Below are 112,651 nucleotides of genomic sequence, written 5' to 3' on the forward strand. Positions count from 1 at the left end.
AACCATGGTGATCGCCGTGATCGTGGCCGTGGTCTTTTCCTTCGGGTTGAACTGGCTCTTTGCCGAGGTCTTTAACGTGTTCCTGCCGCGCGGAGGCCGTTGAGATGGAAGATTTCCTGTCTGGCCTGTCGCAGATTTTCACCCTGTCGACGCTGATCTACATGCTCGCCGGCTCCATCGCCGGGATCATCGCGGCGGCGATCCCGGGCTTTACCGTGACCATGGCCATCGTGCTGACCCTGCCGCTGACCTTTGCCATGGAGCCGTTGCAGGGCATCGCGGTGATGCTCTCGGTCTATGTGGGCGGCTATACCGGCGGGCTGATTTCGGCCGCACTTCTGGGCATTCCCGGCACGCCGTCGTCGGTCGCCACCACCTTTGACGCCTTCCCAATGGCGCGGCGGGGCGAGCCCGGGCGGGCGCTGTCGCTCGGGGTTTGGGCCTCCTTCTTTGGCACCATTCTATCGACCGTCGTGCTGATCGTCGCGGCACCGCCCTTGGCGATGTTCGCGGTCAAGCTGGGGCCTTGGGAGTATTTCTCGCTTATTGTCTTTGCCCTGACGATCGTTGCCAGCCTTGTCGGCGACAGTGTGATCCGGGGCATCCTTGCGGGGCTGATCGGTCTGGCGATTTCCACCGTGGGCAGTGATCCGATCATGGGGCGTCCGCGCTTTGATTTCGGGATCGAGATGCTCACGGCGGGCTTGCCCTTCCTTGTCGTCTTGATCGGTATCTTCGCGATCTCGCAGCTGGTCTCCGAGGTCGAGGACGCCAAATCGGTGCGTTCTGGCAATGCGCTGGTCACCGGGGCCATCGACTTTCAGACCTGGAAGGTGATGAAAGAGGTGCTGATGCGCCCGGTGAACCTTGTCCGCTCGTCCATCGTCGGCGTGCTCATCGGCGCGCTGCCGGGGGCGGGCGGGTCGATCGCCAACCTTGTGGCCTATGATCAGGCCAAACGCGCCTCCAAAACGCCCGAAGCGTTCGGCAATGGTCACCCCGACGGCGTCGTCGCGTCGGAAGCGGGCAACAGTGCCACGGCGGGCGGGGGGCTGATCCCGCTTATCGGTCTGGGCATTCCCGGCTCGGCTGTCGATGCGATCCTGATGGCCTCGCTGATGGTGCATGGCATCTCCGTCGGGCCGCGGCTGATTATGGATCACGGCGATCTGGTCTACGGCATGTTCATCGCCATGGCCGTGGCCTCGCTGATGATGCTGGTGGTCTCGGTCCTGTCGTTGCGGGTGTTTTTGCGGGTTGCTTCGGTGCCGAAATGGCTGATCGTGCCGGTGGTGATGACCTGCTGCGTCGTCGGGTCCTTTGCGCTGAACAACCGGGTGACCGATCTCTACCTGCTCGGCTTTATCGGGGTGGCGGGCTACACGCTGCGCGCCCTGGGCTATTCGCTGGCGCCGCTGGTGCTCGGCGTGATCCTTGGCCCGATTGCGGAAACCAACCTGCGCCGGGCGTTGATGACCGACGGTGATCCAACGCTGTTTCTCACGCGGCCCATCAGTCTGCTGTTTCTGCTGGCGGCTGTCTTGTCCATCGGCTGGGCGGTGCGCGCCCATCTGAAGAAAAATCAAACAACCGAGAGGACCGAAGATGCGCCTGCGTCATGATCCCGTCTACCCGTCCCGCCGTTCGCCCGTTCTGGCCGAAAACGTCGTCGCCACCTCGCAGCCCCTGGCCACGCAGGCCGGTCTGACGATCCTGCAACAGGGCGGCAATGCGGTGGACGCCGCCATCGCCACCGCCGCCGCGCTCACGATTGTCGAGCCCACCGGCAACGGGCTTGGCTCCGACGCCTTTTGCATCCTCTGGGACGGCGAGAAACTGCACGGGCTCAACGCCTCGGGCCGCGCGCCTGCGGCCTGGTCGCCCGAGCGTTTCCCCGATGGGATGCCGCAGCACGGCTGGGACAGTGTCACCGTGCCGGGGGCGGTCAGCGCCTGGGTGGAACTGTCGGAAAAATTCGGCACGCTCGACCTCGCCACCGTGCTCGCCCCCGCAATCCGCTATGCCGAAGAGGGGTTCATCGTCTCCCCGGTGATCGCCCGGCTGTGGGAAAAGGGGGCCGAGGTGCTGGGCAAACAGCCCGGTTTCGCCGAATGCTTTATGCCCGGTGGCCGCACGCCGCAAGCCGGGGAGCGGTTCCGCAACCCCGGTGCCGCGCGCAGCCTGCGCCTGATTGCCGAGACCAAGGGCAAAGCCTTCTACGAAGGCGAGCTGGCCGAAGAAATCGCGGCTTTCGCCAAGGCCAATGGCGGCGCGATGACCGTCGAAGACCTCGCCGCGCATCGGCTCGACTGGTGCGGCACCGTCAGCCAGTCTTTTGACGATGTGGAACTGCATGAGATCCCGCCAAACGGGCAGGGCATCGCAGCCCTCATGGCGCTTGGCATGTTGCAGCACACCGATATCCGCGACCACGGCCCTGACGATCTCGCCGCGGTGCATTTGCAGATGGAGGCGGTCAAGCTTGCCTATGCCGATCTGCACGCCTTTGTCGGGGACCGCGACCATATGAACGAGGTCGACGAGACCGCACTGCTCGACCCCGACTACCTCAAATCCCGCGCCGCGCTGATCGCGGCCGACAAGGCGCAGGACTTTGGCGCGGGCGCGCCCAAGCGCGGCGGCACCGTGTTGATGAGCACGGCGGACGCGAGCGGCATGATGGTGAGCTTCATCCAGTCGAACTACGCCGGCTTCGGCTCGGGCGTGGTGGTGCCGGGCACGGGGATTTCGATGCAGAACCGCGGCTTTGGCTTTACCTGCAAGGCAGGGCATCAGAACCGAGTGGCGGGGGGCAAGCGGCCCTTCCACACGATCATCCCCGGCTTTGCCATGAAGAACGGCGCGCCGCTGATGGCCTACGGCATGATGGGCGGCCCGATCCAGGCGATGGGGCATTTGCAACTGCTGCTGCGCACGCAGCTCTGGGAGCAGGATGTGCAGGTCGCCGCAGACGCGCCGCGCTGGCGCACAATTTCCGGCCTGGATGTGGCCTGCGAGCCGAGCATGGGGGTGGCCTTGATCGACGGGCTGCGCAGGCTCGGCCACCGCATCGAGGTCGAAGCACCCGACAACGCCTTTGGCTTTGGCGGCGCGCAGCTGATTGCGCGCCTGCCCGAAGGCGGTTACATGGCAGGTTCCGATCCGCGCAAGGACGGTCAGGCCGCCGGCTTCTGATCCGGAACGCGGCGCCCCGGGGGCGCCCTGTCACATTTTGCCGAAAAGGCGGGCGCATTCTTATGCGTCCGCTCAATTTTTTTAAGGTGCTTTATGCGTTTTCTCTCCAAGATCGGGATCGATCTTTACATGCTCGTATTGCTTGGAACCGTCGGGCTTGGCGTGGTCCTGCCCGCAGAGGGGCTCGCCGCCGCGCTGCTCAAGGATGTCACCTTCTGGGCGGTGGCGCTCTTGTTCTTCCTTTATGGTGCCAAGCTTGACCCCAGTGCGATCCGGGCCGGGCTGCTGAACTGGCGTCTGCAAGGGCTGAGCCTGATCGCCACCTATGCGATTTTTCCTCTGCTGGGGCTGTTGCTGGTCACGCTCTTTGGCCCGCTGCTCGGCGCCACGGCGGTGCTTGGCTTTCTGTTTCTGGCGGTTCTACCCTCGACGATCCAATCGTCCATCGCCTTCACCTCCATCGCCGGGGGCAATGTGCCGGGGGCGATCTGTGCCGCCTCCTTGTCGAACCTGCTGGGTGTCGTGCTGACCCCCGCGCTGGTGGCGCTGGTGTTGCAGCAGGATGGCGGCGGGGTCGGCTTTGACGCCGTGGTGAAAATCGCGACGCAGATCCTGCTGCCTTTTGTGCTCGGGCAAGTGGCGATGCCTTGGATCGGGGGCTTTATCCGGCGGCACCGGCTGCTGAGCATGACCGTCGACCGGGGCTCGATCCTGTTGATCGTCTATGCGGCTTTCTCTGCCGGGACGGTTTCGGGCCTTTGGGCCACGGTGTCATGGGGCGATCTGGCCGTCATTTCCGGCGTTGTCGTGGTGTTTCTCGCGCTCGCCATGGGGGCGATGGTGCTGGCGGGCAAGGTCTGCGGCCTGCCCGCGCCAGATCGCGCGGCGCTGTTCTATTGCGGCTCGACGAAAAGCCTCGCCTCCGGCCTGCCGATCGCCAGCGCCCTGTTTGCGCCGGAAACGGTTGGCGCGATCGTGCTGCCTCTGATGATCTTCCACATGCTGCAACTGCTGGTCTGCGCCTATTTCTCGCAGCAAAAGGCCGCGCAGGCCATGGCGTAGAATGGGTCAAAGCCGTGACAGGCGGCCCTCATCATCCACGACCCTGAGGTTGCATTCGGCCCCGCTCCACCGCCACAACACGATATTGAGATCGTGGGCGGTGGCGCCTTTCGCATAGCTTCGGATCAGCAGCCCCGCAAAACCCTCCGCGATCAGCCTGCCCGCGAAGTCCTGCGTCGGGACGGGCGCGCCGGCCAGCATCTTTGCCCGCCAGCCCGGATCGGCAAGCGCGTCTTCTGTCATCGCATAAGGCCCAAGAGAGGCCGGGTCCCGGGTGTCGAAAATCGGGCCCAGCTCCGCCCGATAGGAAACCAGAATGGTCGGCTGCAAACTGCCCGCCTGATTGGCCTCGCGCAGCGCGCCGGCGGGATCAAGCGCGGTATAGAGCGCCGGCACCCCTTGGGCGTTGAACCGCCCGCCATAGAGTTCCGCGCCCCGGCCCGACAGCGGGTCGCGGGCATAGACGGGGTTCAGCGCCCGATAGAGCGGCCCGGTAAAACGCCCGGCGTGCAAAGCCATCAGGCAAAGACACCCGCATCTACCGCATCGAGATATTCCAAGACCTGCTGCGCCTTGCCTTCCTGCACAAGCTGCATCGCGGTGCGCCCATCAAAGCCTGCCAGCGGTTCGGAGCGATACCAGGCATAGGCCATCAGCTCGGACCCAAAGCGCGGCTCGACCTTATTGAGCACCTCAACCAACTCGCGCAGGCGGCGCTGTGTTTTGCTGGAGCTGATCCGGGCTCGCCGCTGCACCGCGTCTTTGCCCAGACCCACCGTCAGGGCGATCTCCTCGGCGGAGGTACATAGAGCCGACGCGATTTTCTTGGGCTCGAATTGCCCGCCTTCAGCAAAGTTCGCGATATGCATGGTGCTACCTCACAGTTATCCTGACATTATATAGCGTCAATATTGCCGATTATCAAGGCTGGCGGGGCAGCGGGCGAGGGCCAGCGGGGGCAGGGCCGCAAAAGATGCCGGGCTTTTGACATTCAAACTGTGGTCTTTTCTGTCGGGCAATGTCATGATCCAAAGACACAAAAACGCCGCTTGGGCAGACAACAGCGACATGTGCCTTTGTCCGTTCGATGCTCTCTGCGGCCACCAAGAAAAACAACGGGAGAGACTCCACGATGAATAAATTCACCCTTTTGCTGTCCGCTGCGGCCTTTGCAGGTGCGGCCCCCAGCATTGCTGCCGCCGACTGCGGTGAAGTCAGCATTACCGAAATGACCTTCTCCTCGGCAATCATCACGACCGAGATCGCGACCTTCCTGATGGAGCAAGGCTACGGCTGCGACGTCACGCGGGTGCCCTCTGACACGATCCCTGCGCTGACGTCGCTGGCCGAAAACAACGAGCCTGACATCGTCACCGAGCTCTGGGTCAATTCCGCCGGGGCGCCCTATGAAAAGCTGAAGGAAAACGGCGTCATCGTGGACCTGACCCAAGTGCTGCAACCCGGCGGGTTGGAAGCCTGGTGGATCCCCACCTATCTGGCCGAGGAACATCCGGAGCTTAAGACCATCCAGGGGATTCTGGACAATCCCGAACTGGTCGGCAACCGCTTTAACAACTGCCCCGACGGCGGTTGGGTCTGCAGCATCATCAACCGCAACATCGCCCGCTCCTACGGCTTTGAGGAAGCGGGTATCGAAGTCTTTGACCACGGCGGGGGCGAAACCCTGGCCGCGTCCCTGGCCTCGGCCTATGAGGCCCGCGAACCGTGGTTCGGCTACTATTGGGAGCCGACAGCCCTCATGGGTCGGTTCGACATGACGATGGTCGATATCGGGGACGTCGATCTGGACGCGCATAAAGGCAATCTGAACGAGGATGTCGTCAACCCGGAGCCGAGCGCCTACCCGCCAAGCCTCGTTTACACGGTCGCCACGACAAGCTTTGTCGAGGAAAACCCCGAGATCGCCGAGTTGATGAGCAACATCAGCTTTGAGACCAGCCAAATGAGCGCGCTTCTGGCCTGGAAAGACGAAAACAACGCCTCCGCCGAAGAAGCCGCCGTGCATTTCCTGATGAACAACAAGCCGATCTGGCGCGACTGGATCAACGATGAGGCGCGCGAGAAACTCTCGGCACTGCTCAGCGAATAAGCCCGGCGGTTTGCTGCGGCTATCTCCCTGCGTCACCGAAGGGGTTGCCCGATGGTGAGGCAGGGATTTCGCCAAGGCGCAGCGGACGGGGCATCGGGCCGATAAGCCTAGTTATGTTGCCCTAACGCCTTTCCTCAACCTGTCCCAAAGGGCGGCAGCCATATGGCAGCCGCCCTTTTTCTTTGCCCTGCGCCTCTGTCAGGGTGCAGCCTCAGCCCGCCGCGCGCCGAAAGACTGTTGGAAACCAGTCCTCGCGCAGCTTTTCACCCGGCTTCATCCCATGCCCGGGAAACGGCGGAGAGGTCGGGCCGGGCCGCTCGACATAGCGCGCATCATCCCCCACGAGCCGGAGCGAGAATGCACGGCGGCGGTTTTCGGTGGTGTTTCCGCGCGCGCCGTGAAGGGTGTGGTAGTTGAAGGCGACCGCATCGCCCGGCTCCATCTCCCATTCCTTGATCTCCATACCCTCGGCATCCGGATCGGGAACCGGCATGTATTTGTCGTCATCCGGGTAGAAGCTGGTTTCGGCAAGCCAGCGGGTTGGCAGAACCGGCTTTTCCCAAGCATGGCTGCCGGCAACGCAGCGCAGGCTGTTGCCCTTTACCGGGTCCATGGGCGACCAGAAACTGACGTTTTGAATCCCGTCGACAAAGTAATAGGGGCCATCCTGATGCCATGGCGTGGCTTTTGAGGTGCCCGGCTCCTTGACGAGCACATGGTCGTGGAACAGCTGAACTTGGGTCGATCCCATCAGATCAGCGGCGACCTCGGCAGCGGGCGAGCTGCGGATCACCTCCTCGAACTCCGGAATGCGGGACCAGTTGCAATAGTCATCGAAGAACCGACCGCCTTCGCCTTCCTTGAGGTTCTCGGCGGCATAGGGTCCCGGTTCGGACATATTGCGTTCAATGCCGGCGCGGATCGTCTCGATGTGATCCTTGAACAGTCCTTTCACAAGGACCACGCCGTCTTTCTGGAACGCGTCAATCTGCGCTTCTGTGATCAATGGGTTCATCTTGGCCTCCTCTTTCCTGCTGGACCTTAGCGGCCCTGCCTAATAGGCTGAAATAATATCTAGCAATAAAATGAATAGTCGGATGCTATCTATCAGCCTGCGCCAATATGAATATGTCATTGCGGTCGCGGATGCGGGCTCGATCACCGAGGCCGCGGTGGCGGTACATATCTCGCAGCCTTCGCTGTCGATCGCGCTCAAGGATGTCGAAGCCAAGATGGGGCGCAAGATCTTCGCGCGCCGCAAGGGCTCCGCCACGACGCTGACGCCATTCGGGCATCGGTTCGTGAAACAGGCCCGCCGCGTGATCGACGCCGCCGCGGCGATTGAACGTCTGCCAGACAGCGCGCGGCCTTTTGTCTTGGGATGTTTTGAAGATCTCGCCCCATGGTATCTGACCAAGACCCTCGCAGGGCTGAGCGACAGCTTCCCGGCGGCAGAGTTTCGGGCCTATGAGGGGCGGTTCACCCAATTGGCGCGCGAGATGCGCGAGGGCCGGGTCGATCTGGCGATCACCTATGATATCGGCTTTGATGCCAGCTTCGGGCGGCGCAAGATCAAACAGGTGGCCCCGGTGGTTTTTGTCGCACTGGACCACCCTCTGGCCGCACATGCCGAGGTCGATCTGCGCCAGTTGAACGATTGCCCGCTGATCCTGTCTGCGGAAGAATTATCCTTTGGCTATATCCGCAACCTGCTGGCCGAGTTGGGCCTGAGGCCCGATGTGCGGCATAAGACGTCATCGCTTGAAATGATGCGCTCTCTGGCGGCGAGCGGGGCGGGCGTCGGGATCAGCTATTCAAACCCGCCGACCAATGTCAGCTACGACGGCCAGCCGCTGGTGACAATCCCCATCACCACGGCAGAGGCACGGGCGGATGTCATGCTGCTCTGGGCCAACCCTGCCGAGGCTGATCCCTTCATATCGGAGGTTGTCGAGGCGATTGCTGCCCCCTGAACGAAGCGCCACGCCCCGCACGGGGGGATGAAGGGTAACTTTCATAGTTGACATGAATGAAAGTTATATTTCAAACTCACCAGGAGATTACCTTGGAGAGACCCTGTTGCAACCCTCGATCAGAGCCCAACTTGAAGGCGCCTTGGAGGACGGGTCGAAAGCCGACCGTCTTCTGGCGCGCTATATGCTGGACTCTTGGGGGGGGCTGCCGTTTGAGACCGCCGCAAGCATCGCGCGCACGGTCAAGGTGAGCGAAGCCACGGTCGGGCGGTTCTGCCGGTCCATCGGCTACGGCAGCTTTCGCGATCTGAAGGATCACCTCAAGCACGATATGGGCGATGACCCGTGGCTGATGTCCGACCGGCTGCAAGAGATGCGCAGCGGCGGCGGTGTCGACAGCGCCGCGCTTAACCAAGGGCTACAGTTGGAGATTGCCGCGCTCGTCGGCATCTATGAATTGGCGGGCAGTGCCGAATGGCAAGAAGAGGCCGAGCGTCTGGCGCAGGCGCCTCAGGTCTTTGTGGCCGGGTTTCAGACCGAACGCGGTCTGGCGCAGTATTTCGCCAACCAGATGCAATATCTCCGCGACGGTGTCACATTGCTCGACCTCGCAGGCGGGAACTTTGCCGAAGTCCTGCTGACCGCGCGCCCGGCCCATCTCGTGATATTCGAAGCGCGGCGCTATTCGGTGCTGGCCAAGGACCTCGCCCATGAGGCCCGCGCGGCGGGGGTAACGGTGACGTTGATCACGGATGTCTTCTGCGACTGGGGCCATGAGGCGGCAGATCAGGTTTTCGCGGTGCCCACGCAGTTCAACCAATTCTGGGATTCGACAGCCCAGATGGCGAGCCTGTCCAACCTGCTGATCCATAGCGTCTTTCTAAAGCTGGGGTCCGAGGTGGAGAGCCGGCTCAACCGGATCGCCGATCTCTATGGTCGCTTTACCGGCCATGTCGACCGCCCTGCCCGGCAGGGTGCCAAACGCAAAAATCATACCCAAAACCCCAACAGGAGTGAAGATGATGACCACTAGATTCAAACTGGCCACGGCGCTTTCGACCCTGGCCTTGGCCGCCGGCCTGTCCGCCGCCACTGCCGAGCCGCTGCGGCTGGGGACCGAGGGGGCCTATCCTCCCTTCAACTACATCGAAGCGGACGGCGAGATTGCCGGTTTCGACGTTGAGATCGGGCAGGAGCTTTGCAAGCGGATCGGCGAGGAATGTGAGGTCGTGGCGCAGGATTGGGACGGGATCATTCCCGGTCTGCTGGCCAATAAATACGACTTCATCATCGCCTCCATGTTCATCACCGAAGAGCGCAAGAAACAGGTGGATTTCACCGATCCCTATTACCTTGCCGCGATGACGAACGTCGTGCCCAAAGGGTCGGACATCACCGAATTCACCAATGAGGCGCTTGCCGACAAGATCATCGGCGCGCAGTCCGGCACCACGCAGGCCGACTATATCGAAGCCACCTACCCCGACGCCGATGTGCGCCTCTACCCGACCCAGGATGAGGTCAACCTCGACATGGCGAGCGGTCGGATCGACATGCAGGTGGGCGACATGCTGCCGATGCTGGATTGGACCACCAAGACCGAAGATGGCGCCTGCTGCGAACTGGCCGGTGAGCCGATCACCGATCCGGCATTTGTCGGCGAAGGCGTGGGCATCGCGCTGCGTCAGGAAGACGACGAGCTGCGCGAGAAGCTGAACGCCGCGCTGGCCGAAATGCGCGCGGATGGCACCTATAAGGCCATCAACGACAAGTATTTCGACATCGACGTCTACACGATGAAATGATGACGACCTCCCCCCAATCGGAAGCCTTTTATGTTTGAGTTGCTCTCTTACGGCGATGCCGGCTGGGGGGATGAAATCCTCGCGGGTTTGGCGATCACGATGCAACTTGCCATCGTGACGCTTCCCGTGGGCCTGCTGATCGGTTTCGCGGCGGCCTTTGCCTCCATGTCCCGCCACGCGGGGCTGCGGGCCATCGGCTTTGGCTACACCACGATCATGCGCGGGTTGCCCGAGATCCTGACGCTTTTCGTGGTTTACAATGGCGTCGGGCTCTTGCTGAACAAGCTGGCGGCCTGGTGGAATCCCGGCAGCACCAATATCGAGTTCAGCCCCTTTGCCGCCGGGGTCACGGCGCTTGGCATGGTCTTTGGCGCCTTTGCCGGCGAAGTGCTGCGCGGGGCGTTTCAATCGCTCGACGAAGGGCAGATGGAAGCGGGCCGGGCCATTGGCATGTCGCCGCGCAAGATCTTCTTTCGCATCCGTCTGCCGCAGGTCTGGCGCTTTGCCCTGCCCGGGCTCGGCAACCTGTGGATCAATATGCTCAAGGACACGGCGCTGGTCTCGATCATCGCGCTGGACGACCTGATGCGGATGACCAAAGTCGCGGTGGGGGTGACCAAACAGCCCTTCACCTTCTACCTCTTGGCCTGCCTCATCTACTGGGCGCTCTGCCTGCTGTCGGAAGTGGTTCTGGCCTATATGGAACGCCGCGCCAATCGCGGCATTCGGAGGGTCTGACATGAACCCGCTCGATATCATGCTTACCTATTGGCCACGGCTGCTGGATGGCACGTTGATGACCATCAAGCTGACCTTTCTGGGCGCGCTCATCGCGGCGCTCTTCTCGCCCGGGTTCGCCCTGATCCGCGCCAATGCCTCGCCCGTCGCACAGGCGCCCTTGCGGCTCTATATCTCCTTCATGCGCGGCACGCCGATCCTGGGGCAGCTGTTCCTGATCTACTACGGCTCCGGCCAGTTTCGCCCGTTCCTGCAGGACTGGGGGCTTTGGGGGTTTTTCCGCGATCCGTTCAACTGTGCCCTGATGGCCTTCGCGCTGAACTCCACCGCCTATCAAACCGAAATCCTGCGCGGCGGCATCATGGGCGTGGCGCGGGGTGAGGTTGAGGCGGCCAAGGCCATCGGCATGACGCGGCTGCAAATCCTGCGCCGGGTGACTTTCCCCCATGCCTACCGCATCGCATGGCCCGCGCTTGGCAATGAGATCATCCTGCTGATGAAAGCCAGTGCCTTGGCCAGCGTCGTCACCGTTTTCGATATCATGGGCCGCACGCGGCAGATCTTCTCGCGCTCATTCGATTTCTCGATCTACCTCTGGGCGGCGCTGATCTACCTCTGCATCACGGCGATCTTCGTGCTGCTCTGGCGGCAGGGCGAGGCGCGTCTGAGCCGTCACATCGGCCCCCACCGCGCGGGCCGTTCCATACTCTCTCCCCCGGAAGGACCAAAGCCATGAGCGAGGCCGATATTATTCTGAAAGCCGAGGATATCTGTAAATCCTTTGGCTCGGTCGAGGTGCTCAAAGGCATCTCGCTTGAGGCGCGGCAGGGCGATGTGATCTCGATCCTTGGCTCTTCGGGCTCGGGCAAGAGCACTTTTCTGCGCTGCCTGAATTTCCTCGAAACACCGACCTCGGGCACGGTCACGGTGCATGGTGAAGAAATCCAGGTGCGCGACGGCAAGCCGCTGAACGCCCGGCATATCGAGACGGTGCGCAGCCGGCTTGGCATGGTGTTTCAACAGTTCAACCTCTGGAGCCACCGCACCGCGTTGGAAAACGTGATGGAAGGCCCGGTGCAGGTGAAGAAGACCGCCAAGGCGGAGGCCCGCGCGGCGGCCGAAGCGCTGCTGGAACGGGTCGGCCTGAAGGAGCGGATGCATATGTATCCCGCGCAGCTCTCCGGCGGGCAGCAACAGCGTGTGGCCATTGCCCGGGCGCTGGCGATGGAGCCGGATGCGATCCTATTCGATGAGCCGACCAGCGCGCTCGACCCTGAACTGGTGGGCGAGGTGCTGAAAGTCATGCAATCGCTCGCCGCCGAAGGGCGTACGATGATCGTCGTCACCCATGAGATGGCATTTGCCCGCGATGTTTCCTCCGAAGTGGTGTTCCTGCACCAGGGCCGCATCGCCGAGCGCGGCGCGCCTGAACAGATGTTCACCAACCCGCAAACGGACGTCTTTCAGCGTTTCATCGCGACCGTGAAATAACGCCCTGCCCTTTTGACCAAGTGAGTTTCCATGTCACAGCATAACACAGGCCCCGGAGCTACCGGCGGCGGCATCCTGATCGAAGCGGCGGAACTGCATGTCGTCAGCCTGCCGCTCATCACCCCTTTCGTGATCTCCAACCAGACCTTGACCGACAAGACCTTTCCGCTGCTGGTGCTCAAGGGCGCGGGCATCGAAGGCATCGCCGAAGCGGTGATGGATGAGGTGCCCGACTACCTTGAAGAAACGATCCCCGCCGCCATGGCCTTTCTGCGCGATGTCTTGCTGCCGCAGATCGTCGGCAAACGCTTTGCCTCGCCCTATGAGCTGGAGCCGATCCTTGCCCCCTGGCGCGGCAATCGCATGGCGAAAGCGGTGGTTGAAATGGCGTTCTGGGATCTTTGGGCAAAGAGCCTCGGCATCCCGCTGAAAGCCGCCCTTGGCGGGATGCGCGATGCGGTGGATGTGGGGGTGAGCATCGGGATCGGCAGCATTGATCTGACGCTGGAGCTGATCGCCGAGGCGCAGGCGGCGGGCTATAAACGCACCAAACTGAAGATCGCCAAGGGCCATGATGTGGCCCTGCTCGACGCCGTGCGTGCCCGCTACCCCGACATCAAACTGACGGTGGACGCCAATACCGACTACGGGCTGCAAGACCTCGCCCTGCTGCGGCGCTTTGACGAATTTGACCTCGATTACATCGAACAGCCTCTCGCCTTTGACGACATCCACGACCATGCGCAGGTGCAGGCGGCGGTGAAGACAGCCATCTGCCTTGATGAGAGCATCCGCAACGCGGTCGACGCGCGCAAGGCGCTGGAGATGCGGGCGGCGCGGGTCATCAACATCAAGGTCGGGCGCGTCGGCGGCTTTGCGGCGGCCCGCGCGATCCACGACGTCAGCGCCGCCTTCGGCGCGCCGGTCTGGTGTGGCGGGATGTTGGAAGCGGGCATTGGCCGGGCGCATAACATCCACCTCGCCACGCTGGCGAATTTCACCAAACCGGGCGATACTTCCAGCGCCAGCCGCTATTTCAAACGCGACATCATCAACGAGCGCTTGGAGGCGGCGGGAGGCGAAATGCCGGTGCCCGGCAATGGCGCGGGGATCGGGGTCACGCTTGATCGGGACTATATGAAAACCGTCACCAGCCATTCCGAAGTGATCCGCCCATGACCGCCGCAGAGACAGATGTGGTGCTGCGCGAACTCGACGGCGTGGCCGAGTTGAAACAGGCCGAAGCCTTCCAGCGGACCGTCTGGGGCAAGGATGACCCGGCGGATAACTCTGACCTGATGCTGGCGATCCAGCATGAGGGCGGGCTGGTTGCCGGGGCCTTTGTGGCGGGGCGGATGCTCGGGTTCCTCTTTGGCTTTCCGACCAGCGACCCCAAGGTGCAGCATTCCCACCGGCTTGCCGTGCACCCCGACAGCCGGGGGCTGGGGCTGGGCGCGCGGCTGAAATGGTATCAACGCGACTGGTGTCTGGCGCGGGGGATCACCTCGGTGCGTTGGACATTCGACCCCCTGCGCCGCATCAACGCCAATCTCAATATCGCGCGGCTCGGGGCCACCGCGCAGGTCTATCTGCCGGATTACTATGGCCAGATGGAGGGCATCAACGCGGGCGTCGCCTCGGACCGGATCATCGCGGATTGGGCGCTTGCCGCGCCGCAGGAAGCGGCGGCGGATGTCGCGCAGAAGATTGTGATACCGCAGGATTTCGGCGCTCTGTTGGCCGATGAGCTGGAACGCGCAATCGCAGAAAGACTGCGCGTGCGGGCGGAGATGACCGCCGCCTTTGCCCAGGGTCTGCGGATCACCGGCTTCGATGCCCAAACCTGTGCCTACCAATTGAGCGCAACCGCAGGCTAGACGGCGCGGCTAGCTCCGCTCCGCCCGGCGCAGCTCGCTGATCGTGCCGCCGAATTGCAGCTTGAAGGCCCGCGCCAGCGTGGCGGCGGACCCAAAGCCGGTGCGGGCGGCGATCTCATGGGTCGGCATGCTGGTTTCCATCGCGAGGCTGCGCGCTTGGTTGAGCCGCAGACGGCGATAGTATTGCCCGGCAGACACCCCCAGTTCGCGGTGGAACATACGGTCAAGCGAGCGCAGCGAAACCCCCGTCTGGGCGGAAATCGCGGCAAGCGGCAGCGGGTCTTCGATGAATTTCAGCATGAAGCGCACCGCCCGGCCCAAGCGCGGCGAGAGCGCGCCGCTGTCAGCCCGCCGCGCCTCGGCCGTGTCATAGACAAACAGCGTGCTCACATCATGCGCCAGCGCATCCCCGGCTCGGTCCCGGATCAGATCAAGGATCAGGCTCATGGCCGAGGTGGCGCTGCCCGCGCTTTGCCGGTCGCGGTCCACCACATAGCTGTCGGCCACCACATCGACCTGCAAGAAAGCTTCGGCAAAGGCGTCCAACTCATACCAATGCACCGTGGCGCGCCGCCCGTGCAGCAGACCAGAGGCCGCCATGATCCACGCCCCCATGTCGAGGCCGATCAGACTGTCGGCCCGCCGCGCCACCCTGCGCAGGGCGGCGCGGACCTGTGGCGGCTCGGCCTGCTCCCGCACCCCATATCCCGCCACGATGACCAGCGCGTCGGCGCTTTCGACCTCCTCCAGCGCAAGATCGGCGCGCAGCTGCATCCCGGATGAGCTGCGCACCGGCTGGCCGCCCATGGTGGCCACCTGCCAGTGAAACAGCGGATTGCCGGAAATGTCACAGGCCGCGCGCAGCGGTTCGACCGCACTGGCGAGCACCATGTTGGAGAAACCGTCGAAAGGTAAAATTGTTAACTGAAAAGGGCGTTCTGGCGACATGTGCAAAGAATATGGCCGATGACGCCAAGATAGAAGTCGTTTATTTCCTAATATGGCCGCATCGAGACATCACGCGAACGGAGGCGACAACGTGAACTGGGATACATTCATCACCTGTGCGGTGACAGGTTCAGGACAGAGCCACACCAAGAGCGACAAAATCCCTGTAACGCCAGCGGAAATTGCCGAGGCCTGCGTGGAAGCCGCGAATGCGGGCGCGGCCGTCGCCCATGTCCATGTCAGAGACCCCGAAACCGGCGCCCCCTCGCGCGATACGGCGTTCTACCGCGAAGTCGTGGCGCGGGTGCGCGACAGCGGGACCGATGTGGTGCTGAACCTCACTGCAGGCATGGGCGGAGACATCGTGCTCGGCTCCCCCGAAGCGCCCTTGCCGCTGAACGAAGACGCCACGGACCTGATCGGCGCGACGGAGCGTCTGGTCCATGTCGAAGAGCTGCTGCCCGAGATCTGCACGCTCGATTGCGGCACGATGAATTTTGCCGAAGCCGATTATGTCATGACCAACACCCCCGGCACCCTGCGCGCCATGGCGCAGCGGATTCAGGCGGCGGGCGTGAAGCCAGAGATCGAAGTCTTTGATCTGGGCCATCTCTGGCTCGCCAAAACGCTGGTGGACGAAGGCTTGATCGACGACCCGGTCTTGGTCCAGCTTTGCATGGGCATCCCCTACGGCGCGCCGAATGATCTGAATTCCGTCATGGCGATGGTGAACAACATTCCCGAGGGCTGGTGCTATTCGATGTTCTCCATCGGGCGGATGCAACTGCCCTTTGCCGCGCAAGCGGTGCTGGCGGGCGGCAATGTGCGTGTCGGGCTTGAGGATAACATCTGGCTCGACAGAGGCGTGCCGGCCTCCAATGGTGATCTGGTGGACCGGGCCGCGACGATGCTCTCGGCGATGAACGTCAACCTGCTGACCCCGGCCGAGGTGCGCGCCAAGTTGAACCTGAAGAAACGCTGGTAAACCCGGCGCAACAAAAGGCGCAAAGCGCCGGCAAAACGGGAGATTTGCTATGACCATATCCAACCTCAACCGCCGTGGGTTCCTGCGGACAAGCTCCGCTGCCGCAATGGCTCTGGGCCTCGCCCCCGCCGCATTGGCCCAGCCTGCGCCCAAACGCGGCGGCAGCGTGCGGATCGGCAGCTCGGGCGGCGCCACCTCCGACACGCTCGACCCGGCCACCACCTATGGCGGCGTGGTGGCGCTTGGCATGCTCGCGGTCTGCAACACGCTGGTTGAGGTCGACGCCGCCGGCAAGGCGCAGCCCGAACTGGCCGAAAGCTTTGAGGCCAGCGCCGATGCGGCGACCTGGACCTTCCGGCTGCGCAAGGCCAATTTCTCCACCGGCAAGCCGGTGACGGCGCGGGATGTGATCGCCTCCTTCAACCACCACCGGGGCGAAGACACGAAATCTGGTGCCAAGGAACTGCTGAAACAGGTCAAGGACATCCGCGCCGATGGCGACAATGTGGTGGTCTTCGAGCTCGACAGCGGCAACGCCGACTTCCCCTTCGTGACCGCTGATTATCACCTGTGGATCATGCCGGCGGATGGCGATGGCAAGCTGGACTGGCAGTCGGGCGTCGGCACCGGCGGCTATACGCTGGAAGAGTTCGAGCCCGGCGTGCGCATGCGGCTGAAACGCCGCGACGATTATTTCAAATCCGACCGCGCCTGGTTTGATGACGTGACGATCCTGACCATCAACGACCCGACCGCGCGGCAGAACGCGCTGGTCACCGGCGAGGTCGACATCATCAACGCGGTGCCGACCAAGACCGTGCATATGCTCAAACGCCGCCCGAATGTGCAGACCGTCGAGGTCACCGGCACCTCGCATTTCCCCATTGCGATGCAGTGCAACAAAGCGCCCTTTGACGATGTAAACGTCCGCTTGGCGCTGAAACATGCGGTGAACCGTCAGGAAATGCTCGACAAGGTGCTTCGCGGCCATGGCAGCCTTGGCAATGACCACCCGATCGCCCCCTCGCAGCGCTTTCACGCCGCCGATCTGGAGCAGCGGACCTATGACCCCGACAAGGCGAAGTACCACCTCAAGAAAGCCGGGCTCGACAGTCTTGATGTGACGCTGGCGACCTCGGAAGGCGCCTATGCCGGCGCGGTGGATGCCGCGGTGCTGTTCCAGCAAAGCGCTGCGAAAGCGGGGATCAATCTGGAGGTCAACAGCCGCCCCTCTGACGGCTATTGGTCCAACGTCTGGATGAAAGAGCCGTTTTTCATGGGCTATTGGAACGGGCGCCCCACATCGGATTGGATGTTCAGCCTTGTCTATGCCTCGGGTGCGGCCTGGAACGAGACGAATTGGCAGAACGAAGAGTTCAACACCCTGTTGATCCAGGCGCGGACCGAGTTGGACGCGACCCGCCGGGCCGAGATGTATGCCGATATGCAGCGGCTTTGCCGCGACGATGGCGGGGCGATCATCCCGATGTTCGGCAACTATATCGACGGCAAGAACGACCGTGTCGCCCATGGCGACCTTGCGGCGAACCGGTATCTGGACGGCTGGAAAGCCATTGAACGCTGGTGGCTCACCGACGTTTAACCCCCCCGCTCTGCCGCGCCCTCCCCCGCGGCAGAGCCTCTAACTCTCGACGAATAAAGGCTTCTTAATGTCTCAACGGATTTCAAAGGCCGCCTGTATCGGCGGCGGCGTCATTGGTGGTGGCTGGATCGCACGGTTCCTGCTCAACGGGATCGACGTGGCGGTGCATGACCCCCATCCCGACGCAAGGCGCATTGTGGCTGAAGTGCTTGAGAACGCCCGCCGCGCCTATCGCCGCATGATGATGGCCCCGCTTTGCCCCGAAGGCAGGCTGACCTTTCACGACACGCTGGCCGAGGCGGTGAAGGACGCCGATTATATTCAGGAAAGCGTGCCGGAACGGCTCGACCTGAAACATACCGTCATCGCCGCCATCGAAGCCGCCGCGCCCCGCGAGGCGCTCATTGGCTCCTCGACCTCGGGCTTTCGCCCCTCGCAGCTGCAGGAGGGTATGGCCCATCCCGAACGGCTCTTCGTGGCGCATCCGTTTAATCCTGTCTACCTTGTCCCACTGGTCGAGATCGTAGGCTCGCCTGCGAACACCGACGCCGCCCTTGACCGTGCGGCGGAAATCCAGCGCGAGACCGGGCTGAAACCCGTCCGCATCCACAAGGAGATCGACGCGCATATCGGCGACCGGCTGCTCGAAGCGGTCTGGCGCGAGGCGCTTTGGCTGGTGCATGACGATGTGGCCACGACCGAAGAGATCGACGATGTCATCCGCTTTGGCTTTGGCCTTCGCTGGGCGCAGATGGGCCTGTTTGAGACCTACCGGATTGCCGGAGGCGAGGCCGGGATGAAACATTTCATCGAACAATTCGGCCCGGCGCTGAAATGGCCCTGGACCAAGCTGATGGATGTGCCCGAAATGACCGATGCGCTGGCCAGCAAGATCGGGGATCAGTCCGACGCGCAATCGGGCCAACATTCGATCCGCGAATTGGAGCGCATCCGCGACGACAATCTGATCGGCATCCTACAGGCGCTGCGGGCCAATGACTGGGGCGCCGGCGAGACCCTGCGCGAGATGGAAGACCGTTTCTTTGAACGCGCAAAGGCCAGCGCCGGGGCCACGGACCCGGACTATAACGCGCCCATGGTGCTGCATGAGACCCGCGTGCCGGGCGAATGGCTCGACTATAACGGCCATATGACCGAATTCCGCTATCTTCAGGTTTTCGGCGATGCCACCGACGCATTCCTGGGCCATATCGGCATGGACGACGCCTATCGCAGCGCGGGCCGTTCGGTCTATACGGTGGAGACACATATCCGCCACCTTGCAGAAACCAAGGTGAACACGCGGCTGTCGGTGAACACCAGCGTGCTGGGCCATGATGCCAAGCGCATTCGCCTGCATCACGAAATGGTCGATGAGGCCGGGCAGGTCCAAGCCACGGCCGAACATATGCTGATGCATGTGGACACCGAAGCCGGCCGCGCAAGCCCGATGGCCGCGCCGCTGACCGAACGGCTTGCCGCCCTGTCGCCGGGCCAAAGCGGGCTGGAGGCGCCGGACCACGCGGGCCGTCCGATACGCGATATTGGTTGGCCCGAGCCGGAGGCCGACTGACATGCATCCGCTCGCCCGTATGATCCTGCAACGTCTGGCGCTCGGGCTGTTGACGCTGTTCGCGATTTCCCTGTTCATCTTTCTGGCGATTGAACTGCTGCCCGGCGACCTTGCCGAAGAGGTGCTGGGCCAATCCGCCACGCCAGAGACCGTGGCCGCCTTCCGGCGCGAGCTGGGGCTCGATCAACCGGCCTATCAGCGCTATCTGGAATGGCTCGGCGGCATGGTGCAAGGTGACTTTGGTCAATCGCTGGCGAACAACAGGCCGATCTCGGATCTGCTCGCCGCGCGTCTTGGCAATACGCTCTTTCTTGCGGTCTATGCGGCGGTGATCTCGGTGCCGCTGGCGGTGGGGCTGGGGCTTTTGGCCGCGCTCTACCGGGGCAGCTGGTTCGACCGGGGGGTGAATATCTTTACCCTCTCGTCGATCTCCTTCCCGGAGTATTTCGTCGCCTATATCCTGATGCTTTTCCTGTCGATCCGCTGGGGCATCTTCCCCTCGATCTCGGATTTCGGCGGCGATGCGGGCTTGGGTGAAATGCTCTACCGCACCTTCCTGCCGGCGCTGACGCTGGTGCTGGTGGTGACGGCCCATATGATGCGCATGACGCGGGCGGCGATCATCAACCTGCTGGCCCAGCCCTATATCGAAATGGCCCGGCTCAAAGGCGCCTCGCCCCTGCGGGTGATCCTGCGCCACGCGCTGCCCAATGCGCTGGCCCCGATCATCAATGTGGTGGCGCTGAACCTTGCCTATCTGATCACCGGCGTGGTCATCGTCGAGGTCGTCTTTGTCTATCCCGGCCTGGGGCAGTTGATGGTCGATTCCGTGGCCAAACGCGACATCCCGGTGGTGCAGGCAAGCTGTCTGATCTTTGCGAGCATCTATATTCTTCTCAACCTCGGCGCGGATGTGCTGGCCATCGCCACCAACCCCCGCCTGATGCACAGGAAGTAACCCATGAGACTTTATAACGGTGCTTCCGTCCCGCCCACGGCCATTTTCGGCATTATTGTGATCCTGCTCTATGCCTTCACCGCGATTTTCGCCGGCCAATTGGCACCTTTCGGTGAGACCGAGATCGTCGGGATGGAGTTTGAGCCGCCCGGTGGCGCCTATCTGCTGGGCACGGACAACCTTGGGCGGGACATGCTGTCGCGGCTGATCTGGGGTGCGCGCAATTCCATCGGCATCGCCCTTGCCACCACCGCCATTGCCTTTTTCGCCGGCGCGCTGCTCGGGCTGCTGGCGGCGGTGATCGGGGGCTGGGCCGATCAGATCCTGTCGCGGCTGGTGGACATGCTGATCTCGATCCCCTCGCTGCTCTTTGCGCTGCTGTTGCTCTCGATCTTCGGCACCTCGATCCTGACGCTGATCCTTGTCATCGCGGTGCTGGAAATGACGCGGGTTTTCCGCCTGTCCCGCGCGGTGGCGATGGATGTCGTGGTGATGGATTTTGTCGAGGCCGCACGGCTGCGCGGCGAAGGCATGTGGTGGCTCATTCGGCGCGAGATCCTGCCCAATATCATGGCCCCGCTGGTGGCCGAATTCGGCCTGCGCTTTTGCTTTGTCTTTCTGGCGATCTCGGCCCTGTCGTTTCTGGGCCTCGGGATTCAACCGCCCACCGCCGACTGGGGCTCGATGGTGCGCGACAATGCCGCCCTGATCACATTCGGCGACATCACCCCCCTGCTGCCCGCCGCCGCCATTGCCTTGCTGACGGTGGCGATCAACTTCGTCGTGGACTGGATGCTTCACCGCACCTCTGGCCTGAAGGATTAAGAGATGAGCAAACCGCTTTTAACCATCCGTGATCTCAAGATCGAAGGCCGCAAGGGGAACCAATGGCTTCCCATCATCAAGGGGGTGGACCTTGAGCTGAAACGCGGCGAAGTGCTGGGGCTGATCGGTGAATCCGGCGCCGGCAAATCGACCTTGGGTCTGGCCGCAATGGGCTATACCCGCGACGGCACCCGCATCTCGGGGGGAGAGATCACCTTTGACGGGATGGATCTGCTCAGCCTCAGCGAGCGCCGCAAGCGCGGGCTGCGCGGCAAGCGCATCGCCTATGTCGCGCAATCGGCGGCGGCAAACTTCAACCCCGCGCATCGCTTGATCGATCAATACAGCGAAGGCCCGACCGATATTCACGGGCTGACATCGCAGCGGGACGCGGCGCAAGAGGCCCGCACCCTCTATGCCCAACTGCGGCTGCCGAACCCCGATGAGATCGGTTTTCGCTACCCGCATCAGGTCTCCGGCGGGCAGTTGCAGCGCGCCATGACGGCGATGGCGATGTCTTGCAAACCCGATCTGATCATCTTTGACGAGCCGACCACGGCGCTGGATGTGACCACCCAGATCGAAGTCCTGCGCGCCATTCGCGATGTGGTGCGCGAGCTGGGCACCGCCGCGATCTACATCACCCATGACCTTGCCGTGGTGGCCCAGATGGCCGACCGCATCAAGATCCTGCTGCGCGGCGAAGAGGTTGAAGAGCAGCCCACCCGCGCCATGCTGAACAGCCCGAAAGAGGAATATTCCAAATCGCTCTGGGCCGTGCGCAGTTTCGAATCCAAGGAACGGCCCGTGCCCGAGGGCGCAACCCCGGTGCTGCGGGTCCAGGATGTGACGGCGGAATATGTCTATGGCACCCCGGTGCTGGAGAATGTGAGTTTCGACATCCACGCCGGGCGCACGGTTGCGGTTGTGGGCGAAAGCGGCTCGGGCAAATCCACCACCGCGCGGGCGATCACCGGCTTGTTGCCCCCCATCTCCGGGCAGATCGAGTTGGACGGCACGCCCCTGCCCCCAAGGCTTGCGCAGCGCCGCAAGGATCATCTGCGTCAGGTGCAGATGATCTACCAATCGGCAGATACCGCGATGAACCCCAAGCAGACCATCCGCGAGATCATCGGCCGCCCCATCCGCTTTTACCTTGGCCTGCGCGGGCGCGCGCAGGAGGAGAAGATCCGCGAGCTGCTCACCGCGATCGAGCTTGACCCGGATGAGTTCATCGACCGCTATCCCGGCTCGCTCTCCGGCGGGCAAAAGCAGCGCATCGGCATCGCCCGCGCCCTAGCGGCCGAGCCGAAATTCATCATCTGTGACGAGGTCACCTCCGCCCTCGACCAATTGGTAGCCGAAGGCATCCTGCGGCTGCTGAAACGGCTGCAGGACGAACGCGGGCTGGCCTATATGTTCATCACCCATGACCTCGCCACCGTGCGCGCCATCGCGGATCATGTGGTGGTGATGCAAAAGGGCCAGGTGGTGGAGCAGGGCCCGAAGGGCGAGATGTTCACCCCGCCGCATCACCCCTACACCAAATTGCTGCTCAGTTCGGTGCCGGAAATGGATCCCGACTGGCTCGACCATACCATAAAGACCCGACAGGAGGCCTGACCGATGCAAATTACCGACCCCGAAGTGCTGCGCTTTATCGCCGATACCGAAGCCGCCTACCCTGCCGAAGCCAATGGTGCCACCGCCGAGGAAAACCGCCGCATGTATGACGCCATGTGCGCCGTCTTTCGCGCCCCGCGGCCCGAAGGCCTGCCGGTGCGCGATGAGGATGTGGCCGGTGTGCCGGTGCGCCGCTACACGCCTGAAGGCGCTGAGGCGCGCCCGTTTTTGCTCTATTCCCATGGCGGCGGCTTTGTCGTCGGCGGGCTCGAAAGCCATGATGATGTCTGCGCCGAACTGGCGGTCGCGACCGGCTGCGAGGTTGTCTCTGTCGACTACCGCCTCGCGCCGGAGCATCTGTTTCCCGCGCAGATTGACGATGTTGCCGCCGTATGGACCGCCGAGAGCGCTAATGGCCGGCAGGGCATCGCGATTGGCGACAGCGCGGGGGGCAATCTTTCGGCCGGGCTTTGCTTTCGGATGCGCCGCACCGGCGGGGTGATGCCGCTGGCGCAGGTGCTGATCTATCCGGGGCTCGGCGGCGACATGGGCGCGCCAAGCTACAGTGAGAACGCCGAAGCCCCGCTGCTGCGGACCCAGGATCTAAAGACCTATTCGGGCATGCTGACGGGCGGCGACATGGAGCTGCGCCGCAGCAACCCCGAAGTCTCGCCCCTGGTTGCCGAGAGTTTCGCCGATCTGCCCCCGGCCTTTATCGTGACCGCCGATGTGGACCCCCTGCGCGACGATGGTCCGGCCTATCAAAAAGCTTTGCAGGCCGCGGGCATCCCCGCCGACTGGCGCAATGAGCCGCAGTTGATCCACGGCTATCTGCGGGCGCGCCATAGCAGTGCGCGGGCGCGCGAAAGCTTTGACGCGATCACCGGGTGGATCAACGATTTTCTGGCCCGCTAGTCCAGTGGGCGCGGACGGCGGCGCTAGAGCAGATGTTTGAACACCCCAAAAAGTTCGCGCTGCGATGAGATGACGAGCTTGCGGTACAGGTTGCGGCGGTGGACCTTGCAGGTCTCCGCCGCGACATTCAGCAATTTCGCGGCGGACCCGTTCGAATGGCCCTGAAGCACCAGACCGGCGATCTGCGCCTCGCGCAGGGTGAGACTGACGCCAAGCTGGTCCCGCGCGTGATCTCTGATCGCATCGGAAGGCGCGGGCCGTGCGGCGGCGGGCTGGGCGGGACAGGCCGGGGCCACCGCATTGCAATGCTGCGCCAAAAGCTCCAGCAACAAGGGCGCGAAACCTTGCAGGTTGCGCAGCTCACCGCGCCGATATGGCCCCTGTTCATCCCGCCGGCTCAAAGAGACATGCGCGATCCCGCCATCCTTTAGCGGCGCCAGCAGACCGACTTCGTCGCAAAGCCCCGTGCCGCGGTAATATTGCAGGTAATATTCGCTGGAAAAGAACCGATCCGGCGCGATATCGGCCAGACGGTAAAGCCCACCCCCCTCGGGCGGGCTGCGGTAGAGGTAGAACGGGTCAAAGGCGTAGCTGCTTTCCATATAGTCTTCGAGCGGCCGCCCGATCAGCTTTTCCGGCTCGATCCAATGGTCTATCAGCAAGGGCGGTTGATCCCGGTCAAAGCGCAGCATCAGGAATGTCCCAAAGGCGATCCGCGCGCTGAAAAAGGCTTTGTAGACCTCGAAAAAATCGGCGCTGCCAACGGCCCGAAGCGCGTCGCGCAATTGCTCAATCGCTTCATCTGTCAGCGTTTCGGCCAAAAATACTCCAAAATCTGATCAAAAATCACGGAACTCTACCCCTGATGGGGTATATAAACCAATTGCTATTGGCGCAATCATGCAGGCTAGGCTTTGCTCAAAAACAAGAACCAAGCTGGGCAATCAGGGGGACAGATGACCAAGGCAATTACCGCGCAGGCGCTGCGCAAAGTATATCCCGGCAACCCGCCGGTCGAAGCGCTGGCGAGCATTGATCTGGAGATTCAAGACAACGAATTTTTCACGCTGCTGGGCCCGTCGGGCTGCGGCAAGACCACCCTTTTGCGGCTGATCGCGGGGTTTGAACATCCCACATCGGGCCGGTTGGACATGTTCGGCGAAAGCCTGCTCGCCGCGCCCCCTTACAAACGCCCGATCAACACCGTTTTTCAGAACTACGCGCTGTTCCCGCATATGACCGTGGCCGAGAATATCGGCTTTGGCTTGCAGATGCTCGGCACCTCCAAGGCCGCGATCAAATCGACCGTGGCCGAGATGATGGAACTGGTGCAGATGACGCAGATGGCGGATCGGCAGACCAGTCAGATCTCGGGCGGGCAGCAGCAGCGCGTGGCCCTTGCCCGCGCGCTCGCCCCCCGGCCCAAGATTTTGCTGCTCGATGAACCGCTGAGCGCTCTGGACTTCAAACTGCGCAAGAAAATGCAGCTGGAGCTGAAACGGCTTCAGACCGAGACCGGCATCACCTTTATCTTCGTGACCCATGACCAGGAAGAGGCGCTCACCATGTCGGACCGCATCGCGGTCATGTCGAACGGTGCGGTGCGGCAGGTCGGGCGTCCGCGCGAGATTTACGACCGCCCCGCGGACCGGTTCGTGGCCGATTTCATCGGGGACACCAATTTCCTGCCCGCCGAGATCCTCAGCCGCGCAGGTGAGACCGCGCAATTGCGTCTGCCCTCGGGCAAAACGGTAGAGGCCCATGCCACCGAAGCCGCCACGGGCCGGGTGACCCTTGCCCTGCGGCCGGAACATGCGGAACTGACCGCGGAAGCCGACGGGCTTTTGGCGGGCAGCCTGCGCGAGGTGGTCTATTTCGGCACCGATACGCATTTCCATGTCGGTCTGGACGATGGCAGCGACTTTGTTCTGCGCCAGCAAAACAGCCCCACCGTCGCGCATTCCTTTGTCACCGGCGACCGGGTCGGGGTCTCCTTCCCCGCGGGTGCCGCTCAGGTGCTGAGGGACTGACCCATGGCAGAGCTGTCCAACACTGTCGCCAAACGCGCCGCCCGGAACCGCTGGCTGCTGCTGACGCCCGCGCTGATCATCCTGATCTTCGCCGCCAGCGGCCCCTTGCTGATCACGCTTTTCTATTCCTTCCTGACCCCCGGCGATTACGGCGGGGTGGTCTGGGATTTTTCGACCGATGCCTGGTTCAGCGTGCTGATGCAGCGCGATATCTTCGACGACACGCTAAGCTGGTCCGATGCGCATCTCAGCATCTTCTGGCGCTCGCTGAAACTGTCGGTGCTGACCACGCTCGCCTGTCTGTTCTTTGGCTTCCCCACCGCCTATTTCATCGCCACCCGGCCGAAAAAGCAGCGTGAATTCTGGATGTTGCTGATCATCATCCCCTTCTGGACCAACCTGCTGATCCGCACCTTCGCCATTCTGGAACTGATCCGCAACGAGGGCACGGTGAACTCGATCCTGATCGCTCTGGGGATCATTGATGAGCCGATCCAGATGCTCTTTACCGAGTTTTCGATCATTCTGGGCATGGTCTATGTCTATCTGCCGCTGATGGTGCTGCCGATCTACGCCTCATTGGAGCGGTTGGATTTCCGGCTCGTTGAGGCGGGTTATGACCTTTACGCGACGCGTTTTCACGTGCTGCGGCGGGTGATCCTGCCGCTGGTCAAACCGGGGGTGATTGCAGGCTCGATCCTCGTGCTGGTGCCGTCGCTGGGCGCCTATGTGACACCGCGCGTCATGGGCGGGGGCAATCAGTTGATGATCGGCAATCTGATCGAATTGCAATTCGGACAGGGGCGGAACTGGCCCTTGGGGGCGGCGCTGTCGATCACCCTGCTGGCCATCGTGATGGTGGCGCTCTTGGCCTATGTCCGCGCGGCGGGGAATGAGGAGGGGCAGCATGGCTAATCGTGGCTTCAACATTCGCAAGCTCACCGGCTTTACCAGCATCGCCATGGCTTGTTTCTTTATGCTCTACATGCCGATCATCCTGCTGGTGGTCTATTCCTTCAACGCCGGCACCTCCATCGCGATCTGGGAAGGGTTTTCCTGGCGCTGGTATGTCTCGGCCTGGGACAATGAGATGGTGCAGGAGGCCACGGTGCGCAGCCTTGTGATCGCCGTCTCTGCCGCCGCCATCTCGACCAGCGTCGCGGTGCTGGCGGCCCTTGGCACCACCCGCACCGGCAAGTTTCGCGGGCAAAGCACCGTCTTTGCGCTGATCCACCAGCCGCTGATGGTGCCCGAGATCGTCACCGCGGTGGCGCTGCTGATTTTCTTTGCCTCGATCAAAGTCGTGACCGGCTATACCGGGCTGCTCTATCTGATCATTGCGCATTCGGCCTTTTGCATCCCCTTCGCCTATCTGCCGATCCGGGCGCGGTTGCAGGGGATGGACCTCACCCTGGAACAGGCCGGCGCCGATCTTTATGGCACGCCGTTTCAGGTCTTCCGCCATGTGACCCTGCCACAGCTCTGGCCAGGCATTCTGGCGGGGGCAATGCTGGCCTTTGTCATCAGCCTCGATGATGTGGTCATTACCGAATTCGTGAAATCCGCCGGGCAGGACACTCTGCCGACCTATATGCTGGGCCAACTCCGGCGGGTGGTGACGCCAGAGATCAACGCAATATCGACCGTTTTGCTTTGCGTCTCTGTAACCATGGTGATTGCCTATACCCTGCTCAGCAGAGTGAAAAAATAACCAACCAACCAACGGGAGCGTAACGATGAAAAAGACACTGACGGCACTGACCCTCATCCTCGCCGGGCCGGCCATGGCCGAAGGCGAGCTGAACATCTACAACTGGGGCAATTACACCAGCCCCGAGATGATCGAGAAATTCGAGAAAGAGACCGGCATCAAGGTCACCATCACGGATTATGACAGCAACGACACCGCGCTGGCCAAGGTGAAAGCGGGCGGCCATGGATTTGACATCGTGGTGCCCTCGGGCACCTATGTGCCGATCTTCGTGGGCGAAGGGCTGCTGATGGAAAGCAAGCCCAACGAGATGGAGAATTTCAAACATATGGACCCGCAGTGGGTCGATGTGGAATTCGACCCGGGCCGGAACTACACCGTGCCCTGGCAATGGGGCACCGTGGGGGTGACGGTGAACACCTCGGTCTATGACGGGGACATCAACACCGCCGCCGTGATCTTTGACCCGCCGGAAGAGCTGAAGGGCAAGATCAATGTGGTGCCCGAGATGAATGACGTCATGGGCATGGCGATCCACTATGCGGGTGGCGAGCAATGCACGGCCGACAAGGAAATGCTGAAAAAGGTCCGCGATATCCTGCGCGCGGCCAAGCCCCACTGGCTGTCGATGGACTATGGCAATATCGAGAAATACGCCAAGGGGGACATCGCCGCCGGGATCAACTGGAACGGCGCGTCGTTCCGGGCACGCAACCAGAACCCCGACATTGCCTTTGGCTACCCGCAAGAGGGCTATCCGGTCTGGATGGACAATGCCGCGATCCTTGCCGATGCCCAGAATGTCGAAGAGGCCAAGACCTTCCTCAACTTCGTGATGGACCCGGAAAACGCCGCGATGCTGTCCGAGTTCGCGCGCTATGCCAATGGCATCAAAGGCTCCGAAGAGTTCATGCCGGAGGATATGAAAGCCGCCCCGGAAGTGGTGGTGCCGGAAGAGCTGAAGGGTGCGGCCTATGTCGCCAAGGTCTGCCCGCCAGAGGCGCAAAAGCTCTATACCGCGATCTGGACCGATCTTCAAAAGTAAGCGGTGAGACAGACAAATTGCGTCCCGGTAACCCGCCGGGGCGCAGATTTTGATAAGGAATTAAAGACCATGTCCGCAGATATCGTCATCCACAACGGCGCGCTGATCACCTTTGATCCGGCGCAGCCCGAGGCCAGCGCGCTGGCCATCACGGGCAATAAGATCGCGGCGGTGGGCTCCGACGCGCAGGTCATGGCGCTGGCAGGGCCGAAGACCAAGCTGATCGACGCGCAGGGCGGCACGGTGCTGCCGGGCTTTATCGACAGCCATGTGCATCTCTTTGGCGGCTCGGTCGAATTGGAATACCTCAGCCTTTACGGCATTACCGGGCTGGCGGAGATGCGCCGGTTGATCCTGCCCTATGCCGAGGCCAACCCCGATGACAGGATGCTGTTCTGCGTCATGGCGGACTATGGCATTCTGGGCACCGGCAAGACCCTCACCCGGCATGATCTTGATGCCATCCTGCCCGACCGCCCGCTCGCCATGTTCGCCCCCGATCACCACACCGTCTGGGCCAATACCGCCGCCTTGGAGGCCGCCGGACTGCTGCAAGGCGGCGAAGTCGACGCAGGCTCCGAGATCGTGATGGGCGACGATGGGCTCGCCAGTGGCGAGCTGCTTGAGCCGGGCGCCTATAGCCCGATCCTCTCGCTCACCCGCTATGGCGGCCGCGATATGTTGGGGCTGACGGCGGGCCGCGATCCTGAGCCGCCCGCCACACCGGTAGAGCGCGAGATGGACAAGGACGTCATCGCCCGTGGGCTGGCCCATTGCGCCGCGCAGGGGATCACGGGCCTGCATCTGATGGACGGCAACCGCTACCAGCTTGAACTGCTGTCAGAGCTGGAAGCCGAGGGCCGCCTGCTCTGCCGCTGCCATGTGCCCTTTCACCTCAAAGGCACCGACCCTGTCGCCCGCCTGACCCGCGAAGCGCCCGCCCTGCGCGATGACTTTCAAGGGGAGAAACTGCGCTGCAGCCATGTGAAAATGTTCATCGACGGGGTGATCGAAAGCGGCACCGCGCTGATGTTGCAGCCCTATCCCGGCGAGATGGGCAAAGACGGCAACAGCGGCGATGAGGTTTTCACCCAGGAGCATTTCACCGCGGCCTGTGTCGAGGCCGACCGTCTGGGGTTTCAGATCGCCGTTCATGCCATCGGTGACGCCGCCGTGCGCCGCACCATCGACGCCTTCGAGGCCGCGCAACAGGCGAATGGCAAACGCGACAGCCGCCACCGGATCGAGCATATCGAGGTGATCCACCCCGATGACCTGCCCCGGCTGGCCGATTTGGGCATCGTCGCCTCGCTGCAACCGGGCCACGCGCCGCGCGGCCATGTCTTTCCGCCAGATGGGGTCGGCAACTATATCCGCCCCGAACAGATCAACGGGGCCTATGCCTGGCAGAGCATTCGCGACACCGGGGCCAAGGTGATCTTTTCGACCGATTGGCCGGTGATCCCGGTGGATGTGATGCCCAATATCAAAGCCGCCATCGCGCCCTTGGACCTTGGCGAGGACTGGCCCGATCAAAGCCAAAGCCTGCATGATACGCTCGCCAGCTACACCCGCGACAACGCCTGGGCCGAATTTGCCGAGGCGACCCGCGGCCAGTTGAAAGAGGGGATGGACGCTGACATTGCGGTTCTGAGCCACAATCTGAATGACCTGCCCGCCGAAGCCGTGATCGAAGCCAGCGCGACATGCGTCTTTATGGATGGGGAGATGACGTTCCAACGCGGGTGAACGCTTGTATCGACGGGTGAACCGCACTACCCAAGACGGCACCCGCCGCCGCGGCGATCACCGGCCCGATACAGGATGGATACATGAAAATCGCAGTCGCAGGTTTGGGATACGTCGGCCTGTCCAACAGTGTCTTGCTTGCGCAGAACCACGAGGTGGTGGCGGTTGATCTGAGCCAGGACCGGGTCGACAAGGTGAACGCGCGGATCAGCCCGATTGCGGATGCGGATATTGATGTCTTTCTCAAGACAAAGACCCTGAACCTCACCGCCACGACCGATGCGCAGAGCGCCTATCGGGATGCGGATTATATCATCGTGGCCACGCCGACGGACTATGACCCGCGGTCAAACTCCTTTGACACCACCAGCGTGGAAACGGTGATCAAACTCGCCGCCAGCCTGAACGCCCGCGGCACCATTGTCGTCAAATCGACGATCCCGGTGGGTTTCATCACTCGGATCCGCGCCGAGACGGGCTGCGAGAATATCATCTTCAGCCCCGAATTTCTGCGCGAAGGGCGGGCACTCTATGACAACCTCTACCCCAGCCGCATCATCGTGGGCGCCAAGACCGAGGCGGCGCGCATCTTTGCCGATCTGATGGTCGAAGGGGCCGAGGCCAAAGACATTCCCGTGCGCTTTACCGATGCCACCGAGGCCGAAGCGATCAAACTCTTTGCCAATACCTATCTTGCCATGCGCGTGGCTTTCTTCAACGAGTTGGACAGCTACGCCATGGCGCGCGGCGCCAACAGCCGCGAGATCATCGAAGGCGTCAGCCTCGATCCGCGCATCGGCAATCACTATAACAACCCGTCCTTTGGCTATGGTGGCTATTGCCTGCCCAAGGACACCAAGCAGCTTTTGTCGAATTACCAGCAGGTCCCGCAAAACCTGATCCGCGCGATAGTGGAGGCCAACCACACGCGCAAGGATTTCCTTGCCCATGAAATCCTGACCCACGCGCCACAGGTCGTGGGCATCTACCGTTTGCTGATGAAAGCCGGGTCCGACAATTTCCGGCATTCCTCGATCCAGGGGATCATGAAGCGGATCAAGGCCAAGGGCATCGAGGTGATCGTCTATGAGCCGGAACTCGACGCCACGCATTTTTACAACTCGCGGGTCATCACCGACCTCGCGGCCTTTAAGGCCGAAGCCGATGTGATTGTTTCCAATCGGCGCAGCGACGCATTAAACGATGTCGCGGAGAAAGTATTTACACGGGATCTGTTCGGCGCGGACTGACCATTCCCCTCGCAGCTAAGAGAGTTTTTGAATGCGCGTATTGGTAACTGGCGGGGCCGGCTATATCGGCACCCACACTTTGATCGAATTGATTGCCGCCGGGCATGAGCCCTATGTCGTGGATAACTTCGACAACGCGGTCCCCGAGGCGCTGAACCGCGTATCGGAACTGGTGCAGCGGCCGATCCCCTTTACCGATTGCGATGTGCGCGACCGCAAAGCGCTGACAGAAGTCTGCGAGACATTCCGCCCCGAAGCGGTGATCCATTTCGCAGGGCTCAAGGCCGTGGGCGAAAGCGAAGAGCGCCCGCGCGATTACTATGATGTGAATGTGGCCGGCACGCTCACGCTTCTGGCCGCGATGGAAGCGGTGGGATGCCGCCGGATCGTGTTTTCCTCCTCGGCCACGGTTTACGGCGTGCCCGAATACCTGCCCTATGACGAGGCGCATCCAACCGTGCCGCTGTCGGTCTATGCCAAGACCAAACATATGGCCGAGGGGATTTTGACCGATTGGCAGCGGGCGAACCCCGAAGGTGCGGTGATGTTGCTGCGGTATTTCAACCCGGTGGGGGCGCATGTCTCCTCGCGCATCGGGGAAGACCCGCAGGGCATTCCCAACAATCTGATGCCCTTTATCTCTCAGGTGGCCGTCGGGCGGCGCGACAAGCTGATGGTCTTTGGCGATGATTATGACACCGCCGATGGCACCGGCGTGCGCGACTATATCCATGTGACCGATCTGGCGCGGGCGCATGTGAAGGCGATTGAATTTGCCGAGCATACGGCAGGGGCCGAGGTCTTCAACATCGGGACCGGACAGGGGTATTCCGTGCTCGACATGATCCGCGCCTTTGAAAAGGCGGCGGACCGGCCCATTCCTTACGAGGTCACCGACAGGCGCCCCGGCGATGTGGCCGCGATGGAAGCCGATGCCAGCCGCGCGGCGAAACATCTGGGCTGGCGCGCGGAACTGGGGCTCGATGCGATGTGCGAAAGCGTCTGGGGCTGGCAAAGCGCCAACCCGCAGGGCTACGAAGAAGGCCGTTGAGCCGCGGCGCGGGGGCGTTCGCCTAAAGCAGCCCCCGCAACTGGTCCCACTGGTAATTCCCGCCGCAAAGCAACACCGCGGAAGTTTGCCCCGCGACAGCCTCCGGCTTCGCCAGATAGCCCGCCAGCGCCAAGGCAGCGGCCCCTTCGACGAGCATCCCCTCTTCCGCCGCCAGGATACGAAGTGCGGCGGCGATCTGGTCCTCGTCGCAATGGATCACATCATCCACCACCTCACAGGCCATCGGCAGCGTGACGGAATCTGCATCCACCCCCCCGGCGACACCATCGGCCAGCGTTTCCAAATGCTCGGTCTCCACGATCCGCCCGGCCTTCATCGACGCGGCCAGTGCGCAGCTGTTCGTGGCGCTGACGCCGATCACCCGGGTCCGGGGCGCAAACTCTTTCAGCACCGCGCCCATACCGGAAATCAGCCCGCCCCCGCCCATTGAGATGAAGACGTTATCGACCCCCGCCAGCTGATCCAGCAGTTCCAGCGCCGCCGTCCCCTGCCCCGCGATCACCTCCGCATCGTTATAGGGCGAGATGTAGCTATAGCCCTCGGTCTCGGCCAAATGCTGCGCGTGCAGCTCGGCCAGCGCCGCATCGGCGCCATGGATCACCACCCGCGTGCCGAAGGCCTCGATCCTTTGGCGTTTCATCGGGACCACGGTCTCCGGCAGCACGACGATCAACTCATGCCCGGTGGTCTGCGCGGCAAGGGAACAGGCGATGCCGTGATTACCGGATGACGCGGTGATCACCGGACGGTCGAGCGGCTCCGTGGTCAGTTTGGCGCTGGCCCCGCGCAGCTTGAAGGAGCCGGTATGCTGGAAATTCTCGGCCTTATAGAAAAGCCGCGTATGGTCCGGCAGTTCCTGCCGCGACGGGATGACCGGGGTGCGGTGAATGGCCTGCGCGATCTTGCGATGCACCGCAGCCGAGCGCGCCGCAGATTGGGCGATGAGATCAGATGTCATGATATGCCCTTTTATCCGGTCCGGCTCGTTGCGGTCTGCGCGGTTTGTTCCCGCGCGAGAAAGGCCGAGACCCGCGCCAGACCAGCGCGCAGATCGTCGGTGGCATTCGCAAAACCGATCCGCAGCCAGCCTTCCATATCCATCACACTGCCGGGGGTGAAGAGCACGCCTTCCTCGTCCAGCAACCGGGTGCAGAAATCGCGCGAGGGTATCGGCAGATCGTATTTCAGAAGGGCGGTGGTGCCGGATTGCGGCTTTACCCAGTCGATCAAAGGCTCCCCCGCCACCCAATCGGCCAGAATCTCAAGGTTGCCACGGGTGATCTGATGGGCGCGGGTCAGGATTTTATCGCGGTTCTCAAGCGCCATGGCCGAGAAGAGCTCATCCAAGCCCCCGACCGAAATCGTATTATAGTCGCGGTGCACCATGATCCTGTCCAAAAGTTCGCGCGGCCCCACGACCCAGCCCACGCGCAGACCCGCCAGCGAATAGGCTTTCGACATGCCCGCCGTGCTGATCCCCCGGTCATAGAGATCGCAGATGGATGTGGTATAGCCATCCCCGCTCTGGTCGGTGCCGCGGTAAACCTCGTCGCAGAGCACCCAAGCCCCGCTGCCCTTGGCGATATCCGCGATTTCGGCCAGCATCTCGCGGCCCATCAAGGCGCCGGTCGGGTTGTTGGGATTGTTGATCGCAATCAGCCGCGTCTCTGGCCGCAGCATCGCGCGCAGCGCCTCCAGATCAGGCAGGAAACCGTCCTCGGGGCGCAGGTGCAGCAACTCCACTTCGGCCTCAAGGCTCGCGGGGATGGAATAGTGCTGCTGATAGGTCGGCACCACCGCGATGACATGATCGCCCCGGCTGACAAGCGTCTGATGCACCAGCGCATTGGCGCCAATCGTGCCATGGGTCGTCAGCACATTGTCGGCAGTCTGCTGCTCGTAAAGCCCCGCCACCGCGCGGCGCAACCGTTCCGAGCCTTCGATCGCCCCATAGCCCATGCGCATGGCGCGCAGATCGCCCATGACGCTGTTATCCATCCCCGCCATATCGATCAGTTCGCCCAAGGTGATCGAGGCGACACAGGTTTCGGCAAGGTTATAGCGGCAGTGGTTTTCGAACTCGTTCATCCACATTTCGACGCCGAAGGTCTGAATGTCCATTCTCTACTCCTCTTGAGCGGTTTAACGACTGATATCGGGGTAAACATGACTGCGTTTCACCACCCCGTAAACAAAGCTGGTGTCGATTGACCCGATGCCCCCGATGGGATGCAGCCGCCGCCGCACGAAACGCTCGTAATCCTCCAGATCGGCCACCACGACCCGCAGCAGGTAGTCCGACAGCCCGCTCATCACGAAACATTCCAAAACCTCGGGGATCGCTTTGATCTGGGCTTCGAACCGCTGCACCGTCGCCTCATCATGGCCGTCGAGCGTCACGCGCACCATCACCGTGACCGGCAACCCGTAGATTTTCGGGTCAACCTCGACACTATAGCCCCGGATCGCGCCGGTCTTTTCCAACTGCCGCAACCGGCGCAGACAGGGCGAGGGGGACAGGTTGACCTCCTGCGCGAGTTCGAGGTTCGTCATCCGCCCATTGCGCTGAAGGGCGCGGATGATCTTGCGGTCCGTTGCGTCCAATTCGGGGATTTGGGGCATGATATGCCAATTCTCTCTCAAGGTTGAGGTTATTTAGCACATAAATGCTGCGCCAACCATTCAATAATGCCGCCAAACCAGTCTCAGGGGGCCATCATGGACAATTCGCAGAAATCCTTCTCCACCCGCGCCATTCACCACGGCTATGACGCGCAGGCCGAACAGGGCGCGCTGAACCCGCCGATCTATATGAGCTCGACCTTCACCTTTGAGACCGCCGAGGCCGGGGGCGACATGTTCGCAGGCGAGCGCGCGGGGCATTTCTACACGCGCATTTCCAACCCGACACTGGATCATCTGGAAAAGCGCATCGCCAATCTCGAAGGCGCCGAGGCCGGGCTGGCCACCGCCTCTGGTATGGGGGCCATCACCTCGACGCTCTGGTCCTTTCTTGAGGCCGGTGATGAGGTCATCATCGACAAGACGCTCTATGGTTGCACCTTTGCCTTCATGACACACGGTCTGCCGCGCTTTGGCGTCAAGGTGACGTTGGTCGATATGACCGACCCTGCAAACCTCGCCGAGGTGATCAGCGCCCAGACCAAAGTGGTTTATTTCGAGACCCCGGCGAACCCCAACAACCGTCTGGTCGATATCGCCGCGATTTCCCAGATCGCCCATCGTGCCGGCGCCAAGGTGGTGGTCGACAACACCTATGCCACCCCCGTGCTTACCCGCCCGATCGAACATGGCGCGGACATCGTGCTGCATTCGGCGACGAAGTTTCTGTCGGGCCACGGCGACGTGGTCGCGGGGCTTGTTGTCGGCAGCCAAGAGGACATGGGGCAGGTGCGGCTCGTGGGGCTCAAGGACATGACCGGCGCCGTGATGTCGCCGCTGACCGCGATGCTGCTGCTGCGCGGGATCAAGACGCTGGAACTGCGCATGGAGCGCCACTGCGCCACCGCGCGCAAAGTGGCCGAGGCGCTGGCCGAGCACCCCGCCGTGCTGCATGTCGCCTATCCCGGTCTCGACAATTTCCCGCAGGCCGACCTTGCCCGGCGGCAGATGGCGGATTTCGGCGGTATGATCCCTTTCGAGGTCAAAGGCGGCAAAGCCGGCGGCATCGCCTTGATGAACCGGCTGAAGCTGATCCAGCGGGCGGTGAGCCTTGGCGATGCCGAAAGCCTGATCCAACATCCCGCCAGCATGACCCATTCGACCTATTCGCCCGAGGAACGCGCCGAACATGGCATCGCCGAGGGGCTGGTGCGCCTCTCGGTCGGGCTTGAAGGGGCCGATGATATCATCGATGACCTTTACGCCGCGCTCGGCGCGCATAATATGCAGGCCGCCTGACTGCGCATTGAAAGGACGCCCATGACCTATTCCCTCGCCATCCACGGCGGCGCCGGGACCATTCTGAAGGCCAAGATGACGCCCGAGATGGAAACCGCCTATCACGCCGGACTGGCCCGCGCATTGGAGGCGGGAGAGGCCGTGCTGCGCGAAGGCGGTACTGCAATGGATGCAGTGGTGGCAGCGGTCTGCGCCTTGGAGGATGAGCCGCTGTTCAATGCCGGGCGCGGGGCCGTTTTCACTTCTGCTGGGAAACAGGAGATGGACGCCGCCGTGATGGACGGCAAAGACCGTCGCGCGGGCTCGGTGGCCGGTGTCTTTGGCCCCAAGAACCCCGTTCGCCTCGCCCGCGCGGTGATGGAGCGGACCGAACATGTCACGCTGATTGGCCCCAATGCGCTGGAACTGGCGCGGCAGGCGGGGCTGCCCTTTGGGGATGAGGTGTATTTTTTTACCCAAACCCGCTGGGACTCGCTTCAGGAAACGTTGGAGATGCGCGAACGCGGCGAGGTGTCGGACGATCCGGCACGGCGGCATGGCACCGTGGGCGCGGTGGCGCGGGACGCCACGGGCAATGTCGCGGCCGCCACCTCGACCGGGGGGATGACCGCCAAAGCACCGGGCCGGGTGGGCGACACGCCTATGATCGGGGCGGGTACATTCGCCGACAATGAAACCTGCGCCGTGTCGGCGACCGGCCATGGCGAAGTCTTTATCCGTTGGAACGCCGCTGCCGAAATCGCCGCGCGGATGCGCCACGCGGGCGAGACTTTGCAAACCGCAGCCGAGCACGTGGTCATGCAGGATTTGGCAAAGAACGACGGCTCGGGCGGCATGATCGCGGTGGATCGGCATGGCAATATCACCATGCCTTTCAATGCGCAGGGCATGTACCGTGGCATGGTCCGCAAAGGCAGCGCGCCGGAGACTTCGATCTATTGAAAATAGCCGCGTCGCAGCCTCTGACCCGGCGCAACAGTCAAGGCGCCGCAGGCCCGGCGCGGACATCTAAAACTTGACATTTAGCCCCCTCCCTTTGATTGACGTGCAAACGAACTTGACGGGAGAGGGGACAGGGTGCGTTTTCTAGCAGGTATTGCGCGGGCGATCTGCGCGGTGAATATCGTGATCGGCAATGTCTTCGCCTGGCTGTCACTGGGCATCGTCCTCGTCTGTTTCACCGTGGTCGTGCAGCGCTATGTCTTTGCGATCAGCTATGTCTGGATGCAGGACCTCTATATCTGGCTCAATGGCGCGATGTTCACCGCCGTGGCAGGTTTTGCCCTGCTGCGGGATGACCATGTGCGGGTCGATATCTTTTACCGCCCCGCCACCATGGCGCGGCGGGCCTTGGTCGATCTGCTGGGTGTTCTGATCTTTCTGCTGCCTTTTTGCTGGATCGTTTACGCCTATTCGATCCCCTTTGTGCAGCGCGCCTGGGGCTATCAGGAAGGCTCGGCCAATGTGGGCGGCATGCCGGGGCTTTATATCCTCAAGGCCTTCATCATCGGCTTTGCCTTTTTGCTGGCCCTGCAGGGGATCGCCTGGATCATCCGCTCCATTCTGGTGCTGAGCGGCAATGCCGCGCTGGTGCCGAAATCCATCCAATACAGCCGGGATCAAATCGCCGCTGACCACCCCCAGGGAGCCGTTTGATGGACCCGATACTGATTGGCGAGATGCTCGCCGCGCTCATGTTCTTTGGCGTGATCGGATTTTTGCTGCTGGGCTTTCCGGTGGCCTTTACGCTGGCTGGTGTGTCGCTGCTGTTTGCCGCCGTGGGCATGGGTTTTGGCGTTTTTGACCCGTCGAACTTTGGCTCTCTGCCGAACCGATACATTGGCTTTATGACCAATGAGGTCTTGGTCGCGGTGCCGCTGTTTATCTTCATGGGGGTGATGCTGGAACGCAGCCAGATCGCCGAGCAGCTGCTGCTGACCATGGGCAAGCTCTTTGGCAATATGCGCGGCGGTTTGGGCATCTCTGTGGTGCTGGTCGGCGCGATGCTGGCGGCCTCGACCGGGGTGGTTGGAGCCACGGTTGTGACCATGGGGCTGATCTCGCTGCCCGCGATGCTGCGGGCGGGCTATGACCCGAAGCTCGCCACCGGCGTGATCTGTGCGAGCGGGACGCTGGGGCAGATCATCCCGCCGTCGACGGTTCTGATTTTTATGGGCGACATGCTGGCGGGCATCAACTCTCAGGTGCAGATGGCCAAGGGCAATTTCGCGCCCTCGCCGGTCTCGGTGGGGGATCTTTTTGCCGGGGCGCTGCTGCCGGGCATCCTGCTGGTCTCGCTCTACCTCAGCTATGTGCTCTTCAAGGCCGTGACCGCCCCGGCCTCCTGCCCCGCCACACCGGTTCCGGCCGAGGAAAAAGGCACGTTGATGCGCGATTTCTTTGTCGCGCTGGTGCCGCCCTTGTTGCTGATCCTCGCGGTGCTGGGCTCGATCCTGGGCGGTATTGCGACCCCGACCGAGGCCGCGTCGGTGGGAGCCGTGGGTGCCATGGTGCTGGCGCTGCTGCGCTGGCGGCTGTCTTTCCGCATCCTGCGCGAGACGATGATTGCCACGGCGACGATCACCAGCATGGTCTTTATCATTCTGCTGGGCGCCTCGGTCTTTTCCATCGTCTTCCGGATGATGGGCGGCGACAATCTGGTGCATGAATTCCTCAGCAGCCTGCCCGGCGGCCCCTTGGCGGCGGTGGCGGTGGTCATGTTGATCATGTTCTTCCTTGGCTTCATCCTCGACACATTCGAGATCATCTTTATCGTGATCCCGATCACCGCGCCGGTGCTGCTGATGCTGGACATTGATCCGATCTGGCTTGGTGTCTTGGTGGGGGTGAACCTGCAGACGTCCTTCCTGACACCGCCCTTCGGCTTTGCGCTTTTCTATCTGCGCGGGGTGGCGCCGGAGGATCTGCCGACCAGTGCGATCTACAAAGGCATCCTGCCTTTCGTGTTGTTGCAGGTGGTGGCGATTGCGATTCTCTTTGCCTTCCCGGAGATCGTGACATGGTTGCCGAAGGTGGTTTCGGGCTGAGGCTGACGCGAGATCAACGAAGGACCCGGCAACGATACCGGGTCCTTTTTTATTGAGCTCAGAGGTATCGAATATGTCCCGCCCGGTGGCACACCGGGCATCGCCCTCCCTCCCCCGGAGGGCGATTTTGCAACGGTGCAAGGGACGGGTCGGTCTGCGCTTGTTGCGGGGTGATAGCCAAATATTGAGGTGCCGATCGCCCACCAGGGAGGGCGATCCCCTTAGCGCCAACAAAAAAGGCCCGGCGTTTCCACCGGGCCTTCTGGGTCGCTTCAAGCACAGCTTAGTATTTCAAGAACTTCTGACGCGCCTGAATATAGGGGCTGTCGATGTTCTCGGTCCGGGTGCGGACAAGGTTCAGCGCTTCGACAAAGCTGTCGGCGGTTTTCTTGACCAGCGGGTCGTCGCTGCTGCGCAGTTCCTCAACCACTTCGACCGACGCCTTGGCACCGGCTTCCATGATGTCGTCGGGGAAGTTGCGCACGGTCACGCCATGCTCATCCACCAGCGTCTTCAGCGCACGCGGGTCGTTGGCGTAGAAGTCCGCCGCAACCTGATCGTATTCCGCCTGGCTCACGTCACGGATGATCGCCTGAAGGTTCTCGGGCAGTTCCTGGTACTTCTTCTTGTCGACGACAAGCTCGGTCGCCAGACCGGATTCGACGAAGGACGGCATGTAGTAGTTCTTGGCCACCTGATGGAAGCCGAGCGCCAGATCGTTATAGGGGCCGACGAATTCGGCGGCATCCAGCGTGCCGGACTGCAGCGCCTGGAAGATCTCGCCCGCCGCCATGTTGGTCACGGTCGCGCCCAGCTTCTCCCACACGCGGCCACCGAGGCCCGGGGTCCGGAAGCGCACGCCTTTGACGTCATCGAGGCTTTTGAGCTCATCGCGGAACCAACCGCCGGTCTGGGTGCCGGTGTTGCCCGACAGAAAGCCCTGAACGCCGAACTGGTCATAGATCTCGTCCCAAATCTCCTGACCGCCCATGTAGCGCATCCATGCGGTGAGCTCGGGCGTGGTCATGCCGTAGGGCACGCCGGTAAAGAAGGACAGCGCCGGCGATTTGTTCTGCCAGTAATAGGCGGCGCCATGGCTCATCTCGGCGGTGCCGTCGATCACGGCATCCAGCGACTGCAGCGGCGGGACCATCTCACCGGCGGAGAAAACCTGAATGGTTAGCTCGCCACCCGAAGCGGCGGTGATCCGGTCGGCCAGACGCTGCGCGCCGACACCCAGACCGGGGAAGTTCTTGGGCCAAGTGGTGACCATACGCCAGGTGATATTGCCCTGCGCGATGGCAGGGGCGGCGAGTGTGGTGGCAGCCGCGCCTGCGCCCATCACACCAGCTTTGCGAATAAATGAACGACGATCCATGATGTCCTCCCGGAATCGAGTTATTGTTAAGCACTTCCGACACTTGGCCGAAACGTCCTGCACAGCAGATAATCGCCGCCCGTCGAAAATGTCCATGCCCCTTGCAAAGCCCAGGGGCGATCTGCTGGACAAATGCCCCCGCCCCCACATACGTAGTGCTACGTAAAGCTGCTGTATTACTGGATATTTGCCTTGTTTCCGGCGCAAAGGCGAATATTGTGCCTGCTGCCAGGGAGGGCTCAGAACTTGCTAAAACTTATTGACCGGATGAATGAATTCGTCGGGCGCGTGGTGTCGGTTGTGGCCGCCATTTTCGCCGCGATCATCATCTATGACGTCTTCATGCGCTATGTCATGAACGACCCGACCCGTTGGGCCTTTGACGTGACCAAACAGCTCTATGGTTTCTACTTCGTCATGCTCGGCGGCTATGCCCTGCGCCACCAGGCGCATGTGCGGGTCGACCTGATCACCGAAACACTGGGCCATAACGCACGCCGTTGGGTCGAAGCGGCGGGCTATGTGATCTTTTTCTTCCCCTTCGCCTGGGTCTTCACCACGAGGTCCTATGAATTTGCCATGCGCTCCTATGCGCAGGGCGAGACGACCTATGGCTCCGTTCAATTGCCGGTCTATCCGCTCAAGATGGCCATGGCGCTCGCCGCCGGGCTGCTCTTGCTGCAAGGCGTGTCGGAATTTCTGAAACTCGTACTTAACCGTCAGGACTTGCCACGTGACGCCTGAACTCATTGCACTCACCATGTTCGGCCTGCTGTTGCTGGGCCTCTTCATGGGCCACCCGCTGGCCTTTGTCCTTGGCGGCACCGCCGTTCTGGGCGCCATTATCGCTGGCAAGCCGATGGTGCTTGGCATCGTTATCAACCGCATCTTCGGCGATGTGCTGGATAACTTCACGCTGATCGCGATTCCGCTCTTCATCCTCATGGCCCGATTCCTGTCCGATTCGGGCGTGACCGACAAAATGTTCGAATCGCTGCGCCTGCTGATGTCGAATGTGCGCGGCGGACTGGCGCTGGCGGTGGTTTTCATCTCGATCCTGCTGGCCGCCACCACCGGCATCATCGGCGCCTCGATCACCGTGATGGGCGTCATGGCGCTGCGGCCGATGCTGCAATATGGCTATAGTCCGACGCTGACCACCGGCGTCATCGCGGCCTCGGGCTGTCTTGGCATCCTGATCCCGCCCTCGATCATGTTGATCCTCATGGCCTCCTATTCGCCACTGTCGGTGGGGGAGCTTTTCGCCGGGGCCATGGTGCCGGGCGTGGTGCTGGGGCTGCTCTATGCGGTCTGGGTCTTTATCGTGGCCGTCGTGCGGCCCGATATGGCGCCCGCCGTTGAACCCGATGAGAAAATCTCCAAACCCGCCCTCATCCGCATGCTCTTGATCGAAGCCGTGCCGCCGCTGGTGCTGATCCTCGGCATCCTCGGCTCGCTGCTCGCCGGGATTGCCACCGCCACCGAAGCCTCGGCCATTGGTGCGGCGTTGGCGCTGGTCATTGTCATCATGCGGCGCAAATTCAGCTGGTCGTCTTTCTACGGCGCCATGCTGGAAACCGGGCGCACCTCGGCGATGATCCTCTTTATCGTCATCGGCGCCACCGCCTTTACCGGGGTGTTCAACATCACCGGGGGGCTGCGCGCGACGCAGGAGATCATCCGCAACCTCGACATGGCGCCCTGGCTGCTGATCGCGATGATAATGTTCATCGTCTTCATCCTTGGTGCCTTCCTCGACTGGACCGGCATCGTGCTGCTGTCCTTCCCAATCTTCCTGCCGATCGTGCAGGAGATGGACGTGAGCCTTTTGTGGTTCGTCGTCCTGATGTCGGTGGTTCTGCAGACGTCCTTCCTCACGCCGCCCTTTGGATATGCGCTGTTCTACCTGCGCGCCATTGCGCCGCGCGAGGTCAAGACGTCGCATATCATCGTCGGTGTGTTGCCCTTCATCGGGTTGATCCTGATGATGTGCGTGGCCATCGCCCTCTTCCCACAGCTGGTCACCTGGCTGCCGGAAACCCTTTATACCAAATAACCAACGGAGGAGTATAATAATGACAATGAAATCAACCCTTGCCGGTCTGGCACTCTGCGCGGGCTTTGCCACGCAGGCGGCAGCGCAGGACAATTGGACCATGACCACCACATGGCCGACCTCGCTGGAGCTGATTGAGATCGACAAGCATTTCGTCGATCTGGCCAACAAGCTGACCGGCGACGATCTGACCATCGAATTCTTCGAAGGCGGTTCGCTCGTGCCTGCGGGCGAAGTTTTCGGCGCCGTTGAATCCGGCACCGTTCAGGCCGGCGCGGACTGGCCCGGCTATTGGGCCGGCCGCAACTCCGCCTTCTCGCCACTGGCGACCACGGCGAGCCTGTTCAACGCGGTCGACTACGTGAACTGGATCGAACAATGGGGCGGCAAGGAGCTCTATAACGAGATCTATGGCAAGTTCGGCATGGTCTATCTGCCCTATGGCGTGACCAACAACGAATCCGGTTTCCGCACCAACGAACAGATCGTCACGCTGGAAGACCTCAAGGGCAAGCGTCTGCGTCTTTCGGGTCTGGAGCAGGGCCGTCTGCTGGAGAAGCTGGGCGGTAGCCAAGTTTCCATGGCCGGTGGTGAAATCTACCAGTCGCTGGAACGTGGCGTGATCGACGGGGCGGAATTCTCGACCCCCAACGTCGACTTCTCGGGCGGTTTCCAGCAGGTCACCAAATACTGGGCGACCCCGGGCTGGCACCAGTCGGCGTCGATCTTCGGTGTGATGATCAACAAGGACGCCTGGGACGCGCTGTCCGACGAGACCCGCGAAGCGCTTGAAATCGCGGCGCAGGCCAACCTCGTCTGGTCGCTCTCCTTCACCGAAAAGCGCGCGACCGAAGCCTACCAGCAGTTCCTGGACGCAGGCATCGAGATCAACCGCTATGACGATGAGACCCTCGCCAAGGTTCAGGAAATGGCCAATGAGACCATCGAGGAGACCGCTTGCGAGAACCCCGATTCCGCAAAGGTTTACCTGAGCCAGTTGGAGTATCTGAACGACTACGCCAAATGGCGTGATGCTTCGGCGCCGTTCAACCTGGGCCGTACGCCGAATGGTCCGGACATCGAGAAAATTCGCGGCTGCGCGGAGTGATTTGAGCCAAACGGTTCTAACGGAAAGGCCCGCCATTGGCGGGCCTTTTTGTATGTCCGGAGGGCCATCGCCTGCCCGCGGGTCGGCGACCCCACAGCAGTTCATACCACTTTATTTCTCAACCGTGATGTGCGCCAGCATTGTCCCGCCAAGCCTCACTAAATCGCCTCCCCGGTCGCACCAAAGGTGCGCCCTTCATACTGGTGGCACGCCTTTGGCGTGGCGCGCGGGCAGGCGATGGCCCGGCGCCTGCGGCTTGTCCCGGGCCTGGGTGGCAAAATCACCTTACCCCTCAACCCGCTTCAGAAATTTCTGCAACCGCGCATCCTTCGGCGCACCAAAAATCTCTGCCGGCGCCCCGCTCTCGACGATCTTCCCGCCTTCCATAAAGATCACCCGATCCGCGATCTCGCGCGCAAACTGCATCTCATGGGTCACGATCAGCATGGTCTGGCGGCGCTCCGCCACAGCCCGCATCAGGTCGAGCACCTCGCCCACCCATTCCGGATCCAGCGCAGAGGTGGGCTCGTCAAACAGCATCAACTCCGCCTCCAGCGCCATGGCGCGACCGATGCCGACCCGCTGCTGCTGCCCGCCCGAAAGCGCCGCCGGATAGCTGTCGGCCTTATCGGCCAGACCGGTCTCGGCCAGCACCGCCAAGGCACGCTCCTCGGCCTCGGCCTTTGACCGCTTCTGCACGGTCACCAGGGCTTCCATGATGTTCTGCTTGGCCGTCTTATTGGCAAAGAGCGCGTAGTTCTGAAACACCATCGCCGTGCGCCGGCGCAGTGCCAGCACCTCGGCCTTGCCGGCCTTCGCGGCATCCACGGTCACATCTCCGATCGTGATCCGCCCCGCCTGCGGCACATCCAGAAAGTTCAGGCAGCGCAGCAGGGTCGATTTACCGGTCCCCGAAGGCCCGATCACCACGACCCGCTCGCCATCCGCGATCTGCAGGTCGATGTTGTCCAGAACCGGGCCGCCGCCGAAATGCTTGGTCAGGCCAGAGATATCAATCATCGCACGAACGCCTTGTTGAGATGGGTTTCGAGCCGCTTCTGGCCTTGGCTCAAGACTTCGACGATGACCCAATACATCACCGCCACCACCAGGAAGGCTTCGAAATAAAGGAAACTGCCCGCCGCTTCTTTCTGGGCCGCGCCCATCATCTCGGTCACGCCAAGGGTGAAGGCCAGTGAGGTGCCTTTGATCATGTCGATAAAGTAGTTCACCAATGTCGGCGCCGCGATGCGCGCCGCCTGCGGCAGAATGATCCGCCACATCATCTGGGTTTGGGTCATGCCGATGGATTGCGCCGCCTCCCATTGGCTCCGGTCCACCCCCATGATCGCGGCGCGGATGCTTTCGGCCATATAGGCCGAGAAATGCAGGGTCAGCCCCATGATCGCCGCCGTGACCCCGTCGATCTGGGTGAGGAAAGACAGCACCTGCGGCAGGCCGAAGTAGAACAGAAAGAGCTGCACCAGCAGCGGTGTGCCGCGGAAAAAGCTGATAAAAAGCACCACGAACCAGTCGAGCACCGGCACTTTGGCCACGCGCTCCACCGCCAGAAGCGAGGCGAGGATGAGGGCGAACACCATCCCCGCCACCGCCATGAACAAGGTCAGCGGCACATAGCCCAGAATAACGGGCACCAGTCCCAGCATATAGTCGAGGTCCAGCGCCCGCATGGGTCTTACTCCGCTTTAGTGATGTCGGTGCCGAACCATTTCTGCGAGATTTCGGCCAGCGTGCCGTCTTCGCGCAGGGCGGTCAGCGCCGTGTCGATCTGGTCGCGCAGCGCACGGCCTTCGTCATTGTCCTGGAACGGCAGGGCGTTGCGGATCTCCGAAAACGGCTTGCCCGCCAGTTGCAGCGGCAGTGGGCTTTCCTGGATCAGCTGGGCCGATGACACCCGGTCCATCACAAAAGCGTCGACCCGGCCAAGCGCCGTGTCCTGTGCGATGTTGGACTCATAGGTCTTGATCTCGATCTCATCGGCAAAGTCCAGATCGTTCAACAGTTGCTCAAAGTTCGAGCCAAGGTTCACTGCCACGGTCTTGCCGCGCAGATCCTCAACACCGCCGATTTCTTCGTTGCCCTGTTTGGTCACCACTTGGGCCCCGTCAAAGACGTAAGGCGCGGTAAAGACGAATTTCTCCTCACGCTCGGGCGTGATGGTGATCTGATTGGCGATCGTGTCGATGCGGCCCGCGTCCAGCGCGCCGATCAGGCCAGAGAAGGCCATGGTTTCAAATTCGACGTCGAGACCCGCTTCTTCGCCGACGGCGTTCATCACATCGACTTCAAAGCCCTGCAACTCGTCCTGCTTTACAAAGGTGAAGGGGAAATAGCCGCCCGACATGCCCACACGCAGGGTGTCGGCCTCTTGGGCATAGGCAGCGGAGCCGGAAACCGCGGCGAGGGCGGCGGCGGAAATGATCTGTTTCAGCATGGGGTTACTCCTTTTCGCTTGGGCTTGAGATGTCACTGCGGGCCGAAAGCTTCAATATGGCGGAGCAATGAGGGATAGATATCCAAGGTAGAACGATTGGCAGGAACAAGAGTTTCTGGCCCGCGCTGCGGAAGGAATCTTTCCCGATGAGACAATACCTATCGGAACGCTGTTCTCGCAAACTTCAAAAAATACCCCCCTAGCGGAACGGATATGCAGATCATGCATGGCCCCGAAAGACCCGCCTGCGTCTAGAGCGCGTCGATATCAAGCCCCTCAGCCGCCCAGGCGGCCAGTTTTCGATCCACCGTCTTGCGCGAGACGCCCAAGCGCCGGGCGGCCTCGGCCCGGTTGCCGTTGCACAGATCAAGGATGTGCAGCATGTGGCGCTGTGTCACCAGTTCGAGGTCTTCGATCGCGCGCGGGCCATCCACAGCCCCGTGGCCGGCAAAGGCTTCGGGCAGGCTGCCGAGGATCACCGAGCGCTCGATCAGATTGCGCAGCTCGCGCACATTGCCGGGCCAGTCGTAGCGGCGCAGCTTGAGCAGGGTTTCCGCGTCGAGCCGCAGCGCGGGCATGCCCAAGGCCATGGAGAACTGCTTCATGAACATCGCGGCAAGCTCAACGATATCTTCGGATCGGTCCTTGAGCGGCGGCATCGCGACTTCGACGACATTCATCCGGTGGTAGAGATCGGCACGAAAACGCCCCTCCTCCACGGCCTTTGGCAGATCCGCATTGGTCGCGAAAAGCAGGCGCAGGTTCAGCGGGATTTCACGTTCGGCCCCTTCGGGCCGGATGCGCTGGTCTTCGAGCACCCGTAAGAGCGCGGCCTGTAGCGCTTCGGGCATCTGGGCGACCTCGTCCAGAAACAGGGTGCCACCATCGGCCAAGAGGAACAGACCCGGCTGCAGGGTCTCATTGCCCTCCACCGCGCCAAAAAGCTCCGGCACCAAACGGTCCGGCGCGATGGCGGCGCAGTTCACCGCGACAAAGGGTTTATCGGCGCGGTCGGACATCTGGTGCAATTGCCGCGCGGCCAGTTCCTTGCCGGTCCCGCTGGGCCCGGTGAAGAGCACCGGCGTCGGCACCGGAGCCAAGCGATTGAGCAGGCCGCGCACTTTCGCCAGCGCTTCGGATTTGCCGAGCATCTGCCCCGCCGTGCCCGCATGCAATTCGCGCCGCAGCAGCGTATTGTCCCGCCGCAGGTTCTTGCGATCAAGCGTACGGGACACGGCGCCGAGGATCTGGTTGGCGCGAAACGGCTTCAGGACAAAATCGCTGACCCCGGCCCGCAGGGCCGCGATGGCGGTTTCCAGATCGGCATAGGCGGTGATCAGAACCGTGTCGGCGTAGAAGCCTTTGCGGCGCTGTTCGGCGATCCATTCCAACCCGGTTTTGCCCGGCATGATATTGTCGAGCACGACGACATCGAAATGCGCCTCGTCCAAGAGTTTGGTGGCCTCCGCCGGCGAGGCCGCCTGCGCCACCCGTTTGACGCGCGGCTCAAGGATCTTGGTCAGGAAATGGCGCATCCCCGGTTCGTCGTCGATCACAAGGACCGACGCGCCTTCGAGCGTGCCGCCATATTCGTCCCTCGCCGCCATGCTACGCCTCTTCAGTGTCAGTCCAATCGGACGTTTTCACCTGAATAGACCTCGGCGGAGGAAAAGCCCATCTCATGCAGCCCGAAATAGGCCACGACGCCGATCACCGCGACGCCCAGAAACCCTGCCAGCATGGCTTTCATTGCGCGTATCCTTCTTGCCGACCATTCATTCCGCAGGCGTCCCTTTGTCTTGTTTGACCTCATCGAGCCAGAGCGAATGGTGCTGCTCGGCCCAACGCTCGTCCACCTCGCCGCTGCCCATGGCGTCATAGGCGCCTTCCATGCCGAGCGTGCCGATGTAGATATGCCCGAGGATCAGCGCCATCATCACAAAGCCGATGATCGCATGCCACAGCTGCGCATATTGCATTTCGGCATGGGGCGTCAGATCGGATTGCAACGGGCCCATCCCGGCCCATTCCGCCATCCCGACATCGTTGATGATGCCAAAGGTATGGCCAAAGAGCTGCACCTCGAAGGGGAACAGCAGCGACAGGCCCGAGAGCGAGACCGAAAAGCCCAGGATGATCACGCCCCAAAAGACGATCTTCTGGCCAAAGTTGAACTTCTTGGCCGGGGGGTGGTTGTTGCCGATAAAACCGCCCGCCTGTTTGATCCAGACCCAATCGGACCGGTCGGGGATGTTGTGCCAGACCCACATGACAAAGACCATGACCAGCGCGATCATGAAGGCCCATGACACATTGTTATGGATGAACTTGGAGCCGGTCAGCAGGGCCGAGTTGAACTCATGCCCCAGCAGCGGGATCACCACCTTGCGGCCAAAAAGCGTGGCCAGGCCGGTCAGGGCCAAGAGGATGAAGGAGCCCGCGAGCATCCAATGGGCAAAACGCTCGATCGCTTTGAAGCGGGTGACGGTGCGGCCGATCCTGCCGCCCTCGATCCGAATCCGCCCGCGCAGAAGATAGAACGCTGCGAGCAGAACGATCATGCCAAGCAGAAGCCAGATGCCATAGGTGGCCAGCGGCCCCTCGCGGACCTGCTGCCACCAGATGCCATTGTCTTGCACCAGCACGCGGCCGGTCTTGTTCATCGTGCTGACCTTGACCGGCAGTTCATTATAGCGAATGCCGCGCCAGATATCGGGGTCCGAGCGCCCGCCGAGCGGCCCAAGCCCGGGCACATTGGTCGCATCGCCGCCAAGGTTGTTGCGCCGGAAGCCGTCGTCAATCTGAACCCCGCTTTCGCGCAGTTGGATATCTTGCAGGGTCTGCGCCCCGCCGGTGCTGGCGCGGTCAATCGCCGAGGGCGTCGCGTTTTCCGGCAGGCGCACGTCTTGGGCCGCAGCGCTAAAGGGCAGCGCGGCCAAGGCGAGTATGAAAAGAGCCATCAGGTGGCGCAGCATGGGAAATCCCCCGGCTAGACAAATCTGGTGAAAAGGGGCGGCCCGGTCAGGCCGCCCCGAATGCCGTTACTGGCCCTTTTGCTCATACGCCGTGCCCCAGCCCCAGGCGCCGGAGCCAAAGCCGCGCGCCACGACGCGTTCGCGGTAGATGTCGGAGACCATGTCACCGTCGCCCGCCAGAAGCGCCTTGGTCGAACACATCTCGGCGCAGATCGGCAGTTTGCCTTCCGCGATCCGGTTGCGGCCGTATTTCTGGAACTCCGCCTGGCTGTGGTTCTCTTCCGGGCCACCGGCACAGAAGGTGCATTTGTCCATCTTGCCGCGGCTGCCGAAGTTTCCGGCCTGCGGGTACTGCGGCGCGCCGAAGGGGCAGGCGTAGAAACAGTAGCCGCAGCCGATGCAGAGGTCCTTGGAGTGCAGCACGATGCCGTCGTCGGTCTGGTAGAAACAGTCCACCGGGCAGACCGCCATACAGGGTGCATCCGAGCAGTGCATACAGGCGACCGAGATCGAGCGTTCGCCCGGCTGGCCGTCCTGAATGGTCACCACCCGGCGGCGGTTGATGCCCCAGGGCACCTCATGTTCGTTCTTACAAGCCGTGACGCAGGCGTTGCATTCGATGCAGCGCTCGGCATCGCAGAGAAACTTTGCTCTTGCCATTCTCTTGTCTCCTTACGCTGGCATGATCTTGCAGAGAGTACATTTCGTCTCCTGCATTTGCGTGACTGAATCGTAGCCATAGGTCTGCACGGTGTTGGTGCTTTCGCCCAGCACGATCGGATCGGCCCCGTCGGGGTATTTGTCGCGCAGGCTGACGCCGCCGAGATGCCCGCCGAAGTGGAAGGGCATGAAGGCCACACCCTCGCCCACCCGTTCGGTGACCATGGCCATCACCTTGATCTTGCCGCCCTCTGGCCCTTCGACCCAGACATCGGACCCGTCGCGCACACCGAGGTTATTGGCGTCGCGGGTGTTGATCTCGATGAACATGTTCTGCTGCAGCTCGGCCAGCCAGGGGTTCGACCGGGTCTCATCCCCGCCGCCCTCATATTCGACCAGACGGCCGGAGGTGAGGATGATCGGGAATTCCTGCGAGAAGTCGTTCTTCTGGATCGACGCGTAAAGCGTCGGCACCCGCCAGAAGGTCTTGTCCTCGTAGGTCGGATAATCCGCCACCAGATCGCGCCGGTTCGAGTAAAGCGGCTCGCGGTGCTTCGGCACCGGGTCGGGGAAGGTCCAGACCACGGCGCGGGCCTTGGCGTTGCCGAAGGGCGCGCAGCCGTGTTTGATCGCGACCCGCTGGATGCCGCCCGAAAGGTCGGTCTTCCAGTTGATGCCGCCGACCTGCTCGACATAGTCGGATTCGATCTCGCCCTGCTGCGAAGTTTCGCCGACCTCTTCCTGCCCGTTATCGGCATTCGTCGGTTTTTCGTAGCCCGCGACCGCCTCGATGATGCCGCGTTCCTCTGCCGTCAGATCTCCGTCCCAGCCCAGATCCATCAGCATCTGCATGGTGAATTCCGGATAGCCATCCTGAATCTCGGAGCCTTTGGAATAGACGCCCTCGGCCAGCAGGTTCTCGCCGTCCCGCTCGACCCCGAAACGGGCGCGGAAGGTCAGGCCGCCCTCGGCCACCGGCAGCGACATGTCATAGAGGTTCGCCGTGCCGGGGTGGTTCATCTCGGCGCTGCCCCAGCAGGGCCAGGGCAGACCGTAGAAATCCCCATCCGCCGGGCCGCCCTTGGCGCGCAGGGTGGTTTTGTCGAATGTATGCTGGTTCTGCATATGCGTCTTCAACCGCTCGGGCGATTGGCCGGTATAGCCAATGGTCCACATGCCCTTGTTGAATTCCCGCGTCAGATCTTCGACGAGCGGCTCTTCCCCGTTCACTTCGATGTTGCGGAACATGCGGTCCTCAAAACCGAACTTCTTGGCGAATTTATAGAGGATCGTATGGTCGGGCAGGCTCTCGAACAGCGGCTCGACGACTTTCTCGCGCCACTGCAGCGAGCGGTTCGAGGCGGTGACAGAGCCCGAGGTCTCGAACTGGGTACAGGCCGGCAGCAGATAGGTGTCTTCGGTCCGGTCATGCAACACGGCGGAAACGGTTGGGTATGGGTCCACAACGACCAGCAGGTCGAGCTTTTCCATTGCCGTCTTCATTTCCATCTGGCGGGTCTGCGAGTTTGGCGCGTGACCCCAGAGCACCATGGCTTTGGTGTTGTCGGGCTGCTCAAGGTTCTCGCGATCTTCCAACACGCCGTCGATCCAACGCGACACCGGAATGCCGGTGAGGTTGATCATGCGCTGCTCTTCGCCCGCGCCATCGGTCCAGGCCGCGAAGCGGCTTTGAATCCAATCCAGATCCTCGCCCCAGACCCGCGCCCAATGCGCCCAGGAGCCATCCGACAGACCGTAGTAGCCCGGCAGCGTATCGGCCAGAACGCCCAGATCAGTCGCGCCCTGCACGTTGTCATGGCCACGGAAGATATTGGTGCCACCGCCGGCGCGGCCCATGTTGCCCAAAGCCAGCTGCAAGATGCAATAGGCGCGGGTGTTGTTGTTGCCATTGGTGTGCTGCGTGCCGCCCATGCACCAGATCAACGTGCCGGGGCGGTGGTTGGCCAACGTGCGTGCCACGCGCAAAAGCTGCTCGCCCGGCACGCCGGTGACACGTTCGACTTCTTCGGGCGTCCAATGGGCGACTTCCTTGCGGATTTCATCCATGCCCCAGACGCGGGTGCGGATGAATTCCTGATCTTCCCAGCCGTTTTCAAAGATATGGTAGAGGATGCCCCAGACCAGCGCCACGTCCGAGCCGGGACGGAAGCGTACATATTCATCGGCATGGGCGGCGGTGCGGGTGAAACGCGGGTCGCAGACGATCAGCGGGGCGTTGTTCTCCTCCTTCGCCTTCAGCACATGCTGCAGCGAGACCGGGTGCGCCTCGGCGGGGTTGCCACCGATGATGAAGATCGCCTTGGACTTGTGGATGTCGTTGTAGCTGTTGGTCATGGCGCCGTAGCCCCATGTGTTCGCCACGCCCGCCACGGTGGTAGAGTGACAGATCCGCGCCTGGTGGTCGACGTTGTTGGTGCCCCAATAGGCGGCGAACTTGCGGAACAGATAGGCCTGTTCGTTGGAGTGTTTCGCCGAGCCGAGCCAGTAAACCGAATCCGGGCCGGAGGTGTCACGGATCGACAGCATCTTGTCGCCGATCTCCTCGATCGCCTGCTCCCAAGAGATCCGCTGCCATTCGCCGCCGACCTTCTTCATCGGGTATTTCAGACGCCGCTCACCATGGGCGTGTTCGCGCACCGAAGCGCCTTTGGCGCAATGGGCGCCGAGGTTGAAGGGGCTGTCCCAACCGGGTTCCTGCCCCAGCCAGACACCGTCCGAGACTTCGGCGATGACGGTACAGCCGACCGAGCAATGGGTGCAGACGGATTTCTTGATGTCCATCTTCCCGCTCACCGCGGCGGTGGCGGCTGAGGCCTGCTGCACGCTGCCTGCGGTGGCGGCAATCGCGCTCAGCCCCCCGATGGCAAGGCCCGATCCCCGCAGAAAGGCACGCCGGTCAATTCCGCTGCGCGCCACATCGGACAGGATGCCCGTCCGCCCCGTCGTGCGCGCGACCCCGTTGGTCTTTTTCCTCAACATGTCTTCACTCCCTATATGCGAGGTCGGCCCCGCCTGAGATACTATTGAACGGCGGGCGCGCACGCCCTGCCAAAGGTAAAGGAGCAGCGCCCCCAGATGTCTTTCAGAACCGCGCCGCGGCGTAATAGGCGCGGGTGTGCTCGGTGTCCTGAATGCGGTCCGACGACAGATCAGGGGCGGCAGCGGCTTCGGCCTCGCCGGTGCCGGTGGCCACGGCGACGGCGGCCAAAGGCGCGGCGGTGCCTGCGAATTTCAGGAAATCGCGCCGATCCTTGCGGGCGGGCGTCTCGGCGGAACCCTCTGGCTTGCGTGTCATACTGTCTCTCCTGTTACGTCTCTTGTTCAAGGGCGCGGCGGCCCGCTCGTCTGTTGTCTCAGCCGTCTTTGCTGAGCCGAAAGGCTTCGGCTTCGATCTGCATGAAGGCGCGGCCGATCTTGCCCACAGGCGCATAGAAGACCGAGTTTTTGGCACCCTCCAGATCGGTGAAGAAATGCCCGGCCCATGGCGCGATATGGCGGTTAAAGAAGGTCTTTTGCTGCGCCAGTGACGCGGGGGCCGAGAACCGGCCCACGATCATCGCGCCCATCATCTCCATCAGCGAGGCGATGTTGTCCTCGGGCTCAAAGACATTCGCCGCCCGTTCCAACCCGCGCGCGACCATATCCTGGCGCAGCGCGGCCAAGGGTTTTTCATTCAGGAACCCGGTGAGGTAATAGCTCGCATAGGGCAACAGCTCCCCCCGGCCCAGACCGATGAAGAGCCGGTTGAACTCGCTCTCGGCCCCCGCCGGTTTGGTCTTGCCCGCCAGTTTCGACAGCGCGGCAAAGCCCTGGCCCAGATCGCTGTCATCGCCGGAAAGCGCTGCGCATTGATCGAGCAGCATCTGGTCCGGCGGTCCGGCAAGGATCAGCCCCATGAAGTTATAAAGATCCGCGCGCAGGCGGTCTTCCTCGGGCAAGCTCGTTGCGGCCAATTGGGTCATGCGCCTGTCCCTCCAAAATCCTGCGCCGCATCATCGGCAAAGTGAAACCGCATCCGACGCGTCGTCGGGGCGGGCTGGGCTGTCTCTTCAACGTCAGGACCAAGCTCGGCCTGCGGCTGATAGGCTACTTGTTCAATCTCGTCCCGCGGCGGCGCTTCTGTCAACACCACATCCGTCGTGGTCGTCTCTTCAACCTCGGCGGGGCTGTCCCCCTCCAGCAGCTCTTCGACCTTGGCGACCATGCCACGGCCCACCTGATAGATCGTGTTGACCGGTTTGCCGGCGGTGGCCGCTGCGGTGTAATCGTCGTCGTAATCGTTCAACCGGTCAAGACAGGCGAGCACCGGGTTGGTTTTCCAAAAGCTGCGCAGGGCGCGGGTCTTGAGCCGTTGCGGCAGCTGCGCCTTGAGAAAGGCGCGCAGCTGTTCGCCGCTGACCAGATCTTCGGGCAGGGGCAGATCAAACTCGGCCAGCAGGTCGTCATCACTGCGCTCGGCCAGTGCGGCTTCCTGCGCGGCGCGCGCCCGCGCCTCAGCGGCTTGCGCCTCGGCTTCGGCCTCTGCCACCACGGCGGCGCGGCGTTTTTGCCAGAACCCACTCATGCCAGCCGCTTTCGTTTCAAGGCGGGCGAGGCATAGACGTCGGCGGGTTTTTCAATGCGCGGATCGCCGATGCCATCCTGCTTGCGGTCCATTCGCAAACGGTCCCGCCGCCGCTTCACAAAGGCTTCCTCTTGGTGGAACTCTTCGACAAACGCCTGCACCCAGGCCAACAAGCCCGGGGTCATCGCGACTTTCTCGACGACTTCCTCGGCGCTGTCGCAATAATCCTGCGCCTCATAGGGCGAGGCCGTGATCAGCGCGATCTTGAAAGGCCGTTCATTGTTGCCGGGGATCGGGCGCATGACGACATAGACGCAAGGCACATCCGCCCCCAGCCCATGCACATAGGCTTCGGTCTCCGCCCCATGCAGTTCAATCGGCAGGGTCGCCGCGTGATACTCAACCGTATCACCATCGCGGCGCAGTTCACGCCAATCGGCGGCCCCCGCACCGGGCAGGACAGCGGTCGCCTTCCAGCTCCACTTGGCCCAACGGGTCACCCCGGGCGCACGCCGCAGCACAACGCCCACAGGCATCGTCCGGTACATTTTAGGGTTGTGGATCAATTAGCGCCTCCGTTGCCTCATCTTTCTCCAGCTAGCCGCCATCTGGGAAGTACAATCAAACCAAAACGGCGAAAAACCCGCCTTGAGAGACAAGATGACCCGGCGCTTTCGGGGTTCAATCGCGATCTGGACCTTTTGTCTAACTTGACCTTTTCGGTCGGTTTTCGCGCAGATCGCAGTTGGCGAATCACAGGGGTTTGCCCGATGCTCCCACAGGCGCCCTCGGCCCTGCCCTGGCGGCCCGCTCACGCAGAATTGCGGTTGTAGCTGGGGTCAAAACCTGTCTAGCTTGGGGGCCGCACCGAGGCCCCAAGTGGCATCGGAATGGCGCGCGACATAAGGGAAAATTCATGGCCAAGACGTTGATAACATGCGATTGCGCCGGATCGCAGCGTATCGATTCCGATGCGCTGGCCGGGCGCACCGGTCTGAACGTGGCGCCCCCCTGTTCGGCGCTCTGCACCCAGCAGATCGACCGCGCGGCCAAGGCGCTGACCGGCGGTGATGCGATTTTATGCTGCACCCAGGAAGAGCGCGTCTTTTCCGAATTGGCCGAGGAATTGGGCCTGCCCCCTGCCCCCCTGCTCGACCTGCGCGACCGGGCCGGGTGGTCCGATGATGCGGGGGATAAACTGCCCAAAATGTCCGCCCTGGCCGCAGAGGCGCTTTTGGACGTGCCCGCAGAGAAAACCATCGATGTGGGCTCCGAAGGGCTGTGCCTGATCCTTGGCCGCGGGCCTGCGGCGCTGGAGGCTGCCGAGCAGCTCAAGTCCCACCTCAGCGTTGCGCTTTTGATGGATGACAGCGTGACCGCGGCCGGCGACACCCTGCCCGAGGTCCGCAACTTTGATCTCATCTCCGGCAAGCTGCGCCGGGCCAAAGGGGCGCTTGGCCAGTTCGAGGTGGTGATCGACGCGCTGCGCCAGATTGACCCGCGCGGCCGTGGCCCGCTGAGCTGGACCGCGCCGCGCGATGGGGCGCAGAGCCAATGTGACGTGATCCTTGATCTGCGCGGCGAGACCCCGCTTTTCCCCGCGCATGAGAAACGCGAAGGCTACCTGCGCGCCGATCCCGGCCACCCGCCTGCCGTGGCCGCCGCCGTGCTGGCCGCCTCGCATCTCACCGGCACGTTTGAGCAGCCGCTCTACGTCCGCACCGAGCCGCTGCTCTGCGCCCATAGCCGTGCCGGGCAGACCGGCTGCACCGCCTGTCTCGACCTTTGCCCCACGGGCGCGATCAGCCCCGAGGGCGATCATGTCACCGTCGACCCGATGATCTGCGCGGGCTGCGGGGCCTGTTCCTCGGCCTGCCCTTCGGGCGCGATCAGCTATGACGCGCCGCCGGTGGATTTCACCATGCGCCGGGTGCAGACGCTGGCCCGGGCCTATCTCGAAGCCGGTGGCGATGCGCCGCGCCTGCTGGTGCATGACGCCCATGGCGCCGAGATGATCCGCCTTGCCGCACGCCACGGGCGCGGGCTGCCGGCGGATGTGGTGCCGATGGAACTCGACGCGCTCGCGGCCTTTGGCCATGCCGAGGCGCTGGCGGGGCTGGCGGCAGGTTTCGCCCATGTCTCGTTGCTGCTCGGCCCCAAGGCCGACCGCGAGGCGATTGAAAGCCAAACCGCGCTGGCCCGCGCCATCGCCGGCGAGACCCGGATGTCCCTGATCGACACGCCCGACCCCGAGGCGCTGACCGATATCCTCTATGACGGTGTGGCCCCTGCCCCCGTCGCCCAACCGGTGCGCCCGATGGGCAGCCGCCGCCAGATCGCCCGGCAATCCGCCCGCGCGCTGCAACCCGACACCGAGGTGCTGCCCCTCCCCCAAGGTGCCCCCTATGGCGCCGTGCTGGTGGACAAGGACGCCTGCACGCTCTGTCTCTCCTGCGTCTCGCTCTGCCCCTCGGGCGCGCTCGGTGACAACCCGGACCTGCCGCAGCTGCGCTTTCAGGAGGATGCCTGCCTGCAATGCGGTCTTTGTGCCAATGTCTGCCCCGAAGATGCCATCGCGCTGGACCCGCGGCTCGACCTTACCGAGGCGGCGCTGAGCCAGCGCGTGCTGAACGAGGAAGAACCCTTTCCTTGCGTCGAATGTGGCAGCCTTTTCGGGGTGAAATCCACCGTGGAACGCATCACCGACAAGCTGCGCAGCCATGCGATGTTTGCGGATGAAGCGAAGCTGCGGATGATCCAGATGTGCGATGACTGCCGGATCAATGCGCAGTACCATAGCAGCGACAATCCGATGACGGGGGCGGAGCGTCCCCGCCCGCGGACCACCGACGATTACCTCTCCAAACGGCGCGACCACTAGGCCGCCACCTTAGCAAAGGAGCCTCCCATGAGCGAAGACTTCAACATGTCGATGCGCAAGTTTCTCAAACAGGTCGGCGTGACCTCGCAGCAGGCGATCGAGAAAGCCATGCGCGAGCATGACACCGCCGGTAAGAATTTCGCTGTCAAAGCCGTGATCACCATCCCCGAACTGGGCCTTGAGCATGAGATCGACGGCACCATCGCCGGCGCGGATCAGGGCGAGGCGTAAGCGACGTGACTGCCAGCAGAGACGCGGTTCTGACCGCATTGAAGACCGTGACCGATCCGGCCACGGGCACCGACATCGTGGCCAGTGGCGTGATGCGGGCGCTCAACGTGGACGCCGCGGGCGCGGTGCGTTTCGTGATGGAAATCCCGCCCGCGCAGGCCAAAGCCTATGAGGAGGCCAAGGCGCAGGCCGAAGCGGCGCTGAACGCGCTGGACGGGGTGAGCAAAGTCTCCATCGTGCTGACCGGCCATAGCGAGAAGGCCCCGCCCCCGGACCTCAAGCCGCAGCGCAAGGCCGAGCCGACTGGCCCGCAAAAAATCCCCGGTGTTGACCGCATCATCGCCGTAGCCTCGGGCAAGGGCGGGGTCGGCAAATCCACCGTTTCGGCCAATCTCGCCTGTGCACTCGCAGCCCAAGGCCGCCGCGTCGGGCTCTTGGATGCGGATGTCTACGGCCCCAGCCAGCCGCGCATGCTTGGCGTCTCGGGCCGCCCGGCTTCGCCCGATGGCAAGACGATCCTGCCGATGCGCAACCATGGTGTCACGATGATGTCGATCGGGTTGATGACCAACGAAGATCAAGCCGTGGTCTGGCGCGGGCCGATGCTGATGGGCGCGCTGCAACAGATGATGACACAGGTTCAATGGGGCGCGCTTGACGTGCTGATCGTCGACCTGCCGCCCGGCACCGGCGACGTGCAGATGACGCTGGCACAAAAGGCGCAGGTCGATGGGGCGGTTATCGTCTCTACACCGCAGGATGTGGCTCTGATCGACGCGCGCAAGGGCATCGACATGTTCAACCAGCTTAAGGTGCCGATCCTCGGCATGATCGAGAATATGTCGACGCATGTCTGCTCGAACTGCGGCCACGAAGAGCATGTCTTTGGCCATGGCGGTGTCGCCTCGGAAGCCGAGAAATGGGGCGTGCCGCTCTTGGCCGAAGTGCCGCTGGACCTGCAAATCCGCCTTGCCTCCGACGGCGGCGCGCCGATCACCGTGAGCCAGCCGGACAGCAAACAGGCCGCGGCCTTTCACATCATTGCCAAGCAACTCGTGGAGGCCGGCGCGGCATGAGCGAGGCCCTGTCCTTCCCGCCGCTGATGTCGGGCGAAGCGGTGACGGGCGATGCCATCGCCGCCGCCTGCGCCCGCGCGGCGGCGGGCTGCGATGCGGGGTTGATCTGCTACCGGCTGGACGGGGCCCAGATGCAAGCCGCGCTGGTTTTTGCCCCCGAGGTGCCGCTGGCGCAGGCTGTGGCGATGCTGCCGCTCTGCGGCGTGGGTTTTCAGAACGCCCTCGGCGCGCTGTCGCCACCCGAGGTTGCGGTGCAGCTTGACTGGGACGGCGGCATTCGGCTCAACGGCGCCTCTTGCGGGGCCTTTCGCATGGTCGCCCCGACCACCGATCCCGAGGCCATTCCTGATTGGCTGGTCGTCGGTTTCACCCTGCCGCTCTATCCCGCCGACGACCCTGATTTGGCCCAAACCGGTCTGAACCCCGATCAAACCGCGCTCTATGCCGAAGGCTGCGCCGAGGTGCAGCCCCCTGCCCTTGTCGAAGCCTGGGCCAGACACACGCTGCATTGGATCAACCGTTGGGAAGACCTTGGCCCCGCGAGCCTGCACCGGGAATGGCGCGGTTTGGTTTTCGGGATCGACGAGGATGCGACAGTGCAGGGCCAGAGCGGCAGATTCATCGGTGTCGATGAGGATTTCGGCATGTTACAGCGCAGCGCAGACACCACGCGGCTGATCCCGCTCACCACCCTATTGGAGCCCGCCCCATGACCCTCAAACTTGCCCGCGCGATCCATTTCGACGAAAGCGACCGCAACGTCTTTGCCTCCCCCGCCCGGACCGGCGAATGGTGCATCTCTGGCGGGTTCGAGTTCTCGGACTGGACCGAGGGCGACCTGACCGGCAAGGCACGTCAGGCCTTTGCGAATGGCTGGCTGGGGTTGGAGACCTTTGGCCGTGTCACCTTTGTCGCCGTGACCCAGATCGAAGAGGCCGAGGTCGAGACCTTGGCGGCCCTCTTGGCGCAGCATTTCGTGACCTATTACGGCGCGCCCTCGGTCGATGCCGCGCGCCCCGTCGCGCAGGAGGAACTGGCCCAGATGATCGACCTCTGCGCGGATCACGCGCCGAACTGCCTGTTGACCGTGGCGCGCGAATTGACCGACGCCGGTGTGCGCGAGAGCTTTCGCATGATCCAGCCACAGGACGCCGGATTGGAACAATTCGCCATTCACGGCGATCTGCCGGAATGAGTGCCCGCGCCCCGGTCCTCGGGGGCGCGGATCGTCTCTAACGCAGGCTAGTCCGCCGCATTCGCATTGAAGACAAAGAGCGTCTCACCGTTGATCTTATAGTCATTGATCAAGGTCTTGGCGCGGTCGGAGGTAAGCCAATCCTCCAGCTTCAGCGCGAGATCATTCTTCACATGGCCGTGCATCTCAGGGTTCACCGGCAGATAGGCGTATTGATTGAACAGAACCGGATCGCCCGCATAGAGCAGGGCCAGATCGCCCTTATTGCCAAAGTTCAGCCAGCTCGCCCGGTCTGACATGATATAGGCTGGCATCCCCGAGGCCGTGTTCAGCGCGGCGCCCATGCCGGCGCCCACGGCATTGTACCAATCGCCAAACTCGGCCGGGTCCAAGCCGGCCTCGCGCCAGAGCGACAGTTCCTTCTTATGGGTGCCGCTGTCGTCACCGCGGCTGACAAACTCGGCTTCCGCCTCGGCGATGGCGGCCAATGCGGCGGTGGCTGAATCAGATGTCTTGATCTCGGCGGGGTCTGCTTTCGGCCCGATGAAAACGAAATCATTATACATGACCTCTGTGCGATGCGACCCGTAGCCGCCTTCGACAAATGCCTCTTCGGCGCTGCGTGAATGCACGAGGATCGCATCCACATCGCCCGCTTCGCCCAGTTTGATCGCCTGCCCGGTGCCGACCACCAGAAGCTGCAGATCAATATTCAGATCGCTTGCGATTTCAGGAAGCAGGACATCCGCCAGACCGGAATTGTTAAAGGAGGTCGTGACCGCCATTTTCATGACGTCCTGGGCCTGTGCCGTATTGGCCATTGCGATTGCTGCAACGGCCCCTGTGATCCAATATTTCATTCTACAATGTCTCCTCTGAGAAATGCCCGCGCCTGAGGCGTCTTGGGCTGGTTGAAAAAACTTGCGGCCTCGCCGACTTCATGCAGTCGGCCACCGAGCAGAAACAGCACGCGATCCGCCAAACGTCGCGCTTGGCCAAGGTCGTGGGTCGATAGAATAAGACGGGTGCCCGCGGCTTTGGCATTCTGCAGGATTTCCTCGATCTCCCGCGTTGCCCGGCCATCCAGCGCGGCGCAGGGTTCGTCGAGAAACAGCAGTTTCGGCTCACAGATCAGCGCGCGGGCCAAGGCCAGCTTTTGCTGCTCTCCGCCTGATAGAACCGGGGCTTGGCGGGTTAAAAGCCGTCCGAGTCCGACCCGCTCCGCCCAGTCCTGGGCCCTGACTTTGGCCTCCGCTTTCCGCATTCCCCTTTGCCTTAGGGGATAGAGCAGGTTTTCCATCACGGTCCTCCGCAGCATCACGGGACGCTGGAAAACAAAGGCCTGATGGTGCCGCGCCTCTTCGGTTGAACAGGCCCATTCGATCTGCCCTGCCGAAAGCCGCGCGGTGCCGTGAAGAAGCTGCAAGAGGGTCGTTTTGCCCGCCCCATTCGGCCCGAGCACGACGGTCGCCCCATCCCCGGCAAGAGTGAGATCAATCGGCCCAACCAACTGTTGCCCGCGGCGCCGGCTTTGAATGCCGCGTGCGGTGAGCGGGAAAAGATCCATCACCAACGCCCCTCACGCTCGGTCCGGCCCAGCCAATGGATGGCAAGGTTCACGGTCATCGCCATGCCGATCAGCACAAAGCCCAGTGCCAAGGCCAAGGCGAATTCGCCCTTGCCTGTCTCCAGAGCGATTGCCGTGGTCAGCACCCGCGTGGCATGGTCGATATTGCCCCCCACAATCATAATCGCGCCGACCTCGCCAATGGCCCGGCCAAAGCCGGCCAAGGCCGCGGTCAGCAAAGCCCGGCGGCTGTCCCAGAGCAACGTCCGGATTTTCTGGCGCTGCGTGACATTCATCGAGATCAGCAGATCGTGGTAGTCCTGCCAAAGATCCCGGATCGATTGATGCGCGATCGAGGCGATCAGCGGCACGATGATAATCACCTGCGCGATGATCATCGCGGCGGGGGTGAAAAGCAGCCCGAAGACCCCCAAGGGGCCGGAGCGCGACAGGATGACGTAAACGATCAGCCCGACGACCACCGGGGGCAGCCCCATCAGCGCGTTCAGCATGGCGATCACCAGCCGCCGCGCCCGAAACCGTTTGACCGCGACCAAAGCCGCAAGGGGCAGCGCGATGAGACAGGCGATCACCAATGCAGACAGGGTCACCTGCAACGAGCGGCCCGCGATCTCGACCAATTCGGGATCCAGCGTCAACACAAGCCAGAAGGCCTGCGTCATACCGCTCCAAATATCGACCATGGCGTGACGGCCCTCCTTAGCGGGGCAGATTCCCGCGCGCCCGCACCCTGTCAGGAGCGCGCAGCGGAGGCCAGAGCGGAAACGTTAGAAAATCGCGGCAAAGACAAAGGGACCGGTGCTTTTGGCGATATCGGCCCGGTAGGGTTATTTTGTCCAAGGATCGTCGGTGGGTTTCTTCGATTCTATCAAAGGCACCGCATTAGGGTCTAATTTGGGGGGATGCAGTCTGGCGGATTGGGCGGCGCCTTCTGGTCCTTAGCCCTGCCTGCCTGGAGAAAAAACGAATGAGGTCAATTATTTGCGGTGGAACTGCGCGCTTTCATCCCCCGTTCAGCGTAGCCATTAGCACTGTGGCCAAGACACCGCGCGCAAGAATCTGTTGCACAATCACGCGGATTAACATTAAGTAACGGAAACAAAAGCGCTACCGAATAATAGCGTTACTGAGAGCGAGGGCAGATGTGACCACTACCGTACACATCAATACACGGATCCGCCGTAACGCGGAAACGCTTTCCGAAGCGTTGGAAAGTCACATGCTAAAGGTCTTCGCACCGGACGCTCGGAAGGAGCTGCGGCGCTTTTCGGCCGGAGAAGCCGCTGAATTGCTTGGCATTTCTACCAGTTTCCTGCGGAAGCTGCATTTTGACGGGAAAGTCGTCGACGTGCAAACCAGCCCGGGTGGGCGGCGCCATTACAGCGCCGAAGACCTGCTTGAGATCCGCCGGACCCTTGAATCCTCCGCAAAAACCCGCGGCGCGTATCAACGGGGGCGTCGAGAAGGCGATAAGCTACAGGTGCTGTCCTTCCTCAACTTCAAAGGCGGCAGTGGCAAGACCACGAGCGCGATCCATGCGGCGCAGCGTTTGGCGCTTAAAGGCTATCGCGTCCTTTGCGTTGATATCGACCCCCAAGCGTCTCTAACAACGCTTTTTGGCTATCGTCCTGAGTATGATTTCCTTAATTCGGGTACGATCTACGATGCCATTCGCTATGACGACCCCCTGCCCTTGGCAGATGTCATTCAAAAGACCTATTTCACGGGTATCGACCTCGCACCCGGCGGGCTGATGCTTCAGGAATTTGAACATGAGACGCCGCAGGCGCTTTTGAACAATGCCCATCCGCCGTTTTTTGCTCGGCTCGCGACGGCTTTGCAGGACGGCGAACAAGACTATGACGTGGTCATCTTCGACTGTCCGCCGCAATTGGGCTATTTGACAATGTCGGCCCTCTGCGCCTCCACAAGCGTGTTGATCACTGTTGTGCCCAATATGCTCGATGTCGCGTCGATGTCTCAGTTCTTGCAGATGAGCGCCGATCTGCTTGATGTCGTCTCTAACGCGGGGGCAAGCATGGAGTTTGACTTCCTGCGTTTCCTCATCAACCGCTATGAGCCAAACGATGGCCCGCAACAGCAGGTGCTGTCTTTTCTGCGCCAGTTGTTTGACGAAGAGGTCATGGTGGCCCCGATGTTGAAGTCGACAGCGATCTCCGACGCGGGGCTGACCCATCAGACGATCTATGAGGTCGACCGGTCACAGTTTCACCGCACGACCTATGACCGTGCGGTGGATTCACTAAACCTCGTGAATGACGAAATAGAGACCTTGATCCAGAAAGCATGGGGGCGGTAATGGCGCGTAAGGGTATTCTTTCAACCGGGTCCAGTCCGGAGACAAAAACCGAAAGCAGAGCCAAATCTTTCGGTTCAGAGCCTGTTGGGGCTAAGCCCAAGTCCCATCTCATGCCGCGCGGTGCGGTGGGTGCATTGCAGTCATCCTTGAACCGGATGCAGGAAAATGCCGTTCAAGAGTTGGATGCATCGCTCATCGATATGGCGGGGGTCGAGGACCGTTTAGGGACTGATCTTCAGGCGCAAGAGCAGCTTGAAGAGAGCCTGCGGTCCTATGGCCAACAGGTGCCCGTCTTGGTGCGGCCGCATCCGAAAAAACCGGGTCGCTACGAGATCGTTTATGGCCGGCGTCGGCTTCACGCCCTGAAGTCGCTTGGCCTGCCCGTCAAAGCAATGGTGCGGCAGCTCGACGATCATGCTTTGGTCATGGCCCAGGGTCAGGAAAACACGGCCCGGCAGGATCTGTCCTTTATCGAAAAGGCGAGTTTCGCGGCACAGCTCGATTCCGGTGGGCATGATCGGCAGACAATAGCGGATGCGCTGTCGATCGATCTGCCGATGGTCAGTCGGATGTTAAAGGTGGGTCACGCCTTTGATCTGCCCTTTCTGCGGCAGGTCGGCTCGGCCCCATCAATTGGCCGGGATCGCTGGATGGCGCTGGTCAAACTGTTTCAGGAGGCAGAGGCCAAGGACCGGGCAGTCGCCTATATGAGCCGTCCCGAATGGAGCGGGCTGACCTCGGACGAGCGGTTCGAGGCGATTTTTGCGCAAGCGAGCGCTGCGCCCAGCAAAGAGACCCCCTCCCCCACAGCCGCCGCCAAGGCACGCACCCTGCGCAACCGCGATGGCAAAGCCCTTGCCGATATTCGCAGCGGCAAGCGAGGCGTCACCCTGACCGTCGCGGCGCGGGCGGCAGAGGGTTTCGACACATGGCTCGACGCTCATGCGGAAGAGCTTTTGCAAGAGATTCACGACCGCTGGCAACAGACCCGCGCGTGAGACATTGAGGAAGTAGCAACAGGAGGCACATCAGGACCACAAAAGAAAAGCCCCCCAGGATGAATCCCGGAAGGCCCTTCTCAAACTTTGCACCTTCGAGATAGCCCCAAAGATTCACCACTGTCAACTCTACCCGTTGGGATAGGGCCGGTATTTTGTTGTCTTTCGTGATTTTACCATGGAAACCACGTTTCGAACTGCGTTCGAGCGGCCGAGAGCGGCTGTTCAATCACCAGCGGAGGGGCCGGACAAATGGGCCTTGCTCGACCGGCTGACAATTGCAGCGGATGATTTTGAGCTTTCGCATCGCACCCTGACCGTCCTGAAGGCGCTGTTGAGCTTCCTGCCCTCGCGCCAGATCCCAAGCGGGCCTGCGGGGGTTGTTTTCGCATCGAACGCGCGGCTGTCTGACCGGCTGCATGGCATGCCCGAAAGCACCCTGCGGCGTCATCTGGCCCGGCTGGTAAAGCTCGGTCTTATCGCGCGACAGGACAGCCCAAACCGGAAGCGTTTTGCACGCAGCCAACAGGGAAATATCGCTTTGGCTTTCGGGTTTGATTTGGCGCCCTTGGTGCTACAGGCCGGTGTGATCGACGACGCCGCCCGGGAAGCAGAGGAACGGCTGCAACGCACCTTGGCCCAGAGGGACCGGATTCTTGTGCTGCGACATGCGCTCATCCGGCAAGACGGACCCTCGGCTTTGACAGATGAAGCTGGGCGTGTTCTACGGCGCAAACCCTGCGCGGACCTGCTTTCGACCCTCGAAGCGCAGTTGCGCAGCGCCTTGGAGGTTACGGAACAGGAAACTGAGACCCCAGCCCCGCGCCTTTCGACAGCAAAGCTGAGCGGCAATGACGTGCAAAATGAGCGGCACATACAGGATTCAGTCAAATCCTATTTTGACTCTGAAGAGAGCACCCCGGCTCTTCGGCGCGAAGAACAACCGGCTGACAAACCCGATATCACACCATCAGGGACAGATAGCGGCATCCTGCTTTCTGAAGTGCTAACTGCATGCAAGGAAGTGCGTAGCTATTTCCCCGAAAGGCCGCGCAACTGGGCCGATGTTGTTCATCTTGCAGACCGGATTGCCCCCATGCTTGGGATCGATCTTCCCGTGCTTCATGAGGCGAAGCGCCAGATTGGATTGGAAAGCGCCGCGGTGACAGTGCTTTGCCTTTTGGAACGGGCGGCAGCCATCCGGAGCCCTGGAGCCTATCTGCGCCGGCTGACACAAATGGCGCGGCTTGGGCGGTTTAGGCTGGAACCCATGCTGGCCGCCTTGAACAACCGGCAAATTGTCAGCTGACAATTTAAAACCCGTAGGTATTTCATATGGTTAACGTAAGCCGCCCTGACAAATGGTCGAATTTCCTGACAATTAGCGGCTGAAAGGTTCCCCCTGCCCCCGTCAAAAGCTAGTTTGCGGCGAGTTTTCTGGATAAACCTATGACCTCCGTCCGCTTTCGCCTTTTGATCCTGGCTCTGACCCCCCTTGTCGTGCTCATGCCGCTGCTTTTGCTCTTGGGCATGTCGCGATGGTCGGAAGAGTATGACGAGGTGCTGATCGCCAATGTGGAAAGTGATCTCAAGATCGCCAGCCAATATCTGGCGCGGCTGTTGGCGCAGACCGGCGATGAGCTTGACGCAGTGGCCCGGTCGGTGGCCTTTAGCCGCTGGTTCGAGCAGCCCGACGCAAGACAAGCGGAGCTGCTGGACCAGACCCGGCAGGAACTTGGCCTCGACTTTCTACGCTATCTACCGCGGGATGAGGCGCTGCAAGCCGGGCATGACTGGCCTGTAATTCGGAGCGCGACCCAGGGGCAAGCACGGGCCGAGATCGATATCTTCAGCAATGAACGGCTGACAACCCTGTCGAGCGATCTGGCCGCCCAGGCCCGCGTGCCGCTGGTCGATACCCCGGCGGCTGTGCCGACCGACCGCGAGGTAGAAGACCGGGGGATGGTGGTCCATGCCGCCAGCCCGGTGCGTTTGAACGGCGAAGAGGGCGTGTTGGTCGGAGGCATGCTGCTCAACCGGAACCTCGATTTCATCGATCGGATGAACGATCTGGTCTATCTCGACGCCGTGACCGGCGGCGACCGGCAGGGGACCGCGACGCTGTTTCTGGACGACCTGCGCATCTCGACCAATGTCAGACTGTTCGAAGGGGTCCGCGCGCTTGGCACCCGTGTGTCAGCCGAGGTGCGCGAGGCGGTGCTGCTCGACGGTCGCACTTGGCTGGATAGCGCCTTTGTGGTGAACGACTGGTACATCTCTGGCTACGAGCCGATCACCGACAGTTTCGGCAATCATGTCGGTATGCTCTACGTCGGCTTTCTCGAAGCACCTTTCGCGCAGAAAAAGCGCGAAGCGCTTTGGTGGCTGATCGGGGCCTTCGTCATCGTGCTGGGGATTTCGGGGCCGGTTTTCCTATGGATGGCCCGCGGCATCTTTGCACCTTTAGAGAGGATGACCGAGGTCATGCGCCGGGTCGGGCGGGGCGAGCTGGCAGCGCGGATCGGGCCGGTCTCAGCCAAGGGAGAGATTGCGGCGGTCGCAGAACATCTCGACTGGCTGCTGGAACAGGTGCAGGAACGCGACCGCGCGCTGCGGCTTTGGAATGATGAGTTGAATGCGCGGGTGGACCAACGCACGGCAGAACTCCGCGACGCCAATGAGAAGTTGGAGCAGACCTTCCGGCAATTGGTGATGAGTGAAAAGCTCGCCTCGATTGGTGAGATCACCGCCGGGGTGGCGCATGAGATCAACAATCCGGTGGCGGTTATTCAAGGCAATGTCGATGTCATCCGGCAGACGCTCGGCGCACAGGCCGAGCAGGTCACCACCGAATTGGGGTTGATCGACAAGCAGGTGTCGCGGATTCAGGTCATCGTTGGCAAATTGTTACAATTCGCCAGTCCGTCCGAATTTTCCGATTGTGAACATAATACCTTGCTGCGTCCCCTGGTGCAAGATTGTCTGGTTCTTGTCGAACATCTGTTGAGCCGGGGGCAGATAGAGCTGATTTGCGATCTGGACGATGTGCCGCCTGTGCGCGCGGAGTCCGGCGAGATCCAGCAGGTGGTGGTGAACCTGATCGTGAATGCGACACAGGCCATGGAGGGGGCAGGGCGCTTGTATATCTCACTCAAGCAGGCCGAGCGAGACGATCTGCCCGGCGTGGCGCTGACAGTACAAGACAGCGGACCGGGGGTGCCGGAGGCGCTGCTGGGCTCTGTCTTTGATCCATTCTTTACCACCAAACCGGGGGAGGGGACCGGGCTGGGGCTGTCGATCTCCCAGACCCTGATCCAGCGGGCCGGGGGGATCATATCCGTGCGCAACCTGGCCGAGGGCGGGGCCGCCTTTACGGTCTGGCTGCCCCAAGGGGCGGAGGCGGAGGGTGTCTAGGCGGTCTGGCCGTCAACGCCTTCGAGGGTGCCCGCGCTAGGGCATTAACATCGGGAAGGGGGCACTAGGCGCCCTTGCGAAAATACCGTACCAATTCAGGGACATAGGCATCGCCCGCACCGTCATTCACCACATCCGAAAGCGCCTTATAGACCCCGTCGGCAATCTCCACACGGGCGCCGGATTGACTGGACATCTGACGGTAATAGTCGAAATCTTTCATGGCGTTGCTGATCGAAAAGGGCAGGGTCTCGCGGTCCCCGTTGACAATAAAGGGCGACAGCCGATCAAGCGCCGCGCTGGCACCGCCCCCGGCGGCGAGCACATCGACAAAGCTCTGCGGGTCAATCCCCGCATCGGCAGATTGCGCCGCGGCCTCGGCCAGCAGCGACATGAAACCGACGGAGACATAGTTGTGCAACAGTTTCAAACGGTGCCCGGCGCTGACCTCGCCCACATGTTTGACCTCTTCGGTAAAGGACGCAAGCACTGGCGCGACCTTGGCGACGACAGTCGCGTCGCCCCCCACCAGCAGGTTCAATTTCCCCTCATGCGCAAAAGGCGCGGTGCGGGTCATGGGCGCGTCGATAAACCCGCCCCCCGCCGCTTTGACCGCCTCGGCCATCTTCAGCGTCGAGGCGGGCAGGGAGGTCGAACAATCCACCACCACCGCACCGGGTTTGAGCCCGGCGATGACACCGCCGTCCCCGGTCAGGATCGCCTCGACCTGCGGCGAGCCGGTGACGCAGAGGATGACCACATCAGAGGCAGCGGCAAGCTCTGTCAGACTGTCGAAAGCCGTCGCCCCCAGACCGTCCAGCTCCTCCGTCGGCTGGTTGCCGGGGTGGTTGATATAGCCAAGGTCAAATCCCCCCCGTCGCATCACATTGCGCGCAATGCCGTGGCCCATGAGGCCGACACCGATGATCCCAACTTTCATATTCTTCCCCTCTGCGCTGTCCCGCATCTGCACGGGCAGTTCCCTGACCCAAGGTCTATAACCCGGCCCGTCGTGGCACAATGCGGGGCGGGGTGATTTTCTTTTCGGCAAAGGCGTTAGCGGCTTTGACCCCGGCGTTTGGGTTGCTAGGAATGGCGGGCAGAATGAATGAGGCTGACATGACTTTGACCTTCGACCCCCACGCCCTGTCCCAGACGCTTTATCACGGGCAGTTCTGCCCGATGATCATCGACGGCAAAGAGGTGCCTGCGCAGTCCGGGGAGGTGATTGACGTGGTCGATCCCGCCTCTGGCCGCGCCTTGGCGACGGTGCCGCGCGGCGGGGCCGAGGATGTCGATGCCGCGGTCGCCGCCGCGCGCCGGGCCTTTGAGGGGGAATGGTCCACGTTCACCCCCTACGACCGGCAAGAGCTGCTCTTGCGCATCGCCGATGTGATGGAGCGCGATTGGGAAAAGCTCTGCGTGTCGGACACTGCCGACATGGGGCTGCCGCTGGCACGGACCCTGGGCAACAAGCGGCGCGTGATCGGCATGCTGCGCTTTTATGCGGGCCAAGCCGTGGCGCTGCATGGCGATGTGATCGAGAATTCGATCTCGCAGTCGATGCTGTCTTTCACCACCCGCGAACCGGTCGGCGTGGTCGGCGCCATCATCCCCTGGAACGCGCCCACCGCCGCCTCGATCTGGAAGATCGCCCCGGCGCTGGCCACCGGCTGTACCGTGGTGCTGAAACCATCCGAAGATGCGCCGCTGACGCCGCTGATGATCGCGCGGCTGATGCAGGAGGCCGGCGTGCCGGATGGGGTGGTCAATGTGGTGACAGGCCGGGGCCGCGAGGCCGGTGCGCGACTGGCCGAGCATCCGGATGTGAACAAGGTGGTTTTCACCGGCTCCACCGCGACCGGCAAGACGATCGCCCGCGCCGGGGTCGATACGCTGAAGCGGATCACCTTGGAACTGGGCGGGAAATCCCCGCTGATCATTTGCAAGGATGCCGATCTCGACAAAGCCGTGCCGGTGGCTGCGATGGCGGTCTATGCGCATTCGGGGCAGATCTGCATCGCCGGCTCGCGGCTCTTCGTGGCGCGGGAGATACAGGACGAATTTATCGAAAAGCTCACCGCCTTTGCGCGGGGGCTGAAGATTGGGCATGGCCTGGACGCGGGCACCGATCTTGGCCCGCTGATCAACGCGGTGCAGACTGAGAAGGTCGAGGGCTATATCGCAAAAGGCAAGGCCGAGGGCGCGCGGCTGGTCACCGGCGGCGCCCGGCCCGAAGGCGCGGATTACGCTGGCGGCAATTTCCTTGAGCCGGTGATCTTTGCCGATGTCACCGACGAGATGACCATCGCCCGCGAAGAAATTTTCGGCCCGGTGATTTCGGTTCTGCCTTTCGACACGCTGGACGAGGTCGTCGTGCGGGCCAATGCCACGCCCTACGGTCTGGCAGCCGGTATCTTCACCCGCGATCTCAGCACCGCGCATCGCACGGTCAAGCGGCTCAAGGCCGGGTCGGTCTGGGTCAACATGTACCACGCCATTGACCCGGCGGTGCCCTTTGGCGGCTTGAAAATGTCAGGCTATGGCAAGGAGGGCGGGGTCGAGCATCTTCAGGCCTATCTGGATACCAAGGCGGTTTGGATACAGACGGAGTGAGATGTCAGCGCCGCCCGGCCCGAGGTCGGGCAGCGCTGAAACGACAAGACGCGGCCTAAATCTGGCGCAGGATATGGTCCGGCGCGATGGCAGAGCCTGCAATCGCCTCGGCCACATCGAGCCCCAACAGCGCGCCGTGGCCCGTCACCAGCGCCGTGGCAAATCCGGCCTGCGCCCCGCCGAGAATGTCGGTGTGCAGCGTGTCCCCGACCATCAGAACCCGCTCCGGCGGGATTGCCGGACGCCGCGCGAGGGCAAGGTCAAAGATATCCGGAAACGGCTTGCCGCAGAAATGCACCGCCACGCCGGTCGCATCGATCAGCCGATGGGCGAACCAGCCGGGTTCCAGCGACAGCCCATCTTCGCGCGGGGCGACGAGATCGGGGTTGCCGACGAAGACCGGGCGCGGGTCGCGGGCAAGACTGGCCTCCAGCAGCGTTTGGCGCGCCTCGGTCCAGCCATCGGCACCGACCAAGAGGAAACCTTCGACCTGATCATAAAGCGCCGGATCATCGGCGAGCACGGCGGCCCCCAGATCGGCTATCTCGCCCATGTCTTTTTCGGGGTTCAGCATGACGCCCCACTGCCGTGCAGGCTCTTCCGCCACCCGCGCCAGCAGGGTTTCGCGGCTGGTGACGACCTCATCGGGCGCAAAGTCAAAGCCAAGCCGGGCGTAGCGGTCCATCATATGGGCCTTGGGGTAGGCGGCGGAGTTCGACACGACCATGACGCTCTTGTCTTGGTCCCGCAGCGCGGCAATGGTCTCGGCCGCGCCTTCGATGGCGGTTTCTCCGACATTGAGCACACCGTAGGCGTCAAAGAGGATCAGGTCATAGGGGGCGGCGATATCAAGGAAGCGCGCCGCGTCTGCCGCCTTGCCGCGCCGGGCGTGGGCGGGCAGGCGGGGGCGCAGGCGCTGGTATTCGGCCAGCGCCCGCGCGGGGTCTATGGCGACGCTCACAGGATGCGGCGGCGCAGGAAGGCCGAGATCACCTCGCCGATGATCACCAGCACGATGATCGCGATGAGGATCGTGGCGACCTCGGGCCAGTTGAAGGTGTCGATGGCACCCTGCAGGATGATCCCGATGCCGCCCGCACCGACGAGGCCCAGCACGGTGGATTCGCGCAGGTTGATATCCCACCGCAGGATCGAGACCGCCCAGAAGGTCGGCATCACCTGCGGCACGATGGCATAGGCGATGACCTTGAAGCGCGACGCGCCTGTGGCCTCCAGCGCCTCGACGGGACGTTTGTCGATCTCCTCGATCGCCTCGCCCAGCAGTTTGCCGATGAAGCCGATGGAACGGAACATGATCGCAAGAATGCCCGCCACCACACCGGGGCCAAAGATCGCCACGAACAAAAGCGCCCAGATGATCGTGTTGACCGACCGAGAGGTCACGAGAATGAGCCGCCCGAGCCAGAGCGTGGCACGGTTGGGCGTGGTGTTCTGCGCCGCGATATAGGCCACCGGCAGCGACAGCAGCACCGCGAAGGTGGTGGCGAAAGTGGCGATGTTCACCGTGTCCCAAAGCACCTTGAGGATGGTCTCAAGATTGCTGGGGTCAGGCGGATACATCCGGCCAAAAAGGTCACCGATCTGCTCAGGCGCGCCCCAGACCCAGGCCCAGATCACTTCGATAGAGGTCAGCGCCCAGGCGATGGCAAGCGCGCAGCCAAAGATCACGCCGTAGCGGGTCATGCGCTGGCGCAGGGTGAAGCGGGTCCAGTCGTCGCGACCGAATTTCTCTGCAATCGTCGTCATTGGATGCGCTTTCTGATCACGCCGCTGACGGCTTCGGAGATAAGGATCACGCCGACGATGACCATGGTGATCGCAAGAGCGAAGTCATAGTCGTAGCGCCCGAAAGCATTGGCCAGTGTCGCGCCAATACCGCCCGCGCCGACGATGCCGACCACGGCAGAGGCGCGCAGGTTGCTGTCGAGTTGATAGATCGTGAGGCCGATCTGGCGCGGCATGATCTGCGGAAAGATCGCATAGACCAGCGTCGAGAAGTAGGGCGCACCGGCGGCGCGCATGGCCTCGACCTGACCGAAGTCGATCTCCTCGATCCGCTCGGCCAGCATCTTGGCGACGAAACCAATGGAATAGACGATCAGCGTCAGCACGCCCGCAAAGGGGCCGAAGCCCACGGCCTTGACGAAAAGGATCGCGACGATGACCGGGTGAAAGCTGCGCGCGACGATGATGATGGCGCGGCCGAGGTAAAAGATCGGTTTCGGCGCCACGTTCCGCGCCGCCATAAAGGCGATCGGGATCGACAAGAGCACCCCGCCCGCGGTGGCGAGAATGGCGATTTTCAGGCTTTCAAGGAAACCGTCGATCAACAGGCCGGAGCGTTCAAAGCTGGGCGGAAAAGCCCCGCCAAAGATACGGCCCGCCCGGCCAATGCCTTCGGCCACGCGGTTCCAATCGATCGGCATGGTCAGCCCCACCCAGCCGAAATAGGCAATCGCGCCAAGGATCACCGCCCACCGCAGCAGCGGGTTGGCGATGAAAGGTGGTTTCTTCCACGTATCTCGGGCTGCACTCATGCCGCGGCCCCGTTCTCGGTGCCGTCTTTGGCGCGGTCAGCATGGGGGCTGCCGGCATAGATCTGGTCCATCGCCGCTTGGTCAAGCTTGGCAGGCACGTCGTCGAAAATGATCCGGCCATAGCGCATGCCGACGATGCGGTCGGTATATTCCTTAGCCTCGGTCACATTGTGAATGTTGATCAGCACCGGCAGTTTCAACTCGCCCGCGAGGTCACGCAGCAGGCCCATGATCTGTTCCGAGGTCTTGGGGTCGAGCGAGGCGGTCGGCTCATCGGCCAGCAGGATGTCGGGGTCCTGCATCAGGGCGCGGACCACGCCGACACGCTGGCGCTCACCGCCCGAGAGTTGATCGGCGCGGGTATTGGCGTATTGGGCGATGCCAACACGTTCCATCAGCTCATAGGCGCGGCGGATATCCTCCTTGGGATAGCGGCGCGTGACGGCGGACCATGTCGAGATATAGCCCAAGCGGCCCGATTGAACATTCTCCATCACGGTCAGGCGGTCAACGAGGTTAAACCCCTGAAACACCATGCCAATCTTGCGCCGTGCGCCGCGCAGTTTCTTGCCCCGCAGGCTGGTCAGCTCGGTGCCATTGAGGTTGATCGACCCCGAGGTCGGTTCCACCAATCGGTTGATGCAGCGCAGCAGCGTGGATTTGCCCGCGCCCGACGAGCCGATGATCGAAACGACGCTTTCCCCCTCGATCGTCAGGTCGAGGTTTTTCAGCACCGGATCACCGCTGCCATAGCGCTTCACGAGGTCGGAGATTTTTAGCATGTGTTGTACCTTGTGTGCAGGGCCGGCGCGTTTGCCGGCCCCGACGTTAAACGATTATTCCGCCGCAAGACCTTGGGGCGTGTACTCGACACCGTTCGCCTTTTGGATCTGACGGATGACCGCCCACTGATCTTTATAGGTGATCGGGATGAATTTGCTGACGCCGGTGAATTCCTCGCCAAGCGCGGTCCCTTCGAAATCAAAGGAGAAGAAAGCCTCTTTGATCTTTTCCTTCAGCTCGGGCGCAAGGTCATGGGCGACACCGTAGGAGGTCGTCGGGAAGGGATCGCTTTCCCAGACGATGCGCACATCTTCGGGGTCATAAAGACCGCGCTCGGCCATACGGTCGACCACTTCGGAGGCCACCGGGGCCGCGTCATAGTCGCCCGCGACAACGCCCAGCATCGACTGGTCGTGGCTGCCGGAATAGGTCACTTCGTAATCCTCATCCGGCACCACGCCCAGATCGGGGAAGAGCGCGCGCGGCGCTTGGTTGCCGGAGTTCGAGGTGGGCGAGGTGTGGGCCACGCGCTTGCCGGCGAGGTCTTTCATCTCCTGGATGTCGCTGTCGGCCTGCGTGTAGACCTGCAGCTTATAGCCGAACTGGCCGTCATCCGCGCCCATGATCGCGAAGGGCTCAACCCCAGCGAGGTTCACCGCGAAGGGTGTCGGGCCGGTGGAGAAACCCGCGATATGCAGACGGCCCGAGCGCATGGCTTCGACCTCGGCGGAGTTCGATTGTACCGCGAAGAACTGCACGTCCTTGCCGGTCACGTCCTCAAGATGGTCGATGAAGGGGGTCCAGATATCCTCATAGATCGCGGGATCTTCGACCGGGGTATAGGCGAAGACAAGCGTGTCGGGGTTTTTCAGCTTTTCCGGATCGGTCGGCGCGTCGGCGACCAGATCGCCATTGGCGTCGCAGAACATCTCGTCAAGCTGGCCGCGCTCACAGTCCTCCTGCGCGAAAGCGGCACTGCCGGTAAAGGTGAACGCCGCCATCAGGCCGGCGGCAAAAATAGTCTTATGGGTCATCGCGTTCTACTCCCTGAGAAACCTTCGCGTCGTACGAAGGCTAATAATGCGCAGATACGAACATTGAATTGTTTCGTTTGCAAGACAATCCGGCGCGATTTGCCTCCGCGCCGCTACATGACACCGAAAATCTCCTGCGCCAAGACAAAGTCGGCGGCATGCTCGGGAAAGTTTAACAGAAATTTCACAAAGCGGAGCGGAAACAGCCGGGGCGGCGTCAGATATCAAGTTCGATCTTGCGCACCCGGTCCCGCAGCAGGGTTTTCGACACGGTCAGCAAATGCTGCTCCATCGCCGCCGCAGCGCCCAGACTGTCGCGCCGGGCGATGGCATCGGCCAATGTCATATGCTGTTCGCCAAGGATTTGCAGGGTTTCCGGCGGGTGGTAGGTGCGGCGGCGCGAGGTCCATGCCACCTCGCGCCGCACCGCGCGGATGGAGTCGTAGACCGTCAGGAACAGCGGGTTGCGGGCAACCTCGGCGATCTTGTAATGGAATTTGTCGTCAGCCGTCTCATAGGCATCTGCACTGCTGAGATTGAGCGTGGCGCGCATCAGCTGCTCTAACCGCTCGATCTCTTGCGGGCGGGCGCGGTCTGCGGCGAGCGCGGCGAGGGCCGGTTCGACTTCCAGCCGCACTTCCATAATGTCGCTCGGCGTGACCTGCCGCGCCAGATGGCGCAGGCTGTCGGCATTGGTCGCAGGCGGCGGGGTGGCAAAAGTGCCTTGCCCGTGGCGGCGGTAGATCGTGCCGTCCTCTTGCAACAGTCCAAGCGCCAGACGCAGCCGCGCACGGCTGACGCCAAGATGTTCGGCCAGCGCCCGTTCGGGCGGCATCCGCCCGTCCTTCAGAATGTCCCCCTGCCGGATCGCGCCGCGCAGCCGCTCGGCCAGTTCGATCTCGGTTGGGGTGGGTTGGGCGTTTTTACTCATGAAAGGGCGAAGGCCTTGAAAAGATCGAACAACATGCGCAATGACGTTATCATCAGGAAGATTCCAAAGGCAAACCTAAGCGCCCGGCGCGGGATGCTATGGGCCAGTTTAACACCCACATGGGCAAAGCTGCTGGTAAGCGGAATGATGATCGCCGCCGCCGCCAGATTGACATAGCCCAGCGAGAAGGGCGGCAGCCCCTCGGCGCCCAGACCCGTCAGCGCATAGACCACCGCACCGGGCAGGCCGATGATAAAGCCGATCGCCGCCGAGGTGCCAACGGCGCGGCGGATGTCATAGCCAAGGAAGTTGAGCAGCGGCACCCCGATGGTGCCCCCGCCGATCCCCATCATCGCCGACAGTGCGCCGGTCACGGTCCCCAGCAGCGCCCAGACCGGTTTGGCAAAGCCGCGCGGGCTGGGTTCGTCCTTGGTCTTGCGAAAGATCATGTCGATGGCGACCAGCGCCGCCACGGTGGCAAAGACCCCGACAAGGATCAGACCAGAGACATAGCCGCCCAAGAGCGCGCCAATGATGACGCCCACCAGCAGCGAGGGCGCCCAGAGTTTGAGCAGCTCCATATCAATGGCACCGCGTTTGAAATGCCCGTAGCCCGAGGAAAGGGAGGTAAAGACGATCGTTGCCAGCGAGGTGCCAACGGCAACCTGCATGGTGATCGCCGGGTCCATCCCCGCGGTGGACAGAGCGAGGTAGAGCGCCGGCACGATAACAATGCCCCCGCCCACGCCGAGCAGGCCGGCGAGAATGCCCCCGGCCACACCGGCGGCCACGGCGATGGCGAGAAGGGGCAGCAACTGGCTAAAATCAAAGGCCATCATCAGTCTATTCTTTCTTTACCACGGTATCGGTCGCCAAAGACCGGCTGGGCTTTCCGGCTTTCTGTCGGGCGATTTCACCACGCAGGATCGCCGCGTCGATCGGCGCACGGTCCGTCGTGCCAGAGAAGTTGTGTCGGCTCGGCATGGCCTCCGCGACATGCAGATAGCGTTCGCCTGCCACCTCCAGCAGACGGTCAAGCTCGCTCAGCGGATCGGCGTGATCGTCGACGCGCAAATCAAGATAGGCGTGGTCTTCGCCGCGGTGGATCACCAGCCCGGCGGCCTGCCGGCCCCTCTTGTCGCCGCCCGCCGCCTCTCCCGCGCGCATGGCGGCCAAGAGCCGCTCGGCCATCGGCAGGTCATCGCGGGCGGCATAGGTGTCAAAGGTGGCCGCGACCACCTCAGGCCCGGTCAGCATATTGCCCGCAACGGAATGATGGCTGCCGCTGCGATGCCCGGCCCAGTCGACACAGTCCTTGCCGGTATGGGCGGCGAAATTGCCCGCCGCGTCCAGCATGTGACATTGGCGAATATCGCGCCCCGCATCGCGTGCGGCGAATTCCGCGATGAGCGCCTCGGCAGCTTCGCCATTCTCCAGCATCCGGCGGCCCTCGGTGCCCCAGAGCGGGTTCACGAAAGCCTGTGTCGCCACCGCCACCCGCCGCCCGACATAGGGCACGGCAGCACCGCAGGCGAAAAAGCGGCTGGCAACGGCGATGCCGATCTCTCGGGTCTCGGGGTTACGGGCGATGATGGAATAGGTCATGGGTCAGCGTCCTACGGCATAGGCCTGCATCAGGCGGGGGGTGGCAGCGGCCCGCAGGCCGCCATCGGGGGTGCGCATCGCGGCGGTGAGCCGCCCGACGGACCAAGGTTCGGCCACGGTCACCACATGCCCGCGCGCGCGCAGGCCGTCGATGACAGCGGTGCCGACATTCGGCTCGATGGTGATCTCGCCCGGCTGGGTCCGACGCGGGAAGAAACTGCTCTGAAAATGCATCGTGTGAAACAGCGGCGCATCCATGCCTTCCTGCAGGTCCAGCCCGTGATGCACGAGGCGCAGGAACCAGATCAGCTGCCATTGGTCCTGCTGATCGCCGCCGGGGGTGCCAAAGACCAGCCGCGTGCCGTCGGGCTTCTCGGCCAGCGACGGCGTGAGCGTGGTGCGCGGGCGGCGGCCGGGGGCGAGCGAGGTGGGCAGGCCGGGCTCCAGCCAGAACATCTGCGCGCGGGAGTTCAGCGGAAAGCCCAGACCCGGCACCACCGGATTGCTTTGCAGCCAGCCGCCCGAAGGCGTGGCCGAGACCATATTGCCCCAGCGGTCGATCACATCCAGATGCACGGTATCGCCGCGCTTTTCGGTGCGTTGCGCCAGCGGTCGAGTGTCGCTCTGCGCGGGCGGCGCGCTAAAACCACGCGCGGCACGTGTCACATAGTGTTCCGCCAGATGCTCCAGCCCCGCCACCATGCCGGGGCGTTGATCAAGCGAGGCCCGCGCAGTGATCAGCTTGGCGCGTTCGGCATTGTAGGCATCCGACAGCAGGATCTCCATCGGGATCGCGCTGTGATCGGGGTCGCCGTAATAGGCTTCGCGGTCGGCAAAGGCGAGTTTCATCGCCTCGACCACCGTATGGGTAAAAGCCTCACCCATCGGGTCCATCGCGCCGAGGTCGAAATGTTTGAGGATCGCCAGCGTCTGCAAGAACACCGGCCCCTGCGACCATGCACGGGTCTTATGCACCGTCCAGCCGTGGTAGCTGTAGCTCAACGTCTCCTCATAGGTCGCGGACCAACACGCCAAGTCCTCGCGCGACAGCACAGCGCTGTTTTTCTGCCCCGAGACATCCTGCACGCAGGCGTCTTTCAGGTAGTCGCAGATCGCGTCGGCAACAAAGCCCTCGGACCAGATCTTGCGCGCCGCGTCGATCTGCGCGCGGCGGTCGGTGGCGGCGGCCTCGGCCTCGCGCAGCAGGCGGTCATAGGTCTCGGCAAGGTCGGGGTTCTTGAAGTTCTCATGCGGCTCGGGCGCTTTGCCGCCCGGCGTCCAGACCGCGGCAGAGGTCGGCCATTCTTCGGCGAAATACCCGGCCAGATCCTTGATCGTGTTCGACAGGCGCGGCAGCACCGGATGGCCGTCGCGGGCATAGTCGATGGCTGGCTGCAAGACAGCGCGCAGGGGCAGGTTGCCATGGTCGCGCAGCATCAAGAGCCAGCCGTCAAAGGCGCCGGGCACCACGGTGGAAAGCAGACCGGAGCCGGGGATCAGGCGCAGCCCCTGCGCTTGGTAATGCGCAATCGTCGCGGCGGCAGGGGTGACGCCTTGCCCGCAGACGACCTTGATCTCATCGGCCTTGGCATCGTGCAAGATGATCGGCAGATCCCCCGCCGGGCCGTTCAGATGCGGCTCGACCACCTGCAGCACAAAGCCGGTGGCGGCCGCCGCGTCAAAGGCGTTGCCGCCTTTCTCCAGGATGCCAAACCCGACGGTAGAGGCGATCCAATGGGTCGAGGTGACGACGCCGAAAGACCCTCTGATCTCGGGGCGGGTGGTGAAGCTCATGGTCGCCCCCGCTCAATGTTCGCGCGGGTCGAGCGCATCGCGCAGCCCGTCGCCCAGAAGGTTGAAACCAAGCACCACCATGAAGATCGCAATGCCGGGCCAAAGCGCCATCCAGGGTGCCTGGTTAAGGAAGTTCTTGGCGGTGTTCAGCATTGAGCCCCAAGAGGGCGCGGGCGGCTGCTGGCCAAGGCCGAGGAAGGACAGCGAGGCTTCAGCGATGATCGCGGTGGCGACGGTCAGCGTCGCCTGCACCAGCACCGGGGGCAGCACATTGGGAAAGATATAGCGGCGCAGGATGCGCGGCGTGCTCAGGCCAATGGCGCGGGCACTTTCGACGTAATCCTCGGCAGCGACGCTCAGCACCTGACCACGGGTCAGTCGGATGAAGATCGGCGTGGCCGAAATACCGATGGCGATCATCGCATTGGTCAGGCTCGGGCCGAGGAAGGCGGCGAGCGCGATGGCGAGGATCAGGAAGGGCGCGGCGAGCAGCGCCTCGGTGCAGCGCGAGATCACCGCGTCGATCCAGCCGCCGAAATAGCCCGCGATAATGCCCAAGGGCACGCCGAGGCTCAGCGCGATGCCGACCGAGACGACCCCCGCGAGCAAGGAGGCCTGCGCCCCCCAGACCAGCCGCGAGAGCACATCGCGGCCCAGCTCATCGGTGCCCATCCAATGCGCGGCGGAGGGGCCCTTGCGCACCGCGCCCCAGTCGGTGGCGGCTGGGTCGGGGATCGGCAGCAGCGGCGCGAGCACGGCGATGGCGACGAAGAACACCACCAGCACGCCGCCCAGCATGGCGCTGCGGTGGTGGCGGAACTTCTTCCAGACCCGGTTTTCCGGGCGGGCGGAGAGCACCGGATCGGCTGCGCTTTCGGCGTCGATGGTGATGGGGGTGGCAGGTTGGGCCATTATTGCTTCCTCAGGCGGGGGTTCAGCAGCACATAGGCGACATCGGCCAGCAGGTTCATGAAGATGAAGCCGACAGCAGTGACGAGTACGATCCCCTGCACCACGGCGTAATCACGGTTGAACACGGCATCGACCACAAGCTTGCCAAAGCCGGGGATGGTGAAAATCTGTTCGGTCAGCACCGCGCCCGCGATCAACTCACCGAAGAGCAGCGCGGTCAGGGTGACGATGGGCGTCAGCGCGTTGCGAAACGCGTGTTTCAGGATCACCCGACGCTCGACCAGCCCCTTGGCGCGGGCGGTGCGGACGTAGTCACTGCTCAGCACGCTCAGCATGGCGGAACGGGTGTGGCGCATCAGCGTCGCGGCGAGCGCGGTGCCCAGCACGAAAGCGGGCATGATCATCACGGTGATGGAGCGGATCGGGTCTTCGCTCAGCGGCACATAGCCCGAGGCGGGCAGCAGCTTCCATTTCACCGAGACCAGCAGGATCAGCATGATCCCCAGCCAGAAGTTCGGGATCGACAGACCCGAGAGCGCCACCACATTGGCGATGTAATCGGTCACGCTGCCCTTCTTGACGGCAGAGAATATGCCCGCAGGCACGCCGATCACCAGCGCAAAGATCATCGCCATCGTGGCAAGCTGGATGGTCACCGGCAGTTTTTCCCCGATCAACTCCAACACCGGCTGGTTGGTGCGCAGCGAAATGCCCAGATCGCCGGTCAGCGCATTGCCGATCCACGTCAGATATTGCACCGGGATCGGGTCGTTCAGACGGTATTTTTCGCGCAGATACTCCAGCACTTGCGGGTCGCGTTCCTCACCGGCCATGGCCAGCACCGGATCGCCCGGCAGCAGCTTTTGCAGGGTAAAGACAAAGACCGAGATCAGAATGATCGTGGGGATCGCGATCAGCAGACGGCGCAGGATGAAGGACAGCATGGGCGTAGGTCTCGCTTGAGAGGGAGCAACGCCGGGTCGGCCCCGGCGCTGCGGATAAAGGGCTTAGCCTTCTTCTTTTTTCACGCCTTCCAGACGGATCATCCCGTCGGGGTAGGGGGTGAAACCGGTGATGTCGGAATCCAGCGCCCAGATCCACGTCTGGTGATAGAGGTAGACGATCGGCATCTCGTCATTCAGGATTGCGCGGGCGGCGTCATAGTTCTTCTTGCGCTCGGCCTGATCGTTGGACTTGCGCGCGCTGTCCAAAAGCTCATCGACTTCCGGGTTAGAATATTTGGAATCGTTGATCCCGCCCTCGGTGGTCATGAACTGGTGGATATTGCCATCGGGGTCGACGCGGCCCGACCAGCCGATCTGGCTCGCCTGATAGTCGCCCGCCGACTGGTCGGCCAGCAGCGTCGCGAATTCCTTGGAGGTGATCGAGATGTTGATCCCCGCCTCGGCAGCCATCGACTGCACCACCTGCATCAGCTGCAGCGGCACGGTGGTATTGGGCACCTGCACCTCAAGGTCGATGCCGTCGGGATAGCCCGCTTCCGCCAGCAGGGCTTTGGCCCGCTCGACATCGCGCGGCGGTACCGGGAAATCGCTGCTGTACCAAGGCGAGTTCGGCGGGAAGGGCTGGTTGCCCGCAGCGAAGGCGCCGTTGAAGACCACCTGATTGATCGCCTCGCGGTCAATCGCATGGCTCAGCGCCTGACGCAGCCGCTTGTCATTGCCCCAGGGGTTGTCGCCCTTCTCGCCATTGGCGACATTGATGGTGATGCCCTGATAGCCGAGCGACACCGCGCTTTCGACCTTGATGCCCTCGTCAGCCTCGGCCTGCGCGAGATCGGTGGCAGCGAGGCGTTCGAGGATGTCGATGTCCCCCGACTGCAGGTTCGCCAGACGCACGGTGGTGTCGGGGATCGGCAAATAGGTGACGGTGTCGAAGTGGTATTTGTCGGCGTCGAAATAGTCCGGGAACTTCTCCAGCACGATCCGGTCTTGCGCCACACGCTCCTTGAACTGGTAGGGGCCGGAGCAGACCGGGTTCAGGCCGAAGTCATCGCCCGCGTCCTCGGCGGCGGTGGGCGAGACCATCATGCCCGCGCGGTCGGCAAACTGCGCCATCAGCGTGGCATCGGCATCGGCCAGATCAAAGCGGATTTCATGGCTCCCCAGCACTTCGACACCGGTGATCGAGGACAGCTCGGACTTGCGGCGCGAGGTTTCCATGTTCTGGCTGCGGTCGATATTGGCGGCCACGGCCTCGGCGTCGAAGGGCGTGCCGTCATGGAAGACCGCATCCTCGCGCAGTTTCATGGTGAGCTGCTTGCCATCCTCGGAAAAGGACCATTCGGTGGCCAGTTGCGGGATGATCTCAAGGTCAGGCGTGATGTCCACCAGCTTGTCGCAGAGCGAGGCATAGACGATCCGCCCGACAAAGGTGCGCGACTGGTCTGGGTCCAGCACATCGGCGTCCGACTGCAGCGCGATGCGCAGGTCAGCGGCCTGCGCGCCTAGGGTGGTGGCCCCCAGCAACGCGGCGGCGAGGGTCATTTTGGTCAAAGTCATCGTTGAACTCTCCTGTCGTATGTTTGGTCTTGTTTAGCCTGTTATTCTTGATCTTGGCGGGGGCGGGGTCTGGCCCGCTCCTGCATGGCATCTTGGTAAAGCGCGAAACGCGCGGCGGCGCCGGGGGCGCGTTTGGGAGCCGCGGCGAGGCCAAGATCTGGCTCATTGGCGGCGATTTCCTCGAAGAAATGGCATGCCGCAATATGGTCGTCGCCGGCACCGGTCGCGCGCAGGGCAGGCGGCTCGGTGGTGCAGCGCGCCTGCGCATAGGGGCAGCGGGTATGGAACCGACAGCCCGATGGCGGGTTCGCCGGGCTCGGCATCTCGCCGTCGAGCGCCTTGCGCGGGCTGCGGTCGCCATGGGCGGCCACCGGGATCGCCGAGAGCAGGGCGCGGGTATAGGGGTGGCGCGGATGCGTGAAGACGGTGTCGACATCGCCCTGTTCGACGATCTGGCCCAGATACATCACCGCGACCCGGTCGCTCATATGGCGGATCACGGCGAGGTCATGGGCGATGATGACCAGCGTGAGCCCCAGCTCATCGCGCAGATCACCGAGCAGGTTGATCACCTGCGCCTGCACCGAGACGTCGAGCGCCGAGACCGGCTCATCCCCGATCACCAGTTTCGGCGCAGAGGCCAGCGCCCGGGCGATGCCGATACGCTGGCGTTGGCCGCCGGAAAACTCATGCGGGTAGCGTTCGGCATGTTCCGGGCGCAGCCCGACCTTGGCCAGCAGTTCGGCTACTTTGGCGCGCCGCTCAGCGGCGGACATTTTCGGGAAATGCGTCTCCAGCGGCTCGCCCACCAACCGGCCCACGCTCATGCGCGGGTTGAGCGAGGAGAACGGGTCTTGAAAGATGAACTGCATGTCGCGGCGCAGCGCGGTCAGATCGCGGCCCTGAAGGCCTGCCACGTCGATGCCGTCAAACTGCACATCGCCCTCGGTCGGGGTCAGCAAGCGCATCAGCAGCCGCGCGAGGGTGGATTTGCCGCAGCCGGATTCGCCCACGATGGCAAAGGTCTCGCCACGGCGCACGTCAAAGGAGACATCGTCGACCGCCTTGACCGTGCCGCTTTTCGCCATGCCGCCGCCGGTTTTGAAATGCTTTTTTAGTCCGCGCGCTGTCAGGATCCTGTCGCTCATGCGCTCTGCTCCAGATGTTGCTCCAGCGGGGCGAAATGGCAGGCCACCGCATGGCCATCCTCCAGCGGCGCCAGCGGCGGCTCCTTGGCGCAGACGGGCTGGGCAAAGGGGCAGCGGGTGGCGAAACGGCAGCCTTCGGGCATGTTTAGCGTCGTCGGCACCATGCCGGGCACGGTCGCCAACCGTCCGCGCGGTCCGGTCAGCTGCGGGATCGAAGACATCAGCCCGATGGTATAGGGGTGCTGCGGATCGTTGAAGATGCGCGCGGCCGGGCCGGTCTCGACAATGGTGCCCGCATACATCACCGCCACAGTGTCCGCGATCTCGGCCACCACGCCCAGATCATGGGTGATCATGATCGTGCCCATGTCGGTCTCGGCCTGAAGGTCGCGGATCAACTCAAGGATCTCCGCCTGAATGGTCACGTCGAGCGCGGTGGTCGGCTCATCCGCGATCAGCAGCGCCGGGTCGTTGACCAGCGCCATGGCAATCATCACCCGCTGGCGCATCCCGCCGGAGAGTTGGTGCGGATAGTCCCGCATCCGCTTTTCCGCCGCCGGGATGCCGACACGTTTCAGGATCGCCAAGGCGCGGTCCTGCGCCTCGGATTTGCTGCAACTGCGGTGCGCCAGCACCGATTCCGCGATCTGGTCCCCGATGCGGAAAACGGGGTTGAGCGAGGTCATCGGCTCTTGAAAGATCATCGTCATACGGCTGCCGCGCAACCGGCGCATGGCGCTGTGGTCCGCCAGATCGAGCTTCTGCCCCTCAAAGATCATCTCGCCCGACCGGATCGTCGCCGCACCGGGCGGCAGCAGCCCCATCAACGCCAGCGAGGTCACGCTCTTGCCGCAGCCGCTCTCGCCCACGACACAGAGGGTCTTGCCCGCGCTGACCGAGAAATTCACGTGATTGATCTGGTCGCTCGGCGCGCCGCGGAACCGCAGGCTGAAGTCGCGCACTTCGAGCAACATCTTCTCAGGATCGGAGGGAAGGCTGGGCAATGGACCGCTTTCTTGAACCAATATCAGATTGGTCGAGTATGCGGTTGAGATTTTCCACCTGTCAATCCGGCAATTGAATTTTTATGTAATCCAGATAATTCAATATGTTACCGGAAAATACACTGTTCCCGCGCCGCCAAACCACAGCCCACCACCCCGCGCAGACCCTCTGAATCCGCATGAATAAGATAATTGCAAACGCATATAAATCGCTCTAGCCTTCCCTTGGGAACACCGCGCCGGGAGGGGCGCGCTATTCAGGGAGAGAAGACAATGAGTGCAACCGAGGTTATGCGCGATTTCGGGGCCATGCTGGCCTCGGGCGGCGTCGAGGTGGTGGACTGTTCCGGCGTGCTTGGGCCGGAGACACCGATCCTGCAACTGCCCGCCGATTTCGCCAAACCGACGCCCAAGGTCGAGATTCACAAGATCAGCGAATATGACGAAGATGGCCCGTTTTTCGCCTGGAACTGGTTGGTGCTGGGCGAACATTCCGGCACCCATTTCGACGCGCCGCATCATTGGATCACCGGCAAGGACCACGCGGACGGCTATACCGACACGCTCGACGTGCAGCGCCTTGTCGCGCCGGTGAATGTGATCGACTGTTCGCAGCAGGCCCAGGACGACCCGGATTTCCTGCTTGATGCCAAGGGCATCAAGGAATGGGAAGCGGAATATGGCGAGATCAACGCCGGTGAATGGGTGGTGATGCGCACCGATTGGGACAAACGGGTGAACGATGAGGCGCGGTTTCTTAATGCCGATGAAACCGGCCCCCATAGCCCCGGGCCAACCCCGGATGCGATTGAGTATCTGACCGGCAAGAAGATCGTCGGCTGGGGCACGCAATGCATTGGCACCGATGCCGGCCAAGCGAGCGAGATGGAGCCGCCCTATCCCGCACATAACCTGCTGCACAAACATAATTGTTTCGGGTTGGCGAGCCTTGCCAATCTGAACAGGCTCCCCGCGAAAGGCGCTATTCTGATCGCCGCCCCGCTCAAGATCAAAAACGGCACCGGCAGCCCGATCCGGGCGCTGGCGCTGGTGCCGAAAGGGTAGATGATGACCAAACCGTCCCATGATGACGCGGCCAATGCGCCGCTGGAACAGCTCGGGCTCGATAATTTCGCGCCCTATCTGATGAACCGGATCATGGGGCGGTACAATGCGGCGCTTTCGGCGGAAATGGCCGCCCTTGGCCTGACCACGCCGCAGATGCGCTCCTTGGCGGTGCTTTCGGTGGTCGACGGTATTCTGATCCGCGAATTGGCCGTCTATGCGGTGGTGCAGCAATCGACGCTCAGCCGCGCGCTGGACGCTTTGGTGCGCGACGGGCTGGTGCGGCGCGAGACCGATGCGAGTGACAGCCGCGCGACCCGTGTCTATCTGACCGACAAGGGGCGCGAGACATATGAAAGGCTCTGGCCGCATATGGCCGAAGCCTACGGCGCGATGTTCAAGGGCATCGACGACGCCGAGAAAGCGGCCTTTGTGGCCACCCTGCGCACCATGCTGCGCAACATCCGCAAACATGATTTCTAAGAGGGTCCAATGGCCGAACGTTCGTTCAAGGCAGAGGTAGAGCACCTGCGCAAAGGAGACGGCGACGTCTTTACCGGTGAGGGTATTCTCGCGATCACCAAGGCGCTGTTGGAAAACGGGGTCGGCTATGTCGGCGGCTATCAGGGCGCGCCGATCAGCCATCTGATGGATGTGCTGGCCGATGCCGAAGAGCTGATGGGCGAGCTGGGCGTGCGCTTTGAGGCGAATGCCTCCGAGGCTGCGGCGGCTGCGATGCTGGCGGCCAGCGTGCATTACCCCATTCGCGGGGCGGTGACCTTCAAAGGGCCGGTGGGGGTGAATGTGGCCTCGGATGCGCTGGCGAACCTCAGCTCTTCCGGCGTGACCGGTGGCGCTTTGGTCATCGTGGGCGAGGATTACGGCGAAGGCTCCTCGATCATGCAGGAACGCAGCCACGGCTTTGCCATGAAATCGCAGTTCTGGATGCTCGACCCGCGCCCGAACCTGCCCTGCATCACCAAAGCGGTGAAGGACGGGTTTGAACTCTCGGAGGCCAGCAACACGCCGGTGATGCTGATGGTGCGCATCCGCTCCTGCCATGTGACGGGGAGTTTTGAGACCCGCGACAACCAGCGCCCGCCGCTCACCGTGGCCGAGGCGGCGGCCAATCCGCAGTCGGATTTCAACCGCGTGGTGCTGCCGCCAATGTCCTATCTGCATGAGAAGGACAAGATCGAGAACCGTTGGCCGGCGGCGGAGAAATTCATTCGTGACAACAAGCTCAACGAATTCTTTGGGCCGGAGAAGGCGCCTCTGGGCATCGTGGTGCAGGGCGGCATGTACAACTCGGTGATCCGCGCGCTGCAACGGCTCGGGCTGGCGGATATCCACGGTGAGACCGAGGTGCCACTTTATGTGCTGAACGTCACCTACCCGCTCTTGCGCGATGAGTTCGACGCCTTCTGCGCGGGCAAGGAGCATGTGCTGGTGGTCGAAGAAGGCCAGCCCGATCACATCGAACAGCAGCTTGGCTCCTACCTCTACAAGCTGGGCCGTCAGGTGAAGCTGCACGGCAAGGACGTGTTGCCGATGGCCGGGGAATACACCGGGCAGGTGCTCCTCGACGGGGTGACGGCATTCCTCAAGATCGCCGCGCCCGAGATGCTGCCCGGCGCCGTCCGCGCCCCCAATGCCGAAGCCCCTGCGATCCCCGACCTCACCGACACCGTGCCGATCCGCCCGCCCGGTTTCTGCACCGGCTGCCCCGAGCGCCCGATCTTCGCCGCGATGAAACTGACCGAGCAGGAATTGGGCAAACACCAGATCACCGGCGACATCGGCTGCCATCTCTTCGGCTGCCTGCCACCCTTCGAGATCGGCGGCTCGACCATGGGCTACGGCCTCGGACCCGCCTCCAACGCGGCCTTCGACGGCGGTGGCGAGCGGCGGGCGATCTCGATCCTGGGCGACGGCGGGTTCTGGCACAATGGGCTGAGTTCTTCCATCGGCAATATGGTGTTCAACAAATCCGACAGTGTCGCCGTGATTATCGACAATTACTATTCCGCCGCCACCGGCGGGCAGGATGTGCTTTCCTCGCGCGCGCATAATGACACCAAATCGACCAACAACCCGATCAACAAAGCGCTCAAAGGCGTCGGCGTGGAATGGGTGCGCCAGATCGACCGGACCTATGATGTGGGCAAGCTGCGCGAGGTGCTGCGCGAGGCGCTGACCACCGATTACAAAGGGCCGAAGGTGATCGTGGCCTCCTCGGAATGCATGCTCAATAAGCAGCGCCGCGAGAAGCCGAAACGCAATCAGGCGATCAAGGAAGGCCGCCGCATGGAGGTGCCGCGCTTTGGCGTCGATGCCGATGTCTGCACCGGCGATCACGCCTGCATCCGGCTTTCGGGCTGCCCGTCGCTGTCGCTGAAACGCCTCGACGATCCGCTGCGCGACGATCCGGTGGCGCATATCGACCAGACCTGCGTCGGCTGCGGCAACTGTGGCGAGGTGGCGGATACGGCGGTGCTCTGCCCCTCCTTCTATCAGGCCGATGTGGTCCATAACCCCACCCGGTTCGAGCGATGGCGGGCCGAGAAAACCGGGCAGATCATCCGCTGGCTGCAAGACCGGCGCGACGCCAAACGCCTGCGTAGCGAAGGAGTGACGACGTGAATATGATCCTGCCGCAAAAGACCCCGGACGCACGGGCCGGTGACATCCTCAAACTCGCGGTCATGGCCGTGGGCGGGCAGGGGGGCGGCGTGCTCACCGGCTGGATTGAGGCGATGGCGCGGGCCGAAGGCTATGTCTGTCAGGCGACCTCGGTCGCGGGCGTGGCGCAGCGCACGGGCGCCACGATCTACTATGTCGAAATGGCCCCGAAAACCACAAGGGCGCCGGTCTTTGCCCTCGCCCCGGCGGCGGGTGACGTGGATGTGCTGATCGCCGCCGAGATGATGGAGGTGGGCCGCGCGGTGATGCGCGGCTTCGTGACACCGGATCGCACCACGCTGATCGGCTCGACCCACCGCGCGCTGGCGGTGAGCGAGAAGATGGCCCCCGGCGATGGCATCGCGGACGCGGATGAGGTCCGCGCCGCCGCCGAGATCGCGGCGCAGAAACTGGTGCTGGAGGATATGGAAGGGCTGGCGGTCGGGGCAGGCTCCGTCATCTCCGCCTCGCTTTTCGGCGCCTTGGCCGGCTCCGGCGCGCTGCCTTTCCCGCGAGAAGCCTATGAGAACGCGATCCAGGCAGGTGGCAAGGGGGTCGAGCCTTCGCTGCGCGCCTTTGCCGTGGGGTTTGACGCGGCGCAAGGCAAGCTGCCCGCCACCGCCTCCGCGCCGGTGGGAGAACCCGAAACCCCTTTCCGCCTTGCCGGGCCAGACGCGCTGCAAGGCCAGTGGGACGCGCTGGTCAAACGCGCCGACGCGCTGCCCGAAGCGGTGCATGACCTCGCGCTGGCGGGGCTCGCCAAAGTGGTGAACTTCCAAGACTGCGCCTATGGCACGCTCTATCTTGACCGGCTCGATACCGTGCTGGCCCGCGACAGTGCCGCGCAGGATTGGCAGCTCTCGGCGGCGGCCGCGAAATATATCGCCAATGCCATGGCCTATGATGACATCATCCGCGTGGCCGACCTCAAGACCCGCGCCCCGCGTTTCACCCATATCCGGCAGGAGATGCGGGCGGGCGAAAACAACCTCATGCAGCTCACCGAGTATTTCCACCCCCGGGCCGAGGAGATCGCGGGGCTGATACCCGCGCGGTTGGGGGCCAAGGTGGAGGCGAGCGACAAATGGATGGCGCGGCTGAACCGCTGGTTCGACAAGGGCCGCCGCTTGCGCACCGACCGGCTGCCCGCGTTTTTCATGCTGCATGTGCTGGGGGGAATGAAGGGCTACCGGCTCAAAACCCATCGTCACGCGATTGAGGCGGCGCATCTGGAGGCTTGGTTAAACCGCTGTCTTGCGGAGGTCGACGATGACTACCCGCTTGCGGTGGAGCTGGTGAAATGCCGCCGCCTGATCAAGGGCTACTCAGACACCCATGCGCGGGGCCTGGGCAAGTTCGACCGGGTGATGGGCGCGGCAGAGATGCTGCGCGGGCGCGAAGATGCCGCCGCATGGGTGGCCCGGCTGCGCGAAGCGGCATTGCAGGATGCGGAAGGCAAGGCGCTGGAGGGGGCGATTGCGACGGTGCGGTCCTTTGTGTGACGCGTAACCGAGGGGCAGCGCCCCGGGCTAGGTTCTAGGCCGGGGACCCTTCCGCGGGCGAGGGGCGCCGCCAGCCTTACAGTTCCGCCTCCCAGCGTTTCGACAGGCGCATCGCACCGTTGATGATCCCCACCATCGAATAGGTCTGCGGAAAATTGCCCCAGCCCTCGCCGCTGGCAAATGCCGTATCTTCGGACATGAGACCAAGGTGATTGCGCGCTTCCAGCAGCTCTTCGAAAAGCTGCCGGGCCTCGTCTTCGCGCCCGATCCGAGCCAAAGCGTCGATGCGCCAGAAGGCGCAGACATTGAAGCCGACCTCAGGCACGCCGAAATCATCCGCCTCTTCATAGCGCAGCATGAAGGGGCCGCGCCCGAGCACCTCGGACAGTTTTTCGACCGTGGCGATGAAACGCGGGTCTTTCGGCGGCAGGAACCCGACCTCGCCCATCAGCAGCACGCTGGCATCCAATGTGCTGCCGCCAAAGCTTTCGACAAAGGCGCCGCGCTCTTCGGACCAGGCATTGTCGAGGATCTTGTCGCGGATCACCTCGGCCCGCTCGGCCCAATGCAGCGCGCGGTCCTGCAGCCCGAGATGCCGTGCGATTTTGCCCAGACGGTCACAGGCCGCCCAACACATGAGCGACGACGAGGTATGGATACGCGCCCGGCTGCGCAGCTCCCAGATGCCGGCGTCGGGCTGGTCATGCAACTCCCAGGATTGCTCGCCAAGCGGCTCCAACCGCTCGAACGCCGTGCGCCCGGTGTGCAGCGGCAGCCGGTGATCGAAAAACGCCGGGGCGGCGCCGAGGATGATATTGCCATAGGTGTCATGCTGGAAATGCTCATGCGCCTGATTGCCGATCCGCACCGGCCCCATGCCGCGATAGCCTTGCAGACTGGGCGAAATACGCTCGGTCAACTGCGTTTCCAGCCCCAGGCCCAGCACCGGCTGGATATGCCCGCCCTCGGCATCCGCCACCGCATTCATCAGCCATTGGAAATAATGCTCCAGCGTGCGGGTGGCCGCGAGGCTGTTGAGCGCGCGGACGGTGAAGAAAGCGTCGCGCACCCAGCAATAGCGGTAGTCCCAGTTGCGCCCTGAATCCGGCGCTTCGGGCAGGGAGGTGGTGATCGCGGCAATGACGCCGCCGGTCGGCTCATAGCTGCAGAGTTTCAGGGTGATCGCCGCGCGGATCACCGCCTCTTGCCATTCAAAGGGGATCGCCAGACGCTGGGTCCAGCGCTGCCAATAGCGCAGGGTCTTGGTGCGAAAGGTGGTGCCGATCTGCTCGGCACTGTCCGACAGGGTTTCATCGGGGCCAAGGATGAAGGTCATCTCGCCCTCAAGATTGATCAACCGCGCATCCAGCACATGGTCAATCGGCGCGTCGGTGGTCAGCCGCATGCTCTGCTCAGGTCCGGCAAAGCGCACGTGGTTCGACCCGCGCGTCAGGGTCGGCGCAACCTCGCCATAGTTGAACCGCGGCCGCAGCCTGATCCGAATCCGCGGCGAGCCTTCGAGCCTGCGGATCTGCCGGACCAGCATCTGCGGGCGGAAACTGCGGCCATAGGCGGTAAAGCGGGGGCTGAAATCAACGATCTCGACCGCGCCTTTGGGGCTGTGCAACACGGTGCGCAGAATGGCGGTATTGGGCAGGTAGCTCTGTTCGGTGTCGGTCATGCCGTCAAGCTCGACCGCGAACTCGCCATCGCCCTCTTCGCCCGCGCCATGGCCCATGAGACTGTGAAAGACCGGATCGCCGTCAAAACGCGGCAGGCAGAACCAGTTGATCGCACCCTCGCGGCTCACCAACGCCGATACGGCGCAGTTTCCGATGACACCCAGTTCCATAGAATCCTCTTTCACTTCCTTGTCTGACGGGCGCGGGGGCCGGTCAGCGCAATATCTCTTCAAGCCAATCGGCAAAAGCCTCGACATCTTCCAGGCGGTAATGAGCCGCGCTCGGCCCCGCCCCGATTTTGATGCCAAAACCGCCCCGCGCCTGTGCCGCGCGAAAGCCGTCCTCATCAGTCACGTCATCCCCGACCATGATCGGGATACGCCCTTGAAAATCAACCGTATCGGCGAGCCTCTCCAAGGCGCCGCCCTTGTCGATCCCGGCCAGCGCCACTTCGCTCACCATCTTGCCATGCAGGGCGCGCAGGCCCGGCTCTTCGGCGGTCAGCGTATCGACGAAGCCACGGCAGGCTTCGGCCTGATCGGGGGTTTTGCGATAATGCAGCGCAATCGCCCCCGGCTTGCGTTCCGAGGTGACCCCATGCAGCACGGCAAACTCTTCGACCCGGTCAATGATGGCGGCAGGTACCCCTTCGGCCTCTGCGTCGGGATGCGCGGCATGGGGGCCAAAGCGCAATTCCTGCCCATGTGACCCCGAGGCCGGCAGGCGCAGGGCGCCCATGATCCGGTCCAGATCCGCAAGCGCGCGGCCCGACAAGACCGCCACCGCGCCCCCGACCTCGGCAACCAGCCGGGTCAGCAGGTTTCGCGTCCGCTCTGGCAAGCGGGTGTCCTGCGGGTCTTCGACGATCGGGGCGAGGGTGCCATCGAGATCAAGAAAGAACCCATGCGCGCCCGGTTTGATCCGCGGCGGCGGGGTAGTGGGCTGTATCGTGTCCGGCATGTTCACTTTGTACTTCACAATCTTTTGCAGGGGCCTTCGCGGGGCCTTTGCGGGGGGCTGAGCAGCTACCTATGTGCCATGCCCGTTAAATCAATGCGATCTCTAAAGAATACGCTGCGGGGCAGGGCTGCGGGAACCGCCCGGCGCTTGTGACGTTTAGCCTGCGTATCCAAGGGACAGGCTGCCGATGACGGCCCAGCGGTCGGTGCCCGTCCCTTTGCCCTTACGGGAGCCTCCATGCCTGCACCAGCCTCGCTTCGATATTACCCCGACAGCGCCCCCGGCATTTCGCGCCGACGCTGCGGCAGAGGGTTCTCCTATATCGGGCCAGACGGGCGCTGCATCAAGGACAAGCAAGAGCGAAGCCGCCTGACCGCGCTGGCGGTGCCACCGGCCTATGAGAATGTCTGGATCACCCCCTATGAGAACGGGCATCTTCTGGCCACCGGTATTGATGCAAAGGGGCGCAAACAATACCGCTATCACCCGCTTTGGGCCGAGGCGCAGGCGGAAGAGAAATACGCCGCCTTGGTGGCCTTTGGCGAGACCCTGCCGCGGCTGCGCCGCCGCGTGCGCCGCGACTTGAAAGGCGAGCTGGGCGCGCGGGTCTTTGCGCTGGCGGCGGCGGTGGCGATGATTGACCGGCTGTCGCTGCGCGTGGGCAATCAGGTCTATGCCAAGACCAATCAGACCTATGGCACCCTCACGCTCAAACGCCAGCATCTGCGGCTGCGCGATGGCAAGCTGCTGGCCAGTTTCACCGCGAAAGGCGGCAAGCGGGTGCGCCGCCAGATCGCCAACCGGACCTTGATGAGGGCGCTGCAAAAGATCCGCGACCTGCCCGGCGCCGACCTGCTCACCTGGCTGGATGACGATGGCACCCCGCGCAGCCTGACCTCCACCGCGCTGAATGACTATATCGCAGAGGCAACGGGAACCGAGGGGTTTTCGGCCAAGACCTTTCGCACCTGGGCCGGCACGCTGGCGGCATTCGAAATGGCGCTGGCGACGGACCGCCCGACGATCAAAGCGATGAGCGAGGCCGCCGCAGACCGTTTGCACAACACCCCGGCGATCGCGCGCAGCAGCTATATTCACCCGCAGGTGATCGCGCTTTGCGAAACGCCGCGCGCCTTGCCCGAGGCCGAGCCGCTGGACGAGATGACCCAGGCCGAAACGCGGCTGCTGACTTTCTTGCGAAGTGAATAAGATTGCCCGCGCCGTGAACTTTTGATCCGCTCGATCATTGATCCGTCAACCGGTTGCACAAACCGAATGAAGGAGCAGAACCCTGTGGCTGACAAAGACGCACCAACCCTGACCGGGGTATTAGACCAGATGGAAAACCTGTCCGGCGGCAAGGACCGTCAAATTACCGTAGAGGAGATCATCGATTGTCTGGGCAAACATTCTTTTGCTTCGACAATTCTGGCATTCTCGCTGATCTCGACCTCTCCGGCCAGCGGCATCCCCGGGGTGACCGCCTTTGTGGCCGTGGTGATCATGTTTCTGGTGGTCCAGATGATCATCGGGCGCGACAGTCTTTGGCTGCCGGGCTTTATCATGCGCCGGGACATCGCGGCGAAGAAACTGCGCGAGGGGGTTTCCTGGCTGCGCAAACCCGTGGGTTTTGTGGACCGTTTTCTGCATGAGCGCAGCACCTATCTGCTGCACCGCCCCTGGGTCTATCTGCCGCTGCTGATGGTTTTGGCGGTGACTTTGGTGATGCCCTTTATGGAGGTCATTCCCACCTCCGGCTCCATCGCCTCTGCCATGATCGCCATCTTTGCCGCCGGCTACCTCATGCGGGATGGCCGGGTGGTTATTCTGTCGATGGTGCTGATGTCGCTGCTGCCGGTTGGGGCGCTGTGGTTTTTTATGGGGCGCTAAGCCCTTGGCGCCGCGCATAACGCGGCCTTCATCTGGAAAACCGGCACGCCAGGCGGGAACCTTTGGGGCGGCTTGACCATTGGTTCGGTAGGAGTATGGCTTGCCGAGACTTGCCAAAGAGATCTTTCCCCGAGGCGACGAAATGGCTGGAAAATTAATCGTAATTTCGAACCGTATTCCCTCCGAGGCGGCCCCCGCTGGCGGACTGGTTTTCGCGCTGCATGAAACCCTGCGCAAGATCGGCGGCATCTGGATCGGCTCGCATCCGGATCTGGTCGAAGAGCCTACCGACGGTCTGAGCCCATACGGTGAGCAGGCGCAATATGAACGGCTGGCCTTTCGTCTGACCCGCGCCGATTACGAGAATTTCTACCTTGGGTTTTCCAATTCGGTGCTCTGGCCCGTCTGTCACCGCCGCGGCGATCTGGTGCAGCTCGACCGCGGCTATGAGGAGGGCTATGCAGCCGTCAACGCCCGTCTGGCGCGGCAGGTGGCCGAGGTCGCGGGCGCCGAGGATATGATCTGGGTGCACGACTACCATTTCTTCCCGCTGGCAAGCGAGCTGCGCAAGACCGGCTTTACCGGAAAGATCGGGTTCTTCCTGCATATCCCCTTTCCCGCCCTGGGGGATCTGGGGGCTCTGCCTCGCGCGGCCAACCTCCCCCAATGGCTCGCGGATTACGATCTGGTCGGTCTGCAAACCCGCGCCGATGTGGCGCGCTGCCTTGAGATGTTTCGGGCCGAGAGCAAGGCGGAGTTCATGATGGACGGCACCGTCAAATGCGGCTCGCGCACCGTGGCGGTGCAGTCTTTCCCCATTGGCATTGACGTCGACAGTTTTGTCAAAGCCGCCCAGAGCGACGGGCAGGGCGACAAGCTGGCAGACGACATGAGCGGGGATCTGGTGATCGGGGTGGACCGGCTTGACTATTCCAAAGGGCTGCCCAACCGATTCCGCGCCTTTGGCCGCTATCTGGAAACCCGCGACGAGCGCGAGCGCCGGGTCAGCATGGTGCAGATCGCCCCGCCCAGCCGGGAAGAAGTCTCGGCCTATCGGGAGTTGCGCTATGAGCTGGAGGAACTGGTGGGCCGGGTCAATGGCGAGCATGGCGAGATCGACTGGACGCCGCTGCGCTACATCCACCGCAACCTTGACCGAGACCTGCTGGCCCGGCTCTACCGCCGCGCGCGGGTCGGGGTGGTGACGCCCTTTGCCGATGGGATGAACCTTGTGGCCAAGGAATATATCGCCGCGCAAGACCCGGAAGACCCCGGCGTGCTGGTGCTGTCGCATATGGCCGGCGCGGCGGAGGATTTGACCGAGGCGCTTTTGGTGAACCCCTATGATATCGAAGAGATGAGCGAGGCGCTGAAAACCGCGCTCACCATGCCACTGGAAGAGCGCAAACAGCGCTATGCGGCCTGTATGGAACAGGTGCGGGCGACGGATGTCACCAAATGGTCGCAAAGCTATGTCCGAACGCTTCAGAAATGCGCCGCGACGCTGGTCGTCAAACCAACGCCGCGCGTGAAGTCGGAAGCCTAGCCGCCGACCGGGGTGCCGCCATTGGGATGCAGCACCTGACCGCTCATGAAGGATGAATCCTCACAGGCGAGGAACAGCAGCGAGGGTGCGACCTCATTGGGTTGCCCGGCGCGGCCAAGCGGGCTGTTTTCGCCGAATTCCTCGACTTTATCGGCGGGGAAGGAGGCCGGGATCAGCGGTGTCCAGATCGGCCCTGGTGCCACGCCATTCACCAAAATCCCCTCCGGTGCCAGCTTGCTCGCCATCGCCCGCAGGAAGGCCAGAATGGCGCCTTTGGTCGAGGCATAGTCGAGCAGCAGGTCCTGTCCCTTATAGGCGGTGATCGAGGTCACACAGATGATCCGCGCGCCTTTCTTAAGATGCGGCAGCACCGCCTGGGTCATCAGAATGGTGCCAAAGATATTGGTGCGGAAGGTGCGTTCCATCTGGGCTTCTTCGATGTCCTCCAGCCCCTCTTGGGCATGTTGTTCGCCCGCGTTGTTCACCAGAATGTCGATCTTGCCAAAGCGCTCCAGCGTGCGGCTCACCGCATCCGCGCAAAAGGATTTCTCCCCCACGTCGCCCGCAATCAGCAGCGCCTCTCGGCCCTCGGCCTCTACCAAACGCTGGGTTTCTTCCGCGTCGCGGCTCTCCTCGCGGTAGACGATCGCCACATCCGCCCCCTCGCGGGCATAGAGGATCGCCGTGGCGCGCCCGATGCCACTGTCGCCCCCGGTGATCAGCGCGGTCTTGCCCTTGAGCCTGCCGGAGCCGGGATAGCGGGGCATATACTCGGGGGCCGGGTCCATCTTATGCTCGCGGCCCGGTTGGTCCTGCGGGCTGTCCAATGCGTCGAAATCTTTCTCGGTCATCACATGCTCCTCTCTGGCGGCGGCCCGCGGGCGGGCCCCCGTTAAGGTTGAAGATATGTTAGACCAATGTCTGATCGCCGCGCCGGTTCCGCCGCCGCGCAGGGGTCGGAGTGATCCCGCCGATCGCTTTTCAGTTCGGGGCGAAGACCACATCGGTGTGCCATTCGCGGCATCTTTCGCTCAGGCCGGGGGGCAGGGGCAGGTCGGTAAAGAACATATCCATCTCCCGCGCCGAAGCGATGCGGGCGGGGGCGGAGCGTTTGAATTTCGAGTGGTCTGTGACCAGAAAGGTCTTGCGCGACTGCGCGATGATACATTGGCTGACGCCGACCTCTTCGATGTCGAAGTCCAAAAGATCGCCGTCGGCATCCATGGCCGAGCAGCCGATCACCGCGATGTCGAATTTGAACTGGCGGATCGTCTCAATGGTCAGATTGCCCACCAGACCGCCATCGGCCCGGCGCAGGGCACCCCCGGTCAGCACGATGCGGCATTCGGGGTTATCCACGAGGATATTCGCCACATTCATATTGTTGGTCACCACCATCAGATCGCGGTGGTGCAGCAGGGCGCGGGCCACGGCCTCGGTGCTGGTGCCGATATTGAGAAACAGCGAACATCCGTCGGGGATATGCGCGGCGCAGGCGCGGGCGATGCGGGTCTTGGCCTCTTCATGCAGGTTGCGCCGCTCGGCGTAGCCGATGTTGCTGGCGCCCGAAGGCAGTACCGCGCCGCCATGCACCCGCTCCAGCTTGCCACTGTCGGCCAGTTCGGTCAGGTCGCGGCGGATGGTCTGATGGGTGACGCCGAAATACTCGGCCAGCCCATCGACGGTGACCTTGCCCTCGCGCCGGGCGATTTCCAGAATATCGGGGTGCCGGAAAGTCTGTGAAATGGTGTTGCTCCTGCCTGAACTGACGCGTTTTACCGCCAAAGCGACCATCGGCGCAAGCCATCGCACGAGGCGCGCGGGGGATCATGTTCGGTATCGACATTAAACGAACACAAACGAAAATAAAACTTGTGCAGATCGGAGTCGTTTCGTAACACTATCCCATAGGCAAAAGGCCAGACTTGGGGAGAGTCGGATGACGCAGCACCTGTCCGAACCGTCTGACGTGCAGAGCTCGGTCGACCTTTTCATCATCGGCGGCGGCATCAACGGTGTGGGCATTGCGCGGGATGCGGCGGGGCGGGGGCTCAGCGTCTCGCTGGCCGAGATGAATGATCTCGCCTCTGCGACTTCTTCCGCCTCGACCAAGCTTTTTCACGGCGGCCTGCGCTATCTGGAGTATTTCGAGATCGGCCTCGTGCGCCACGCTCTGGCCGAGCGCGAAGTGCTGTTGAAAGCCATGCCGCATATCTCTTGGCCAATGCGTTTCGTGCTGCCCTACCACCGCGACATGCGGTTCGAGGGGGATACGCCGACGTCCAAGCTGCTGCGCGTCTTCATGCCGTGGATGCGCGGGCGGCGCCCGGCTTGGCTGATCCGCTTGGGGCTGTTTCTCTATGACAATCTCGGCGGGCGCGAGATTTTGCCCGCGACGGAAAGCCTTTCACTGCGCGGCAGCCCGGAGGGCGCGCCTTTGGACGCGCGGTTCGAAAAGGCGTTCGAGTACTCCGATTGCTGGATCGAGGATTCGCGCCTTGTCGTGCTCAATGCCCGCGATGCCGAATTGCGCGGGGCCCGTATCATGACCCAGACCAAAGTGCTCTCGGCCACGCGCGAAGAGGACGGCTGGGCGGTGACGGTCGCGCATGGCGCGGATGGCCCGCAAGAGGTGATCCACGCGAAGATGCTGGTGAACGCGGGCGGCCCTTGGGTCGGTGACATCATCCACAACACCGCGCGGCTGAACTCCTCCGAAGGGGTGCGGCTGGTGCGCGGCAGTCATATCGTGACCAAACGGCTCTACGATCATGACAAATGCTATTTCTTCCAAGGCACCGACGGGCGGATCATCTTCACGATCCCCTATGAGCAGGATTTCACCCTGATCGGCACCACGGACGCGGATCACCCCGACCCGTCGGTCGCGCCGGTCTGCACCCCCGAAGAGCAGGACTATCTGATCAACTTCGTCAACGGCTATCTCAAGCAGGACATCAGCCGCGCCGATATCGTCTGGACCTATTCCGGCGTGCGCCCGCTCTATGATGACGGGGCCACCAGCGCCACGGCGGCGACGCGGGACTATACGCTCAAGGTGGATGAGACCGGCGGCGCGCCGATCCTCAATGTCTTTGGCGGCAAGATCACCACCTACCGCAAGCTTGCCGAAGATGCGCTTGCACTGATCGCGCCGCATTTTGACGGGCTGCCCCCGGATTGGACGGCAGGTGTCCCGCTGCCGGGGGGTGATTTTGCGGTGGACGGTGTCGCGCGCTTGATCGCGCGGCTGAAAGCGGATTACGATTTCCTCGATCAGCGTTGGGCCGCGCGGCTGGTCCGGGCCTATGGCACCGACAGCACCGCGCTTTTGGGGGAGGCCCGGAACCTGTCTGATCTGGGCGAGCATTTCGGCGCGACATTGACCGCGCGTGAGGTGGCTTGGCTGATGGACCGCGAATACGCGCGCAGCGCCGACGATGTGCTTTGGCGGCGCAGCAAACTGGGCCTGCGCTTGGATGCGCCGCAGGCCGCGCGTCTGGAAGACTGGATGCGCGCGCGCATCGAAAAGCAAACCGCCGCAGCGGCGGAATGAGGGGAGGGCGAAGGTGAGTTTGATCCTGAAGAACGTGTCAAAGACGGTGGCGGGCCAGACCCATATCTACCCGACCGATCTGACCTTGGAAAAAGGCACGATGAACGTGCTTTTGGGGCCAACGTCTTCGGGCAAGACCTCACTCATGCGGTTGATGGCGGGGCTGGATGTGCCAGCGACGGGGCAGGTGATCTGGAACGGCGAGGATGTCACCGGGATGCGGGTGCAGGACCGCAAGGTGGCGATGGTCTATCAGCAGTTCATCAACTACCCGTCGATGAGCGTTTACGACAATATCGCATCGCCGCTGAAGCTGATGGGCAAAACCAAAAGCGAGATCGACAGCGCGGTGCGCGACACCGCCGAGCTGATGCAGCTGACCCCGATGCTGGACCGCAAGCCGCTGGAGCTTTCGGGCGGGCAGCAGCAGCGCTGCGCCCTGGCGCGGGCGTTGGTCAAGAACGCGGGCCTGGTGCTGCTCGACGAGCCGCTGGCCAACCTCGACTACAAGCTGCGCGAAGAACTCCGCGCCGAGATCCCGCGCATTTTCGAGCGCGCCGGGTCGATCTTTGTCTATGCCACCACGGAGCCGGAGGAAGCGCTGCTTTTGGGCGGCAACACCGCAACGCTCTGGGAGGGGAAGGTCACGCAATTCGGCCCGACGCCGAGCGTCTATCGCCGGCCTGAAAACGCCACCACCGCGCGGGTGTTCTCTGACCCGCCGATGAACTTTCTCAGCATGACCAAAGCGGGTGAGACCCTGCGTTTTGACGGCGGCGAGATGGCCGCACCGGCGGGCATGGCTGATCTGCGCGACGGCGAATACACCGCCGGTTTCCGCCCCAACCACCTGACACTGACCGCGCAAGCGCCCGGCGCCATTGGTTTTGAGACGGTGCTGAACGTGACCGAGATCACCGGGTCTGAGACTTTCGTGCATCTCGACTATCACGGCGCGACATGGGTTGGCTTGGTGCATGGCATCCAGCATCTGAAACCCGGCCAATCGCTGCCGGTCTATCTGGACCCGGCGCATATTTATCTGTTCGACGCGGAGGGCGGGCTCGTCTCTGCCGCGCCCTATGCGGAGGTGGCGTAATGGCCAAGATCACGCTTGATAACCTCGCCCATTCCTATCTGCCCCACCCGCAGCATGAGGATGACTATGCGCTGAAAGAGTTGAACCACGACTGGATCGACGGCGAAGCCTATGCGCTTTTGGGCGCGTCGGGCTGTGGCAAGTCCACCCTGCTCAATATCATCTCAGGGCTGTTGCAGCCGAGCCAGGGACGCATTCTCTTCAACGATGTGGATGTGACCCAGGCCCCCACGGCAGAGCGCAACATCGCGCAGGTGTTCCAGTTCCCGGTGGTCTACGACACGATGACGGTGCGCGACAATCTCGCCTTTCCGCTGCGCAACCGGGGGGCGGATGCCTCTTATGTCGCTGCCCGCGTCCAGCAGATCGCCCAGATGATCGGCATGGAAGACGTGTTGAACCGCAAGGCGCGGGGGCTGACGGCGGATGCCAAGCAAAAGATCTCGCTCGGTCGGGGCATGGTGCGCGAGGATGTCAACGCGCTGTTATTTGACGAGCCGCTGACGGTGATCGACCCGCATATGAAGTGGGAACTGCGCACCCAGCTGAAATCGCTGCATCACGAGTTCGGCCATACGATGATCTATGTCACCCACGACCAGACCGAGGCACTGACCTTCGCCGACAAGGTGGTGGTGATGTATGACGGCCGCGTGGTGCAGATCGGCACGCCGCAGGAATTGTTCGAACGGCCCGCGCATACATTTGTGGGTTACTTCATCGGCTCGCCGGGCATGAACCTCTTTGACGCCGAGATCACGGGCAGCACCGCGCAGGTCGCGGGCACCGCCGTCGACCTCGGGGCGGGCTACGCGCCCAAGGGCGGCAAGACCCAGCTGGGCGTGCGGCCCGAGTTCATCCGCATCAATGGCGAGGGACAGGGCCTGCCGGCCAAGATCACGCGGGTCGAGGACGTGGGCCGGCACAAGATCATCCGCCTCGACGTCGCGGGCCAGCCGGTCAGCGCCATCGCCGAAGAGGGCGCGCCCGTGCCAAGCGACAACACCGCGATCCGCTTCGATCCGGCGGGCATCAATGTCTATGCCGACGATTGGCGCGTCAGCGCAGAGGGGGAGGCCGCATGAACAAGACCGTCAACCAAAAGGCATGGTTCCTTGTCCTGCCCGTCCTGATCCTCGTGGCCTTCTCGGCGGTGATCCCGCTGATGACGGTGGTGAACTATTCGGTGCAGGACACCTTTGGCCGCAATGAGTTCTTCTGGGCCGGGCTTGAGTGGTTTTCCGACATGCTCGACAGCGACCGGATGTGGGACGCTCTGGGCCGCCAGCTGATCTTTTCGGGCATCATTCTGGCCATCGAAATCCCCCTTGGCATCTTTATTGCGCTGAACATGCCGAAAAGCGGGTTCTGGGCGAGCTTTTGCCTTGTGCTGATGTCGCTGCCGCTGCTGATCCCGTGGAATGTGGTCGGCACCATCTGGCAAATCTTTGGCCGCGTCGACATTGGCCTGCTGGGCTATACGCTCGACAAGCTGGGGATCACCTATAACTACACCCAAGACATCACCGCCGCTTGGATCACCGTGGTGGTCATGGATGTCTGGCACTGGACCTCGCTGGTGGCGCTTTTGGCCTATGCCGGGCTGCAGTCCATTCCGGACGCCTATTACCAAGCCGCCAAGATCGACCAGGCCAGCCGTTGGGCCGTGTTCCGCTACATCGAACTGCCGAAAATGGCGGGGGTGCTGATGATCGCGATCCTGCTGCGCTTCATGGACAGTTTCATGATCTATACGGAGCCTTTCGTCGTCACCGGTGGCGGGCCGGGCAATGCCACGACCTTCCTCAGCATCGACTTGGTGAAAATGGCCATCGGCCAGTTTGACCTTGGCCCCGCGGCGGCCTTCAGCCTGATGTATTTTCTGGTGATCCTGTTGATCTCATGGGTGTTTTACACCGTCATGGTCAACCTCGACAAAAGGGATGGCGTCTGATGAGTGACAGCACCGTACAAGCCCCCGGCGCAGCCGCCATTCCGGGTGATGTGACCGCCAGCAAACGCGCCCGCCGCAGCCGTTTCCGGCCCAGTGGCTCGATGGTGGTGATGACGCTCTATCTGATCTTCCTGCTGCTGCCGATCTATTGGCTCATCAACATGAGCCTCAAGACCAACGCCGAGATATTGGGGAGCTTCTCGCTCTACCCGCGGGATCTGACGCTGGCGAATTATGCCAAGATCCTCACCGATCCGAGCTGGTACATGGGCTATGTCAACAGCCTGATCTATGTGGTGATGAACACGGTGATCTCTCTCGCCGTGGCGCTGCCGGCGGCCTATGCCTTCTCGCGCTACAGCTTCATGGGCGACAAGCACCTGTTCTTCTGGCTGCTGACCAACCGCATGGCCCCGCCTGCCGTTTTCGCGCTGCCGTTCTTCCAGCTCTATTCCTCGGTCAACCTCTTTGACACCCATATCGCCGTGGCGCTGGCGCATTGCCTGTTCAACGTGCCACTGGCGGTCTGGATCCTCGAAGGCTTCATGCGCGGCGTGCCGAAAGAGATCGACGAGACCGCCTATCTTGACGGCTATTCCTTCCCGCGCTTCTTCCTGCGCATCTTCATGCCGCTGATCGCTTCCGGCATCGGCGTCGCGGCCTTCTTCTGCTTCATGTTCTCTTGGGTCGAACTGCTGCTGTCGCGCACGCTCACCTCGGTCGACGCGAAACCCATCGCCGCCACCATGACCCGCACCGTCTCCGCTTCGGGCCTCGACTGGGGCGTGCTGGCCGCCGCCGGGGTGCTCACCATCGTGCCCGGCGCACTCGTGATCTATTTCGTCCGCAACTACATCGCCAAGGGCTTTGCTTTAGGGAGAGTGTAATGGGAATTGTACCACCAAATGATGAACGAGCGCGTTTCCTTATCGTCGCTTACAAGCCGATGGAAAGCGGCGCGACAGACTTCGAATCGGCGCAAGCTGAGATGAATAGATTATCAGCATCAAACGCGTACTCGAACATCGAATTGTACCAGTGGCAGCCCCAAAGTGATGGATGGGGCGATGCGATTGATGAATGGACTAGTGAAGAATATGAGGATGAAGACTGATGTCCTGGATGGCCTGGACCATGCCCACCGCGATCTTCTTTGGGGTCATCGCGCTGTTGCTGGTCACCTTCACGATCCTCGCGATCAAATTCCCCGAGACGCCGCGCAGGGGCATTCTCAGGATCGAAACCACCCGTGGTGACCGTCTGTTCATCACGCTTCTCGGCTCGGCCTTTATCAATCTAATCTGGCTGGGTTTCGAGGCGGGGCCGCAGCCCTATGCGCTGCTGGTCTGCCTTGCCTATGCCGCAGCCGTATTTCGCTGGGTCTAGGCGCAATCACGGCTGATCCCGGGCAACCGGGGCGGCCACCAAAAACACGACCAGATGTCTAGGGAGGACACAATGAAACGATCACTGATGAAATCCAGCACCGCGCTTGCGGTGACGCTCGGCCTGCTGGCCGGGCCGGCCTTCGCGGATATGGAGGCCGCGAAGAAGTTCCTCGACGAGGAAATCGAACGCTCCGCACTGAGCCGCGAAGAGCAGGAAGCGGAGATGCAGTTCTTCATCGACGCGGCTGAACCGTTCAAGGGCATGGACATCAAGGTGGTCTCCGAGACCATCACCACCCATGAATATGAAGCCAATGTGCTGGCGCCCGCCTTCAGCGCGATCACCGGCATCAATGTCACTCATGATCTGATCGGCGAAGGGGATGTGGTCGAAAAGCTGCAAACACAGATGCAGTCGGGCGAGAATATCTATGACGCCTATGTCAATGACAGTGACCTCATCGGCACCCATTGGCGCTACAAACAGGCGCGCAGCCTGACCGACTGGATGGAGAATGAAGGCGCGGATGTGACCAACCCCGGTCTCGATCTCGACGATTTCATCGGGCTGGACTTTACCACCTCGCCGGACGGAGAGCTCTACCAGCTGCCCGACCAGCAGTTCGCCAACCTCTATTGGTTCCGCCACGACTGGTTCACTGATCCCGAGCTGATGGCCGAGTTCAAAGAGAAATACGGCTATGAGCTGGGCGTGCCGGTCAACTGGTCGGCCTATGAGGACATTGCCGAGTTCTTCACCGGCCGCACCATCGACGGTGTCGAGGTCTATGGCAACATGGACTACGGCAAGAAAGACCCGAGCCTCGGCTGGCGCTACACTGACGCCTGGATGTCGATGGCCGGCATGGGCGACGTGGGCGAGCCCAATGGCCTGCCGGTCGATGAATGGGGCATCCGCGTGAATGAGAACTCGCAGCCCGTCGGCTCCTGCGTTGCGCGTGGCGGTGCCACCAACGACGCAGCCGCGGTCTATGCGGTGACCAAGGCGATCGAATGGCTGGAGAACTACTCCCCGCCCGCCGCCGCCGGCATGACCTTCAGCGAAGCCGGTCCGGTGCCTGCGCAGGGTGCCATCGCACAGCAGATGTTCTGGTATACCGCCTTCACCGCCGACATGGTGAACGACGCCGCCAAGGCGGTGCTGAACGAAGACGGCACGCCCAAGTGGCGCATGGCCCCCAGCCCGCATGGTGCCTACTGGAAAGAAGGCCAGAAGGTCGGCTATCAGGATGTGGGCAGCTGGACGCTGATGGAAAGCACGCCCGTAGATCGCGCCAAAGCCGCCTGGCTCTATGCGCAGTTCGTCACTTCGAAAACCGTCGATGTCGAGAAGTCCCACGCCGGTCTGACCTTCATCCGCGAGTCGACGATCCAGCACGACAGCTTCACCGACCGGGCGCCGAAACTCGGCGGTCTGGTGGAATTCTACCGCTCGCCCGCGCGCACCGCTTGGTCGCCCACCGGGACGAATGTGCCGGATTACCCCAAGCTGGCGCAGCTCTGGTGGCAGAACATCGGCGACGCCATGTCCGGTGCGAAAACCCCGCAGGAAGCACTCGACAGCCTCTGCGAAGAGCAGGAAAAGGTCATGGAACGTCTTGAACGCGCCGGCGTCCAGGGGGAGCTTGGCCCGAAGATGAACGAGGAAATGGAGGCCTCGCATTGGCTGGAGCAGGAGGGGTCTCCTGTCGCCAAGCTCGACAACGAAGACCCGGAGCCTGAGACCATCTCCTATGAAGAGTTGATCAAGTCCTGGCAGTAAGCCAACTTTGGGGGGCCGGGGCGCAGCCGCGTTCCGGCCCCTTTTCATTGCACAAGACATCAAGGCCCGCGCCATGACCCATATCCTCGCCATCGACCAGGGCACCACCTCGTCGCGGGCCATCCTTTTTGACAGCGACATGGCGGTGAAAGCCGTCGCGCAAGAGGAATTTCCACAGTATTTCCCACGCTCGGGCTGGGTCGAACATGACCCGAAGGATCTGTGGTCCACCACCGCAGGCACCTGCCGCGCGGTGATCGAGAAGGCCGGGCTGCGCCCCGATGACATCGCCGCCATCGGCATCACCAACCAACGCGAAACGACGCTGGTCTGGGACGCCAAGACCGGCCAGCCGCTGCATAATGCCATCGTCTGGCAAGACCGCCGCACCGCTGACTTTTGCCGCCAACTGCGCGAGAGCGGCGACGACAAGATCATCACCGAACGCGCGGGCCTGCTGGCCGATCCCTATTTCTCGGGCACCAAGCTGAAGTGGATGCTCGATAACGTCGAAGGCGCACGCGATCGCGCAAAGGCGGGCGAGTTGCTCTTCGGCACCGTCGACAGCTATCTGATCTGGAAACTCACCGGCGGCGCGCGCCATGTGACCGACGCGACCAATGCTGCCCGCACGATGCTCTACGACATCCACAAGGGCCGCTGGAGCACGACGATCTGCAAGATGTTCGACGTGCCGCTCGAAATGCTGCCCGAGGTGCAGGACTGCGCCGCCGATTTCGGCACCACGCGCCCTGATCTCTTTGGCCGCGAGATCCCGATCCTCGGCGTGGCGGGTGACCAGCAGGCAGCGACCATCGGGCAGGCCTGTTTCCAGCCCGGGATGATGAAGTCGACCTATGGCACGGGCTGTTTCGCCTTGCTCAACACAGGCGAGACGGCGGTAACCTCGACCAATCGCCTGCTCACCACCATTGCCTATCAACTCGACGGCAGGCCGACCTATGCGCTCGAAGGCTCGATCTTCGTCGCCGGCGCGGTGGTGCAATGGCTGCGCGACGGGCTCAAGATGATCCGCGAAGCGGGCGAGACCCAAGCGCTGGCCGAACAGGCGGACCCGCATCAAGACGTCGTGCTGGTGCCGGCCTTCGTGGGGCTGGGCGCGCCCTATTGGGATGCCGAATGTCGCGGGGCGATCTATGGGCTGACGCGCAATTCCGGCCCCGCCGAACTGGCCCGCGCCGCGCTCGAAAGCGTCGGCTACCAGACCCGCGATCTGCTGGAGGCGATGCAGGCCGATTGGGCCGCGCAAGGGCAGGCGGGCGAGATCGCGACCCTGCGCGTCGACGGCGGGATGAGCGCCAGTGACTGGGCGATGCAGTTTCTGTCGGATGTGATCGGCGCCTCGGTGGACCGTCCTGACGTCTTGGAAACCACCGCGCTCGGGGCCGCATGGCTCGCCGGTCACCGCGCCGGGATCTATCCCGACATGGATGGATTCGCCAGCGAATGGGCGCTCGACCGGCGGTTCGAAGCGCAGATGGACGCCGAAACGCGGGACGCAAAATACGGCGCATGGAAACGCGCCGTGAACGCCACGTTGCAGTTCTGATGGAGCCCATCGCCCCCTTCGCTTTCGCCACCGCCGGGCGCATCCGTTTTGGCCGCGGTGTGGCCGGGGAAACCGTCGAGGCGCTGCGCCGCTATGGGCGCAAGGTCTTGTTGCTGCGCGGCGGGTCGGTCGCTTGGGCCGATGATCTGGCGCGGGACCTGCGGGCGGCGGGCTGTGACGTGACCGAGCGGCGCCACAGCGGTGAGCCCACGGTGGAGGACGTGCGCGCCGCCGTGGCGGCCGGGCGCGGGGTGGAGGTGGTGCTGGGCATCGGCGGCGGCGCGGTGATCGATCTCGCCAAAGCCGCCGCCGCGCTGATCCCCTCGGACCGCGATGTCATGGACCATCTCGAAGTCGTGGGCGCGGGCCAACCCCTTGCGGCGGACCCGCTGCCGATGATCGCCCTGCCCAGCACCGCAGGCACCGGGGCGGAGGTCACCAAGAACGCCGTCATCGCCGTGCCGGAGGCCGGGCGCAAAGTGAGCCTGCGCGATGACCGGATGCTGCCGCGTCTGGCGCTGATCGACCCGGCTCTGACCGACCACGCGCCGCGCGCGGTGACCCTCGGCTCCGGCCTTGATGCGCTGGTGCAGGTGATCGAGCCCTATCTCTCATCCAAGGCCAACCCCCTCAGCGATGCCCTCTGCCGCGCCGCGATCCCGCAGGGCATCACCGCCCTGCGTGAGCTTGCCAAGGACGAGGACGCCTCAGCCCGCGATGCGCTGGCCTATGTCAGCCTCTCGGGCGGCTTGGCGCTGGCGAACGCCGGTCTGGGCGCGGTGCATGGGCTGGCGGGGGTGATCGGCGGGCGCTTTGGCGCGCCGCATGGGCTGATCTGCGGGCGGTTGCTGGGGCCGGTGCTGGCGGCGAATGCGGATGCGATGGGGCCCTCCGCGCACATGGCCGAGCTGCGCAGTTGGCTGGCGAAAGGCTTCGATCTGCCGGACGCCGGGGCGTTTTATGCGCTGTCGGACCTGCTGGATGATTGGGGGCTGGATCGGCTCGGGCGCTGGATTCCCGAAAAGGCCGATCTGGCCGAGACCGCGCGCGAAGCGGCAAGGTCGTCCTCGATGCGGGGCAACCCCTGTGTCTTGTCAGAGGCGGCGCTGCAGGGCTGCGTCAGGGCTGCCCTGTAAGGCGCAGCCCCGGTGCGCTTGGGCATCGGTAACGGTCAAGGCTTCCGTGTCATATCCTCGGCAATGGCATCACCCCAGGGTGACATGATCTCCGTGCAGCCGGCATTGCGGCCCCCGTCGCGCATCACCCCCGCCGGGCAGGCAAAGGCATAGGGGAAGATCGTGCGTTTGGTCTCGGTGACCTCGTTGTCCTCGCGCAGCCGGTCGAGCACCGCGCGCGGCAGGCTCTCGTCCGCAATCAGATGGGCCGCGTCGGACGCGTCGATGCGCGGGGCATGGAAACTGTCTTCCAGCGACATGCCGAAATCGGTCACGAAGGAGGACAGCTGCGCCACCGCGCCCAGGATCTTGCGCCCGCCCGAGGCACCAAAGGCGAAACGCTTGCCCCCCTGTTCGCCGATCACCGGGCAGACGTTCATCAGGCAGCGTTTGTTCGGCCCCAGCGAGTTCGGGCGGCCCTGCACCGGGTCGAACCACATAATGCCGTTGTTCATCAGAAACCCGGTGGAAGGCGACACCACCCGGGCGCCAAAGATCGACAGCAGCGTCTGGGTCTGGGCCACCATATTGCCATGCCGGTCCACCACCGAGAAATGCGTGGTGCAGCCTGGCGCCTCGGGGCTTTCGCCGCTGTCGCCCATGGTGCCGAGCCGCCGCGCATAGGCGCCCTTGAGCGCGGCGGCCATGGCGGCATAGCTGTCCGGGCCGGGGGTGGCGCCGAGGTCTTCGGTTTCCAGTGACGCGAAAGTATCGCGGAAGGTCGGGCCAGCGGTCAGCCCCGGCACCACATGAAAACGCGCATCACGGTAGGCGAAATCGAGCGGCGCGTGGAATTCGGCGCGGTAGGCCCGCAGGTCGTCGCGCGACAGGCTGCCGCCCTTGTCCTGCACGTCTTGCGCCATGGCGGCACCGAGGTCGCCGTCGTAAAGCGCGCGGGCGCCGTGGCGGGCGATCTGGTCCAGACTGTCGGCCATGCGCGACTGGTCCAACCGCTTTTCCGCCAGCGCGGTCCAGCCGCTGATCGTGGGCCATTGCCCGTCTTCGAGGAAAAGCGCCGCGGCCTCGGGGTCCTTGGCCAACTCCCGTGTGCAAGAGGCGATGATCAGCGCGGCATACCAATCCACCTCCATCCCCTTCCGGGCGTGATCAATGGCTGGCGAAAGCAAATCGCCCCAGGGCATTTTGCCAAAACGGTCATGGGCTTGGCCGAGCCCGTCGACCACCCCCGGCACGGCCACGGCGGCGGCGCCCTGCACATTGCGGTCACCCTCGACATGCTCCCATGGGAAGAGATCGCCCGCCTTGCCGCGCCCGCTTAGCGGGTAGTCTTCGGGGTTCAACTTGGCGGGGCTGCGCATGCCGTGGTTCAGCGCATGGGCCTGCCCCTCTTCCGCACGCCAGAGCATCATCGCCCCGCCCCCTGCCGGGCCGCTCATCCAAGGCTCTAACACACCGATAACAAAGGATGTCGCCACCGCCGCATCCACCGCATCGCCCCCCGCCGCGAGCACCTCGGCCCCGGCGATCGCGGCCAGTCGGTGCTGCGCCGCGACGACACCATGCTCGGTTTCGATGACGGTTTTCCGGGTCTGCGTGCTCTGCGACAGGTTGAAAGACATTTGGAAAGGCTCCTGCTCATAATCGGCGTTACAATCACTGTGGCGCCAGAAGAACGAGCAAGAGGGGAATAGGCAAGGGTGCGGCGATGATTAATATCGCAATAATTCAGGGGCGGCGCAAAGGGGCCAGAGGTCTGCGCCTCTGGCCCGCCGGGTCTCACTCCCAGTTCAGCTTGGCTTCGCGCTCCCAGAAGCGCAGCTTGCGGCAGGACTGAACGAAGTCGGTGGCGTTGTCTGCCGAGACTTCCATCATGCCACCGTCCATGTCATCCGCCCCCGCCGCTTTCAAGAGCGGCTCGGCGGCTTTGGTCCATGCGATGAACTTGTTATGCGCATAGGCGTCCGAGACGAAATCCTGCGACGGTTTGTTATTGGCGATCTTGCCGCTTGCATCATCGGCAAAGACCAGCGCCACGGCGTCAAAGACCACCGAGGGGCCGCCGTCGATCTTTTCGTCTGCCGCGCGGGTGCTGCCATCTGAGAGGGTCACGCCTTGGATATGCGGTGTCACGATGGCGACCATGGCGCCCTCGTCGGTAAAGGCTTTCTCCAATGCTTCGACCACCGCGGCATCCGCGCCGCCCGAGAGGTAAAGCCCCAGCTTGCGCCCCGCGAAACTGTCCGGCCCGTTCTTGAGAATGCTGAGCGCATCCGAAGGCGGCAAATCGGTGATCGGCGCGCGGGCCGGGGTGGCGGGTTCGGGCATTTCGGTGACGCCCAGACCTTCGGCCACCTGTTTTGCCAGATCGTCATGCACATTCATCAGATGGCCGAGCATGCGCAGGCGGATGCGCTCTTCCTGACATTTCGACAGCTCGAAAGTATAGGCCGCCGCGATATGCTGCTGCTCGATCTCGGTCTGGCTGATGTAGAACTGCCGCGCTTGGCTGTAGTGGTCGGCGAATGTCTCGGAGCGCACGCGCTGCTTGGTCCCGCTGACCTCTTCGGGGTAGCTCTTGAACCCGATCTCGGGGTTCTCGCGCGGGTTACCATCCTCGCCCCAGCTGTTCGGCTCATAGTTCACCCGGCCCTTGGGGTTGTGCATCGCCATATGGCCGTCCTGCTGGAAATGGTGGAAGGGGCATTTCGGCGCGTTGATCGGGATATGGGTAAAGTTCGGCCCGCCGAGGCGCTTCAGCTGCGTGTCGAGGTAGGAAAAGTTCCGGCCCTGCAGGAGCGGGTCATTGGTGTGGTCGATCCCGCGCACGATGTTCTGGGTGCAAAAGGCCACCTGTTCGGTCTCGGCAAAGAAGTTGTCGACATTGGCGTTGAGCGTCAGCGTGCCGATGATGCGCACCGGCACCTGCTCTTCGGGGATGATCTTGGTGGCGTCGAGGATGTCGAACTCGAAGTTATCGGCGAATTCGTCGTCGAACACCTGAATGCCCAGATCCCACTGCGGGAAGTCGCCCGCGTCGATGGCATCCCACATGTCGCGGCGGTGGAAATCCGGGTCCGCGCCGTTGATCTTGAGCGCTTCGTTCCAGACCACCGATTGCAGACCCTGTTTCGGTTTCCAGTGGAATTTCACATAATGCGATTTGCCCTCGGCATTGACCAGCCGGAAGCTATGCACGCCAAAGCCTTCCATAAAGCGGAAAGACCGCGGGATCGCCCGGTCGGACATCTGCCATAGCGTCATATGGATCGCTTCGGGCGAGAGCGAGACGAAGTCCCAGAAGTTGTCATGCGCCGATTGCGCTTGCGGGAAACCCCGGTCGGGGGCAGCTTTGACCGAGTGCACGAGATCGGGGAATTTCATCGCGTCCTGGATAAAGAAGACCGGGATGTTGTTGCCGACCAGATCCCAGTTGCCTTCCTGGGTGTAGAATTTGGTCGCAAAGCCGCGCACATCGCGGGCGAGGTCAAAGGAACCCTTGTTGCCC

General features: G+C 62.8%; 105 protein-coding genes (1 of these 105 cut by a window edge). 60 read left to right on the forward strand and 45 right to left on the reverse strand.

The window, feature by feature from the left end; all coding sequences use genetic code 11:
• The first annotated feature begins 104 nt into the window (after positions 1-104).
• The 3 genes from AB4M76_RS18280 to AB4M76_RS18290 all read left to right on the forward strand — a co-directional run bounded on the left by AB4M76_RS18280 (position 105) and on the right by AB4M76_RS18290 (position 4,257).
• The gene (locus AB4M76_RS18280) at positions 105-1,622 is read left to right on the forward strand and encodes a tripartite tricarboxylate transporter permease (protein ID WP_368443570.1); all 1,518 of its coding nucleotides are present in this window, start codon (positions 105-107) and stop codon (positions 1,620-1,622) included.
• The gene (locus AB4M76_RS18285; RefSeq protein ID WP_368443572.1) at positions 1,606-3,195 is read left to right on the forward strand and encodes a gamma-glutamyltransferase family protein; all 1,590 of its coding nucleotides are present in this window, start codon (positions 1,606-1,608) and stop codon (positions 3,193-3,195) included. The genes AB4M76_RS18280 and AB4M76_RS18285 overlap by 17 nt, the downstream gene beginning before the upstream one ends.
• A gap of 93 nt (positions 3,196-3,288) precedes the next feature.
• Positions 3,289-4,257: a bile acid:sodium symporter family protein gene (locus tag AB4M76_RS18290; RefSeq protein WP_368443573.1), complete on the forward strand. Its 969-nt coding sequence runs from the start codon at positions 3,289-3,291 to the stop codon at positions 4,255-4,257.
• 6 nt (positions 4,258-4,263) lie between these two features.
• On the opposite strand, the gene AB4M76_RS18295 is transcribed toward AB4M76_RS18290, so the two are convergent.
• A complete protein-coding gene (locus AB4M76_RS18295) occupies positions 4,264-4,776 on the reverse strand; it encodes an RES family NAD+ phosphorylase (protein WP_368443575.1) in 513 nt (170 codons plus the stop codon).
• Entirely contained in the window at positions 4,776-5,126 is a 351-nt protein-coding gene (locus AB4M76_RS18300) for an MbcA/ParS/Xre antitoxin family protein (protein ID WP_368443576.1), read from the reverse strand. The genes AB4M76_RS18295 and AB4M76_RS18300 overlap by 1 nt, the downstream gene beginning before the upstream one ends.
• A gap of 263 nt (positions 5,127-5,389) precedes the next feature.
• On the opposite strand from AB4M76_RS18300, the gene AB4M76_RS18305 reads away from it, so the two are divergent.
• On the forward strand, positions 5,390-6,367 hold the full coding sequence (locus AB4M76_RS18305; RefSeq protein WP_368443578.1) for an ABC transporter substrate-binding protein: 978 nt from the start codon (positions 5,390-5,392) through the stop codon (positions 6,365-6,367).
• 211 nt (positions 6,368-6,578) lie between these two features.
• Here the strand turns inward: AB4M76_RS18305 and AB4M76_RS18310 are convergent, their stop codons facing one another.
• Positions 6,579-7,382: a phytanoyl-CoA dioxygenase family protein gene (locus AB4M76_RS18310; protein WP_368443580.1), complete on the reverse strand. Its 804-nt coding sequence runs from the start codon at positions 7,380-7,382 to the stop codon at positions 6,579-6,581.
• Positions 7,383-7,464: 82 nt separating this feature from the next.
• Here AB4M76_RS18310 and AB4M76_RS18315 point away from each other — a divergent pair, with 82 nt between their 5' ends.
• Genes AB4M76_RS18315 through AB4M76_RS18350 form a run of 8 tightly spaced genes read left to right on the forward strand, consistent with a single transcriptional unit; the run spans position 7,465 to position 14,251 of the window.
• Positions 7,465-8,340 carry a LysR family transcriptional regulator gene (locus AB4M76_RS18315; protein ID WP_368443582.1) on the forward strand — a complete coding sequence of 292 codons (876 nt, stop codon included), beginning with the start codon at positions 7,465-7,467 and terminating at the stop codon, positions 8,338-8,340.
• Between the two features lie 52 nt (positions 8,341-8,392).
• Complete coding sequence (locus AB4M76_RS18320; protein ID WP_368443584.1) at positions 8,393-9,373, forward strand: MurR/RpiR family transcriptional regulator; 981 nt, start codon at positions 8,393-8,395, stop codon at positions 9,371-9,373.
• Entirely contained in the window at positions 9,360-10,145 is a 786-nt protein-coding gene (locus tag AB4M76_RS18325) for an ABC transporter substrate-binding protein (RefSeq protein ID WP_368443586.1), read from the forward strand. Before AB4M76_RS18320 ends, AB4M76_RS18325 begins: the two co-directional genes overlap by 14 nt.
• A gap of 30 nt (positions 10,146-10,175) precedes the next feature.
• Entirely contained in the window at positions 10,176-10,883 is a 708-nt protein-coding gene (locus AB4M76_RS18330) for an ABC transporter permease (RefSeq protein ID WP_368443588.1), read from the forward strand.
• Position 10,884: 1 nt separating this feature from the next.
• Positions 10,885-11,619, forward strand: a complete 735-nt coding sequence (locus AB4M76_RS18335) for an ABC transporter permease (protein ID WP_368443590.1) — start codon at positions 10,885-10,887, stop codon at positions 11,617-11,619.
• The gene (locus tag AB4M76_RS18340) at positions 11,616-12,374 is read left to right on the forward strand and encodes an ABC transporter ATP-binding protein (RefSeq protein WP_368443591.1); all 759 of its coding nucleotides are present in this window, start codon (positions 11,616-11,618) and stop codon (positions 12,372-12,374) included. Before AB4M76_RS18335 ends, AB4M76_RS18340 begins: the two co-directional genes overlap by 4 nt.
• Positions 12,375-12,404: 30 nt before the next feature.
• The gene (gene menC / locus AB4M76_RS18345) at positions 12,405-13,553 is read left to right on the forward strand and encodes an o-succinylbenzoate synthase (RefSeq protein ID WP_368443592.1); all 1,149 of its coding nucleotides are present in this window, start codon (positions 12,405-12,407) and stop codon (positions 13,551-13,553) included.
• Positions 13,550-14,251: a GNAT family N-acetyltransferase gene (locus AB4M76_RS18350; protein WP_368443594.1), complete on the forward strand. Its 702-nt coding sequence runs from the start codon at positions 13,550-13,552 to the stop codon at positions 14,249-14,251. Before menC ends, AB4M76_RS18350 begins: the two co-directional genes overlap by 4 nt.
• A gap of 9 nt (positions 14,252-14,260) precedes the next feature.
• Here AB4M76_RS18350 and AB4M76_RS18355 read toward each other — a convergent pair whose 3' ends face one another.
• Positions 14,261-15,142: a GlxA family transcriptional regulator gene (locus AB4M76_RS18355; RefSeq protein ID WP_368443595.1), complete on the reverse strand. Its 882-nt coding sequence runs from the start codon at positions 15,140-15,142 to the stop codon at positions 14,261-14,263.
• Between the two features lie 148 nt (positions 15,143-15,290).
• Between AB4M76_RS18355 and AB4M76_RS18360 the strand changes: the two genes are divergently transcribed.
• From AB4M76_RS18360 to AB4M76_RS18390, 7 genes are all read left to right on the forward strand, one after another.
• Positions 15,291-16,184: a 3-keto-5-aminohexanoate cleavage protein gene (locus AB4M76_RS18360; RefSeq protein WP_368443597.1), complete on the forward strand. Its 894-nt coding sequence runs from the start codon at positions 15,291-15,293 to the stop codon at positions 16,182-16,184.
• A gap of 49 nt (positions 16,185-16,233) precedes the next feature.
• Entirely contained in the window at positions 16,234-17,787 is a 1,554-nt protein-coding gene (locus AB4M76_RS18365) for an ABC transporter substrate-binding protein (RefSeq protein WP_368443599.1), read from the forward strand.
• A 67-nt stretch (positions 17,788-17,854) separates the two neighbouring features.
• The gene (locus AB4M76_RS18370; RefSeq protein WP_368443601.1) at positions 17,855-19,360 is read left to right on the forward strand and encodes a carnitine 3-dehydrogenase; all 1,506 of its coding nucleotides are present in this window, start codon (positions 17,855-17,857) and stop codon (positions 19,358-19,360) included.
• Position 19,361: 1 nt separating this feature from the next.
• Complete coding sequence (locus tag AB4M76_RS18375; protein WP_368443603.1) at positions 19,362-20,318, forward strand: ABC transporter permease; 957 nt, start codon at positions 19,362-19,364, stop codon at positions 20,316-20,318.
• A 3-nt stretch (positions 20,319-20,321) separates the two neighbouring features.
• Positions 20,322-21,143, forward strand: a complete 822-nt coding sequence (locus AB4M76_RS18380) for an ABC transporter permease (RefSeq protein ID WP_368443604.1) — start codon at positions 20,322-20,324, stop codon at positions 21,141-21,143.
• A 3-nt stretch (positions 21,144-21,146) separates the two neighbouring features.
• Positions 21,147-22,766, forward strand: a complete 1,620-nt coding sequence (locus AB4M76_RS18385; protein ID WP_368443606.1) for an ABC transporter ATP-binding protein — start codon at positions 21,147-21,149, stop codon at positions 22,764-22,766.
• Positions 22,767-22,769: 3 nt separating this feature from the next.
• Positions 22,770-23,681, forward strand: coding sequence for an alpha/beta hydrolase (locus AB4M76_RS18390; RefSeq protein ID WP_368443608.1), 912 nt, complete (start codon positions 22,770-22,772; stop codon positions 23,679-23,681).
• Between the two features lie 23 nt (positions 23,682-23,704).
• Here the strand turns inward: AB4M76_RS18390 and AB4M76_RS18395 are convergent, their stop codons facing one another.
• Complete coding sequence (locus AB4M76_RS18395) at positions 23,705-24,502, reverse strand: LuxR C-terminal-related transcriptional regulator (protein WP_368443610.1); 798 nt, start codon at positions 24,500-24,502, stop codon at positions 23,705-23,707.
• A gap of 135 nt (positions 24,503-24,637) precedes the next feature.
• Between AB4M76_RS18395 and AB4M76_RS18400 the strand changes: the two genes are divergently transcribed.
• The 7 genes from AB4M76_RS18400 to galE all read left to right on the forward strand — a co-directional run bounded on the left by AB4M76_RS18400 (position 24,638) and on the right by galE (position 32,517).
• Positions 24,638-25,711, forward strand: a complete 1,074-nt coding sequence (locus AB4M76_RS18400) for an ABC transporter ATP-binding protein (RefSeq protein ID WP_368443612.1) — start codon at positions 24,638-24,640, stop codon at positions 25,709-25,711.
• Positions 25,712-25,714: 3 nt separating this feature from the next.
• A complete protein-coding gene (locus AB4M76_RS18405) occupies positions 25,715-26,626 on the forward strand; it encodes an ABC transporter permease (protein WP_368443614.1) in 912 nt (303 codons plus the stop codon).
• Positions 26,619-27,422 carry an ABC transporter permease gene (locus AB4M76_RS18410; RefSeq protein WP_368443616.1) on the forward strand — a complete coding sequence of 268 codons (804 nt, stop codon included), beginning with the start codon at positions 26,619-26,621 and terminating at the stop codon, positions 27,420-27,422. The genes AB4M76_RS18405 and AB4M76_RS18410 overlap by 8 nt, the downstream gene beginning before the upstream one ends.
• A 25-nt stretch (positions 27,423-27,447) precedes the next feature.
• Entirely contained in the window at positions 27,448-28,467 is a 1,020-nt protein-coding gene (locus AB4M76_RS18415; protein ID WP_368443618.1) for an extracellular solute-binding protein, read from the forward strand.
• 69 nt (positions 28,468-28,536) lie between these two features.
• A complete protein-coding gene (locus AB4M76_RS18420; RefSeq protein WP_368443619.1) occupies positions 28,537-30,216 on the forward strand; it encodes an amidohydrolase in 1,680 nt (559 codons plus the stop codon).
• A gap of 83 nt (positions 30,217-30,299) precedes the next feature.
• Positions 30,300-31,466, forward strand: a complete 1,167-nt coding sequence (locus tag AB4M76_RS18425) for a nucleotide sugar dehydrogenase (protein ID WP_368443621.1) — start codon at positions 30,300-30,302, stop codon at positions 31,464-31,466.
• Between the two features lie 31 nt (positions 31,467-31,497).
• The gene (galE, locus tag AB4M76_RS18430; RefSeq protein ID WP_368443623.1) at positions 31,498-32,517 is read left to right on the forward strand and encodes a UDP-glucose 4-epimerase GalE; all 1,020 of its coding nucleotides are present in this window, start codon (positions 31,498-31,500) and stop codon (positions 32,515-32,517) included.
• Positions 32,518-32,539: 22 nt separating this feature from the next.
• Here the strand turns inward: galE and AB4M76_RS18435 are convergent, their stop codons facing one another.
• The 3 genes from AB4M76_RS18435 to AB4M76_RS18445 are packed head-to-tail and all read right to left on the reverse strand — an operon-like array spanning position 32,540 to position 35,160.
• Positions 32,540-33,496 (reverse strand): threonine/serine dehydratase, encoded by a 957-nt coding sequence (locus AB4M76_RS18435; RefSeq protein ID WP_368443625.1) that lies wholly within the window; start codon positions 33,494-33,496, stop codon positions 32,540-32,542.
• A gap of 11 nt (positions 33,497-33,507) precedes the next feature.
• Positions 33,508-34,659 (reverse strand): aminotransferase, encoded by a 1,152-nt coding sequence (locus AB4M76_RS18440; RefSeq protein ID WP_368443627.1) that lies wholly within the window; start codon positions 34,657-34,659, stop codon positions 33,508-33,510.
• 21 nt (positions 34,660-34,680) lie between these two features.
• A complete protein-coding gene (locus tag AB4M76_RS18445; protein ID WP_368443629.1) occupies positions 34,681-35,160 on the reverse strand; it encodes an Lrp/AsnC family transcriptional regulator in 480 nt (159 codons plus the stop codon).
• A gap of 96 nt (positions 35,161-35,256) precedes the next feature.
• Between AB4M76_RS18445 and AB4M76_RS18450 the strand changes: the two genes are divergently transcribed.
• The 4 genes from AB4M76_RS18450 (at position 35,257) to AB4M76_RS18465 (ending at position 39,506) form a co-directional block, all read left to right on the forward strand.
• A complete protein-coding gene (locus tag AB4M76_RS18450) occupies positions 35,257-36,459 on the forward strand; it encodes a methionine gamma-lyase (protein WP_368443631.1) in 1,203 nt (400 codons plus the stop codon).
• 21 nt (positions 36,460-36,480) lie between these two features.
• Entirely contained in the window at positions 36,481-37,401 is a 921-nt protein-coding gene (locus AB4M76_RS18455; RefSeq protein ID WP_368443633.1) for an isoaspartyl peptidase/L-asparaginase family protein, read from the forward strand.
• Between the two features lie 135 nt (positions 37,402-37,536).
• Positions 37,537-38,115: a TRAP transporter small permease subunit gene (locus AB4M76_RS18460; RefSeq protein WP_368443634.1), complete on the forward strand. Its 579-nt coding sequence runs from the start codon at positions 37,537-37,539 to the stop codon at positions 38,113-38,115.
• Positions 38,115-39,506, forward strand: coding sequence for a TRAP transporter large permease subunit (locus tag AB4M76_RS18465; RefSeq protein ID WP_368443636.1), 1,392 nt, complete (start codon positions 38,115-38,117; stop codon positions 39,504-39,506). The genes AB4M76_RS18460 and AB4M76_RS18465 overlap by 1 nt, the downstream gene beginning before the upstream one ends.
• A gap of 283 nt (positions 39,507-39,789) precedes the next feature.
• Here AB4M76_RS18465 and AB4M76_RS18470 read toward each other — a convergent pair whose 3' ends face one another.
• Positions 39,790-40,884 carry a TRAP transporter substrate-binding protein gene (locus AB4M76_RS18470; protein ID WP_368443638.1) on the reverse strand — a complete coding sequence of 365 codons (1,095 nt, stop codon included), beginning with the start codon at positions 40,882-40,884 and terminating at the stop codon, positions 39,790-39,792.
• Between the two features lie 267 nt (positions 40,885-41,151).
• On the opposite strand from AB4M76_RS18470, the gene AB4M76_RS18475 reads away from it, so the two are divergent.
• The 3 genes from AB4M76_RS18475 to dctP are packed head-to-tail and all read left to right on the forward strand — an operon-like array spanning position 41,152 to position 44,048.
• Positions 41,152-41,628 (forward strand): TRAP transporter small permease subunit, encoded by a 477-nt coding sequence (locus AB4M76_RS18475; RefSeq protein ID WP_368443811.1) that lies wholly within the window; start codon positions 41,152-41,154, stop codon positions 41,626-41,628.
• Positions 41,618-42,940 (forward strand): TRAP transporter large permease subunit, encoded by a 1,323-nt coding sequence (locus AB4M76_RS18480; protein WP_368443640.1) that lies wholly within the window; start codon positions 41,618-41,620, stop codon positions 42,938-42,940. Before AB4M76_RS18475 ends, AB4M76_RS18480 begins: the two co-directional genes overlap by 11 nt.
• Before the next feature lie 25 nt (positions 42,941-42,965).
• Positions 42,966-44,048, forward strand: a complete 1,083-nt coding sequence (gene dctP, locus AB4M76_RS18485) for a TRAP transporter substrate-binding protein DctP (RefSeq protein ID WP_368443813.1) — start codon at positions 42,966-42,968, stop codon at positions 44,046-44,048.
• Positions 44,049-44,333: 285 nt separating this feature from the next.
• Here the strand turns inward: dctP and AB4M76_RS18490 are convergent, their stop codons facing one another.
• The 12 genes from AB4M76_RS18490 to AB4M76_RS18545 all read right to left on the reverse strand — a co-directional run bounded on the left by AB4M76_RS18490 (position 44,334) and on the right by AB4M76_RS18545 (position 55,259).
• The gene (locus AB4M76_RS18490) at positions 44,334-45,068 is read right to left on the reverse strand and encodes an amino acid ABC transporter ATP-binding protein (RefSeq protein WP_368443642.1); all 735 of its coding nucleotides are present in this window, start codon (positions 45,066-45,068) and stop codon (positions 44,334-44,336) included.
• Positions 45,065-45,739 (reverse strand): amino acid ABC transporter permease, encoded by a 675-nt coding sequence (locus AB4M76_RS18495; protein ID WP_368443643.1) that lies wholly within the window; start codon positions 45,737-45,739, stop codon positions 45,065-45,067. Before AB4M76_RS18495 ends, AB4M76_RS18490 begins: the two co-directional genes overlap by 4 nt.
• Positions 45,740-45,744: 5 nt before the next feature.
• The gene (locus AB4M76_RS18500) at positions 45,745-46,503 is read right to left on the reverse strand and encodes an amino acid ABC transporter substrate-binding protein (protein WP_368443645.1); all 759 of its coding nucleotides are present in this window, start codon (positions 46,501-46,503) and stop codon (positions 45,745-45,747) included.
• A gap of 251 nt (positions 46,504-46,754) precedes the next feature.
• Positions 46,755-48,110: a sigma-54-dependent transcriptional regulator gene (locus tag AB4M76_RS18505; protein ID WP_368443647.1), complete on the reverse strand. Its 1,356-nt coding sequence runs from the start codon at positions 48,108-48,110 to the stop codon at positions 46,755-46,757.
• Positions 48,111-48,127: 17 nt separating this feature from the next.
• Positions 48,128-48,253, reverse strand: a complete 126-nt coding sequence (locus AB4M76_RS18510) for a hypothetical protein (RefSeq protein ID WP_269343110.1) — start codon at positions 48,251-48,253, stop codon at positions 48,128-48,130.
• 25 nt (positions 48,254-48,278) lie between these two features.
• The gene (locus AB4M76_RS18515; protein ID WP_368443649.1) at positions 48,279-49,478 is read right to left on the reverse strand and encodes a formate dehydrogenase subunit gamma; all 1,200 of its coding nucleotides are present in this window, start codon (positions 49,476-49,478) and stop codon (positions 48,279-48,281) included.
• 66 nt (positions 49,479-49,544) lie between these two features.
• Entirely contained in the window at positions 49,545-50,138 is a 594-nt protein-coding gene (fdh3B, locus tag AB4M76_RS18520; protein ID WP_067266580.1) for a formate dehydrogenase FDH3 subunit beta, read from the reverse strand.
• 12 nt (positions 50,139-50,150) lie between these two features.
• On the reverse strand, positions 50,151-53,138 hold the full coding sequence (locus AB4M76_RS18525) for a formate dehydrogenase subunit alpha (RefSeq protein ID WP_368443652.1): 2,988 nt from the start codon (positions 53,136-53,138) through the stop codon (positions 50,151-50,153).
• A gap of 103 nt (positions 53,139-53,241) precedes the next feature.
• Positions 53,242-53,454: a twin-arginine translocation signal domain-containing protein gene (locus tag AB4M76_RS18530; protein ID WP_368443654.1), complete on the reverse strand. Its 213-nt coding sequence runs from the start codon at positions 53,452-53,454 to the stop codon at positions 53,242-53,244.
• A gap of 58 nt (positions 53,455-53,512) precedes the next feature.
• Positions 53,513-54,121, reverse strand: a complete 609-nt coding sequence (locus AB4M76_RS18535) for a molecular chaperone (protein ID WP_368443656.1) — start codon at positions 54,119-54,121, stop codon at positions 53,513-53,515.
• Entirely contained in the window at positions 54,118-54,723 is a 606-nt protein-coding gene (locus tag AB4M76_RS18540; protein WP_368443658.1) for a DUF3306 domain-containing protein, read from the reverse strand. The genes AB4M76_RS18535 and AB4M76_RS18540 overlap by 4 nt, the downstream gene beginning before the upstream one ends.
• Positions 54,720-55,259: a DUF3305 domain-containing protein gene (locus AB4M76_RS18545; protein WP_368443815.1), complete on the reverse strand. Its 540-nt coding sequence runs from the start codon at positions 55,257-55,259 to the stop codon at positions 54,720-54,722. Before AB4M76_RS18545 ends, AB4M76_RS18540 begins: the two co-directional genes overlap by 4 nt.
• A 380-nt stretch (positions 55,260-55,639) precedes the next feature.
• Here AB4M76_RS18545 and AB4M76_RS18550 point away from each other — a divergent pair, with 380 nt between their 5' ends.
• From AB4M76_RS18550 to AB4M76_RS18570, 5 genes are read left to right on the forward strand one after another with little or no spacing between them, the layout of a single operon-like run.
• On the forward strand, positions 55,640-57,604 hold the full coding sequence (locus AB4M76_RS18550) for a 4Fe-4S binding protein (RefSeq protein ID WP_368443660.1): 1,965 nt from the start codon (positions 55,640-55,642) through the stop codon (positions 57,602-57,604).
• Between the two features lie 27 nt (positions 57,605-57,631).
• Complete coding sequence (locus AB4M76_RS18555; RefSeq protein WP_368443662.1) at positions 57,632-57,835, forward strand: DUF6494 family protein; 204 nt, start codon at positions 57,632-57,634, stop codon at positions 57,833-57,835.
• A 5-nt stretch (positions 57,836-57,840) separates the two neighbouring features.
• On the forward strand, positions 57,841-58,911 hold the full coding sequence (locus tag AB4M76_RS18560) for a P-loop NTPase (protein WP_368443664.1): 1,071 nt from the start codon (positions 57,841-57,843) through the stop codon (positions 58,909-58,911).
• Positions 58,908-59,624 (forward strand): DUF4444 domain-containing protein, encoded by a 717-nt coding sequence (locus AB4M76_RS18565; protein WP_368443666.1) that lies wholly within the window; start codon positions 58,908-58,910, stop codon positions 59,622-59,624. Before AB4M76_RS18560 ends, AB4M76_RS18565 begins: the two co-directional genes overlap by 4 nt.
• Positions 59,621-60,106, forward strand: coding sequence for a DUF6505 family protein (locus tag AB4M76_RS18570; protein WP_093742565.1), 486 nt, complete (start codon positions 59,621-59,623; stop codon positions 60,104-60,106). The genes AB4M76_RS18565 and AB4M76_RS18570 overlap by 4 nt, the downstream gene beginning before the upstream one ends.
• A 47-nt stretch (positions 60,107-60,153) precedes the next feature.
• On the opposite strand, the gene AB4M76_RS18575 is transcribed toward AB4M76_RS18570, so the two are convergent.
• Genes AB4M76_RS18575 through AB4M76_RS18585 form a run of 3 tightly spaced genes read right to left on the reverse strand, consistent with a single transcriptional unit; the run spans position 60,154 to position 62,377 of the window.
• Positions 60,154-60,966, reverse strand: coding sequence for a substrate-binding domain-containing protein (locus tag AB4M76_RS18575; RefSeq protein WP_368443668.1), 813 nt, complete (start codon positions 60,964-60,966; stop codon positions 60,154-60,156).
• A complete protein-coding gene (locus AB4M76_RS18580; protein WP_368443670.1) occupies positions 60,963-61,673 on the reverse strand; it encodes an energy-coupling factor ABC transporter ATP-binding protein in 711 nt (236 codons plus the stop codon). The genes AB4M76_RS18575 and AB4M76_RS18580 overlap by 4 nt, the downstream gene beginning before the upstream one ends.
• A complete protein-coding gene (locus AB4M76_RS18585; protein WP_368443672.1) occupies positions 61,673-62,377 on the reverse strand; it encodes an ABC transporter permease in 705 nt (234 codons plus the stop codon). Before AB4M76_RS18585 ends, AB4M76_RS18580 begins: the two co-directional genes overlap by 1 nt.
• A 461-nt stretch (positions 62,378-62,838) precedes the next feature.
• Between AB4M76_RS18585 and repA the strand changes: the two genes are divergently transcribed.
• The 4 genes from repA (at position 62,839) to AB4M76_RS18605 (ending at position 68,426) form a co-directional block, all read left to right on the forward strand.
• Entirely contained in the window at positions 62,839-64,014 is a 1,176-nt protein-coding gene (gene repA, locus AB4M76_RS18590; RefSeq protein WP_368443674.1) for a plasmid partitioning protein RepA, read from the forward strand.
• Positions 64,014-65,012: a plasmid partitioning protein RepB gene (gene repB / locus AB4M76_RS18595; RefSeq protein WP_368443676.1), complete on the forward strand. Its 999-nt coding sequence runs from the start codon at positions 64,014-64,016 to the stop codon at positions 65,010-65,012. The genes repA and repB overlap by 1 nt, the downstream gene beginning before the upstream one ends.
• 178 nt (positions 65,013-65,190) lie before the next feature.
• Positions 65,191-66,321 (forward strand): plasmid replication protein RepC, encoded by a 1,131-nt coding sequence (gene repC / locus AB4M76_RS18600; protein WP_368443678.1) that lies wholly within the window; start codon positions 65,191-65,193, stop codon positions 66,319-66,321.
• Between the two features lie 140 nt (positions 66,322-66,461).
• Complete coding sequence (locus AB4M76_RS18605) at positions 66,462-68,426, forward strand: cache domain-containing protein (RefSeq protein WP_368443680.1); 1,965 nt, start codon at positions 66,462-66,464, stop codon at positions 68,424-68,426.
• A 64-nt stretch (positions 68,427-68,490) separates the two neighbouring features.
• Here AB4M76_RS18605 and AB4M76_RS18610 read toward each other — a convergent pair whose 3' ends face one another.
• Positions 68,491-69,393: an NAD(P)-dependent oxidoreductase gene (locus tag AB4M76_RS18610; protein ID WP_368443816.1), complete on the reverse strand. Its 903-nt coding sequence runs from the start codon at positions 69,391-69,393 to the stop codon at positions 68,491-68,493.
• A 152-nt stretch (positions 69,394-69,545) separates the two neighbouring features.
• On the opposite strand from AB4M76_RS18610, the gene AB4M76_RS18615 reads away from it, so the two are divergent.
• Positions 69,546-71,042: an aldehyde dehydrogenase gene (locus AB4M76_RS18615; protein ID WP_368443682.1), complete on the forward strand. Its 1,497-nt coding sequence runs from the start codon at positions 69,546-69,548 to the stop codon at positions 71,040-71,042.
• Between the two features lie 55 nt (positions 71,043-71,097).
• On the opposite strand, the gene AB4M76_RS18620 is transcribed toward AB4M76_RS18615, so the two are convergent.
• The 14 genes from AB4M76_RS18620 to AB4M76_RS18685 form a co-directional block, all read right to left on the reverse strand.
• A complete protein-coding gene (locus tag AB4M76_RS18620; RefSeq protein ID WP_368443684.1) occupies positions 71,098-72,003 on the reverse strand; it encodes an HAD-IIA family hydrolase in 906 nt (301 codons plus the stop codon).
• A complete protein-coding gene (gene phnE / locus AB4M76_RS18625) occupies positions 72,000-72,809 on the reverse strand; it encodes a phosphonate ABC transporter, permease protein PhnE (protein ID WP_368443686.1) in 810 nt (269 codons plus the stop codon). The genes AB4M76_RS18620 and phnE (AB4M76_RS18625) overlap by 4 nt, the downstream gene beginning before the upstream one ends.
• On the reverse strand, positions 72,806-73,600 hold the full coding sequence (phnE, locus tag AB4M76_RS18630; RefSeq protein ID WP_368443688.1) for a phosphonate ABC transporter, permease protein PhnE: 795 nt from the start codon (positions 73,598-73,600) through the stop codon (positions 72,806-72,808). Before phnE (AB4M76_RS18630) ends, phnE (AB4M76_RS18625) begins: the two co-directional genes overlap by 4 nt.
• Positions 73,597-74,382 carry a phosphonate ABC transporter ATP-binding protein gene (gene phnC, locus AB4M76_RS18635; RefSeq protein ID WP_368443690.1) on the reverse strand — a complete coding sequence of 262 codons (786 nt, stop codon included), beginning with the start codon at positions 74,380-74,382 and terminating at the stop codon, positions 73,597-73,599. The genes phnE (AB4M76_RS18630) and phnC overlap by 4 nt, the downstream gene beginning before the upstream one ends.
• Positions 74,383-74,436: 54 nt before the next feature.
• A complete protein-coding gene (phnD, locus tag AB4M76_RS18640) occupies positions 74,437-75,417 on the reverse strand; it encodes a phosphate/phosphite/phosphonate ABC transporter substrate-binding protein (RefSeq protein ID WP_368443692.1) in 981 nt (326 codons plus the stop codon).
• Between the two features lie 217 nt (positions 75,418-75,634).
• Positions 75,635-76,348 (reverse strand): FadR/GntR family transcriptional regulator, encoded by a 714-nt coding sequence (locus AB4M76_RS18645; RefSeq protein WP_368443694.1) that lies wholly within the window; start codon positions 76,346-76,348, stop codon positions 75,635-75,637.
• The gene (locus AB4M76_RS18650; protein WP_368443696.1) at positions 76,345-77,187 is read right to left on the reverse strand and encodes a sulfite exporter TauE/SafE family protein; all 843 of its coding nucleotides are present in this window, start codon (positions 77,185-77,187) and stop codon (positions 76,345-76,347) included. Before AB4M76_RS18650 ends, AB4M76_RS18645 begins: the two co-directional genes overlap by 4 nt.
• A gap of 4 nt (positions 77,188-77,191) precedes the next feature.
• On the reverse strand, positions 77,192-77,953 hold the full coding sequence (locus AB4M76_RS18655; RefSeq protein WP_368443698.1) for a DUF1028 domain-containing protein: 762 nt from the start codon (positions 77,951-77,953) through the stop codon (positions 77,192-77,194).
• A gap of 3 nt (positions 77,954-77,956) precedes the next feature.
• Positions 77,957-79,747: a gamma-glutamyltransferase family protein gene (locus AB4M76_RS18660; RefSeq protein ID WP_368443700.1), complete on the reverse strand. Its 1,791-nt coding sequence runs from the start codon at positions 79,745-79,747 to the stop codon at positions 77,957-77,959.
• A gap of 12 nt (positions 79,748-79,759) precedes the next feature.
• Positions 79,760-80,659: an ABC transporter permease gene (locus AB4M76_RS18665; RefSeq protein ID WP_368443702.1), complete on the reverse strand. Its 900-nt coding sequence runs from the start codon at positions 80,657-80,659 to the stop codon at positions 79,760-79,762.
• Positions 80,659-81,603 carry an ABC transporter permease gene (locus AB4M76_RS18670; RefSeq protein WP_368443704.1) on the reverse strand — a complete coding sequence of 315 codons (945 nt, stop codon included), beginning with the start codon at positions 81,601-81,603 and terminating at the stop codon, positions 80,659-80,661. Before AB4M76_RS18670 ends, AB4M76_RS18665 begins: the two co-directional genes overlap by 1 nt.
• A gap of 63 nt (positions 81,604-81,666) precedes the next feature.
• Positions 81,667-83,181, reverse strand: a complete 1,515-nt coding sequence (locus tag AB4M76_RS18675) for an ABC transporter substrate-binding protein (RefSeq protein ID WP_368443706.1) — start codon at positions 83,179-83,181, stop codon at positions 81,667-81,669.
• A 41-nt stretch (positions 83,182-83,222) separates the two neighbouring features.
• Positions 83,223-84,329 (reverse strand): ABC transporter ATP-binding protein, encoded by a 1,107-nt coding sequence (locus tag AB4M76_RS18680; protein WP_368443708.1) that lies wholly within the window; start codon positions 84,327-84,329, stop codon positions 83,223-83,225.
• Entirely contained in the window at positions 84,326-85,333 is a 1,008-nt protein-coding gene (locus AB4M76_RS18685; RefSeq protein WP_368443710.1) for an ABC transporter ATP-binding protein, read from the reverse strand. The genes AB4M76_RS18680 and AB4M76_RS18685 overlap by 4 nt, the downstream gene beginning before the upstream one ends.
• Positions 85,334-85,606: 273 nt before the next feature.
• On the opposite strand from AB4M76_RS18685, the gene AB4M76_RS18690 reads away from it, so the two are divergent.
• The 4 genes from AB4M76_RS18690 to AB4M76_RS18705 are packed head-to-tail and all read left to right on the forward strand — an operon-like array spanning position 85,607 to position 90,582.
• Positions 85,607-86,398 carry a cyclase family protein gene (locus AB4M76_RS18690; protein ID WP_368443712.1) on the forward strand — a complete coding sequence of 264 codons (792 nt, stop codon included), beginning with the start codon at positions 85,607-85,609 and terminating at the stop codon, positions 86,396-86,398.
• A gap of 3 nt (positions 86,399-86,401) precedes the next feature.
• On the forward strand, positions 86,402-86,881 hold the full coding sequence (locus AB4M76_RS18695) for a MarR family winged helix-turn-helix transcriptional regulator (protein ID WP_368443714.1): 480 nt from the start codon (positions 86,402-86,404) through the stop codon (positions 86,879-86,881).
• Between the two features lie 9 nt (positions 86,882-86,890).
• Positions 86,891-89,041: a thiamine pyrophosphate-dependent enzyme gene (locus AB4M76_RS18700; RefSeq protein ID WP_368443716.1), complete on the forward strand. Its 2,151-nt coding sequence runs from the start codon at positions 86,891-86,893 to the stop codon at positions 89,039-89,041.
• Positions 89,042-89,043: 2 nt separating this feature from the next.
• Positions 89,044-90,582 carry an indolepyruvate oxidoreductase subunit beta family protein gene (locus AB4M76_RS18705; protein WP_368443817.1) on the forward strand — a complete coding sequence of 513 codons (1,539 nt, stop codon included), beginning with the start codon at positions 89,044-89,046 and terminating at the stop codon, positions 90,580-90,582.
• Between the two features lie 76 nt (positions 90,583-90,658).
• Here AB4M76_RS18705 and AB4M76_RS18710 read toward each other — a convergent pair whose 3' ends face one another.
• Positions 90,659-92,434, reverse strand: coding sequence for a glycoside hydrolase family 15 protein (locus AB4M76_RS18710; RefSeq protein ID WP_368443718.1), 1,776 nt, complete (start codon positions 92,432-92,434; stop codon positions 90,659-90,661).
• 43 nt (positions 92,435-92,477) lie between these two features.
• On the reverse strand, positions 92,478-93,224 hold the full coding sequence (gene otsB, locus AB4M76_RS18715; RefSeq protein ID WP_368443720.1) for a trehalose-phosphatase: 747 nt from the start codon (positions 93,222-93,224) through the stop codon (positions 92,478-92,480).
• 237 nt (positions 93,225-93,461) lie between these two features.
• Here otsB and AB4M76_RS18720 point away from each other — a divergent pair, with 237 nt between their 5' ends.
• From AB4M76_RS18720 to AB4M76_RS18730, 3 genes are all read left to right on the forward strand, one after another.
• Positions 93,462-94,433 carry a DNA topoisomerase IB gene (locus AB4M76_RS18720; protein WP_368443722.1) on the forward strand — a complete coding sequence of 324 codons (972 nt, stop codon included), beginning with the start codon at positions 93,462-93,464 and terminating at the stop codon, positions 94,431-94,433.
• Between the two features lie 84 nt (positions 94,434-94,517).
• On the forward strand, positions 94,518-95,114 hold the full coding sequence (locus tag AB4M76_RS18725; RefSeq protein WP_368443724.1) for an exopolysaccharide biosynthesis protein: 597 nt from the start codon (positions 94,518-94,520) through the stop codon (positions 95,112-95,114).
• Positions 95,115-95,256: 142 nt separating this feature from the next.
• Positions 95,257-96,660 carry a trehalose-6-phosphate synthase gene (locus tag AB4M76_RS18730; protein ID WP_368443726.1) on the forward strand — a complete coding sequence of 468 codons (1,404 nt, stop codon included), beginning with the start codon at positions 95,257-95,259 and terminating at the stop codon, positions 96,658-96,660.
• On the opposite strand, the gene AB4M76_RS18735 is transcribed toward AB4M76_RS18730, so the two are convergent.
• Positions 96,657-97,511 (reverse strand): SDR family oxidoreductase, encoded by an 855-nt coding sequence (locus tag AB4M76_RS18735; protein ID WP_368443728.1) that lies wholly within the window; start codon positions 97,509-97,511, stop codon positions 96,657-96,659. The genes AB4M76_RS18730 and AB4M76_RS18735 overlap by 4 nt on opposite strands.
• Positions 97,512-97,641: 130 nt before the next feature.
• Complete coding sequence (locus AB4M76_RS18740) at positions 97,642-98,406, reverse strand: DeoR/GlpR family DNA-binding transcription regulator (RefSeq protein ID WP_368443818.1); 765 nt, start codon at positions 98,404-98,406, stop codon at positions 97,642-97,644.
• 193 nt (positions 98,407-98,599) lie between these two features.
• Between AB4M76_RS18740 and glpD the strand changes: the two genes are divergently transcribed.
• From glpD to AB4M76_RS18790, 10 genes are all read left to right on the forward strand, one after another.
• Positions 98,600-100,216: a glycerol-3-phosphate dehydrogenase gene (glpD, locus tag AB4M76_RS18745; RefSeq protein WP_368443730.1), complete on the forward strand. Its 1,617-nt coding sequence runs from the start codon at positions 98,600-98,602 to the stop codon at positions 100,214-100,216.
• 13 nt (positions 100,217-100,229) lie between these two features.
• Positions 100,230-101,315, forward strand: coding sequence for an ABC transporter ATP-binding protein (locus AB4M76_RS18750; protein WP_368443732.1), 1,086 nt, complete (start codon positions 100,230-100,232; stop codon positions 101,313-101,315).
• Positions 101,315-102,400: an ABC transporter ATP-binding protein gene (locus tag AB4M76_RS18755; protein WP_368443734.1), complete on the forward strand. Its 1,086-nt coding sequence runs from the start codon at positions 101,315-101,317 to the stop codon at positions 102,398-102,400. The genes AB4M76_RS18750 and AB4M76_RS18755 overlap by 1 nt, the downstream gene beginning before the upstream one ends.
• A complete protein-coding gene (locus AB4M76_RS18760; protein WP_368443736.1) occupies positions 102,397-103,269 on the forward strand; it encodes a carbohydrate ABC transporter permease in 873 nt (290 codons plus the stop codon). Before AB4M76_RS18755 ends, AB4M76_RS18760 begins: the two co-directional genes overlap by 4 nt.
• Entirely contained in the window at positions 103,269-104,156 is an 888-nt protein-coding gene (locus AB4M76_RS18765) for a carbohydrate ABC transporter permease (protein ID WP_368443738.1), read from the forward strand. Before AB4M76_RS18760 ends, AB4M76_RS18765 begins: the two co-directional genes overlap by 1 nt.
• A complete protein-coding gene (locus tag AB4M76_RS18770; RefSeq protein WP_368443740.1) occupies positions 104,156-104,383 on the forward strand; it encodes a hypothetical protein in 228 nt (75 codons plus the stop codon). The genes AB4M76_RS18765 and AB4M76_RS18770 overlap by 1 nt, the downstream gene beginning before the upstream one ends.
• Positions 104,383-104,655, forward strand: coding sequence for a DUF2160 domain-containing protein (locus AB4M76_RS18775; RefSeq protein ID WP_368443742.1), 273 nt, complete (start codon positions 104,383-104,385; stop codon positions 104,653-104,655). The genes AB4M76_RS18770 and AB4M76_RS18775 overlap by 1 nt, the downstream gene beginning before the upstream one ends.
• A gap of 87 nt (positions 104,656-104,742) precedes the next feature.
• Positions 104,743-106,440 (forward strand): extracellular solute-binding protein, encoded by a 1,698-nt coding sequence (locus AB4M76_RS18780; protein WP_368443819.1) that lies wholly within the window; start codon positions 104,743-104,745, stop codon positions 106,438-106,440.
• A gap of 73 nt (positions 106,441-106,513) precedes the next feature.
• Entirely contained in the window at positions 106,514-108,010 is a 1,497-nt protein-coding gene (gene glpK / locus AB4M76_RS18785; RefSeq protein ID WP_368443744.1) for a glycerol kinase GlpK, read from the forward strand.
• Positions 107,974-109,146 (forward strand): iron-containing alcohol dehydrogenase, encoded by a 1,173-nt coding sequence (locus AB4M76_RS18790; protein WP_368443746.1) that lies wholly within the window; start codon positions 107,974-107,976, stop codon positions 109,144-109,146. The genes glpK and AB4M76_RS18790 overlap by 37 nt, the downstream gene beginning before the upstream one ends.
• Positions 109,147-109,181: 35 nt before the next feature.
• Here AB4M76_RS18790 and AB4M76_RS18795 read toward each other — a convergent pair whose 3' ends face one another.
• Both AB4M76_RS18795 and AB4M76_RS18800 read right to left on the reverse strand, forming a co-directional pair.
• Positions 109,182-110,765, reverse strand: coding sequence for a gamma-glutamyltransferase (locus tag AB4M76_RS18795; protein ID WP_368443748.1), 1,584 nt, complete (start codon positions 110,763-110,765; stop codon positions 109,182-109,184).
• A 157-nt stretch (positions 110,766-110,922) separates the two neighbouring features.
• Positions 110,923-112,651, reverse strand: the 3' portion of a protein-coding gene (locus AB4M76_RS18800; protein WP_368443750.1) for a catalase. The gene runs 338 nt beyond the window's last position; 1,729 of the gene's 2,067 nt are visible here — the last part of the coding sequence; the start codon falls outside the window, past its right edge — the gene reads right to left on this strand; it ends in the stop codon at positions 110,923-110,925.

The organism is Sulfitobacter sp. PS-8MA (assembly GCF_040933935.1).
Lineage (GTDB): Bacteria > Pseudomonadota > Alphaproteobacteria > Rhodobacterales > Rhodobacteraceae > Sulfitobacter.

What these genes read in the sequence shown, in the direction of transcription:
- AB4M76_RS18280 (WP_368443570.1), top strand. Translation starts at nt 105, where the DNA reads ATGGAAGATTTCCTGTCTGGCCTGTCGCAGATTTTCACCCTGTCGACG.
- AB4M76_RS18285 (WP_368443572.1), top strand. Translation starts at nt 1,606, where the DNA reads ATGCGCCTGCGTCATGATCCCGTCTACCCGTCCCGCCGTTCGCCCGTT.
- AB4M76_RS18290 (WP_368443573.1), top strand. Translation starts at nt 3,289, where the DNA reads ATGCGTTTTCTCTCCAAGATCGGGATCGATCTTTACATGCTCGTATTG.
- AB4M76_RS18295 (WP_368443575.1), bottom strand. Translation starts at nt 4,776, where the DNA reads ATGGCTTTGCACGCCGGGCGTTTTACCGGGCCGCTCTATCGGGCGCTG.
- AB4M76_RS18300 (WP_368443576.1), bottom strand. Translation starts at nt 5,126, where the DNA reads ATGCATATCGCGAACTTTGCTGAAGGCGGGCAATTCGAGCCCAAGAAA.
- AB4M76_RS18305 (WP_368443578.1), top strand. Translation starts at nt 5,390, where the DNA reads ATGAATAAATTCACCCTTTTGCTGTCCGCTGCGGCCTTTGCAGGTGCG.
- AB4M76_RS18310 (WP_368443580.1), bottom strand. Translation starts at nt 7,382, where the DNA reads ATGAACCCATTGATCACAGAAGCGCAGATTGACGCGTTCCAGAAAGAC.
- AB4M76_RS18315 (WP_368443582.1), top strand. Translation starts at nt 7,465, where the DNA reads ATGCTATCTATCAGCCTGCGCCAATATGAATATGTCATTGCGGTCGCG.
- AB4M76_RS18320 (WP_368443584.1), top strand. Translation starts at nt 8,393, where the DNA reads ATGAATGAAAGTTATATTTCAAACTCACCAGGAGATTACCTTGGAGAG.
- AB4M76_RS18325 (WP_368443586.1), top strand. Translation starts at nt 9,360, where the DNA reads ATGATGACCACTAGATTCAAACTGGCCACGGCGCTTTCGACCCTGGCC.
- AB4M76_RS18330 (WP_368443588.1), top strand. Translation starts at nt 10,176, where the DNA reads ATGTTTGAGTTGCTCTCTTACGGCGATGCCGGCTGGGGGGATGAAATC.
- AB4M76_RS18335 (WP_368443590.1), top strand. Translation starts at nt 10,885, where the DNA reads ATGAACCCGCTCGATATCATGCTTACCTATTGGCCACGGCTGCTGGAT.
- AB4M76_RS18340 (WP_368443591.1), top strand. Translation starts at nt 11,616, where the DNA reads ATGAGCGAGGCCGATATTATTCTGAAAGCCGAGGATATCTGTAAATCC.
- menC (WP_368443592.1), top strand. Translation starts at nt 12,405, where the DNA reads ATGTCACAGCATAACACAGGCCCCGGAGCTACCGGCGGCGGCATCCTG.
- AB4M76_RS18350 (WP_368443594.1), top strand. Translation starts at nt 13,550, where the DNA reads ATGACCGCCGCAGAGACAGATGTGGTGCTGCGCGAACTCGACGGCGTG.
- AB4M76_RS18355 (WP_368443595.1), bottom strand. Translation starts at nt 15,142, where the DNA reads ATGGTGCTCGCCAGTGCGGTCGAACCGCTGCGCGCGGCCTGTGACATT.
- AB4M76_RS18365 (WP_368443599.1), top strand. Translation starts at nt 16,234, where the DNA reads ATGACCATATCCAACCTCAACCGCCGTGGGTTCCTGCGGACAAGCTCC.
- AB4M76_RS18370 (WP_368443601.1), top strand. Translation starts at nt 17,855, where the DNA reads ATGTCTCAACGGATTTCAAAGGCCGCCTGTATCGGCGGCGGCGTCATT.
- AB4M76_RS18375 (WP_368443603.1), top strand. Translation starts at nt 19,362, where the DNA reads ATGCATCCGCTCGCCCGTATGATCCTGCAACGTCTGGCGCTCGGGCTG.
- AB4M76_RS18380 (WP_368443604.1), top strand. Translation starts at nt 20,322, where the DNA reads ATGAGACTTTATAACGGTGCTTCCGTCCCGCCCACGGCCATTTTCGGC.
- AB4M76_RS18385 (WP_368443606.1), top strand. Translation starts at nt 21,147, where the DNA reads ATGAGCAAACCGCTTTTAACCATCCGTGATCTCAAGATCGAAGGCCGC.
- AB4M76_RS18390 (WP_368443608.1), top strand. Translation starts at nt 22,770, where the DNA reads ATGCAAATTACCGACCCCGAAGTGCTGCGCTTTATCGCCGATACCGAA.
- AB4M76_RS18400 (WP_368443612.1), top strand. Translation starts at nt 24,638, where the DNA reads ATGACCAAGGCAATTACCGCGCAGGCGCTGCGCAAAGTATATCCCGGC.
- AB4M76_RS18405 (WP_368443614.1), top strand. Translation starts at nt 25,715, where the DNA reads ATGGCAGAGCTGTCCAACACTGTCGCCAAACGCGCCGCCCGGAACCGC.
- AB4M76_RS18410 (WP_368443616.1), top strand. Translation starts at nt 26,619, where the DNA reads ATGGCTAATCGTGGCTTCAACATTCGCAAGCTCACCGGCTTTACCAGC.
- AB4M76_RS18415 (WP_368443618.1), top strand. Translation starts at nt 27,448, where the DNA reads ATGAAAAAGACACTGACGGCACTGACCCTCATCCTCGCCGGGCCGGCC.
- AB4M76_RS18420 (WP_368443619.1), top strand. Translation starts at nt 28,537, where the DNA reads ATGTCCGCAGATATCGTCATCCACAACGGCGCGCTGATCACCTTTGAT.
- AB4M76_RS18425 (WP_368443621.1), top strand. Translation starts at nt 30,300, where the DNA reads ATGAAAATCGCAGTCGCAGGTTTGGGATACGTCGGCCTGTCCAACAGT.
- galE (WP_368443623.1), top strand. Translation starts at nt 31,498, where the DNA reads ATGCGCGTATTGGTAACTGGCGGGGCCGGCTATATCGGCACCCACACT.
- AB4M76_RS18435 (WP_368443625.1), bottom strand. Translation starts at nt 33,496, where the DNA reads ATGACATCTGATCTCATCGCCCAATCTGCGGCGCGCTCGGCTGCGGTG.
- AB4M76_RS18440 (WP_368443627.1), bottom strand. Translation starts at nt 34,659, where the DNA reads ATGGACATTCAGACCTTCGGCGTCGAAATGTGGATGAACGAGTTCGAA.
- AB4M76_RS18445 (WP_368443629.1), bottom strand. Translation starts at nt 35,160, where the DNA reads ATGCCCCAAATCCCCGAATTGGACGCAACGGACCGCAAGATCATCCGC.
- AB4M76_RS18450 (WP_368443631.1), top strand. Translation starts at nt 35,257, where the DNA reads ATGGACAATTCGCAGAAATCCTTCTCCACCCGCGCCATTCACCACGGC.
- AB4M76_RS18455 (WP_368443633.1), top strand. Translation starts at nt 36,481, where the DNA reads ATGACCTATTCCCTCGCCATCCACGGCGGCGCCGGGACCATTCTGAAG.
- AB4M76_RS18465 (WP_368443636.1), top strand. Translation starts at nt 38,115, where the DNA reads ATGGACCCGATACTGATTGGCGAGATGCTCGCCGCGCTCATGTTCTTT.
- AB4M76_RS18470 (WP_368443638.1), bottom strand. Translation starts at nt 40,884, where the DNA reads ATGGATCGTCGTTCATTTATTCGCAAAGCTGGTGTGATGGGCGCAGGC.
- AB4M76_RS18475 (WP_368443811.1), top strand. Translation starts at nt 41,152, where the DNA reads ATGAATGAATTCGTCGGGCGCGTGGTGTCGGTTGTGGCCGCCATTTTC.
- dctP (WP_368443813.1), top strand. Translation starts at nt 42,966, where the DNA reads ATGAAATCAACCCTTGCCGGTCTGGCACTCTGCGCGGGCTTTGCCACG.
- AB4M76_RS18490 (WP_368443642.1), bottom strand. Translation starts at nt 45,068, where the DNA reads ATGATTGATATCTCTGGCCTGACCAAGCATTTCGGCGGCGGCCCGGTT.
- AB4M76_RS18495 (WP_368443643.1), bottom strand. Translation starts at nt 45,739, where the DNA reads ATGCGGGCGCTGGACCTCGACTATATGCTGGGACTGGTGCCCGTTATT.
- AB4M76_RS18500 (WP_368443645.1), bottom strand. Translation starts at nt 46,503, where the DNA reads ATGCTGAAACAGATCATTTCCGCCGCCGCCCTCGCCGCGGTTTCCGGC.
- AB4M76_RS18505 (WP_368443647.1), bottom strand. Translation starts at nt 48,110, where the DNA reads ATGGCGGCGAGGGACGAATATGGCGGCACGCTCGAAGGCGCGTCGGTC.
- AB4M76_RS18510 (WP_269343110.1), bottom strand. Translation starts at nt 48,253, where the DNA reads ATGAAAGCCATGCTGGCAGGGTTTCTGGGCGTCGCGGTGATCGGCGTC.
- AB4M76_RS18515 (WP_368443649.1), bottom strand. Translation starts at nt 49,478, where the DNA reads ATGCTGCGCCACCTGATGGCTCTTTTCATACTCGCCTTGGCCGCGCTG.
- fdh3B (WP_067266580.1), bottom strand. Translation starts at nt 50,138, where the DNA reads ATGGCAAGAGCAAAGTTTCTCTGCGATGCCGAGCGCTGCATCGAATGC.
- AB4M76_RS18525 (WP_368443652.1), bottom strand. Translation starts at nt 53,138, where the DNA reads ATGTTGAGGAAAAAGACCAACGGGGTCGCGCGCACGACGGGGCGGACG.
- AB4M76_RS18530 (WP_368443654.1), bottom strand. Translation starts at nt 53,454, where the DNA reads ATGACACGCAAGCCAGAGGGTTCCGCCGAGACGCCCGCCCGCAAGGAT.
- AB4M76_RS18535 (WP_368443656.1), bottom strand. Translation starts at nt 54,121, where the DNA reads ATGACCCAATTGGCCGCAACGAGCTTGCCCGAGGAAGACCGCCTGCGC.
- AB4M76_RS18540 (WP_368443658.1), bottom strand. Translation starts at nt 54,723, where the DNA reads ATGAGTGGGTTCTGGCAAAAACGCCGCGCCGCCGTGGTGGCAGAGGCC.
- AB4M76_RS18545 (WP_368443815.1), bottom strand. Translation starts at nt 55,259, where the DNA reads ATGCCTGTGGGCGTTGTGCTGCGGCGTGCGCCCGGGGTGACCCGTTGG.
- AB4M76_RS18550 (WP_368443660.1), top strand. Translation starts at nt 55,640, where the DNA reads ATGGCCAAGACGTTGATAACATGCGATTGCGCCGGATCGCAGCGTATC.
- AB4M76_RS18555 (WP_368443662.1), top strand. Translation starts at nt 57,632, where the DNA reads ATGAGCGAAGACTTCAACATGTCGATGCGCAAGTTTCTCAAACAGGTC.
- AB4M76_RS18565 (WP_368443666.1), top strand. Translation starts at nt 58,908, where the DNA reads ATGAGCGAGGCCCTGTCCTTCCCGCCGCTGATGTCGGGCGAAGCGGTG.
- AB4M76_RS18570 (WP_093742565.1), top strand. Translation starts at nt 59,621, where the DNA reads ATGACCCTCAAACTTGCCCGCGCGATCCATTTCGACGAAAGCGACCGC.
- AB4M76_RS18575 (WP_368443668.1), bottom strand. Translation starts at nt 60,966, where the DNA reads ATGAAATATTGGATCACAGGGGCCGTTGCAGCAATCGCAATGGCCAAT.
- AB4M76_RS18580 (WP_368443670.1), bottom strand. Translation starts at nt 61,673, where the DNA reads ATGGATCTTTTCCCGCTCACCGCACGCGGCATTCAAAGCCGGCGCCGC.
- AB4M76_RS18585 (WP_368443672.1), bottom strand. Translation starts at nt 62,377, where the DNA reads ATGGTCGATATTTGGAGCGGTATGACGCAGGCCTTCTGGCTTGTGTTG.
- repB (WP_368443676.1), top strand. Translation starts at nt 64,014, where the DNA reads ATGGCGCGTAAGGGTATTCTTTCAACCGGGTCCAGTCCGGAGACAAAA.
- repC (WP_368443678.1), top strand. Translation starts at nt 65,191, where the DNA reads ATGGAAACCACGTTTCGAACTGCGTTCGAGCGGCCGAGAGCGGCTGTT.
- AB4M76_RS18605 (WP_368443680.1), top strand. Translation starts at nt 66,462, where the DNA reads ATGACCTCCGTCCGCTTTCGCCTTTTGATCCTGGCTCTGACCCCCCTT.
- AB4M76_RS18610 (WP_368443816.1), bottom strand. Translation starts at nt 69,393, where the DNA reads ATGCGGGACAGCGCAGAGGGGAAGAATATGAAAGTTGGGATCATCGGT.
- AB4M76_RS18615 (WP_368443682.1), top strand. Translation starts at nt 69,546, where the DNA reads ATGACTTTGACCTTCGACCCCCACGCCCTGTCCCAGACGCTTTATCAC.
- phnE (WP_368443686.1), bottom strand. Translation starts at nt 72,809, where the DNA reads ATGACGACGATTGCAGAGAAATTCGGTCGCGACGACTGGACCCGCTTC.
- phnE (WP_368443688.1), bottom strand. Translation starts at nt 73,600, where the DNA reads ATGAGTGCAGCCCGAGATACGTGGAAGAAACCACCTTTCATCGCCAAC.
- phnC (WP_368443690.1), bottom strand. Translation starts at nt 74,382, where the DNA reads ATGCTAAAAATCTCCGACCTCGTGAAGCGCTATGGCAGCGGTGATCCG.
- phnD (WP_368443692.1), bottom strand. Translation starts at nt 75,417, where the DNA reads ATGACCCATAAGACTATTTTTGCCGCCGGCCTGATGGCGGCGTTCACC.
- AB4M76_RS18645 (WP_368443694.1), bottom strand. Translation starts at nt 76,348, where the DNA reads ATGAGTAAAAACGCCCAACCCACCCCAACCGAGATCGAACTGGCCGAG.
- AB4M76_RS18650 (WP_368443696.1), bottom strand. Translation starts at nt 77,187, where the DNA reads ATGATGGCCTTTGATTTTAGCCAGTTGCTGCCCCTTCTCGCCATCGCC.
- AB4M76_RS18655 (WP_368443698.1), bottom strand. Translation starts at nt 77,953, where the DNA reads ATGACCTATTCCATCATCGCCCGTAACCCCGAGACCCGAGAGATCGGC.
- AB4M76_RS18660 (WP_368443700.1), bottom strand. Translation starts at nt 79,747, where the DNA reads ATGAGCTTCACCACCCGCCCCGAGATCAGAGGGTCTTTCGGCGTCGTC.
- AB4M76_RS18665 (WP_368443702.1), bottom strand. Translation starts at nt 80,659, where the DNA reads ATGGCCCAACCTGCCACCCCCATCACCATCGACGCCGAAAGCGCAGCC.
- AB4M76_RS18670 (WP_368443704.1), bottom strand. Translation starts at nt 81,603, where the DNA reads ATGCTGTCCTTCATCCTGCGCCGTCTGCTGATCGCGATCCCCACGATC.
- AB4M76_RS18675 (WP_368443706.1), bottom strand. Translation starts at nt 83,181, where the DNA reads ATGACTTTGACCAAAATGACCCTCGCCGCCGCGTTGCTGGGGGCCACC.
- AB4M76_RS18680 (WP_368443708.1), bottom strand. Translation starts at nt 84,329, where the DNA reads ATGAGCGACAGGATCCTGACAGCGCGCGGACTAAAAAAGCATTTCAAA.
- AB4M76_RS18690 (WP_368443712.1), top strand. Translation starts at nt 85,607, where the DNA reads ATGAGTGCAACCGAGGTTATGCGCGATTTCGGGGCCATGCTGGCCTCG.
- AB4M76_RS18695 (WP_368443714.1), top strand. Translation starts at nt 86,402, where the DNA reads ATGACCAAACCGTCCCATGATGACGCGGCCAATGCGCCGCTGGAACAG.
- AB4M76_RS18700 (WP_368443716.1), top strand. Translation starts at nt 86,891, where the DNA reads ATGGCCGAACGTTCGTTCAAGGCAGAGGTAGAGCACCTGCGCAAAGGA.
- AB4M76_RS18705 (WP_368443817.1), top strand. Translation starts at nt 89,044, where the DNA reads ATGATCCTGCCGCAAAAGACCCCGGACGCACGGGCCGGTGACATCCTC.
- AB4M76_RS18710 (WP_368443718.1), bottom strand. Translation starts at nt 92,434, where the DNA reads ATGGAACTGGGTGTCATCGGAAACTGCGCCGTATCGGCGTTGGTGAGC.
- otsB (WP_368443720.1), bottom strand. Translation starts at nt 93,224, where the DNA reads ATGCCGGACACGATACAGCCCACTACCCCGCCGCCGCGGATCAAACCG.
- AB4M76_RS18720 (WP_368443722.1), top strand. Translation starts at nt 93,462, where the DNA reads ATGCCTGCACCAGCCTCGCTTCGATATTACCCCGACAGCGCCCCCGGC.
- AB4M76_RS18730 (WP_368443726.1), top strand. Translation starts at nt 95,257, where the DNA reads ATGGCTGGAAAATTAATCGTAATTTCGAACCGTATTCCCTCCGAGGCG.
- AB4M76_RS18735 (WP_368443728.1), bottom strand. Translation starts at nt 97,511, where the DNA reads ATGACCGAGAAAGATTTCGACGCATTGGACAGCCCGCAGGACCAACCG.
- glpD (WP_368443730.1), top strand. Translation starts at nt 98,600, where the DNA reads ATGACGCAGCACCTGTCCGAACCGTCTGACGTGCAGAGCTCGGTCGAC.
- AB4M76_RS18755 (WP_368443734.1), top strand. Translation starts at nt 101,315, where the DNA reads ATGGCCAAGATCACGCTTGATAACCTCGCCCATTCCTATCTGCCCCAC.
- AB4M76_RS18760 (WP_368443736.1), top strand. Translation starts at nt 102,397, where the DNA reads ATGAACAAGACCGTCAACCAAAAGGCATGGTTCCTTGTCCTGCCCGTC.
- AB4M76_RS18765 (WP_368443738.1), top strand. Translation starts at nt 103,269, where the DNA reads ATGAGTGACAGCACCGTACAAGCCCCCGGCGCAGCCGCCATTCCGGGT.
- AB4M76_RS18770 (WP_368443740.1), top strand. Translation starts at nt 104,156, where the DNA reads ATGGGAATTGTACCACCAAATGATGAACGAGCGCGTTTCCTTATCGTC.
- AB4M76_RS18775 (WP_368443742.1), top strand. Translation starts at nt 104,383, where the DNA reads ATGTCCTGGATGGCCTGGACCATGCCCACCGCGATCTTCTTTGGGGTC.
- AB4M76_RS18780 (WP_368443819.1), top strand. Translation starts at nt 104,743, where the DNA reads ATGAAATCCAGCACCGCGCTTGCGGTGACGCTCGGCCTGCTGGCCGGG.
- glpK (WP_368443744.1), top strand. Translation starts at nt 106,514, where the DNA reads ATGACCCATATCCTCGCCATCGACCAGGGCACCACCTCGTCGCGGGCC.
- AB4M76_RS18790 (WP_368443746.1), top strand. Translation starts at nt 107,974, where the DNA reads ATGGAAACGCGCCGTGAACGCCACGTTGCAGTTCTGATGGAGCCCATC.
- AB4M76_RS18795 (WP_368443748.1), bottom strand. Translation starts at nt 110,765, where the DNA reads ATGTCTTTCAACCTGTCGCAGAGCACGCAGACCCGGAAAACCGTCATC.